114 protein-coding genes and 1 tRNA gene (1 of these 115 cut by a window edge) are annotated in these 114,262 nt (G+C 60.1%); 56 read left to right on the top strand and 59 right to left on the bottom strand.

Annotated features, from left to right (window positions below; translation table 11 throughout):
- On the bottom strand, positions 1-449 hold the 5' portion of the coding sequence (glyA, locus tag QP994_RS04955) for a serine hydroxymethyltransferase (protein ID WP_284855400.1). It extends 841 nt beyond the left edge of the window; only the first 449 of its 1,290 coding nucleotides appear in the window; it begins with the start codon at positions 447-449; its stop codon lies off the left edge, out of view.
- A 157-nt stretch (positions 450-606) separates the two neighbouring features.
- Here glyA and coaA point away from each other — a divergent pair, with 157 nt between their 5' ends.
- Positions 607-1,533 carry a type I pantothenate kinase gene (gene coaA, locus QP994_RS04950; RefSeq protein WP_284865585.1) on the top strand — a complete coding sequence of 309 codons (927 nt, stop codon included), beginning with the start codon at positions 607-609 and terminating at the stop codon, positions 1,531-1,533.
- A gap of 18 nt (positions 1,534-1,551) precedes the next feature.
- Here coaA and QP994_RS04945 read toward each other — a convergent pair whose 3' ends face one another.
- Genes QP994_RS04945 through mca form a run of 3 tightly spaced genes read right to left on the bottom strand, consistent with a single transcriptional unit; the run spans position 1,552 to position 3,526 of the window.
- Positions 1,552-2,322, bottom strand: coding sequence for an isoprenyl transferase (locus QP994_RS04945; RefSeq protein ID WP_502870009.1), 771 nt, complete (start codon positions 2,320-2,322; stop codon positions 1,552-1,554).
- A gap of 33 nt (positions 2,323-2,355) precedes the next feature.
- Positions 2,356-2,646, bottom strand: a complete 291-nt coding sequence (locus tag QP994_RS04940) for a hypothetical protein (protein ID WP_284865584.1) — start codon at positions 2,644-2,646, stop codon at positions 2,356-2,358.
- 13 nt (positions 2,647-2,659) lie between these two features.
- Positions 2,660-3,526 (bottom strand): mycothiol conjugate amidase Mca, encoded by an 867-nt coding sequence (gene mca / locus QP994_RS04935; RefSeq protein ID WP_284865583.1) that lies wholly within the window; start codon positions 3,524-3,526, stop codon positions 2,660-2,662.
- 74 nt (positions 3,527-3,600) lie between these two features.
- Here mca and QP994_RS04930 point away from each other — a divergent pair, with 74 nt between their 5' ends.
- From QP994_RS04930 to QP994_RS04920, 3 genes are all read left to right on the top strand, one after another.
- Positions 3,601-4,086, top strand: coding sequence for a DUF4307 domain-containing protein (locus tag QP994_RS04930; protein WP_284865582.1), 486 nt, complete (start codon positions 3,601-3,603; stop codon positions 4,084-4,086).
- A 97-nt stretch (positions 4,087-4,183) separates the two neighbouring features.
- Complete coding sequence (gene greA / locus QP994_RS04925) at positions 4,184-4,705, top strand: transcription elongation factor GreA (RefSeq protein ID WP_284855395.1); 522 nt, start codon at positions 4,184-4,186, stop codon at positions 4,703-4,705.
- Between the two features lie 59 nt (positions 4,706-4,764).
- Positions 4,765-5,259, top strand: coding sequence for a hypothetical protein (locus QP994_RS04920; protein ID WP_284855394.1), 495 nt, complete (start codon positions 4,765-4,767; stop codon positions 5,257-5,259).
- A gap of 454 nt (positions 5,260-5,713) precedes the next feature.
- Here QP994_RS04920 and QP994_RS04915 read toward each other — a convergent pair whose 3' ends face one another.
- Positions 5,714-6,571: a Bax inhibitor-1/YccA family protein gene (locus QP994_RS04915; RefSeq protein WP_284855393.1), complete on the bottom strand. Its 858-nt coding sequence runs from the start codon at positions 6,569-6,571 to the stop codon at positions 5,714-5,716.
- Between the two features lie 154 nt (positions 6,572-6,725).
- On the opposite strand from QP994_RS04915, the gene QP994_RS04910 reads away from it, so the two are divergent.
- Both QP994_RS04910 and QP994_RS04905 read left to right on the top strand, forming a co-directional pair.
- Positions 6,726-7,739: a suppressor of fused domain protein gene (locus tag QP994_RS04910; protein ID WP_034664739.1), complete on the top strand. Its 1,014-nt coding sequence runs from the start codon at positions 6,726-6,728 to the stop codon at positions 7,737-7,739.
- Positions 7,740-7,752: 13 nt separating this feature from the next.
- Entirely contained in the window at positions 7,753-9,186 is a 1,434-nt protein-coding gene (locus QP994_RS04905) for an amidase (RefSeq protein WP_284865581.1), read from the top strand.
- Here QP994_RS04905 and QP994_RS04900 read toward each other — a convergent pair.
- Positions 9,161-9,234 (bottom strand) — tRNA-Leu (locus QP994_RS04900). The genes QP994_RS04905 and QP994_RS04900 overlap by 26 nt on opposite strands.
- A 55-nt stretch (positions 9,235-9,289) precedes the next feature.
- Here QP994_RS04900 and QP994_RS04895 point away from each other — a divergent pair.
- Complete coding sequence (locus tag QP994_RS04895) at positions 9,290-9,916, top strand: CPBP family intramembrane glutamic endopeptidase (RefSeq protein WP_284855390.1); 627 nt, start codon at positions 9,290-9,292, stop codon at positions 9,914-9,916.
- 17 nt (positions 9,917-9,933) lie between these two features.
- Here the strand turns inward: QP994_RS04895 and QP994_RS04890 are convergent, their stop codons facing one another.
- Both QP994_RS04890 and mfd read right to left on the bottom strand, forming a co-directional pair.
- A complete protein-coding gene (locus QP994_RS04890; protein WP_284865580.1) occupies positions 9,934-11,145 on the bottom strand; it encodes an ATP-binding protein in 1,212 nt (403 codons plus the stop codon).
- 66 nt (positions 11,146-11,211) lie between these two features.
- Positions 11,212-14,835 carry a transcription-repair coupling factor gene (gene mfd, locus QP994_RS04885; RefSeq protein WP_284865579.1) on the bottom strand — a complete coding sequence of 1,208 codons (3,624 nt, stop codon included), beginning with the start codon at positions 14,833-14,835 and terminating at the stop codon, positions 11,212-11,214.
- A gap of 263 nt (positions 14,836-15,098) precedes the next feature.
- On the opposite strand from mfd, the gene QP994_RS04880 reads away from it, so the two are divergent.
- From QP994_RS04880 to QP994_RS04850, 7 genes are all read left to right on the top strand, one after another.
- A complete protein-coding gene (locus QP994_RS04880) occupies positions 15,099-15,230 on the top strand; it encodes a hypothetical protein (protein WP_284865578.1) in 132 nt (43 codons plus the stop codon).
- An 11-nt stretch (positions 15,231-15,241) separates the two neighbouring features.
- The gene (locus QP994_RS04875) at positions 15,242-16,171 is read left to right on the top strand and encodes a hypothetical protein (protein ID WP_284865577.1); all 930 of its coding nucleotides are present in this window, start codon (positions 15,242-15,244) and stop codon (positions 16,169-16,171) included.
- 72 nt (positions 16,172-16,243) lie between these two features.
- Complete coding sequence (locus tag QP994_RS04870; RefSeq protein ID WP_284865576.1) at positions 16,244-17,476, top strand: MFS transporter; 1,233 nt, start codon at positions 16,244-16,246, stop codon at positions 17,474-17,476.
- Positions 17,477-17,542: 66 nt separating this feature from the next.
- Positions 17,543-19,036, top strand: a complete 1,494-nt coding sequence (gene glmU / locus QP994_RS04865) for a bifunctional UDP-N-acetylglucosamine diphosphorylase/glucosamine-1-phosphate N-acetyltransferase GlmU (protein WP_284865575.1) — start codon at positions 17,543-17,545, stop codon at positions 19,034-19,036.
- A gap of 21 nt (positions 19,037-19,057) precedes the next feature.
- Positions 19,058-20,035 (top strand): ribose-phosphate diphosphokinase, encoded by a 978-nt coding sequence (locus QP994_RS04860; RefSeq protein WP_284865574.1) that lies wholly within the window; start codon positions 19,058-19,060, stop codon positions 20,033-20,035.
- A gap of 83 nt (positions 20,036-20,118) precedes the next feature.
- Positions 20,119-21,435, top strand: coding sequence for an amino acid permease (locus tag QP994_RS04855; RefSeq protein ID WP_284865573.1), 1,317 nt, complete (start codon positions 20,119-20,121; stop codon positions 21,433-21,435).
- A gap of 250 nt (positions 21,436-21,685) precedes the next feature.
- The gene (locus QP994_RS04850) at positions 21,686-22,327 is read left to right on the top strand and encodes a 50S ribosomal protein L25/general stress protein Ctc (protein ID WP_284855382.1); all 642 of its coding nucleotides are present in this window, start codon (positions 21,686-21,688) and stop codon (positions 22,325-22,327) included.
- Positions 22,328-22,411: 84 nt separating this feature from the next.
- Here QP994_RS04850 and QP994_RS04845 read toward each other — a convergent pair whose 3' ends face one another.
- Positions 22,412-23,398 (bottom strand): hypothetical protein, encoded by a 987-nt coding sequence (locus QP994_RS04845; protein WP_102723247.1) that lies wholly within the window; start codon positions 23,396-23,398, stop codon positions 22,412-22,414.
- Positions 23,399-23,484: 86 nt separating this feature from the next.
- Between QP994_RS04845 and QP994_RS04840 the strand changes: the two genes are divergently transcribed.
- Genes QP994_RS04840 through QP994_RS04830 form a run of 3 tightly spaced genes read left to right on the top strand, consistent with a single transcriptional unit; the run spans position 23,485 to position 25,257 of the window.
- Positions 23,485-24,060, top strand: coding sequence for a TetR/AcrR family transcriptional regulator (locus QP994_RS04840; RefSeq protein WP_284865572.1), 576 nt, complete (start codon positions 23,485-23,487; stop codon positions 24,058-24,060).
- Positions 24,061-24,085: 25 nt separating this feature from the next.
- Entirely contained in the window at positions 24,086-24,649 is a 564-nt protein-coding gene (gene pth, locus QP994_RS04835; RefSeq protein WP_102723249.1) for an aminoacyl-tRNA hydrolase, read from the top strand.
- Positions 24,650-24,672: 23 nt separating this feature from the next.
- Positions 24,673-25,257, top strand: coding sequence for a hypothetical protein (locus tag QP994_RS04830; RefSeq protein ID WP_146014921.1), 585 nt, complete (start codon positions 24,673-24,675; stop codon positions 25,255-25,257).
- Here QP994_RS04830 and QP994_RS04825 read toward each other — a convergent pair.
- Complete coding sequence (locus tag QP994_RS04825) at positions 25,254-26,207, bottom strand: nitronate monooxygenase (protein WP_102723251.1); 954 nt, start codon at positions 26,205-26,207, stop codon at positions 25,254-25,256. The two genes, QP994_RS04830 and QP994_RS04825, sit on opposite strands and share 4 nt — an antisense overlap.
- Between QP994_RS04825 and pth (QP994_RS04820) the strand changes: the two genes are divergently transcribed.
- On the top strand, positions 26,206-26,883 hold the full coding sequence (gene pth / locus QP994_RS04820; RefSeq protein ID WP_502870007.1) for an aminoacyl-tRNA hydrolase: 678 nt from the start codon (positions 26,206-26,208) through the stop codon (positions 26,881-26,883). The genes QP994_RS04825 and pth (QP994_RS04820) overlap by 2 nt on opposite strands.
- Here the strand turns inward: pth (QP994_RS04820) and QP994_RS04815 are convergent.
- Positions 26,880-27,425, bottom strand: a complete 546-nt coding sequence (locus QP994_RS04815; protein WP_284865570.1) for an NADPH-dependent FMN reductase — start codon at positions 27,423-27,425, stop codon at positions 26,880-26,882. The two genes, pth (QP994_RS04820) and QP994_RS04815, sit on opposite strands and share 4 nt — an antisense overlap.
- A 103-nt stretch (positions 27,426-27,528) precedes the next feature.
- Between QP994_RS04815 and QP994_RS04810 the strand changes: the two genes are divergently transcribed.
- Together QP994_RS04810 and QP994_RS04805 are read left to right on the top strand one after the other, a co-directional pair.
- Positions 27,529-28,449: an NAD(P)/FAD-dependent oxidoreductase gene (locus tag QP994_RS04810; RefSeq protein WP_257997213.1), complete on the top strand. Its 921-nt coding sequence runs from the start codon at positions 27,529-27,531 to the stop codon at positions 28,447-28,449.
- A gap of 59 nt (positions 28,450-28,508) precedes the next feature.
- Entirely contained in the window at positions 28,509-30,152 is a 1,644-nt protein-coding gene (locus QP994_RS04805; RefSeq protein ID WP_284865569.1) for a peptide chain release factor 3, read from the top strand.
- A 43-nt stretch (positions 30,153-30,195) separates the two neighbouring features.
- On the opposite strand, the gene QP994_RS04800 is transcribed toward QP994_RS04805, so the two are convergent.
- The 6 genes from QP994_RS04800 to QP994_RS04775 form a co-directional block, all read right to left on the bottom strand.
- Positions 30,196-30,855 (bottom strand): LppP/LprE family lipoprotein, encoded by a 660-nt coding sequence (locus QP994_RS04800; RefSeq protein WP_284865568.1) that lies wholly within the window; start codon positions 30,853-30,855, stop codon positions 30,196-30,198.
- Between the two features lie 110 nt (positions 30,856-30,965).
- The gene (locus QP994_RS04795; protein ID WP_284865567.1) at positions 30,966-32,519 is read right to left on the bottom strand and encodes an HNH endonuclease signature motif containing protein; all 1,554 of its coding nucleotides are present in this window, start codon (positions 32,517-32,519) and stop codon (positions 30,966-30,968) included.
- Positions 32,520-32,661: 142 nt separating this feature from the next.
- A complete protein-coding gene (locus QP994_RS04790; protein WP_284855375.1) occupies positions 32,662-34,053 on the bottom strand; it encodes a hypothetical protein in 1,392 nt (463 codons plus the stop codon).
- A gap of 77 nt (positions 34,054-34,130) precedes the next feature.
- Positions 34,131-35,000, bottom strand: a complete 870-nt coding sequence (locus QP994_RS04785) for a patatin-like phospholipase family protein (protein ID WP_284855374.1) — start codon at positions 34,998-35,000, stop codon at positions 34,131-34,133.
- 60 nt (positions 35,001-35,060) lie between these two features.
- Entirely contained in the window at positions 35,061-35,927 is an 867-nt protein-coding gene (locus QP994_RS04780) for a patatin-like phospholipase family protein (RefSeq protein ID WP_284865566.1), read from the bottom strand.
- A 37-nt stretch (positions 35,928-35,964) separates the two neighbouring features.
- Complete coding sequence (locus tag QP994_RS04775; RefSeq protein ID WP_284865565.1) at positions 35,965-37,122, bottom strand: YihY/virulence factor BrkB family protein; 1,158 nt, start codon at positions 37,120-37,122, stop codon at positions 35,965-35,967.
- A 31-nt stretch (positions 37,123-37,153) separates the two neighbouring features.
- Here QP994_RS04775 and QP994_RS04770 point away from each other — a divergent pair, with 31 nt between their 5' ends.
- The gene (locus QP994_RS04770; RefSeq protein WP_284855371.1) at positions 37,154-37,633 is read left to right on the top strand and encodes a hypothetical protein; all 480 of its coding nucleotides are present in this window, start codon (positions 37,154-37,156) and stop codon (positions 37,631-37,633) included.
- A 2-nt stretch (positions 37,634-37,635) separates the two neighbouring features.
- Here QP994_RS04770 and QP994_RS04765 read toward each other — a convergent pair whose 3' ends face one another.
- The gene (locus QP994_RS04765; protein ID WP_284865564.1) at positions 37,636-38,850 is read right to left on the bottom strand and encodes an MFS transporter; all 1,215 of its coding nucleotides are present in this window, start codon (positions 38,848-38,850) and stop codon (positions 37,636-37,638) included.
- A gap of 121 nt (positions 38,851-38,971) precedes the next feature.
- Between QP994_RS04765 and dsdA the strand changes: the two genes are divergently transcribed.
- Positions 38,972-40,252, top strand: coding sequence for a D-serine ammonia-lyase (gene dsdA / locus QP994_RS04760; protein WP_284865563.1), 1,281 nt, complete (start codon positions 38,972-38,974; stop codon positions 40,250-40,252).
- Positions 40,253-40,256: 4 nt separating this feature from the next.
- Here dsdA and QP994_RS04755 read toward each other — a convergent pair whose 3' ends face one another.
- Positions 40,257-41,927: an FAD-binding dehydrogenase gene (locus QP994_RS04755; protein ID WP_284865562.1), complete on the bottom strand. Its 1,671-nt coding sequence runs from the start codon at positions 41,925-41,927 to the stop codon at positions 40,257-40,259.
- Between the two features lie 170 nt (positions 41,928-42,097).
- Between QP994_RS04755 and QP994_RS04750 the strand changes: the two genes are divergently transcribed.
- Together QP994_RS04750 and QP994_RS04745 are read left to right on the top strand one after the other, a co-directional pair.
- Positions 42,098-43,291, top strand: coding sequence for an NAD-dependent epimerase/dehydratase family protein (locus tag QP994_RS04750; protein WP_284865561.1), 1,194 nt, complete (start codon positions 42,098-42,100; stop codon positions 43,289-43,291).
- Positions 43,292-43,325: 34 nt separating this feature from the next.
- On the top strand, positions 43,326-44,471 hold the full coding sequence (locus tag QP994_RS04745; RefSeq protein WP_284865560.1) for a glycosyltransferase family 4 protein: 1,146 nt from the start codon (positions 43,326-43,328) through the stop codon (positions 44,469-44,471).
- Here the strand turns inward: QP994_RS04745 and manA are convergent.
- The 4 genes from manA to QP994_RS04725 all read right to left on the bottom strand — a co-directional run bounded on the left by manA (position 44,455) and on the right by QP994_RS04725 (position 49,229).
- Positions 44,455-45,642 (bottom strand): mannose-6-phosphate isomerase, class I, encoded by a 1,188-nt coding sequence (gene manA, locus QP994_RS04740; protein ID WP_284865559.1) that lies wholly within the window; start codon positions 45,640-45,642, stop codon positions 44,455-44,457. The genes QP994_RS04745 and manA overlap by 17 nt on opposite strands.
- 117 nt (positions 45,643-45,759) lie before the next feature.
- Positions 45,760-47,199 carry a glyceraldehyde-3-phosphate dehydrogenase gene (locus tag QP994_RS04735; RefSeq protein ID WP_284865605.1) on the bottom strand — a complete coding sequence of 480 codons (1,440 nt, stop codon included), beginning with the start codon at positions 47,197-47,199 and terminating at the stop codon, positions 45,760-45,762.
- 91 nt (positions 47,200-47,290) lie between these two features.
- Complete coding sequence (locus QP994_RS04730) at positions 47,291-48,292, bottom strand: 3-hydroxyisobutyryl-CoA hydrolase (protein ID WP_284865558.1); 1,002 nt, start codon at positions 48,290-48,292, stop codon at positions 47,291-47,293.
- 274 nt (positions 48,293-48,566) lie between these two features.
- The gene (locus QP994_RS04725) at positions 48,567-49,229 is read right to left on the bottom strand and encodes a hypothetical protein (protein ID WP_284865557.1); all 663 of its coding nucleotides are present in this window, start codon (positions 49,227-49,229) and stop codon (positions 48,567-48,569) included.
- 233 nt (positions 49,230-49,462) lie between these two features.
- Between QP994_RS04725 and QP994_RS04720 the strand changes: the two genes are divergently transcribed.
- Positions 49,463-50,134: a biliverdin-producing heme oxygenase gene (locus tag QP994_RS04720; protein ID WP_284865556.1), complete on the top strand. Its 672-nt coding sequence runs from the start codon at positions 49,463-49,465 to the stop codon at positions 50,132-50,134.
- Between the two features lie 3 nt (positions 50,135-50,137).
- Here QP994_RS04720 and QP994_RS04715 read toward each other — a convergent pair whose 3' ends face one another.
- A complete protein-coding gene (locus QP994_RS04715) occupies positions 50,138-50,605 on the bottom strand; it encodes a hypothetical protein (protein WP_284865555.1) in 468 nt (155 codons plus the stop codon).
- Positions 50,606-50,701: 96 nt separating this feature from the next.
- Here QP994_RS04715 and QP994_RS04710 point away from each other — a divergent pair, with 96 nt between their 5' ends.
- From QP994_RS04710 to QP994_RS04680, 7 genes are all read left to right on the top strand, one after another.
- On the top strand, positions 50,702-52,711 hold the full coding sequence (locus QP994_RS04710) for an HtaA domain-containing protein (protein ID WP_284865554.1): 2,010 nt from the start codon (positions 50,702-50,704) through the stop codon (positions 52,709-52,711).
- A 78-nt stretch (positions 52,712-52,789) separates the two neighbouring features.
- Positions 52,790-53,827: a heme/hemin ABC transporter substrate-binding protein gene (locus QP994_RS04705; protein WP_284865604.1), complete on the top strand. Its 1,038-nt coding sequence runs from the start codon at positions 52,790-52,792 to the stop codon at positions 53,825-53,827.
- Positions 53,827-54,876 carry a FecCD family ABC transporter permease gene (locus QP994_RS04700; RefSeq protein WP_284865553.1) on the top strand — a complete coding sequence of 350 codons (1,050 nt, stop codon included), beginning with the start codon at positions 53,827-53,829 and terminating at the stop codon, positions 54,874-54,876. The genes QP994_RS04705 and QP994_RS04700 overlap by 1 nt, the downstream gene beginning before the upstream one ends.
- Positions 54,873-55,673, top strand: a complete 801-nt coding sequence (locus QP994_RS04695; protein WP_284865552.1) for a heme ABC transporter ATP-binding protein — start codon at positions 54,873-54,875, stop codon at positions 55,671-55,673. The genes QP994_RS04700 and QP994_RS04695 overlap by 4 nt, the downstream gene beginning before the upstream one ends.
- 114 nt (positions 55,674-55,787) lie before the next feature.
- Positions 55,788-56,765, top strand: coding sequence for an HtaA domain-containing protein (locus tag QP994_RS04690; RefSeq protein WP_284865551.1), 978 nt, complete (start codon positions 55,788-55,790; stop codon positions 56,763-56,765).
- A gap of 50 nt (positions 56,766-56,815) precedes the next feature.
- Positions 56,816-57,148: a hypothetical protein gene (locus QP994_RS04685; RefSeq protein WP_284865550.1), complete on the top strand. Its 333-nt coding sequence runs from the start codon at positions 56,816-56,818 to the stop codon at positions 57,146-57,148.
- A gap of 9 nt (positions 57,149-57,157) precedes the next feature.
- Complete coding sequence (locus QP994_RS04680) at positions 57,158-57,727, top strand: DNA-3-methyladenine glycosylase (protein ID WP_284865549.1); 570 nt, start codon at positions 57,158-57,160, stop codon at positions 57,725-57,727.
- On the opposite strand, the gene ppk2 is transcribed toward QP994_RS04680, so the two are convergent.
- The 6 genes from ppk2 to QP994_RS04650 all read right to left on the bottom strand — a co-directional run bounded on the left by ppk2 (position 57,724) and on the right by QP994_RS04650 (position 64,434).
- Positions 57,724-58,575: a polyphosphate kinase 2 gene (gene ppk2 / locus QP994_RS04675; RefSeq protein ID WP_284865548.1), complete on the bottom strand. Its 852-nt coding sequence runs from the start codon at positions 58,573-58,575 to the stop codon at positions 57,724-57,726. The two genes, QP994_RS04680 and ppk2, sit on opposite strands and share 4 nt — an antisense overlap.
- A gap of 45 nt (positions 58,576-58,620) precedes the next feature.
- Positions 58,621-60,444, bottom strand: coding sequence for an ABC-F family ATP-binding cassette domain-containing protein (locus QP994_RS04670; protein ID WP_284865547.1), 1,824 nt, complete (start codon positions 60,442-60,444; stop codon positions 58,621-58,623).
- A gap of 22 nt (positions 60,445-60,466) precedes the next feature.
- A complete protein-coding gene (locus QP994_RS04665) occupies positions 60,467-61,399 on the bottom strand; it encodes a 4-(cytidine 5'-diphospho)-2-C-methyl-D-erythritol kinase (protein WP_284865546.1) in 933 nt (310 codons plus the stop codon).
- On the bottom strand, positions 61,396-62,256 hold the full coding sequence (gene rsmA / locus QP994_RS04660) for a 16S rRNA (adenine(1518)-N(6)/adenine(1519)-N(6))-dimethyltransferase RsmA (RefSeq protein WP_284865545.1): 861 nt from the start codon (positions 62,254-62,256) through the stop codon (positions 61,396-61,398). The genes QP994_RS04665 and rsmA overlap by 4 nt, the downstream gene beginning before the upstream one ends.
- Before the next feature lie 11 nt (positions 62,257-62,267).
- A complete protein-coding gene (locus QP994_RS04655; protein WP_284855349.1) occupies positions 62,268-63,404 on the bottom strand; it encodes a resuscitation-promoting factor in 1,137 nt (378 codons plus the stop codon).
- Between the two features lie 193 nt (positions 63,405-63,597).
- Entirely contained in the window at positions 63,598-64,434 is an 837-nt protein-coding gene (locus tag QP994_RS04650) for a TatD family hydrolase (RefSeq protein WP_284865544.1), read from the bottom strand.
- 24 nt (positions 64,435-64,458) lie between these two features.
- Between QP994_RS04650 and QP994_RS04645 the strand changes: the two genes are divergently transcribed.
- Both QP994_RS04645 and QP994_RS04640 read left to right on the top strand, forming a co-directional pair.
- Positions 64,459-64,851, top strand: coding sequence for a DUF3806 domain-containing protein (locus QP994_RS04645; protein WP_284855347.1), 393 nt, complete (start codon positions 64,459-64,461; stop codon positions 64,849-64,851).
- A gap of 133 nt (positions 64,852-64,984) precedes the next feature.
- The gene (locus QP994_RS04640) at positions 64,985-66,424 is read left to right on the top strand and encodes an HNH endonuclease signature motif containing protein (protein ID WP_284865543.1); all 1,440 of its coding nucleotides are present in this window, start codon (positions 64,985-64,987) and stop codon (positions 66,422-66,424) included.
- Here the strand turns inward: QP994_RS04640 and metG are convergent.
- Together metG and rsmI are read right to left on the bottom strand one after the other, a co-directional pair.
- Positions 66,418-68,247 carry a methionine--tRNA ligase gene (gene metG / locus QP994_RS04635; protein WP_284865542.1) on the bottom strand — a complete coding sequence of 610 codons (1,830 nt, stop codon included), beginning with the start codon at positions 68,245-68,247 and terminating at the stop codon, positions 66,418-66,420. The genes QP994_RS04640 and metG overlap by 7 nt on opposite strands.
- A 36-nt stretch (positions 68,248-68,283) precedes the next feature.
- Positions 68,284-69,132, bottom strand: a complete 849-nt coding sequence (rsmI, locus tag QP994_RS04630; protein WP_284865541.1) for a 16S rRNA (cytidine(1402)-2'-O)-methyltransferase — start codon at positions 69,130-69,132, stop codon at positions 68,284-68,286.
- Here rsmI and pmt point away from each other — a divergent pair.
- On the top strand, positions 69,023-70,726 hold the full coding sequence (pmt, locus tag QP994_RS04625; RefSeq protein WP_502870006.1) for a protein O-mannosyltransferase: 1,704 nt from the start codon (positions 69,023-69,025) through the stop codon (positions 70,724-70,726). The two genes, rsmI and pmt, sit on opposite strands and share 110 nt — an antisense overlap.
- 20 nt (positions 70,727-70,746) lie before the next feature.
- On the opposite strand, the gene QP994_RS04620 is transcribed toward pmt, so the two are convergent.
- Positions 70,747-71,400: a zf-HC2 domain-containing protein gene (locus QP994_RS04620; RefSeq protein ID WP_284855342.1), complete on the bottom strand. Its 654-nt coding sequence runs from the start codon at positions 71,398-71,400 to the stop codon at positions 70,747-70,749.
- Positions 71,393-71,800, bottom strand: coding sequence for a DoxX family protein (locus QP994_RS04615; protein ID WP_284855341.1), 408 nt, complete (start codon positions 71,798-71,800; stop codon positions 71,393-71,395). Before QP994_RS04615 ends, QP994_RS04620 begins: the two co-directional genes overlap by 8 nt.
- 55 nt (positions 71,801-71,855) lie before the next feature.
- Here QP994_RS04615 and QP994_RS04610 point away from each other — a divergent pair, with 55 nt between their 5' ends.
- Positions 71,856-72,392: a DNA-3-methyladenine glycosylase I gene (locus QP994_RS04610; RefSeq protein ID WP_284865539.1), complete on the top strand. Its 537-nt coding sequence runs from the start codon at positions 71,856-71,858 to the stop codon at positions 72,390-72,392.
- On the opposite strand, the gene QP994_RS04605 is transcribed toward QP994_RS04610, so the two are convergent.
- The 5 genes from QP994_RS04605 to QP994_RS04585 form a co-directional block, all read right to left on the bottom strand.
- On the bottom strand, positions 72,393-72,923 hold the full coding sequence (locus QP994_RS04605; protein ID WP_284855339.1) for a hotdog fold domain-containing protein: 531 nt from the start codon (positions 72,921-72,923) through the stop codon (positions 72,393-72,395).
- Positions 72,924-72,942: 19 nt separating this feature from the next.
- Complete coding sequence (sepX, locus tag QP994_RS04600; RefSeq protein ID WP_284855338.1) at positions 72,943-74,025, bottom strand: divisome protein SepX/GlpR; 1,083 nt, start codon at positions 74,023-74,025, stop codon at positions 72,943-72,945.
- 101 nt (positions 74,026-74,126) lie between these two features.
- A complete protein-coding gene (locus QP994_RS04595) occupies positions 74,127-74,789 on the bottom strand; it encodes a GNAT family N-acetyltransferase (protein WP_284855337.1) in 663 nt (220 codons plus the stop codon).
- A 2-nt stretch (positions 74,790-74,791) separates the two neighbouring features.
- Positions 74,792-76,072 carry a molybdotransferase-like divisome protein Glp gene (gene glp / locus QP994_RS04590; RefSeq protein WP_284865538.1) on the bottom strand — a complete coding sequence of 427 codons (1,281 nt, stop codon included), beginning with the start codon at positions 76,070-76,072 and terminating at the stop codon, positions 74,792-74,794.
- A 49-nt stretch (positions 76,073-76,121) separates the two neighbouring features.
- Positions 76,122-77,078, bottom strand: a complete 957-nt coding sequence (locus tag QP994_RS04585) for a UTP--glucose-1-phosphate uridylyltransferase (protein ID WP_284855335.1) — start codon at positions 77,076-77,078, stop codon at positions 76,122-76,124.
- A 69-nt stretch (positions 77,079-77,147) separates the two neighbouring features.
- Here QP994_RS04585 and QP994_RS04580 point away from each other — a divergent pair, with 69 nt between their 5' ends.
- The 4 genes from QP994_RS04580 (at position 77,148) to QP994_RS04565 (ending at position 80,114) form a co-directional block, all read left to right on the top strand.
- Entirely contained in the window at positions 77,148-77,714 is a 567-nt protein-coding gene (locus QP994_RS04580) for a 5-formyltetrahydrofolate cyclo-ligase (RefSeq protein WP_284865537.1), read from the top strand.
- 69 nt (positions 77,715-77,783) lie between these two features.
- Entirely contained in the window at positions 77,784-78,446 is a 663-nt protein-coding gene (locus QP994_RS04575; protein ID WP_284865536.1) for an SAF domain-containing protein, read from the top strand.
- A gap of 117 nt (positions 78,447-78,563) precedes the next feature.
- Entirely contained in the window at positions 78,564-78,974 is a 411-nt protein-coding gene (gene mscL, locus QP994_RS04570; protein ID WP_284865535.1) for a large-conductance mechanosensitive channel protein MscL, read from the top strand.
- 159 nt (positions 78,975-79,133) lie between these two features.
- Positions 79,134-80,114 (top strand): diaminopimelate dehydrogenase, encoded by a 981-nt coding sequence (locus QP994_RS04565; RefSeq protein WP_284865534.1) that lies wholly within the window; start codon positions 79,134-79,136, stop codon positions 80,112-80,114.
- Here QP994_RS04565 and QP994_RS04560 read toward each other — a convergent pair.
- The 8 genes from QP994_RS04560 to QP994_RS04525 all read right to left on the bottom strand — a co-directional run bounded on the left by QP994_RS04560 (position 80,111) and on the right by QP994_RS04525 (position 86,351).
- A complete protein-coding gene (locus QP994_RS04560; RefSeq protein WP_284855330.1) occupies positions 80,111-80,320 on the bottom strand; it encodes a hypothetical protein in 210 nt (69 codons plus the stop codon). The genes QP994_RS04565 and QP994_RS04560 overlap by 4 nt on opposite strands.
- A 15-nt stretch (positions 80,321-80,335) precedes the next feature.
- Positions 80,336-80,902, bottom strand: a complete 567-nt coding sequence (locus QP994_RS04555; protein ID WP_284855329.1) for a MogA/MoaB family molybdenum cofactor biosynthesis protein — start codon at positions 80,900-80,902, stop codon at positions 80,336-80,338.
- A gap of 69 nt (positions 80,903-80,971) precedes the next feature.
- A complete protein-coding gene (locus tag QP994_RS04550) occupies positions 80,972-82,159 on the bottom strand; it encodes a S1C family serine protease (RefSeq protein ID WP_284865533.1) in 1,188 nt (395 codons plus the stop codon).
- Between the two features lie 76 nt (positions 82,160-82,235).
- Positions 82,236-83,636 carry a HAMP domain-containing sensor histidine kinase gene (locus QP994_RS04545; protein WP_284865532.1) on the bottom strand — a complete coding sequence of 467 codons (1,401 nt, stop codon included), beginning with the start codon at positions 83,634-83,636 and terminating at the stop codon, positions 82,236-82,238.
- A 44-nt stretch (positions 83,637-83,680) separates the two neighbouring features.
- Positions 83,681-84,379: a response regulator transcription factor gene (locus tag QP994_RS04540; protein WP_284855326.1), complete on the bottom strand. Its 699-nt coding sequence runs from the start codon at positions 84,377-84,379 to the stop codon at positions 83,681-83,683.
- Between the two features lie 115 nt (positions 84,380-84,494).
- Positions 84,495-84,668 carry a 50S ribosomal protein L32 gene (gene rpmF, locus QP994_RS04535; protein ID WP_034664006.1) on the bottom strand — a complete coding sequence of 58 codons (174 nt, stop codon included), beginning with the start codon at positions 84,666-84,668 and terminating at the stop codon, positions 84,495-84,497.
- A 36-nt stretch (positions 84,669-84,704) separates the two neighbouring features.
- Positions 84,705-84,977 (bottom strand): type B 50S ribosomal protein L31, encoded by a 273-nt coding sequence (locus tag QP994_RS04530; RefSeq protein ID WP_034664008.1) that lies wholly within the window; start codon positions 84,975-84,977, stop codon positions 84,705-84,707.
- Positions 84,978-85,097: 120 nt separating this feature from the next.
- On the bottom strand, positions 85,098-86,351 hold the full coding sequence (locus QP994_RS04525; protein WP_284865531.1) for a DUF418 domain-containing protein: 1,254 nt from the start codon (positions 86,349-86,351) through the stop codon (positions 85,098-85,100).
- 220 nt (positions 86,352-86,571) lie between these two features.
- Between QP994_RS04525 and rpmB the strand changes: the two genes are divergently transcribed.
- From rpmB to QP994_RS04500, 5 genes are all read left to right on the top strand, one after another.
- Positions 86,572-86,808, top strand: coding sequence for a 50S ribosomal protein L28 (rpmB, locus tag QP994_RS04520; RefSeq protein ID WP_034664010.1), 237 nt, complete (start codon positions 86,572-86,574; stop codon positions 86,806-86,808).
- A gap of 3 nt (positions 86,809-86,811) precedes the next feature.
- Positions 86,812-86,976 carry a 50S ribosomal protein L33 gene (gene rpmG / locus QP994_RS04515; RefSeq protein WP_006841072.1) on the top strand — a complete coding sequence of 55 codons (165 nt, stop codon included), beginning with the start codon at positions 86,812-86,814 and terminating at the stop codon, positions 86,974-86,976.
- 2 nt (positions 86,977-86,978) lie between these two features.
- On the top strand, positions 86,979-87,284 hold the full coding sequence (rpsN, locus tag QP994_RS04510) for a 30S ribosomal protein S14 (RefSeq protein WP_102724433.1): 306 nt from the start codon (positions 86,979-86,981) through the stop codon (positions 87,282-87,284).
- An 18-nt stretch (positions 87,285-87,302) separates the two neighbouring features.
- A complete protein-coding gene (gene rpsR / locus QP994_RS04505; RefSeq protein ID WP_005291360.1) occupies positions 87,303-87,551 on the top strand; it encodes a 30S ribosomal protein S18 in 249 nt (82 codons plus the stop codon).
- Between the two features lie 156 nt (positions 87,552-87,707).
- Complete coding sequence (locus QP994_RS04500; protein ID WP_284855323.1) at positions 87,708-88,376, top strand: TetR/AcrR family transcriptional regulator; 669 nt, start codon at positions 87,708-87,710, stop codon at positions 88,374-88,376.
- Here QP994_RS04500 and QP994_RS04495 read toward each other — a convergent pair.
- From QP994_RS04495 to QP994_RS04475, 5 genes are read right to left on the bottom strand one after another with little or no spacing between them, the layout of a single operon-like run.
- A complete protein-coding gene (locus QP994_RS04495) occupies positions 88,373-89,248 on the bottom strand; it encodes a serine hydrolase (protein ID WP_284865530.1) in 876 nt (291 codons plus the stop codon). The genes QP994_RS04500 and QP994_RS04495 overlap by 4 nt on opposite strands.
- Positions 89,248-89,745, bottom strand: coding sequence for a hypothetical protein (locus QP994_RS04490; RefSeq protein ID WP_284865529.1), 498 nt, complete (start codon positions 89,743-89,745; stop codon positions 89,248-89,250). The genes QP994_RS04495 and QP994_RS04490 overlap by 1 nt, the downstream gene beginning before the upstream one ends.
- Before the next feature lie 35 nt (positions 89,746-89,780).
- Positions 89,781-91,310, bottom strand: coding sequence for a bifunctional phosphoribosylaminoimidazolecarboxamide formyltransferase/IMP cyclohydrolase (purH, locus tag QP994_RS04485; protein WP_284865528.1), 1,530 nt, complete (start codon positions 91,308-91,310; stop codon positions 89,781-89,783).
- On the bottom strand, positions 91,307-91,915 hold the full coding sequence (gene purN, locus QP994_RS04480; RefSeq protein WP_284855319.1) for a phosphoribosylglycinamide formyltransferase: 609 nt from the start codon (positions 91,913-91,915) through the stop codon (positions 91,307-91,309). The genes purH and purN overlap by 4 nt, the downstream gene beginning before the upstream one ends.
- Before the next feature lie 11 nt (positions 91,916-91,926).
- Positions 91,927-93,411, bottom strand: coding sequence for a cell division protein PerM (locus QP994_RS04475; RefSeq protein ID WP_284865527.1), 1,485 nt, complete (start codon positions 93,409-93,411; stop codon positions 91,927-91,929).
- A 459-nt stretch (positions 93,412-93,870) separates the two neighbouring features.
- Here QP994_RS04475 and QP994_RS04470 point away from each other — a divergent pair, with 459 nt between their 5' ends.
- Both QP994_RS04470 and QP994_RS04465 read left to right on the top strand, forming a co-directional pair.
- The gene (locus QP994_RS04470) at positions 93,871-94,572 is read left to right on the top strand and encodes a M23 family metallopeptidase (RefSeq protein ID WP_502870005.1); all 702 of its coding nucleotides are present in this window, start codon (positions 93,871-93,873) and stop codon (positions 94,570-94,572) included.
- Positions 94,573-94,854: 282 nt separating this feature from the next.
- Complete coding sequence (locus tag QP994_RS04465; RefSeq protein WP_284865526.1) at positions 94,855-95,535, top strand: M23 family metallopeptidase; 681 nt, start codon at positions 94,855-94,857, stop codon at positions 95,533-95,535.
- A gap of 9 nt (positions 95,536-95,544) precedes the next feature.
- On the opposite strand, the gene pcrA is transcribed toward QP994_RS04465, so the two are convergent.
- A complete protein-coding gene (gene pcrA / locus QP994_RS04460) occupies positions 95,545-97,872 on the bottom strand; it encodes a DNA helicase PcrA (protein ID WP_284865525.1) in 2,328 nt (775 codons plus the stop codon).
- An 81-nt stretch (positions 97,873-97,953) separates the two neighbouring features.
- Here pcrA and QP994_RS04455 point away from each other — a divergent pair, with 81 nt between their 5' ends.
- The gene (locus tag QP994_RS04455; protein ID WP_284865524.1) at positions 97,954-98,262 is read left to right on the top strand and encodes a chorismate mutase; all 309 of its coding nucleotides are present in this window, start codon (positions 97,954-97,956) and stop codon (positions 98,260-98,262) included.
- A gap of 6 nt (positions 98,263-98,268) precedes the next feature.
- Here the strand turns inward: QP994_RS04455 and QP994_RS04450 are convergent, their stop codons facing one another.
- On the bottom strand, positions 98,269-98,589 hold the full coding sequence (locus QP994_RS04450) for an antibiotic biosynthesis monooxygenase family protein (protein ID WP_284855314.1): 321 nt from the start codon (positions 98,587-98,589) through the stop codon (positions 98,269-98,271).
- A gap of 79 nt (positions 98,590-98,668) precedes the next feature.
- On the opposite strand from QP994_RS04450, the gene pgi reads away from it, so the two are divergent.
- The 3 genes from pgi to QP994_RS04435 are packed head-to-tail and all read left to right on the top strand — an operon-like array spanning position 98,669 to position 102,514.
- Positions 98,669-100,333, top strand: coding sequence for a glucose-6-phosphate isomerase (gene pgi / locus QP994_RS04445; protein ID WP_284865523.1), 1,665 nt, complete (start codon positions 98,669-98,671; stop codon positions 100,331-100,333).
- Between the two features lie 57 nt (positions 100,334-100,390).
- Positions 100,391-101,878, top strand: coding sequence for a glutamate-cysteine ligase family protein (locus QP994_RS04440; protein WP_284865522.1), 1,488 nt, complete (start codon positions 100,391-100,393; stop codon positions 101,876-101,878).
- 15 nt (positions 101,879-101,893) lie between these two features.
- A complete protein-coding gene (locus QP994_RS04435; RefSeq protein ID WP_284855311.1) occupies positions 101,894-102,514 on the top strand; it encodes a DedA family protein in 621 nt (206 codons plus the stop codon).
- 102 nt (positions 102,515-102,616) lie between these two features.
- Here the strand turns inward: QP994_RS04435 and QP994_RS04430 are convergent, their stop codons facing one another.
- The 5 genes from QP994_RS04430 to QP994_RS04410 form a co-directional block, all read right to left on the bottom strand.
- Positions 102,617-103,447, bottom strand: coding sequence for a DNA-formamidopyrimidine glycosylase family protein (locus tag QP994_RS04430; RefSeq protein ID WP_284865521.1), 831 nt, complete (start codon positions 103,445-103,447; stop codon positions 102,617-102,619).
- On the bottom strand, positions 103,440-103,859 hold the full coding sequence (locus QP994_RS04425; protein WP_350309332.1) for a type II toxin-antitoxin system VapC family toxin: 420 nt from the start codon (positions 103,857-103,859) through the stop codon (positions 103,440-103,442). Before QP994_RS04425 ends, QP994_RS04430 begins: the two co-directional genes overlap by 8 nt.
- Positions 103,859-104,101 carry a type II toxin-antitoxin system Phd/YefM family antitoxin gene (locus QP994_RS04420; protein WP_284855309.1) on the bottom strand — a complete coding sequence of 81 codons (243 nt, stop codon included), beginning with the start codon at positions 104,099-104,101 and terminating at the stop codon, positions 103,859-103,861. The genes QP994_RS04425 and QP994_RS04420 overlap by 1 nt, the downstream gene beginning before the upstream one ends.
- A 57-nt stretch (positions 104,102-104,158) precedes the next feature.
- Complete coding sequence (locus QP994_RS04415) at positions 104,159-108,853, bottom strand: ATP-dependent helicase (RefSeq protein WP_284865520.1); 4,695 nt, start codon at positions 108,851-108,853, stop codon at positions 104,159-104,161.
- Between the two features lie 109 nt (positions 108,854-108,962).
- Positions 108,963-110,420, bottom strand: a complete 1,458-nt coding sequence (locus QP994_RS04410; protein WP_284865519.1) for an ATP-binding protein — start codon at positions 110,418-110,420, stop codon at positions 108,963-108,965.
- 355 nt (positions 110,421-110,775) lie between these two features.
- On the opposite strand from QP994_RS04410, the gene QP994_RS04405 reads away from it, so the two are divergent.
- The 5 genes from QP994_RS04405 to QP994_RS04385 all read left to right on the top strand — a co-directional run.
- On the top strand, positions 110,776-111,549 hold the full coding sequence (locus tag QP994_RS04405) for a 3'(2'),5'-bisphosphate nucleotidase CysQ (RefSeq protein ID WP_284855307.1): 774 nt from the start codon (positions 110,776-110,778) through the stop codon (positions 111,547-111,549).
- A complete protein-coding gene (locus QP994_RS04400) occupies positions 111,546-112,352 on the top strand; it encodes a thymidylate synthase (protein WP_284865518.1) in 807 nt (268 codons plus the stop codon). Before QP994_RS04405 ends, QP994_RS04400 begins: the two co-directional genes overlap by 4 nt.
- 1 nt (position 112,353) lies before the next feature.
- The gene (locus tag QP994_RS04395) at positions 112,354-112,863 is read left to right on the top strand and encodes a dihydrofolate reductase (RefSeq protein ID WP_284865517.1); all 510 of its coding nucleotides are present in this window, start codon (positions 112,354-112,356) and stop codon (positions 112,861-112,863) included.
- A 5-nt stretch (positions 112,864-112,868) separates the two neighbouring features.
- A complete protein-coding gene (locus QP994_RS04390; protein WP_284865516.1) occupies positions 112,869-113,156 on the top strand; it encodes a glutaredoxin domain-containing protein in 288 nt (95 codons plus the stop codon).
- 183 nt (positions 113,157-113,339) lie between these two features.
- Positions 113,340-114,262, top strand: a 923-nt coding sequence (locus tag QP994_RS04385) for a Fic family protein (protein ID WP_284865515.1), incomplete at its 3' end; no start/stop codon positions are given.

Below are 114,262 nucleotides of genomic sequence, written 5' to 3'. Positions count from 1 at the left end.
TCAACCTCGTACGCCACGACGTTGTACAGGCGGCCGGAGAAGTTGATCTTCATGCCGTGAGTCAGGTGACCACCGTGTGCCAGGGAGAGGCCCATGATGGTGTCACCCGGCTTGATCAGCGCGTGGAGCACAGCAGCGTTTGCCTGCGCACCGGAGTGCGGCTGAACGTTGGCGTACTCAGCACCAAACAGTGCCTTGGCGCGGTCACGGGCGATGTCCTCAATGACGTCAACGTTCTCGCAGCCACCGTAGTAGCGGCGACCCGGGTAGCCCTCGGCGTACTTGTTGGTCAGCACGGAGCCCTGTGCCTGCAGCACGGCGCGGGGAACAAAGTTCTCCGAGGCGATCATCTCGAGGGTGTTGCGCTGGCGGGCCACCTCCCCGAGGATCTGCTCGTACACGTCGGGGTCGAGCTGGGAGAGCTCTTGGTAGCGGAGGTCATCCGTCATGGGGCTGCACCTGTTCCTTTCGCATTGCACGGTTTCGTGCCCACCATTGTGCCCCACCGCGCGCTGGGGCGTTCAATCTACTGCCAGAAAATCCCAGAAAGTCACCTCGCCGGACCCAATCGGGTGGCCAACGCCTGACAGTGCAACAATGGTGCCCATGCCGCGACCAGCTGATCCCAGCCCCTACTTGGACTTCCCACGTGACGCGTGGCGTGAGCGTCGCGCCAAGATGCCACAGGTGCTTAGTGAAGCCGATTTGGAGGAACTCCGCGGTATCGGCGAAATCATTGACCTGAAAGAGGTCGCTGATATTTATCTGCCGTTGTCGCGTCTCATCCATTTGCAGATTCGCGCGCGCCAGAAGCTGACGGCAGTGACGGAGACATTCTTGGGTGAGAACCCAGGCCATGTGCCGTTTGTTATCGGGATTGCTGGGTCAGTCGCTGTGGGCAAGTCCACGACGGCGCGTGTGCTCCAGGTGCTCCTGCAGCGCTGGGAATCACACCCGCGCGTGGACCTTGTCACCACCGACGGGTTTTTGCTCTCATCGGATGAGCTCAAGAGCCGCAATTTGATGAACCGGAAGGGTTTTCCGGAGTCTTACCATCGCCGCGATCTGTTGCGCTTTGTCACGGAAGTCAAGGCTGGGCGCCGGAATGTCAAGGCACCGGTGTATTCGCATGATGCGTATGACGTGATCGAGGGTGAGTACCAGATCGTCGATCAGCCAGACATTCTCATTCTGGAGGGGCTCAACGTTTTGCAGACTGGCCCCACGCTCATGGTGAGTGATCTTTTTGATTTCTCCGTCTACGTGGATGCGCGCACCGAGGATATTGAGCGGTGGTACATCGACCGCTTCATCAAGCTCAAAAACACGGCGTTCCGCGAGCCGGGTGCGCACTTTGCGCGTTTCGCGGAGCTCACGGATGAGCAGGCCGCAACGGAGGCCCGCGCTATTTGGCAGACGATTAACCTGCCCAACCTCGTGGAGAATATTCTGCCCACCCGTGTGCGCGCCTCGCTGGTTCTCAAAAAATCAGCTGATCACTCAGTGCAGCGCGTGCGCATGCGCAAGATGTAGCTTGCTTATCGACGCCCCCTACTTCCCAAACCTCCTCGACCTCTGCGAGTAATCCCGGAGCGCGCGAAGGAAGTCGATTTTGCGGAACGCCGGCCAGTAAGTGTCCGTGAACCAAATCTCCGAGTAGGCGGATTGCCAGAGCAGGAACCCTGACAACCGCTGCTCCCCCGATGTGCGGATGACCAGGTCCGGGTCGGGCTGGCCGGAGGTGTAGAGGTGCTCGGAGAGAGACTCGACCGAGACCTCGTCGATTAGCTCTTCGAGCGTGACCCCTTCTTCTGCTTTGGCGCGAATGAAATTCTGCACGGCATCCACGATTTCTTGGCGGCCACCATAGCCAACGGCAATGTTGACCACGATGCCGTCTTTGTTTTCTGTTGCTGCTGCCGCCGCCTGCATGCGCGCGGAGACTTTGTCCGGCAGCAGTTCCAGGTGACCGACGAGGCGGATGCGGGCCTCAAAATCGTCGCTAGATAATTCGTCCACAACACCCGAGATGATGTCGTAGAGCAGCTGCACTTCCTCTTCGGTGCGGGAGAGATTCTCCGTGGACAGAAGGTAGATGGTCACCACATCCACGTTCATTTCCGCAGACCAGCTGACTAGTTCCCCGATTTTCTTGGCACCCACCCGGTGCCCGTGAGCAATATCCGTGAACCCGGCTTCGCGCGCCCAACGTCGATTGCCATCTGCCATGACAGCAATATGCTTCGGGCGAGTTACACCCGCCAACTCATGCTTCAAACGCCGTTCGTACAACGGGTAGAGGAGTCGGTCAAACATAGCCACGGCCCCTACTCTACTCCGGCGCAGATCAGCGGATTAGAAGAAGCGCTGCTTCCTCCGGTCCAGCACACCTTGTTCCGCCATGGCGCGGTCGATCGCCTCGCGGTCAAACACGTCTAGGCCGTTTGCCTCCGCGAATGCACGACGACGGTTAAAGCGGGTGTAGCGGCGGTAGAACGCCCACCCGATAGACAGCACCACCACTGCCAAGGCAACAACGATGAGGGCGCCGATGGGTTCAGCCTTGCCAAACTCGGGGCCGATCGGGGCATCCTTGTTCATCTGCTGCGCGTAGTAAAACAGGTTGGTTGCGGTATCCAGGGTCATATACACCACTCTCTCACTTTTCCACGCCGGTGAACAGATCACTCTCCGGCAGAGACGTACGCACGCGGGTTTGAGCTAACTCAAATTCTTCTGTCGGCCACAGCTTCGCCTGCACCTCTGGCGGGGAGACCAAGAAGGGACCATCCGGGTCAATCTGCGTGGCATGAGCACGCAGGGCAGCGGAACGGTGCGGGAAGAAATCACCGCATTCCACCTGCGTGGTCACCCGCTGCATGATGTCTGAATTATTCTCCTCAAACCGCTTCAGCATCGGCTCATAAGGGCTGTCTTTGCCCTGTCCAAACAAGTGATCATGGAGCAGACGCATGCGCTGCGGAACAAACCCGTGGGTGTAGTACAGCTTCTGCGGGGTCCACGGCTCACCGGCCTCTGGCGCATAGTCTGGGTTGCCGGCTTCCTCCCACGCGATCATGGAGACGTTGTGCACCATGATGTGGTCGGGGTGCGGGTAGCCACCGTTTTCGTCGTAAGTAATGATCACGTGGGGCTTGAACTCGCGGATCACCGCCACCACACGCTTAGCCACTTCCTGGGGGTCCTCCAGCGCGAAGCACCCCTCCGACAGCGGCGGTAGCGGGTCACCTTCGGGCAGACCGGAATCGACGTAGCCCAGCCACTCATGCTCCACCCCCAGCACGCGCGCAGCCTCCGCCATTTCTTCCTTACGGATCTCCGTGATCCGTTCCATCACCCCTGGGCGATCCATACCCGGGTTGAGGATGTCCCCGCGCTCTCCCCCAGTGCAGGTGAGCACTTTGACGCGGTTACCTTCGTGCGCGTACCGCGCCATCGCCGCTGCGCCTTTCGACGCCTCATCATCCGGATGCGCATGGATGGCCAGTAAGCGATAGCCCGTCACGTGGTACTCCACCTCTTGTTGGAAATGGTTAAGGGATAATGTTGACTGGCAGACAATAGTAGTAAAGGAGCACGATGAGCACCGCATCGAACCCAACCCCCAGCGCCACCTCACGCCCGGCGGCACGCTACGGCGAGAAGCCTCAACCCCAAACGAGTGGTGTGGCGGGCAAGGTTGTGGCCATCATCGGCGTCATCCTCGTTACCCTCATCGTGGTTATGCTCGGCCGTTACGTGATGCAGCGCCAAGAGCAGCCCATTTCTGCCACCCTCATCTCCCACGAACGGGTCGATGACACCACCTCCCGCGTCTGGTTCGACGTAGAGCGCAAGGAAGACACCATGGCGGAACCTTCCTACTGCATCATCACCTCCCTGAACTACGACATGGCCGAAATTGGCCGCCGCGAAATTGTCATCCCCGCTGGCGGGGAGCGCATCCAGCGCATGCACGTAGACATCCCTGTCAATGACCTTCCCGTCAACGGCGGTGTCTACGGTTGCGCCTCCACTCTGCCGCCGTATCTCGACCCGGCTGCGGAGCATCCGGAGGCGCGATGAGGTGGGGCGGGGATCGCAGAAAAGCACGGGCCCTAGCTGTGCTAATATGCCCTAACGACTAAAGCCGAGATATCTAACGGAAACGAGGGTTCAATCCATGGCTGAAACCCAGCAGCAATACATCACCCCGGAAATGAAGGCCAAGCTTGAGGCCGAGCTGCAGCAGCTCATTGACAACCGTCCTGTCATCGCCGCGGAGATCAACGAACGTCGCGAAGAGGGCGACCTCAAGGAGAACGCCGGCTACGACGCAGCCCGCGAGCAGCAGGACCAGGAAGAAGCCCGTATCAAGCAGATTTCCGAGCTGCTGGCCAACTCCACCACTGAGCGCGCCGATGTTGTTGATGGTGTGGCCCTCGTCGGTTCCGTGCTGCACGTGTACTACAACGGCGATGAGGACGACAAGGAGACCTTCCTCATCGGTACCCGCGCCGCCTCCATCGACAACGAGCACCTCGAGACCTACTCCGAGCAGTCCCCCCTCGGCGCTGCCGTGCTGGGCGCCCGCGAAGGCGAAACCCGCACCTACACGGCCCCGAACGGCCGCGAGATTTCGGTCACCATCGTGTCTGCTAACCCGTATGATTCGGTTAAGGCTAAGACCCCGCGCGCTAAGTAGGCGCACGGAAACAACAACGTGAATATCCCCCACTACTTTGTCATTTAAGGATTTTTGACGTGACTACCAGCACTTCCCGCAAGGTTGCCATCACCGCTTTCGCTGCTGCCACCGCCCTCGGCCTGGCTGCATGCTCCCCGCCGAACGAGCAGGACTCCGACCACAAGGTCGACACCGCCACCAGCCAGAACCCGGACTCCCTGCCTGGCGATTCGTCGGAGGCAACCACCACCTCCACCACCGCAACAGACACCACCGCGGCAATGTCTCAGGAAGACACTCCGTACTACAACGACTGCAACGGCAACGCCCAGTACCAGCCAACCCGCATCGTGCTGAACTGCAAGGACCAGAACGACTTCGCAGAAAACATCGTGTGGGAAGAGTGGACCGAGGAGATCGCCCACGGCATTGCCACCCGCACCCGCGAGGGCAAGGACCCGGTGGCCAACGCACAGATCACCCTGTCCGCTCCGAAGGAGGTTGACGGCACCCTCGTGTTCGGCAACGTCACCATCGATGGCGTGAACGTCAACCCGCAGACGGACTACTAAAAGCTTCTCAGCACCGTTTGTTTCACCCCTGGGACCAGTTCAGAACTGCATGGTCCCGGGGGTTTTCTCCTGCCGGGGAACAAAGAGGGTTAAGCGGCTTAAGCGGGTTAAGCGCACAAAAGGGTGCGCGTCTGGTGCGTTGCATCGCTGGGCTAGGGAGGGATTGCTAACTCGGTTGTCTGCCTCTTGGTGAAAAGCAAACCCCAATAAACGTTTTCAAATAAACCAGGTGGGGCCTTCCCCGATTCACAATCACACCAACCACGACCTGGTTTATTTGAATTCGTTTATTGCAGTTCATTCATTGCAATTCATTTATCACGGTTTGCGGGTTTAGTGCGCAGGCATGTTTCGCTCCCGCGCCATTGTGGGCGCACAAAAGAACCGGCCCGCCACACGGTACGTGAGTACGCGCAGCGGGCCGGGAAGCTCTATGGAGCCCTGAGGCCGGGAGCTAGTCCCTGAAGTAGGACAGCAGGCGCAGGATTTCGGTGTAGAGCCACACCAGGGTCACAGCCAGGCCGAGGGCAACGCCCCACGCCATCTTGGCCGGGGCACCGGAGCGCACCAGTTTGTCCGCCACGTCAAAGTCGGTGAGGAAGCTCATGGCAGCCAGACCGATGCAGACGAGGGAGAAGACGATGGCCAGTGGGCCACCGTCACGCAGCGGGGACATGCCGGTGAACACGAAGAGCAGCAGGTTGCCCAGCGCAAGCACCAGGACACCGATAATGCAGCCAGTCATGATGCGGGTGAACTTCGGGGTGACGCGGATGGCGCCGGTCTTGTACACGAAGAGCATGCCGGCGAACACACCGACGGTGCCCATCACGGCCTGCAGGATGAGGGCACCAGCATCAGCACTGCCCACCATCCAGCCGGAGACCAGCATGGAGAAACCACCGACGAAGAGACCTTCAAACGCCGCGTAGATCAGTGTGACAACGGCCGAGCCGTACTTGCGGCCAAAAGCGTGCACCAGCACGGTAATCAGGCCGCCGATAGCGCCCACGAAGGTGAGGGCCATGGCCACACCGGGGTTCACCATGCCAACACCGAAGTTGACCAGCGCGAAGGCCACGATGACGGCCAGCGTGATGCCGGTCTTGGTCACAATGTCATCGACAGTAATGGGACGCTCAGCGGTCTGAGCAGGAAATGCTGCAGGCGCGCCGTAGGGATGTTGGTCGTATGCCTGCTGACCGTAGGGGTTCTGAGAATAAGGGGTCTGCTGACCGCCCATCGGCTGGCCGTGGGTGGCCTGCTGCTGGAAAGCGGGTAGATGAGTCAAAACGGGGTTGGAGGATTTCACGCTCGGACGATCCTTTCTATTGGTAACTCCATGCGGTTACTCACAAGATTGCAGTAAGCACCGATCATATAGTCCAACGACTCACCCCGCCGTTTCGTTCCCACGTGGGCAAACTTTTTCTCACAACTACGTTGACCGGCCTAAACTATGGGGCATGGATCTTCGTGGCGGGTTGTTCGGCAAAAACCGGCGCCGCACCGGTGGGGAGCATCTGCGTGATTATCTGGCCGCTATCTGTGGTGCACCGGTTGCCGTGCACGGTGAGCTGGATTTCACGGAGAAAGTCGCGGTGCTCGTGTACCACCGCACATCACCTGTCCCCTATTTTCTCTACGTCACCCACGGGATGTCGCGGACGAATTCCTCCCTGCCGGTGGCGGGCACTCAGACAGAACTCACTTTGCGTGTGCCGGCCGAAGCGGAGTCAGGCACGCCGCCCAGTTGGCCCGCGGACCTGCTGCGCGCGCTCACGGTACGCGCCCCTTTTGAGCCAGGTCATTACATTGACCTCCACAAACCGGTGTGCGAGGGAGCCCAACTAACAGGTTTCCTGTTCGCGGCTGACCCGGAGTTGCCACTCAATGATGCGCCAACGGGTCGGATCAGTTTCACCACCGCCGTTGGAGTCACGGCCGATGAGCTCGATGCCGCGCTCACGTGGGATCCGGCAAAATTTGTCGCCGCGCTCATGCAGGTCGATCCGCTTGGCCTCACCGCCCCACAGCGCCAGAGCATGCTTATCGACGCTCCCTTCCACGCCCAGCTGACCACCCAGCGGGCGGTTGAGGGGTCGCGGATAAGCGTGGTGTCGTCGAGCTATTTCGATGTTGATCCTTCGGGCCGTATTGATATGACTGTTCATGCTGCCGCGCACCTGCTGCGGGCGGCACGGTGGCGTTTTCCTTATGGACGTGATTTCGCAGTGGTAAGCGATGCGGCGTGGGCGCGCTTCATCCCCGACCCCACCGCGGCGGAGACGACCGTGAACTACCAGCCGGCCATTCAAGAGAACCGTCGGCGCAGAGTAGCTGCGGAGCCACCACATCTGAGCGTCACCTTGACTGAAAAGGCATGCCACGAGATGTTGGCCGTGCTCGACACTGTGCCAGGCACGTACCGGATGACCACTGCGCCGCTGGAATTTCACGTTATTGACCCCACGCGTTAACTATCATTCGGGCATGAGTATGCATGAGGATCTAGCTTTTGCCGGGGTCGTGGCCATCGCTGACAAGACACGTTCCGGGGAACTGACCGCACGCGAGGTCACGGATTTCTTTCTGGACCGCATCGAGAGATTCAACCCCACGCTCAACGCGTTCATCACGGTGCTTGTCAGCGAGGCGCGCGCGGATGCCGACGCCCTCGATGAGAAGGCTGCTACCGGCGCGGAACTGGGCTCCTTGCATGGCGTACCCATCGCCATCAAGGCGGAAAACGACATCGCGGGCATCCCCACCACCTTCGGCGGGGCCGCGTTCACCACTCCAGCGCGCGCGGATTCCGCGGTGGTGGCGCGCTTACGTGAGGCCGGTGCCGTCATCGTGGGCACGACCGCCATGCCGGAATTTGGCATTTGGCCGTACACGGAATCGGTGGCCAACGGAGCAACCCGTAACCCGTGGAACACGGCGTACTCCCCCGCTGGTTCCTCGGGTGGTACGGCTGCTGCGGTGGCTGCGGGCCTGGTCCCCGCCGCGATTGGTGGGGACGGTGGCGGTTCCATCCGCCTGCCCGCCGCCTGGTGTGGTCTCTTCGGTTTGAAGCCCCAGCGTGGGCGGGTGTCCGCTGCCCCGAACGCCAGCCTGTGGGGTGCGCTGGGCACCATCGGACCGCTGACGCGGTATGTGGAGGATACGGCGCTGATTCTGGATTGTGTGGGTGGGGGTACGGAGGGCGTCGATAAGCATATGGCTGAAGCGTGGCCCACGACTTTGATGGAGGCTTTAGAGCAAACTCCTGCGAAGTTGCGCATTGGGGTGAGCACGGCTGCGCCGTTGGGCACCGTGTTGAAGAAGCCTGCGCGGCGCGCGGTGGAGACGACCGCTGGGGCCCTCAAGGATCTCGGCCACGACGTGTTTGAGCATGATTTTTCGTACCCACCCGCGCTGGCATTGTCTTTTGTCCCGCAGTATTTGAATGGTTTCAGCGAGGAAGCGCACATGGCTGAGCACCCGGAGCTGCTGGAGCGACGTACCCGGCGCGGCGTGCGGCTGGGCAAGGTGACGGGCCTGACCTCGCCGACGATGGTGCGCAAGGCGGAGGCGAAAAGCGCGGAGATCGGACAGAAGCTCATGCGCGAGGTGTTCTCCGAGATAGATCTTTTGCTCACTCCGAGTGTCCCCCACCCGGCGGTTCCCATTGGGCAGTTGGATGCGCATGGATTTTTGTCAGCCGCACTGAAGGCAAGCGGGGTGGCGTCTTTCACGTCACCGTGGAACGCGGTGGGCAACCCGGCTGCTGCCGTGCCCGCGGGCTTCCACGATGGCCTGCCGCTGAGCGCGCAGCTCGTGGGACCGTTCAATGGTGAACCGCTGCTGTGCCAGGTGTCGCACCAACTGCAGGTTGCGACGGACTGGCCTGCACACGTGCCCCCACAGGGACTCGAACCCTGACTGAATCGATTTTAAGTCGACTGCCTCTGCCGATTGGGCTATAGGGGCGTATCGGTGAATGAGTGTACGGCACTCCCCCGTGCATCCCTATAATTGCTCCATCATGACTGCTCGTGCTGCTGGTTCCTGGCTGGTTCTCATCCCATGTGTGCTGGGCGGGCTTGGCCTGTTCACCGCGCGCCAGGCCGGCGACGGCACGGTGGCGTTCTACGTGATCACAGTGCTCACCGCCGCGCTCTACGCCGCCGCGTGGTGGGTGTGGGGCGACCGAAAAGCGTTCGCGGGCCCGATGACAGCAGACCTGCTGCGCGGCGCGGCCTTGGGTGGGGCGCTCGCGGTGGTCTTTTTACTCGGCGCGCTTGTGGTGCGCCATATTCCGCTGCTGGCCGGGCCGGTGACAGAGCTGCTCAGCATGCCCAGTGCGGGCGGCTGGCTGCCCACGCTGACGGTGCTCATCATCAACGGCATCGGTGAGGAACTTGTCTACCGCGACGCGCTGTCCAAGCAACTGCGTGGCCACTTCAATGAGCTGGCGGTCGGCGTGCTCTCCACCGGCGTCTACTGCCTGATCACCATCGGGATGGGTGTCCCGCTGCTCGTCTTTGCCGCCGGCATCCTCGGCGCGCTGTGTTTCTATGAGGCCTCCCGCACCCGGCGCGTCATCTCCCCGATCGCCGTGCACCTCACGTGGTCGGTGACGATGCTGTTGGCGATGCCGCTGGTGTTGTAGTACGCCGACGCACGGGCCTACGACAGCAACACTTTTCGCGCAAGAACATCAAAGACATTCAGTTGCTGCACGTACCCAGTTGAAAGGGGAAGCCGGTCCCCCGTCAACAGCAGACACCTGGATCCCGGCGGCAGACCTTCGAACGAGGACAGTTCCCTCCGAAGTACCTGCTCATCCAAAGCGGTCAGCGCAACTTGAATGAAGAGGGTTTCATCACCCCGCTGCGCGAGGAAATCGATTTCTCCGCCAGGGCCTACTCCAGTGTGGACCTCGAAGCGCTGTCGCAGCAATTCAAGGTACATCTGGTTTTCCACGTCGTGTCCCGTGTTCGTGTTCTTATGTCCAGTAAGAGCGTCACGCAATCCAGCATCGACCCAGTAGTATTTCGGCGTTGTTTTCAACCAGCCGCGCCCGCGAGTGTCATAGCGGTGGCACGGGTAAATCAGGTGGGCATCCGCCATGAGCTGGAGGTAGCGGTCCACGGTGTCGGTGCTCACCTTCACGCCCTCCGACTTCAAAGTGTTGGAAATCTTGTTCGCCGATAGTGGCGAACCTGCATTATCCAGTACGAATGCTGCGACTTTGATGAAGGTGGCGGTATCACGCACCTGACCACGCAAGGCGATGTCGCGTGTGAAGATCGAGTCGAACAAATCCCTGTTGAGCTGGCGCGCGATCTCAGGCGAGGACTCCAGGACACTGCGAGCAAACCCACCGGTGGCCATCCAGCGTTGGTAGCTTTCCTCCACCGATTCACTGTCGCTGACCCCCGTGAACTGACGGAACTCCGCGAGCGACAGCGGGAACACCTCCAGCGACACGTAGCGCCCCGCAAGGTATGTCAGCCCTTCCCCCGAAAACATGGAAGCATTCGAACCCGTCGCACAGATCTCAATATTCTGTGTTGTTCGCAGTGAGTTGATCATCCGAGCCCAGTCCGCCAACTCCTGAACCTCATCGACATGCAGATGCGTGACACCGTGCTTCACACGATCTAGGACATACTCATGAAAAGCCTGGGGCTGGCGAAGAGGGTCAAAGGTCACGTCCTCAAAATTGATCGTGAGAATCGCGCGTGGGTCAACTCCCTGCTCCACAAGATGCTCACGATACAAGTGCAGCAGCGATGACTTGCCGGCACGACGCACTCCCGTAACCAGGCGGACAAGGTCATTCCCGGTGATTGCAGCGAGTTCTTGAAGGTATTGCGGACGCGGAAGAAGGTTCACGAGTTACGAGTATAGTCGTAACTTTTCCCAAAAAGTACCAAAGTTACGAGTATGGTCGTAACTTTTCTACTCACTCACTGAGAACACACGCTTGCCTTTTTGCTTGTCGACGTCACCGCCCCGCACCGAAACCTCCTCCACATCAAAGATCGCAGAGAGGAAGTCTGCGACCCACTGCAAGAGCTCTTCGTCCCGGAGGTTGGGTGCATTGAGCGCCGGTTTCGCACCGCCTTCGCGTGGGAACGGAACCTGCACGGCTTTGGCAGCCGCACGGTAATTGGATCCCGGATAGAGGCGCTTGAGGCGCACCTGCTTGGAATCGGGCATGTCCACTGGGTGGAACTTCAGGCGGGTGCCCTGCATGGTGATGTCGGAAACAGCGGCACGTCGTGCCTGGTGGCGGAGCCGCGCCACCGCGAAGAGACGTGAGACTTCCTCGGGCATTTCACCGAAGCGGTCGGTGAGTTCTTCGGCGACGTGCGCCAGCTCCGCGTTATCACGTGCGGCGGCGAGTTTGCGGTAGCTTTCCAGGCGGAGGCGCTCGGAGTTGATGTAGGACTCCGGAATGTGGGCGTCCACAGGCAGATCAATGCGAATCTCCTTCGGCCCCTGGTCGGTGGCATCCACGACATCGCCGGACATGAGGGACTTGAAGGTCTCCACTGCCTCGCCGACGAGGCGGACGTACATGTCAAAACCAACACCGGCGATATGGCCGGACTGTTGTGCGCCTAAAACGTTGCCGGCGCCACGCATCTCCAGGTCCTTTTGCGCCACCGCCATGCCAGCACCCAAGTCATTGTGCTGGGCGATGGTGGCCAAGCGGTCATAGGAGGTCTCCGTGAGCACCTTGTCCTTGGGGTACAAGAAATAGGCGTAGCCACGCTCGCGGGATCGGCCCACACGACCGCGCAGCTGGTGGAGCTGGGACAGGCCCATGTTCTGCGCGTTTTCCACGATGAGGGTGTTCGCGTTCGCAATATCCAGGCCGGTTTCCACGATGGTGGTGCACACCAGCACGTCGTACTCGCGGTTCCAGAAGCCCTGCACGGTTTGTTCCAGCAGCTGCTCGCCCATCTGGCCATGCGCCACGACAATGCGCGCCTCCGGTACGAGCTCACGCAGGTGGCGCGCCGTTTTCTCAATGTCGGCGACTTTGTTGTGGATGTAGAACACCTGGCCGTCCCGAAGCAATTCGCGGCGGATCGCAGCGGCAATCTGCTTATCCTCCTGTGCGCCGACATAAGTGAGCACCGGGTGGCGGTCCTCGGGCGGGGTGGTAATCGAGGTCATCTCACGGATACCCGTCAGGGACATCTCCAGGGTGCGCGGAATCGGCGTTGCCGTCATGGTGAGAACGTCCACGTGGGACTTGAGCGCCTTGATGTGCTCCTTGTGCTCCACACCGAAGCGCTGTTCCTCATCCACCACGATGAGGCCCAGGTTCTTCCACTGCACGCCCGTCTGCAGGAGGCGGTGGGTGCCGATCACGATGTCGACGGAGCCGTCCGCAAGGCCCTTCAGCGTCTTCTTCGCCTCGGCGGCGGTGGTGAAGCGGGACAGTTCCCGTATCTCCACCCCGAAGCCATCCATGCGCTGGGTGAAGGTGGCGTAGTGCTGCTGGGACAGCAGCGTCGTGGGCACGAGCACCGCGACCTGCTTGCCATCCTGCACCGCCTTGAACGCGGCGCGCACCGCGACTTCGGTCTTGCCAAAGCCCACGTCGCCCACGATGACGCGGTCCATCGGCGATGGCTTTTCCATGTCCGCCTTCACCGCCTCAATGGCAGCCATCTGGTCTTCGGTTTCCACGAAGGGGAAGTTGTCTTCCATCTCCAGCTGCCACGGTGAATCAGGCGCGAAAGCGTGGCCCGGCGCGGAGGCGCGCTTGGCGTAGAGCTCAATGAGTTCAGCGGCGATCTCGCGCACAGCGGCGCGTGCCTTGCGCTTGGTGTTCTTCCAGTCGGAGCCACCCATCTTGGACAGGCTCGGACTTTCCCCGCCGGTGTACTTGCTCAGCAGGTCCAGCGAGTCCATGGGCACCCATAGCTGGTCGCCGGGTTGACCGCGCTTTGCGGGCTGGTATTCCAGCACGATGTATTCGCGGCGGGCGTCCCCAACGGTGCGCTCGGCCATCTTCACAAACTTGCCGATGCCGTGGGTGTCATGCACCACGTAATCCCCCGGTTTGAGCGCCAGCGGATCAACCCGGTTGCGGCGGCGCGGCGCACGGCGTTTGGCACCTGCGATGTCACCCACACGGTTGCCGGTCACATCCGTTTCGGTGAACACGACCAGGCCCGGCCCGGTGAAGGTCAGGCCGGCATGGGAAATCCCCTGGTACAGCGTGACCTGCCCATCGACGGGTTCAAGCCCCGGGGTGGCAATGCGCGCGGACACACCATTTTCACGCAGCCGGTCCGCCATGCGGTCGATTGTTCCCTTGGCGGGTGCAACAAACGCTGCTTGACCACCGTTCTGCAAGTGCAGTTTGATCTTGCCGTACAGCGCTTCAATTTCTTTCAGGTCACCTTTGGGGGCCGGCGCCGGCTCAAATTCCAGGGGCAAGGTGATCTCATCCGCCATGCCCATCCCCGGTGGCGCGAAGGTCCACCACGCATTTCCGGACTTCAGTGCGGAGGCCTCCAAGGATTCACAGGAGCGGTACGAGCTCGCCGAAACATCCAGGCCCTCGGCAGCCACCGGGCCTTCGGCCCCCATCGCGGCGGCCTCCCACCCAGCTTCAAGGAATTCCTCATCAGTGGCCTGCAGATCAGCAATACGGGTGCGTACCTTCTCCGGGGATGTCACCAACACGACAGACCCAGCAGGCATGAGCGCCGACAGCACTTCAAAGGGCTGGTCCGTCAGCGCCGGGATGAGCGCCTCCATCCCGTCCGGATAGGAGCCGCCCGCAATCCGCTCGAGCATCTCCACCAAGGTGCGGTTGCCCGGATAGGACTGGGCGAGGGTGGTGGCGCGGGTGCTCACTGAGGCGTCGATAAGCAATTGGCGCGCGGGGTGCAGATGAACCGCTTTGATGTCTTCGATGGTGCGCTGATCGGCGACGGCGAAGGAACGCAATTCGGTGACCTCATCGCCCCAGAATTCGATGCGGACGGGGTGTTCAGAGGTCGTGGGAAAGACGTCGATGATGCCACCGCGCGTGGCAAATTCGCCGCGGCTGGCCACCATGTCCACGTGGTTATATGCGAGGTCCACGAGGCGCTGGGTCAGTTCACCGAAATCATGTTCTTCTTCAACGGCCACCACGACAGGTTCTACCGGTGGCAACACTGGCTGGCAGGCCGCGCGCGCGGACGCCACCACCACGCGGATCTGATCCAGCTCGTGCACAACTTTGTTGCGTTTGCCCACAACGTCAGCCGCGGGCGAGAGTCGCTCATGCGGCAAGGTCTCAAACGCCGGCATGAGAGCCACAGCATCGCGCCCCAACATCGCGGCGAGCTCCGCGGAAAGATCCTCTGCCTCATGCCCCGTTGCCGTTATCAGCAGCACGGGCGCCTTACGCGCAATCGTGCCCGTCGCCCACGGCCGCACCTGATCAATGCCCGTGATGTGGAGCGATTCCTCCCCCACCCGTTTCAGCAGGCCAGTGAGCTTCGGATCCGTCATGGCTTGGGTGAGCACCCCAGCCAGCATGGGTAGGTCGGTTGAATCGTGTGCCATAAGCCCTATAAAACCTCAGTGCGCGCTTTCTGCAGTACAAGTCAGGCAATAAAAAAGCTTCCCCACCAGGACTCGAACCTAGAATGACGGTACCAAAAACCGTAGTGTTGCCAATTACACCATGGGGAAAGACGTCCCAGAGCTTACCAAATCTGGCTCGAGGCTCGAAATAAGGCATTTGCTTATCGACGTTTCCCCGCGCCCCACCAGCTACCCTTAAGCCCAAACGCTTTCACCCCGTGCCCTTGGAGTCCCCGTCAACGATGTCAAAGACCAACAAACTTTTGCTGGCAATTCTGGCTGTGCTACTTCTCATTGTGACTGTGATGGGCGGTGTCATTGCCACGAAGGCAGGATTGTTTGAATCCCGCACGATGGCGGAACCGGTGAGCTGACCTCCCCCACGTTGAAGCGCCACTCCACTCTGACCCGTACCGGGAAGAACACCTACCGCGAAAACATTGTCCACGGTGAAGGCGACAGCGGCACCGAATGGACCTTCACTCCCAGCAAGGACGACACCATGGATGTCTCCTACACCACCCCGGATGGCGCAACCTCCACCGCACTGCTGCCCCAGACTGATCCGGAAGACACCGCAGGCGAGGTGGGAATCAACCCGAATGCGCCGGGGGCGGAACCAGATGGCATCGAATTCCCCAAACCGGCCGTGCGAACCACCGGCGTTCTCGAAACCGCTGGCACCCCAGAGGGTGAAGCCACCGAGGTCATTTTCCGTTGGGACCAAAACCTGACGGTAGCAACCATCACGTACCCGGACCGCGGATGCTACGGCATCCTCGAGGAAACAGCGCCCAGCATCAGGACCGAGAAGATCACCGTCGGCGACTGCCCAAGTGGCGCCACCTGGCATTTCAGGGAAGGTAACCCTGGAGGTGGCCGCACCGAGTACGCCTCCCCGGACGGTACTAGGACGGAATCCATGACCTTCTCCAACACCGATTGGGGCATCATCGACGGCGAAATCGGTCTATCCCCGTCTGGTCCGGTGCTGGACTTCTACCGCAGGTTCCTCGAAACTTCAGGCGGTGAACCGGTCAGAGGTTCCTGCGAGCCAGCTGCTTTCGATGAGGTTGTTGAGGAATGGCCCACCCCGATGGGAACCGCCGTCCTCTTCTGCGATGGCACATGGGCCACAGCCGGACAAAACGGTACTGATTTCATCGGACATTTCCACTTCACCAATGGCCAGTGGGAAGTCATCGATTATGACGGCCAATCCTCAGTTACCAGACACCACTGTTTTGATCACAACAAACTGCGTGCGCTGGGTGCCCCAAAGGATTTCCTGACCAGGGTGCTTCAGTGCGATTAGTGCGGGTAGCCCGCGCTAAGTTAGCCGACACTTAGCGCGACGGGGGTTTCCGCAGCACCTACTATCCGGTTTATGAATTCCCCCATGCCGCATGAGGAGCACAACGCCCGCCGGTTCATCTGGTCAAACGGCCTGCAGAATATCGGCGATCAGATTGTCGCACCGAAAACTGTTCTGGCCTGGATGTTTACTGTCGCTGGAGTGCCGGCAGCGTTCACATCCTTCCTGGTGCCCATCAGGGAATCAGGCTCCATGCTGCCGCAGTTCGCGCTCAGCCCGTGGGTCACGTCGCACGCCTCACGCAAGAAAGTGTGGCTTATCGGTTCATGGGGTCAAGCCATTTCAGCTGCGCTCATCGCGGTGTGCGCGTTGCTTTTCAGCGGCACGCTCCTCGGCATCACCACCCTTATCCTCGTTGGCGCACTAGCACTGTTCAGGGCGGTGTGCTCGATTGCTGGCAAAGATGTACAGGGCCGCACGATCTCCAAGGGTCGCCGCGGTGTGATTACGGGCCGCGCAACAGCCCTGGGCGGTGGGTTCACGCTCGCGGTCGGATTGATTCTGTTCTTCCTGCCTAATGATCTGCCGGAATGGGGCATCGTGGCGCTGCTCGCCCTGGGCGCATCCATGTGGGCCTTCGCCAGCATTGTGTTCTCCGGCATTAAAGAACCGGCAGCAGAGGTGGAAAAGTCCACGGGCCACCACGGCTTCAAGCAAATGTGGCAGCTGGTCAAGGGCGACCGGGCCCTGCAGAATTTCCTCATCGTGCGTTCCCTGCTGCTGGCCACGGCGCTGTCCACCCCGTTCATCGTGGTGCTTGCGCATCGTGAGGGTGCGAACTTGGCTGGCCTGGGCGCCTTCATCATCGCGTCCGGTGGTGCGGCCCTGGTGGGTGGACGCGTGTCTGGCATGTGGTCGGATCGTTCCTCCAAAACAACGATGTCGATGGCGGCTGCCGTCGCGTCCGTTGTCATCGTCGGACTTGTCGCCAGCGCCCAATTCGCCCCGGCTGCTGTCAACGCCTGGGTCATGCCGCTGGGTTTCTTCCTGGTCAACCTGGCGCACATGACGGTGCGCGTGGCCCGCAAAACCTACCTGGTGGATATGACCGAAGGTGACCAGCGCACGCTGATCACAGGTGTGTCCAACACGGTCATGGGAATCGTGTTGCTCATTGTGGGTGCGATTTCTTCCGCCATCGCCGTTTTCGGCCCCCAGGCGGCATTGCTGTTCCTCGCCGCTATGGGTTTTGCCGGAGTCTTTGGGGCCGCGCGCCTTAAGGACGTTTCGGATCCCGGTGTCTAGGCCCACACGGTTAAGCTGTGTGGAAGCTACACCCTGTCCACTTCACGTACTGACAACAAGGAGACCATGCCGGTGACAACACCTGCTACCCCTTCTGATTCCTCCACCCCGCAGCGCGCTGTTGTTGTTCTCGCTGCTGGCGCGGGGACCCGCATGAAGTCAACGAAGCAAAAGACGCTCCACGAAATTGGTGGGCGCAGCTTGCTGTCGCACTCCTTGCATGCGGCTGCTGGCCTTCATCCAGCGCACCTCGTCGCTGTGGTGGGCCACCAGCGTGACCAGGTCTCTCCCGCCGTGGACGCGATCGCCGAGCACATGCACGTGACCATTCTGCAGGCAGTGCAGGAGGAACAGAACGGCACCGGCCACGCCGTGCAGGTGGGCTTGGAGGCGATCCCGGATTTCACGGGCACCGTGGTTGTGACCAATGGGGATGTGCCGTTGTTGAGGGCGGAGACGATTGAAAGGCTCGTCGATAAGCATGAAAGCGAACATGCTGCGGTGACCGTGCTCTCCCTCGAGTTTGAGAACCCCACGGGCTACGGGCGCATCATCCGCGATGCGGCCGGTGATGTCCAGGAAATCGTGGAGGAAAAGGATGCGACTGATGAGCAGCGTCGCGTGCGCGAGGTCAACTCGGGCGTCTTCGCGTTCGACGGCGCCGTGCTGCGTGACGCGCTGACCCGCATCAATTCTGACAATGCGCAGGGCGAGCTGTACATCACGGATGTGCTGGGCATCGCGCGTAACGACGGCCACAAGGTCGCCGCTTTCACCGCCCCCGATGCCCGCGAGCTCGCCGGTGTCAACGACCGTGTGCAGCTCGCCGCGGCTGGCAAGGAGCTCAACCGCCGCCTCGTGGAACGTGCAATGCGCGCTGGCGCCACGGTCATCGACCCGGCCACAACCTGGATCGGCGTGGACGTGGAGATCGGCCAGGACGTGACCATCCACCCCAACACGCAGCTGTGGGGCTCCACCACGATTGGCGACGGCGCCACCATTGGCCCCGACACGACCCTCACCGACATGGAGGTGGGCAACGGCGCCACCGTCGTGCGCACCCAGGGTGAGCTTGGCGTGATCGGCGACGAGGCAACCGTGGGGCCTTTCACCTACATCCGCCCCGGCACGACGCTGGGCGCACGCGGCAAGCTCGGTGGCTTCGTGGAAGCCAAGAACGCGCAGATTGGCGAAGGTTCCAAGGTCCCCCACCTCACCTACATCGGCGATGCCACGGTGGGCCGCGAATCCAACATCGGCGCCTCCTCTGTTTTTGTGAACTATGACGGCGTGAACAAGCACCACACCACCATCGGCGACCACTGCCGCACCGGCTCCGACACCATGTTTGTGGCACCGGTGACCGTGGGCGATGGTGCGTATACGGGCGCGGGTACAGTAGTCAGTGAAGATGTTCCTGCGGGCGCCCTGGCCATCAAGGAAGGACACCAGCGCAACATCGAGGGCTGGGTGGAAGCCAAGCGGCCCGGTACGGCCGCAGCGGAAGCTGCCCAGCGCGCACGTGAGAACGCAACCGATACCGCGAGCGATAACTGACTGAAAGGCAACACCTGACCAATGACCGGTAAGAAAGTCGAAAGCCACAAAGATCTCAAGGTCTTTTCGGGCCGTGCGCACCCCGAGTTGGCGGAGCAAGTCGCCAGCGAACTCGGCATCGAGCTGGTGCCCACCACGGCGCGCGACTTCGCCAACGGCGAGATCTTCATCCGCTTCGGGGAGTCCGTCCGTGGCTCTGACTGCTTTGTCATCCAGTCCCACGCGCAGCCGCTGAACAAGTGGCTCATGGAGCAGCTCATCATGATTGATGCGCTCAAGCGTGGTTCGGCTAAGCGCATCACCGCGATCCTGCCGTTCTACCCGTACGCCCGCCAGGACAAGAAGCACCGCGGCCGCGAGCCGATTTCCGCTCGCCTGGTTGCTGATCTGCTCACCGCTGCTGGCGCGGACCGCATCGTGTCCGTGGACCTGCACACTGACCAGATCCAGGGCTTCTTCGACGGCCCGGTGGACCACATGCACGCGATGCCGATCCTGACGGATTACATCAAGTCCAAGTACTCGCTGGATAACCTCGTAGTGGTCTCCCCTGACGCTGGCCGTGTGAAGACCGCTGAGAAGTGGGCTAACACGTTGGGTGACGCGCCGATGGCCTTCGTACACAAGACCCGCGACATCGACGCTGCAAACAAGGTTGTGTCCAACCGCGTCGTCGGTGAGGTTGAGGGCAAGGACTGCGTGCTTCTGGACGACATGATTGACACCGGCGGCACCATCGCCGGCGCCGTCGGCGTGCTGAAGGACGCCGGCGCTCGTTCCGTGCTGATTGCCACCACGCACGGTGTGTTCTCCGACCCGGCGCGTGAGCGTCTGTCCAACTGCGGTGCGGAGGAGATCATCACCACTGACACGCTCCCACAGAGCACCGAGGGCTGGACGAACCTCACCGTGCTGTCTATCGCCCCGCTGCTGGCACGCACGATCCACGAGATCTTCGAAAACGGTTCCGTAACCACTCTGTTTGAGGGCCAAGCGTAAAAGTGTCCGCCCCAACACCAGACCCAGCTGTCCAGGCTGGGTCTTCTCCTGTGCAGGACGTAGATTCTGGTCTGCACAGGGCCATGAAAAGCCGCCAGCTCCACATGATCGCGCTGGGCTCTGCCATTGGTACAGGTCTGTTCTTGGGTTCTGCCGAATCCATTAATTATGCCGGCCCGGCCGTGCTGGTCACATTCCTCATCGTGGGTGTGGTCGTGTATCTGCTCATGCGCATGCTGGGCGAAATGGCTGTGGCCAACCCTGTGTCCGGTTCTTTCGCGGCGTACGCCCGCGAGTACATCAGCCCCCGCGCCGGTTTCATCGTTGGGTGGAACTGGTGGTACACCACCATCGTGGTGGGAATGATTGAGCTCACCGCCATGGGCACCTTCCTGGACTTTTGGTTCCCGGACATCCCGCACTGGGTGACGGCACTGGTCACGCTCGTCATCGTGTTGATCATCAACGCTGCCCGCGTGAGTATCTTCGCTGAGGCTGAGTATTGGCTGTCGTTGATCAAAGTCCTCGCCCTCGTGGCCATGATCATCCTTGGCTTCGTCCTGGTGCTCATGCCTTCCTCCGATGCTGGGTTCCACAACCTGACCATCCATGGAGGCTTCTTCCCTACCGGCGCCACCGGCGTCGTGTTCTCCTTGGTCGCGGTCACATTCACTTTCGGCGGCATCATGTCCGTGGGAACGGCCGCCGGGGAAGCTGAAGATCCGGAGCAAACGATCCCCAGGGCTATCAACTCCATCATCTGGCGCATCCTGGTGTTCTACATCGGTGGCATGAGCGTCATCTTGTTGCTGGCGCCGTGGGATGAACAGGGGGCGTCTGAGAGCCCCTTCGTGCGCGTGCTCACCTTCGTGGGCATTGACGGGGCGGCCCACCTTCTCAACCTGGTGATCATGGCGGCCGTCGCCTCTGTGTGCAACACCATGACGTACTCCGGTGCCCGCATGTTGCGCGATCTGTCCCGCAATGGGCAGGCACCCAGCTACTTCGCGCACACGACGTCGAAAGGCCTGCCGCTGCGCGCCCTGCTTTTCAACGGCGCACTCATGGGCTCCGTAGTCCTACTCAACTACTTCTTTGAGGGCAAGATCTTCACCATCCTGCTCGCCGTCGTGGTTGGCTCCGAACTGATCACGTGGGCGGCCGTGAACTTCGCACACCTCAACTTCCGCAAGCGCGGCTACTCATCTAGTTTCAAGGCTCCGCTGTTCCCCGTGGCCAACTACATCTGCGCCGCGTACTTCGTGCTGGTGATCGTGCTCATGGCCATGCTGCCCGACTACCGGGTGGGCCTTGCGGCCATGGGTGTGTGGGCCGTGATTCTGTTCGCCGTGGCGTCGCTGTCACGCTCGGCGGGAGAAACCCCTAGCACTACTGGCTGACCGCCGCTGAAAGTTTGGTCAGCGGGCCGGGGTGCTGCTAGAATTTTGCAGGTCTCGGCGAGGGACTTGCTGATCGGATCTGATCGATCTATATCAATCAGGAGAGATCAGCAGGGCCGTTATCGACGCGATGAAGACTTTCGCTGCTCGCGCAGCATCACACGGTCACTCGACGAGAACGTATTGTCACTTTCGTCTGGGTGGCCGCTTTTGTAGCTCCACCCGGTGAGAACACCATAGGAGAACCATCATGGCTACCACCCCTGTTATTAAGGCTGAGAAGCGCGAAGAGTTTGGTAAGGGCGCTTCCCGTCGTCTGCGCGCAGCAGGTCGCGTGCCGGGCGTCATCTACTCTGCCGGCGAAGAAAATATTCACTTCCACGTGGACATCCTGGAGATCACCGCTCTCGTGCGTAATGATGGCACTAACGCCATCCTCGAGCTCGAGGTCGAGGGCGAGAAGCACCTGGCCATCGTGAAGCACGTCGACCAGAACGTGCTCACCCTGAACATTGACCACATTGACCTCCTGGGCGTGAAGCGCGGCGAGAAGGTCAACGTCGAGGTCCCAGTTGTCCACGAAGGCGAGGCTGCTCCGGACGCTGTTGTCCTGCAGGAGCTGGACCTGGTGGAGATCGAGGTCGATGCCCTCAAGATTCCGGACGAGATCGTCGTGTCCATCGAGGGCAAGGAGATCGGCGACCAGATCCTGGCTGGCGACCTGCCGCTGCCGGAGGGTGCAGAGCTGCTCACCGATCCGGAGTACCTGGTCATCAACGTCACCTTCCAGCAGGTTGATGAAGAGGTCGAGGCTGCCGCTGAGGAAGCTGAGGAGGGCGGCGCTGAGGCTGGCGCTGAGTCCACCGAGGAAGCTGCCGAGGGCGAAGAGTAAGCCGCTTATCGACGCTAACGGCTAAACGCCTCAACGGCCGGCACCCCACCGCGGGGTTGCTGGCCGTTTCTCTTATTTGCAGACTTAGTTCTGCTGCTTAACCCCCGCTTTTGGCCGCGCAACAAACAGCAGCACCAGTCCCGTGATAATCCACAGGGCCAGTACCCACCAGGCGGCCCCTGCACCGGCACCGTCAAAGAATGACAGGGAGCGGACGAGGTGACCGGTCGCGCCGATCGGCATCCACTGACCCAGGGTGGACCAGCCTGCGGGGAGCAACCACGGGCCCGTCGACAAGCCGGACAGCGGGTTTGCCAGGAAAATCGTCAGCACAGCACCGAGGCCAACACCGCCTACACCAATGAGTGCGCCAAGACCCGCGGTCAGCATCGAGGTCGCCAAAATACCTGCCGAGATCGCGAGCCACTCCAGACCAAAGCTGCCCGTGAGAGTGCCGTAGACCGAGTGCAGCATCCACGTTGCAACCAAAGCGCCGAGCACGGCGATGCCCGTTAGCACGCCAATTTTGGTCCACTTGGAGCCGCGGAACAGGAACGTCGCTACGACCGCGGAGATGATTCCGCCAAATGCGAGAGGAAGACCCAGCAGAGCCAAGCCTGTCGCCTGCGGATCTTCCGAGGAGGTCGGTGCCAGGTCGGCGCGCTCAACGGTCATGCCTTGGGCTTCAAGGGAGCCGGCGATGCCGTCGACAAGCTGCACATACGGTGCACCGTTACCGGAAGCGGTGAATGCGGTGGCCCCTTCAGGCGTGACAGCAAGACCGCCGACTGCCTCGCGTTCGAGCACTGCGTTGCGCACGTCGTCGGCGTTGTCCATCACGGTGATCTCAGGGGCCTCATCCCCTGCCTTTTGTGAGATTCCCTGCGTCAGCTGCTGCACCATCGGCTCCGGCGCACTCACCGCCACCGGTACACCTGCGGGACCGGACGCGAATGTGGGCGCGAGGAACGCAAAAAGCATCAACCCGATGATGACGGGGATACCAAAGATCACTCCAAGGGCCTTAGCTACGTCTGAGCGATCACGCTCTTCTTTCACTGCTGTGGTCATTTTCAGACTCCTTTTCAAACTAAGATGGAACACCTGGTTCCACTTCTATAAATGGAGCATAGTGTGCCGTTTGGTATGGTTCAAGCATGAGACAGGACGCTGCTGATAACCGCGAAGCGATCGTTACCGCCGCCCGAACATTGCTCGTTGAGCACGGCGCAAACGTGTCCATGCGCGCAATCGCCAAAGAGGCTGGGGTTGGAGTAGCCACTGTGAGCAGGCATTTCCCCGATCGCATCACGCTTTTTGATGCCATCGGCGCCAACGCTGTCCACGACATCGACGTCGTCATCAACCAGCATCTCCCCCTCTTTGAGACCAATCCCGAAAAGGCATGGAGTGGTGCAGTTCACGCCATCGCCGGGCTCAAACTCGCGCTGCTCGGATTAACCCTGTTCACTGAAATGGACCACAATCCGGATTTTCAGCACATCGTTAAAAAACGCAGCGAGGAGATTCGCGCTGCCTATGCCCCCTTGATCACCCGCGCAAAGGAAGCTGGGTTGTGCCCAGCAGATATCGAGCCACTCGAATTCCACATCGCACTGGCGATCGCTTCTCGCCCGCTGCCGAATTCATCGATCATCAACGCGACAGCACCTCGTATCCAGCAGGAACTCATCGACATCTTCCTCGACGGCCTAAAGGCCCGCGCGACCTAGACTGCGGAACGTAGACTCAATTCTTGTGACTTCTGATTCTTCACCGGTTCTCATCGTCGGCCTTGGCAACCCGGGCACCATCTACGCCCAAACTCGCCACAATGCGGGGGCCATGCTTATCGACGAGCTCCTGGACCGCACCACCCCCATGCCCGCCCAGCTGAGCGTGCACAAGAAGACGAACACTGAGGTCGCTGAGCTCACCGCCGGTCGCCTGACCAACCGCCGCACCATCCTCGCACGCACCCGCGGCTTCATGAATGTTTCCGGCGGCCCTATCAAGGCTCTGGCCAGCTACTACGGGGTCAAGCCGGCAGACATCTACGTCATCTACGACGAACTCGACCTCGACTTCGGCCAAGTCAAACTCCGCCTCGGTGGCGGCGACCACGGCCACAACGGCCTCAAGTCCGTCACCAAATCCCTGGGCACCCCAAATTACAACCGCCTGGCTATCGGCATCGGCCGCCCACCTGGCCGCCAGGCACCGGCCGATTACGTACTCAAGCCCTTCGGCAAACAAGAGTCCGCCGAGCTGCCCATCATGCTCGCCGATGCAGCCGACGAGCTCCTCGCTGGAATGTCGTGAATATCGGGAATATCGTGATCACCATGAAGCCCCCGTTCTCCACACGCAGTCTCTGTGCCCTCGCCGCCAGCCTCTCTGTCGCTGCTGGTCTCACCGCTTGCTCTTCTCAGGATGATTCCCTCGCGGAACCAGCATTGTCCGAGCCCCCGGCAATAACTAGCGCGCAGGACACCACCACTTCCAATGAAGCACCGGAAGAGGAACCAGATTCTGACAAGAATGAGCTGCCCGAACTCGCACCCCTTGAACAAGCCCTTGAGGGAGTCCTGATGGAGGTGGGCTACCGGGACATGACGCCCCCTGATATGTACGAAAGGGTGCAGTACGCCGACACGGGACAGCGGTACTACGCGATCAAGCTTGACCCGGTGAAGCCACTCGACGCACAGATGGGCGGCACCCGCATCACCCGGGAGGCAGAATGGGCAATCCTCAAGAACATCGAGCGCAACTCCGCAACAGCTGAACTCGACTGGCCCACACTCCTCAATAAGCGCATGAGGGTATTTGCGCACCAAGATGACATCATCTTCGGCAGCGACCCGGGTATCCCCTACCTCGCCGTGAGTCTCCAGCGGTTCACCCGGGATCCACAGGTACTGGGCTAGCTGAGCCCCAACAGGGCGGACTCGATTTCGGCTGCTGACCCTTCCAGCAGCTTGCCCGCGAAGTCCTCACCCACCAAGCAATAGGCATGGTCCGGATCGCTGCGCAGCGGTTTCTGCATCGCATTGAGCTGCGGGTACAGCGGTGGCAGATCATCGTGCTCGCGAGTGAAGCAGGTCTCCACGCCGCGGGCGTAGCGGCCGGAGAAGGCACGGGTAGATACAGAATTCCCGCCTTCGCGCAGGAGGGCGCGGTTGCGGTCGGAGGTGCCGGCTTCGTCGGCAAGCAAGAAGGCACTCCCGCAGGCGACGGCGGTAGCCCCCCACTCGATGAGGTACTCCACGTCTTCAGCGCAACGCGCACCACCCGCAGCGATGAGGGGGACGTTGACGTTGCGGAAGATGCCGTCGAGAAGCTTTTCCAGCGGCCGCGGATCCGGCTCCTCGGTGAGCGTCCACGTGGAGCGGTGACCACCGGCCTTCGGGCCCTGCACGATCAAGCCATCGGCCCCGCGTTCGGTCGCCTTGAGCGCGTCGACCTCATTCGTCACCGTCACCCACGCCTGGATGCCCGCGTCGTGGATGCGGCGGAATTCTTCCTCCGTGAAGCAGCCGAACGTGCAGGAAATGATGGTGGCACGCCCGTCTTCCAGCGCCAGATCCAGCTTGTCGTGGAAGCCGAACGTGTAGTCCGGCTCAGGGATCTCCGCACCCAATTCAGATGCGATCGCCTCGAGATCCTCCCGGAGTGGCTCCTCGCGCTGCGGGTAGAAGAGGTTCACACCAAACGGCTCCTCGACGCGCGACAGTTCCTCGCGCGCCTGATCAAGCGAGCACGTGCCCCACGCAAGGAAGCCGAAGCCAACGGCATTGACCAGCTCCGGGGTGCTCGGGCCGCCCGCCATGGGGGCAGCGATGACGCGGGGCAAACGTGCGGGAAGTTCAGGTGGCATGGGGTCCACCTTAACGCCCACCTCCCATAGACTTGGCACCGTGTTTGATTTTCTGCGCCGCTTGTTTTCTTCTTCCCCCGCACCGGCCCCCGCCCAAGACCGTGGCTTTGACCTCGCCGCGATCGACGCCGAGTGGCTCATCGTCGGCCTGGGTAACCCCGGCGCACAATATGCCGCCACCAGGCACAACGTGGGATATATGGCGCTCGACGAGCTTATCGACGCTCCCCTACAGCCGCTTCCCGGCATCAAAGCCCACGGCCTCATGGTGCCGGACACCAACGCCTTTGCGGTGCGTTCAACGACCTACATGAACCTCAGCGGAGAAGGTATTGCCCCTGTGGCTGAAAAACTTGGGATTCCGCCGGAGCGCATCGTGGTCCTCCACGACGAGCTGGACCTGCCCGCAGGAAAAGTCCGCGTGAAGTTGGGCGGAAATGAGAACGGCCACAACGGCCTGAAGTCCCTGACCGAGCATCTGGGTACCCGCGATTACATCCGCGTGCGCATCGGCATTGGCCGCCCACCGAAGGGCACCCCGGTCCCCGACTGGGTTCTTGGCCCTGTCGAGGACAAGGGCCTTGACGTGCAGATCGCCCTGGCTGCGGAGGCTGCCCGACTCGTCGTCACTCAGGGCCTCCAGCGCGCGCAGAACGAGATCCACGCGAGAAACTAGCCTCGCAACTTCCCGGCGTACTCCTCCAGCCGGTCACACAGTGCGGCGAGCTCCGTCGCGCGGTGCGGCATCGGATTGAAGCCATCGCGCATCTCCATCGCCTGGATGAAACCAAGCTGCTCGCGCACGTCGTGCATGTGGAAGTTCGACGCAATCTGGCGCCAGTGCTCGATCGCGCGGACGGCACCGAGGCTGCCGTAGCCGACGAAGGCGATGGGCTTGCCCACCCACTCCGGCCCCAGGGTATCCACGGCATTCTTCAGTGCGGCCGGCACGGAGTGGTTGTACTCCGGAGTGATGAAGATGAACCCGTCACAGGAATCAACGACCTGGGACCAGCGAGTCACCTCATCATTGTCGTACTGCTTGTTCATGAGCATGGGGAGGCCGGCGCCGTCGTAAAGCGGGAGCTCAAAATCTGCGAGGTCGATGAACTCGTACTCGAAGCCCTCGCGCTCCCCGATATTCTCCCGCAGCCAGGTGGCAACCTTCTCCGCGGTGCGCCCCTTTCGGATGGATCCGATGATCACGCCAACCTTCATGTGTTTTCCTCTCATTTGCGTACAAGTGACTTAACTCGGCTCCACTCTAATAAAGGCCAGTAGAACCTCCCGCGATGAAGCTCGAGTAACTAGAGTCTTCAACGTGAGAATCTACGAAGGAATTCCAGGGGATCAGAAGATGGACGTCACGATCATCGGCGGAGGTTTCGCCGGAACCGCTGCAGCAATCAACTTGGCACGGGCGAATCGGTCCGTCTGCATGGTCGACGAAGGACGCCCGCGTAACCGCTTTAGCGAGCACGCGCACGGCATCCTGGGAATGGACTCGGTCAACCCAACCGAACTCTTGAAAAAGGGCCACACAGAATTCGAGTCCTTCGGTGGAACGATCGTGCGGGACCGCGCAAAGAAACTGACAAGGGCACACGACAAATGGTCCGTAGCTCTCGGCAGTGGCAACGTCATCGAGTCTCCGCATGTCCTCGTGGCCACCGGCATCACCGACGTGTTGCCTGATGTGCCTGGCCTCTCCGCGCTATGGGGAACGCGAGTCTTCCACTGTCCTTATTGCCACGGCTTTGAGGTGAACGGGACGAACCTCGCTGTTATCGGCGGAGAGAATCCCGGCTTCACGTTCCATATTTCGAAGCTGCTCACTAAGTGGGCAAGGACCGTCACGTTCTTCCCGAACGGACTCGAACTTCCCGCCAATGAGAACGCCGTTTTCGAATCCCTTGGTGTCGCTATCGTCGACGAACCCGTCCTCGAGGTGGGCCCAGTGGAATCCGATCGAGTCGTAGTCCGCACGACAGGCCACCAATTCGTCTTCGAATCCTGTTTCACCGGTCCACGTTTCGAACCAAACGACGAACTGCTGCGCGAAGCTGGGTGTAATGTCGTCGACGGATGGGTCCATACACAACGTGGACTGACATCGCAGCCAGGACTGTGGGCGGCGGGCAATGTTGTCAGCTCACCCGACCAAGTTTCGCAGGCGGCAGGCACGGGAGCAGCCATCGGGAGAGCGATCGACCAGGCTCTTTTCCTCGAAAAGCTGTCCTGATTCCGCTGCATTGCGCTAGTTAGCCCTCGTAACGTCTAAGCGACTACCCTCTACAGGTCATGAGCACCGTTTCCGAGGCCGCCCGCCGCCGCACATTCGCCGTCATCGCACACCCGGACGCCGGTAAGTCGACGCTGACGGAGGCACTCGCGCTGCACGCGCACGTTATTTCGGAGGCCGGCGCGGTGCACGGCAAGGGCAACCGCAAGTCGACGGTGTCTGACTGGATGGAGATGGAGAAGGATCGCGGCATCTCCATCGCGTCGTCCGCCCTGCAGTTCGAGTACGCGCCGGAGGGTCACGAGGGCGAGCCGTACGTGATCAACCTCGTGGACACCCCAGGTCACGCCGACTTTTCGGAGGACACCTACCGCGTGCTCTCCGCCGTCGATGCCGCAGTCATGCTTATCGACGCCGCCAAGGGCCTCGAGCCCCAAACCCTCAAACTCTTCCGCGTCTGCAAGGCCCGCGGCCTGCCCATTGTCACCGTGATCAACAAGTGGGACCGCGTCGGACGCGAGCCTCTTGAACTTGTCGACGAAATCGTCACCGAAATCGATCTCCAACCCACCCCCCTCTACTGGCCCGTGGGCGAAGCCGGCGACTTCCGTGGCCTCGCCCACGTCAACGACGACGGTGAAGCTGACCAGTACATCCACTTCACCCGCACCGCCGGCGGTTCCACCATCGCTCCGGAGGAATACTTCACCCCGGCCGACGCCACCGCCAAGGAGGGCGACGCCTGGGACACCGCCGTCGAAGAAGCCGAACTACTCGCCGCTGATGGCGCCGTCCACAGCCAAGAGCTCTTCGAGCAGTGCGTCACTTCGCCTCTGATCTTCGCTTCCGCGATGCTCAACTTCGGTGTGCACCAGATCCTGGACACCTTGTGCTCCATCGCCCCCGCCCCAGAGGGCCGCTCCTCTGATCCGCAGGCCATTGAGGCCGCTGCGTCTGGTGGTGGCCAAGCCATCGACCCCGTGCGTGAGGTTGGCGACGAGTTCTCCGGCGTCGTATTCAAAGTCCAGGCCGGCATGGACAAAAACCACCGCGACACGCTTGCCTTCATGCGCGTCGTCTCCGGTGAATTCGACCGCGGCATGCAGGTCACGCACGCCCAATCGGGCCGCAGCTTCTCCACCAAGTACGCGCTGACCGTCTTCGGCCGCGACCGCGACACCGTGGAGACCGCCTTCCCCGGCGACATCATCGGCCTGGTCAACGCCGGATCCCTCGCCCCCGGCGACACCATCTACGCCGGCAAGAAGGTCCAGTTCCCGCCGATGCCGCAGTTCGCGCCGGAGCACTTCCGCACGCTGCGCGCCAAGTCCCTGGGCAAGTACAAGCAGTTCCGCAAGGCACTGGAGCAGCTCGACGCGGAAGGCGTGGTGCAGATCCTCCGCAACGACCTACGTGGCGACGCCGCCCCCGTCATGGCTGCCGTCGGCCCCATGCAGTTCGAAGTCATGCAGGCCCGCATGGAAAACGAGTACAACGTCGAGACCGTCGCCGAACCCATCCCCTACTCCGTCGCGCGCCGCACTGACGCGGAATCCGCTCCGGAGCTGGACCGCCAGCGCGGCGTGGAGATCTTCACCCGCACCGACGGCGAACTCATCGCCCTGTTCGGCGACAAGTGGAAGCTCGCCTTCATTGAGAAGGAGCACCCCGAGCTCACCATGGAGCCCCTCGTCGCCGACTAGAACCGGCCACTCCCCTCTAGTTCCCCTCTAGAACCTTCGTGTTCTAGAGGTTCGTGTTCGGGATACGCCCCTCGTGCGCCACCTTGTCGCCGTCCCAGTAGTACGTCACGGTGCTGTTGTACTTCGGTGCCTCAGCGTTCCCTGCACCAGACTCCATCAATGCCTCCCAGTCCTTGTATAGGACCGTGAAGCTGCCGCCATCATTCGGCGTGACCTCCATCGCCTGCTGCGGCGCAATCGAATCGATGCCGATGTACTCACCCTTGTGGAACATCAGGATCAGGGTGCCAAACTGCGCGTTCCCCTGTTTCGCCTGCGTCACGAGCGCATAACTCAGATCCCCACACGAGTCATAATTCGTGTGCCCCGTAAATACCCAGCCCCCGTACTCGTTCGGATACTTCTCATTCACCTCCGCCGTAGCTTTGTGAATCTCCGGCGACGCAGGATCCGTGTTGCAGTCTTTCTCGCCTTCTTTCTCACGTTCCGTCTGAGTCGTGGTCACTTCGACCGTGGACTCGGCCGCACTATCATCCGCGGCACGATCCGCCTGCGACCCAGTAACCTCCAGCGACGGTTCCGCAAGATTGGAGCTTTCACCATTGCTGCATCCCGCAAGGAAAACAGCGCCGGACAGCGCCATCCCCGCACAGATTCGGCTCACGATATTGACCTGCTTGCCTTCGTGCATGCCTTTAAGCATTGGAATCACCAGCTTTCTGTTCAGGGATAAGAACGCAGCGTGCACTCGATTCTACGTGGACCACACCCATTCGGAGGACGCTCCGACCATTCTGATTCACCCGCCACGCATCACACACGGCGCACTACTTTCGACTTTTCCCTGCTTGATCGTGGTCTCACCGGGAACATTTCCCCATCAGGTCTGCCTCTTACCCGTGCCGCTGCTCGCGGTCGATGAGCCCCGGCCCTCCCCATGGCGCGGTTGACTGCCGAGTTTTCCGCCGGGTCCGCCCCATTGAACTCTATGCGCGTACTTCCAGACCTAACTAGGCCCGCCCGACCCGTTCCCGGGTCATATTCCATATGTCCCTTGCCGTGGCTGCCGTCCCGTTCGTCGTTATTACATCTGTGATGCTCACGGCACAGCCCGGTGAGGTTCGAGATATCGGTCGAACCACCCTTAATCCAGGCAATGATGTGGTGGATCTCGCACTCCGACAACGGGGCCGTGCAACCAGTCCAGGCACACACCCCCTGCACCGCAAGCAACGCGATGCGCTGAGCAATAGATGCGCTCCGAGTCCGCCCCATCGACAGTGGCACACCCGTCACGCTGTCCAGCTGCAGAACAAAGTGAGTTGGCCCTTCAGAGCCATCAAGGCCGAGACGTACGAGGTCGAAGACATCAACTTCGATTCCCGTATTCGTCATAAACGTGGTCTGCCCATCCGCATCCGCCAAATCATCCAGCGTCATCGGTACTACAACAGAAGCAGCTCCACCAGAGACCTTCTGCTGGTCCGACTCATGCTTTTGGAAGATGGAGAAGAACTGGTCATACCGGCGCTGCGCCGGACTACGGTAATCCGTCTCATCCGGACTCATATTGCTATTCGGCGCCAGCCCTTTGTCCGAATGAGCCTTAATCAAAGCCGCATGCCCCGCAGTGGTGGTCAGCGTAATGTCCACCGACCCATCAGGCTTCCTGCGGCCAATGTGCATCCCACGGTTCTCAAATCCCGCATTCGGATTCGTGCGCGGAGCGTGCTCCCGGTTCGCCTCCTCAACAAGACGCCGCACGAAATAGCGCAGGTCCTTCGCATCACGCCGATCCGCCTGCTTCATGGCCTCAGCATGAATTCGCGCACGCTCGCCGCGCGCAGCCTTCAGCAACTTGTCCAGCTCCCGGCGAATAATGTTCTGCTTCTCCGCCGACACCGCAGCAGCCCGCCGACGCGACTCCTCCTGAGCACGACGCCGCTCTTCTGCCGCGCGTCGCTTCTCTTCCTCGGCGTCCTGCTCGACGCCCGATGAACCTGTGAACAAATCCTCCCCTGGGTCACCTTCAGGCTCTTCGGGATCCCCCGCCGACTCCGGTGGCGGCGCAAACAAGTCCCTGCCACGCGCGAGCCTGTCATAGGCCTCCCCCGGTGAGAGCCCCAGCCGGTTCTGCAAATAGGCATTGGGGCGACTAGCACCAACCAACCTACCCGCCTCATCACGTTCGCACACATAGGCGAAACAGGCATCGATCAAAGCCTTCGAATTGAAGAAGTCTTCAAGCTTCTCCATGTCCCCAGCGACATCCGCCAGAGTAACAGTCGAGGGATCCGCGAACTCATCACGCAACTGCATTAACGCATTTCCAATGGTTGCAACCAGCTGCGAAACTTTAGCGGACATTTCCCCCTCCTTCCCCTGAGGATGTTGTTAATTCACCTTATCGGCCACTAACAACATCCTATCTCACCCAAACACGGTTACGCAAGGGTGTTCGAGAACTTTTTCGAGAAAGCCTTCAGAGAAGGCCCTTCCGAAAAATCCCCTACTTCACCCGAATCATACGAGTCAAGGTCCCCTGCCAGTACGCCCCATCCGGTGTGATCATCCCGGTCAGCTGCAGTGGCAAGTCTCCAGGCAGATGGCCAACCTGACGGCGCGCAACCTCTTCGCCCGTGTCCGCGCTGATGCCCACGAGGTCAACACTCAACCGCGCCGGATCGGTACTGAGGGACCAGATCATGCGGTCTTTCTCCGTCAGAATCGGCAGGGTCTCAATCTTGCGTGGCTTCTCCCAGACGCGTTCGCAGGTGACACCGGCACCCTCATCAGGCTTAACGTCGATACGCGTAAGCCCTCCCGTGAACGGCGCGAACATCGGACGAGCCATACCTTCAACCGCATTCGGCGGGTACACGAAGCCGTACGTGGAAGGAATCCACAGCGTGTTCCCGCTAGCCATGATGGAATTTTCCGTGCCTGGCCCGCCGCTGGTGAACGCCGGCATCACGCAGACGTCGTTGCCGGTTTCGGAGTCCAGGACGATGAGATTCGGGGAGCCATCCGCATTATCGACGATCGCCTGCCACTTCCCTCCCGGCCCAAACACCGTCGGCGTTGTTCCTGAGCCCCATGACAACTGACCTGGCTTGCGCGCACTGCCGCGGTCATAGTCACGGCGCCACTTGAGCTCAATGGAACTACCGTTGTAGAAGACCTCATTGAGCGAATGACTGGTAAGAACGCTCATGCCGTTGGGTCTACCCGTCAGGCCATTAGCAACGATTTCACCACCTGGTGCCTGCGCGAGCGGGCGAGTGATAATCCGCGAGCCATCAATAACACCGATGGTGGAGTACTTCGTCACAAACCACGTACGACCAGCGCCGTCAGAGGCCAGCCCCGCCAAAGGCGTACCGGCCGGCAGACCAAGCGGCGTGCGCTGTTCGATGGTCAGGTGCCACCGCCCATGATCAAAGTGGTGCCCAATGCGCAGCACGTCCGTGCCTTCAGCAATGACAATCTCGTCCTGCTCATCCAGGTAGCCATACACGCCACCGAGCAGCGATGCCTTCCGCAGTTCCAAGGTGGCCAGCGGCTGCGCGGTGTTCGGATCGAAGAGGACAACGGACGGCACGACCACGTCGAGACCCAGCGGATTCTTGTGTTTTTGTTCCGTGCCCACATACTTGGTGCACAATCCAAGCACCATGCCATTGGACGCCTGGAAAACCGTGGAGCATGTTCCCTGAGGCACCGACCAATGCAGCTGCCCAGCGGCATTGGGGCCGGCCCACGGAACAGCATCGGAGGATTCCACATCCCGGTGCATAAGACGGGTCCCGGTGGGCGCAGGTTGAGCTTGAGCTTGGGCGACACCGCCGCCAACAACTGCCCCGGCCACAAGGAGGGCAGCAATACGCAGAGATAACTTCATTCACGGGATATTAGCAGCAAATTCCAAGCAATATGCCACTTGAGAGACTGGAAACCACTAGCAGCGACCAGCAACCACTAACGCCCCAAAAACTCCATCCACTGCTCCCACTCGCGCTCAACTTGCGCCTTCCCCAGGGCGTAGTTGGCGGTGAGCTTGGCTAGATTTCGTTCGGATGCGTCCACGCTCATCGCTTCCGGGAAGAACACCTGCGCGCGCCCTTCTTTTTCAAGTTCGAGGATGCGGCGTTTAGAAGCGTTGTAGCGCCCGGGCCGCACGATAAGGGCTTCAGCCACGGCGGGGTGCTTGGAAAACAGCCTGCGCGTGGCCGTCGGCCGTGTCACTGTTGGACGCACGTAGGAGCGTTCCTTAGTGGCAAGGACGAGGAATTTTTGGAAGCCGGCTTTCTCCGCGGCGCTAATGAGCAAGCCCCCTGAATACCCGAGCGCGCCGTCTACATACGGAATGCCGTCGATGAAGCCCATCGGCATGACTTTCGGCACTGTTGAGGATGCGCGGGCGATGAGGCCGATGCTTTCCGGCGAGTCGATGGTGCGGCGCGTCCACTGCTCGGTGTGCCCCGTGTCGGCGCGAACTGCTTCAATGTGAACTTCGATGTCACTGTTGGCTTGGAAGGTCTCCCAGTCGAAGGGCAGGACATCACCGGAGCGTTCGTAGATGAACTCGGCGTTGAAGTATCCGTGCCCCCGCGCAAAGGACATCCACCCACCAAATTGTTCGTGCGCGGCAAAGGTAGTGAAGGATTCGCGTGCGCGGTGAGCATCCTGCGACACGTAGTTGAACGTGTGCACGGAGCCCGCCGATACACCGCCGACCCAGCCGAAGCGCACGTTTTCCTCGATGAGCTTCACTATGGCTGGCGCGGTGTACGAATTGCGCATTCCGCCACCTTCAATAACTAAGGCAGTATCGGACGCGTCAATCATGTCCCTGATTGTAGGACCGCGGGAGCTTTATCGCTTATCGACGTCCCCCGCGCCCCACCCTTAGCCCTCCAGGAACGCCTTGATGGCGGGCCACTCACGCTCAAGCTGTTCTTCACCAGCAGCAAAGTTCGCTTCGAGCTTGGGCACCTTGAGCTCGGTGTTTTCAATCATCATGTTCTCCGGGAAGAAAGCGTATGCGCGACCTTCCTTCTCCAGCTCAATGATGCGGTCCTTGGCCCGGTTGTACTCATCAGCGCGCTCAATCGTGCGGCGCGCGACCTCAGGGTACTTGGGGAACATGCGGCGAATCATCGCCGGACGGTTTGGCTGCTCACGGACATAGTCACGGTCCTTGGTGGCCAGGACGAGAATTTTGGAGTAGCCGGCCCGCTCTGCTGCATCGATAACCAAACCGCCACCGTCACCCAGAGCACCATCGACGTATGGGACATCATCGATGTAGGCCATGGGCATGAGCATGGGCATGGTGGAGGAACAACGGATGACCAGGTTAATAAAGTCCTCGTCCGTCAGCTGCTCATTATTAAAGGCCACGGATTCACCGGTGTCCGCCCGCACTGCCTCAATGTGGACGTCTGTCTCAGTCGCATTGAAAGTATCCAGATCAAACGGCAAAAGGCCACCACGGTCCTGGAACATGAACTCCGCATTCAACAGACCACGCCCCAGCGCGAGGGAACGGAGACCACCAATCTTCGGGTGCCCCATGAAGGTGGTGAAGGCCTCGCGCGTGCGTTGCGCGTCGCGGGAGAGCAGGTTCACGGCGTGAATCGCGCCAGCGGAAACGCCACCAACCCAGCCAAATTGCACGTCCTCTTCGATCAGTTTCATGATCGCTGGGGCCGTGTACGAGTTACGGGTTCCTCCGCCCTCAATGATCAGGGCGGTATCGCGTGCATCAATCATGGTTCACCACTCTACGGGTGAAGCTACTCATTTGCCGTTAGAAACCACCATCTGCCGGTTTTTCAGGCTCAGCATCAGCCCGATCATCAGCCTGAACGTCGTCTGCCAAGCGCTCCAGAAAAGCACGAATCTTGCGCTGAAACAGCACCGCTTTATCGGCGCGTGGCCCCGCCTGAATCATCGTCTTAGCCTCAAGCCCCATCTGCAGTTCCTTGGCGCGCAGGATCTCCGCATCGAGCTTGACCCCCAACAACAACACGATGTTCATCACCCAGATGGCCACAAGCACGGCAAGCACCGCACCGAATGCACCGTAGGCACTGCGCACACCGAAGGTGGAGATGTACCACCCAAACAGTGCCCACGCCGCACCGATCACCAGCATGGCAAATACCGCCCCCACGGTGAGCAGGCGGAAACGGCCAGGGCGAACATTCGGTGCGAAGTAGAACAGGCAGGACAGCAACACCACGGCCGTGACCACCACTGCTGGGTAGCGCAACCATTCCCACACCGGCAGCAAGATCTGGTTGAGGTAGTTCACCACTCCTTGTAGCCTCAGTGGCTCCGCGATGGGGCCCACCACGGCGTTGATGATGTCTTCGCGCAGAACCAGCGCCGCCATCACCACAACGAGTCCAGCCACCAGCAGCAAGGTGATCGCCCACATGGTCAACCACGTCACCCACAAACTGCGGCCTTCTGTCCGGCCATAAATCACGTTGGTACTGCGCGAAAACGCGCGCACATAGGCAGACGCGGATAGCAGGGAAATCATGATGGAGATTGTCAGCGCGATCGTGCTTTGCGCTGGCGTGCCCACCACGGTGAGGAAAAGTTCCATCGCCTGCGGCTGCAGGGCTTCAGGCACGGTGTTATCAATGAACCCGCCGATCATGGTGCGCAGCTCTGTTTGATCGGTGGGAAAGAGCAAGGTCACGGTGGAATAAAACGCCAACAACGTCGGCGCAAAGGCAGTGACACTGAAAAATGTCATGGACGCGCCCCGGTCGGTGATGGCAAGGGGCCCAAAATCAAAGACCGTGCGCGCCAGCACGAGTTTCCACCCTTTCCACCCCAGCCGGTTGCCACGCTGCAGCACATTCTGCTCGGTGACATCGGGGTCAAGGGCATCGATCGGCCCCGGGCCGTAGGGCTGGATGAGGGTGGGGCCGTCGATAAGCTTGTCCTCCATGATTTCACCCTAACGCGAGTAGGGTGTGGCCATGACTTCTGTGACAGTGGCGGGCCTGTTTACACCCAACGGCGAGCTCGGCTTCAACGCGAGCCCTGCTGAGTCCCTCTTCATTCTGGCGCTACTTTTCGCCCCGGCGATTCTCATCTTCACCATCGTCATGGTGTTTCTGCGTCGCAGACGTGCCCCACAAGAGATCACCGCGCGCACGCTCAAGGTTCACACGGCGAATCTCTCGCCGGACACAGATGAAATCATCGTGATCATCACGGTCGACGAAGAGACGTTTAACAAGCTCATGCTTATCGACGGCCCCTGTCGCCTCACCTCCCCCACCGCCCGCCCCGTGACCTTCCAAACCGGGGTTCGTGGCGGTGCACCGACCCTCGATCCGAATACTGGCTGGACCATTCCCGTGACTGCCGCGACGCAGGCAGAGTTGCGTGCGCTTCCTGCAGGACCGGGTGAACACGAACTGGCCACAGTGCACGTGGCCATCGTGGTGGAATAACGCTACTTGCGCACGAGGTACCCCGAACGAATCTGCACCGTACGGATCACTGCGGACACGAGCGCGAGCGATGCCAGCACCCAGTACGGCAGCGACGGCCCAACGTAGCCATGCAGCCACTCAATGAGTGGCGGGAAACCAAAGCCAATGTAGGTGGCCACGTAGTACACACCGATCACGGAACCACGCTTTTCCGGTGGGGAGAAGGTGTCCACATCCAGCAGACCTTCACGCAGGCACAAGCCGTATGCCAATCCAAGGCAGACCGCAGCCACCACGAACACAACGAGTGACGGCGTGGCACCACCGAGTGCCGCCAACACAAAGCCCGTGGCAGAGCACACCGCACCAATCACGCCGGAGATCGGCCCGAAATGGAAGCGACGGCCCAAAGCCTGAATAACCAAGCCCGAACCGAAGGCCACCACCGCAGCCACACCCGGCATAAACGCACTTGATTCAAAGTGGTTGCCCACGCGTCCAGCAAGAACTATGACGGCACTGGTCATGGATGCAAAGACCCACAGGCCCATGGGGAACGCCGTGAACAAGGCCTTCGCCGTTGACTTCTCAATCACCGGTGCAGGTGCTTGTTCCTCAGCATCATGCGCCGGCGCCACCTGAACCTCATGGAAGTTCGGCACATCCCCAGCGCGGAAGGAGTACGCAATCGCGGCGATGGACAGCACGATGGAGGCGATGTACGGGATGTAAATCGCGTAATGCCCACTGACCAGGTGCGCGATAATGCCGGAAGCGATGGGGCCAAGCATGAACCCGGAGGTGAGGAAGATGCCAGCCAACGTTGTACCGGATGCCCCGCGCAGGCGGCCTGCCCACGCAGTACCTGCACTGACCACCAGCCCTACACCGAGACCGATGACAAACCGGGCGCCCAACAACACCGCTGTGTGCTGCTGCCAGAACATCAGAACAACGTTGCCCAGCATGGCTACCGTGGACCCCAACAACACCGCCGGCCGGGAACCAAATCGGTCCGCTACCAACCCGCCAGCAATCAGACATGGGAACAGCCCTAGCGCATAAATACCGTAGGCACTATTCACCAGCAGGGTGGACATCTCCCAGTCTTCGCGTAGTACCACCAGCACGGAAGCAAAATGGTTCGCGGCCCATCCCGCGCTAATCAAAAAAGCGATGACGCTTGCGAACACAATGTTCGGCGACGACTTCCCCGCACTCATGCTGGTTGGCATTCGGTAGATCCTCCTCACTCATGGCTGAGATTGACAGTTGCAGTACTGCGATACACAGAGAAAATTGTGACCTGCGTTACTATACATCTTTTACCTGCCCGAACTCCTAGGATTGGGTTTTATGAATTCCCCGATGATGCCGTGGGACCGCCCCGCCACTGCCCAACCGCAAGCGCTTTCACTCCTCGGTGCCTTGGAATCCCAGCAGGAAATGAGTTGGGTATGCACACCCGAGCACGCGCCGGATGCGCTGGATCCCGCCGTTATCGCCTCAGTGGAGGAAGCCACAGCACGCTTGGACCGTCTCGCACCGTGGATCGCGCAGACCTTCCCCGCGACGGCCCAAGAACCCCACCCGGGCCGAATCGAATCCGCACTCGAGCCCACCCCCGACACACAGACCTATGTCACCGAACTCATGGGCTTCCCCTTACCCGGTGAGCTGTGGGTCAAACGCGATGACAGTCTGCCCATCAGTGGCTCCATCAAAGCCCGCGGTGGAATCCATGAGGTTCTCCGCCTGGCGGAGGAATACCTCGAACCTGAGCAACGAGCCGAACTCACCTTGTCTGTTGCCTCTACCGGCAACCTCGGTCTCGCTGTAGGCACCATCGGCCCTCGCCTGGGCTTCCCCACCGTGGTGCACATGTCCACCGAAGCGAAGCAGTGGAAGAAAGACTCACTGCGCGCCGGTGGCGCCACTGTGGTTGAGCACCCTGGACTGTTCACTGACACCGTCGCCGCCGCACGGGATGCTGCCGCCGACGATCCGGCCACGTTCTTCATCGATGATGAAAACTCCCCCGGACTTTTCGCCGGTTATGCCGTGGCCGGTCAGCGCCTGAAAGAACAATTCGATTCCCTCGGACGCACCTTCACCCCGGACACGCCCCTCAATGTCTACCTGCCCTGCGGCGTGGGCGGCGGCCCGGGTGGTCTGGCCTTCGGTCTGAAGCTTGCTTTCGGGGATAGCGTCCACTGCCACTTCGTTGAACCCGTGGCCAGCCCCTGCTTCATGCTGGGCGCGGCAACCGGGAAAGGTGCCGCGGTGAACTGCGCCGATTATGGGCTCAGCGGACGCACCGTCGCCGACGGTTTGGCTGTACAAAGCCCGTCACCTTTTGCTTTTGAGAACGCCGCCCACCTGATCAGTGGTTTCCACACCGTCGACGATGTGACCACGCTCGCCAGCGTCAACTGGCTGGAGCGCACCTCAGGCATCTCCGTGGAACCGTCGGCCGCCGCTGGACTGACCATCCCCTGGCGCCTGCCAACCGAAGAGATGCCCGCGGACACTACTCATCTCGTGTGGCTCACCGGCGGCTCCCTCATCCCCGTGCGTGACCGAGACCGGCTGCGTGGTCAGGCCGCCACAGCGGCCCTGCAGTGGAGTGCGCGTTAGAGCACTACTCCGCTGCAGATTCCTTCGCCACTGCCTCCCCCACGCGCCTACCGGAGTGGATGCAGCCGCCCAGGAAGGTTCCTTCCAGCGCGTTCTTGCCGTGGTAGCCACCGCCACCGAAGCCGGAAACCTCACCGCAGGCGTACAGGCCCGGGAACACGGAACCATCGCTGTGCAATGCGCGACCATCCAGGTCGGTTTCCACGCCACCGAGGGTCTTGCGGGTGAGCACGTGCAGTTTGACGGCGATGAGGGGGCCCTTCTTTTCGTCGAGAAGCCTGTGTGGCTCCGCGCAACGCACGATCTTGTCGCCTAGGAAGTTCCGGGCGGTGCGGATGTAGTTGATCTGTGCGTCCTTGGAGAAGGAGTTGGTCAGCTGCGCATCACGGTCGACTACCTGCTTGCGCACGAGCTCCGCATCCACCTCAATGCCGTCATCGCCCAGCTCATTCATCTTGGCCACCAGCTCTTCCAAAGTGTCCGCGATGACCCAGTCAGCGCCGTTATCCATGAAGGCCTTCACCGCCGGGTGTGTGCCCGGACCGAGTTTGCCCGCCAGCTTCTTGATGGACTTGTCGGTCAGGTCAGGGTTTTGCTCCGAGCCGGAGAAAATGAACTCCTTATCCGCAATGTGCTGGTTGAGCACGAACCAGGAGTAACCGTGCCCCGTCCGCCCGATGTGGGCGAGTGCTGCGAGGTTATCGGAGCCCGGGAACAGGTTCGTTGGCAAACGCTTGCCCGTCGCATCCAGCCACATAGACGACGGCCCAGGAATAATTCGAATGCCGTGGCCCGGCCAGATCGGATCCCAGTTGATCATGCCTTCCGGGTAGTGCCACATGCGGTCCGTGTTCACTAGGTTCGCGCCAGCTTTTTCGGCGATGGTGATACCACGCCCATCGACATGCTCTGGCACACCGGTGACCATGTCCTTTGGACACGGCCCCCAACGATCCTCCGGCCACATCTCGCGCACCTTGTCCACGTTGCCGCCAATGCCACCGGTGGAAATCACCACCGCATCACCGCGGATCTCAAACGGCTCCAGCTCATCATTATTCGAGGCCTCACCACGTGGCCGCGGATCATCTGCCAGCACCATTCCCCGCACCCCCACTGCGCGGCCATTCTCGACGATGATCTCATCCATCCGGTGACGGAACTTGAACTCCACCTGGCCTGCTTCTTCGGCGCGCTCCACCGGTTCACGGAACACGCGCACAACCTCCGGGCCAGTGCCCCAGGTGAGGTGGAAACGCGGCACCGTGTTGCCGTGGCCAGACGCATCACCCGAGCCACGCTCAGCCCAACCGACGGTAGGCAGCACGCGCAACCCCAGCTCCTTCAGGTACCCGTGCATCTCATTTGACGCGAAGCGCACGTACTCCCGGCCCCACTTCCGTGGCCAGTAATCATGATCCGCATCGTCATAGTCCGCTGAGTTCTGCCAGTCAGTCCAGGCCAGATCCTCAAAGTCTTTAGCCCCCATCAGCTTCTGCTCCGGTGTACCCACCATGAACAATCCACCGAGTGACCAGAACGCCTGGCCACCAAGGTTTGCTCGACTTTCCTGCTCAATGAAGACGACCTTGCGGCCCGCTTTAACGGCTTCATGCCCTGCCACCAGGCCTGCCAGGCCTGCGCCAACAATGATGATCGGATCAGTTGATTTCATGGGCCAAATAGTAGCTGGGACAAAACATTAAGGAGGCGGTTCACACAAAAAGATTCCTTCCCTGTCATCCACCGCTCCCCCGGCACGTCATCGGCGGTCACGGTAACGTGAGCGGAAGACTTCCCCGCTGCGAAGCAGGAGCAGCCACAAAGAAAGGTTTAAGTTCGACGATGAAGATTGCAGTACTCGGTGGCGATGGTTTTTGCGGATGGCCAGCATCCCTGCACCTCTCGGACATTGGGCACGACGTCACCATCGTGGACAACCTTTCCCGACGCCGCATTGATAAGGAGCTAGGGGCGGAATCCCTCACACCTATCGCCACTACTGAAGAACGCTTGGCCGCGTGGCAGGAAGTCTCCGGCAAGACGATTAACTTCCGCAATATTGACGTGGCGCAAGACTACGACGGCCTACTCGCCTTCATCGAAGAATTCCAGCCTGACGCCGTCATCCACTTCGCTGAACAGCGCGCCGCGCCGTATTCCATGAAGAATTCGGTGACCAAGCGCTACACCGTGGACAACAACGTCAACGCCACCCACAACCTGCTCGTTGCCGTGGTGGAATCAGGCCTGAACATCCACATCGTCCACCTGGGCACGATGGGCGTGTACGGCTATGGCACCGCCGGCATGAAGATCCCAGAAGGCTACCTGGATATCAAAGTCTACACCGGTGAGGAGCTCATTGACCAGCAGATCCTCTACCCCACCAACCCGGGTTCGGTGTACCACATGACCAAGGTGCTGGACCAGAACCTTTTTGCCTACTACGCCAAGAATGATGAGTTGCGTATTACGGACCTGCACCAGGGCATCATTTGGGGCACGCACACCCCGCAGACGGAACGCGATGAGCGCCTGATCAACCGCTTTGATTATGACGGCGATTACGGCACCGTACTCAACCGTTTCCTCATGCAGGCCGCCATCGGCTACCCGCTCACCGTGCACGGCACCGGCGGGCAGACCCGCGCCTTCATTCACATCCGTGACATGGTCAAGTGCATCCAGCTAGCTTTGGAGAATCCGCCTACCAACGGTGACCGAGTGAAGATTTTCAACCAGATGACGGAGACTCACCGCGTGCGCGATCTGGCCCAGCTCGTGGCCAAGATTTCTGGCACGGACTTCGCGCTTGTTCCCAACCCACGCAAGGAAGCAGATGAGAACGAGCTGCACGTGACCAATGACACCTTCCTCAGCCTTGGCCTGCAGCCCACCAAGCTCGCCGAGGGTCTCCTCCAAGAGGTCGAGGAAGTGGCCAAGAAGTACGCCCACCGCGTGGACCGCACCAAGATCCCAGCCCGTTCCCTGTGGACGCGCAACCAAGCCGAGGGCGTCCCAGAATCCGAGCGTTAATCCAGCAGGACAACGAATAACAACGAACAATACCATGCGCATTGCCATCTTCACCGAGGTGTTCCTGCCCAAGGTTGACGGTGTGGTCACCCGCATCATTCGCACTGTTGATCAGCTGGCGGAACTCGGCCATGAGGTGCTCATCTTGGCCACCGGTGATACACCGGATACCTACGCCGGTTTCCGGGTCGTGCGTGCTCCGAGTATCTCCTTGCACAAGATTTACCCCGAAGTAAAGGTCGGTCTTCCCTCCTCGTCGGTGGCACGCGAGCTCGTTCATTTTCAGCCAGACATCGTGCACGCAGTCAACCCGGTTTTCTTCGCTGGCTATGGCGTACTCCTTGCCCGCCGCCACAAGATTCCGCTGCTCGCCTCCTTTCACACCGATGTGCCTGCGTACACGAAAGAGCTGGGTATCGGCTTCGCGGAGAAACCCGCCACTGCTCTTATCCGCGCCCTGCACAATCGCGCCCAGCTCAACCTGGTCACGTCCGGGCCGATGATGGACACAGCCACGGGTTACGGCCTGCGCAACCTAGCGTTGTGGCCCAAAGCAGTAGATACCGTGGGCTATCACCCGGAAAAGGCCAATCCCGCTATGCGTGCGAAGCTCACCGACGGGAATCCGGACGCACCGCTGCTCATCTACGTTGGTCGTGTGAGCGCGGAGAAAAACCTCGCGCTTCTCGCCGATGTCATGCCTCTTCTGCGCCAAAAAGTGCCCAGCGCGCGCTTGGCCATGGTGGGCGCTGGCCCGCAGCTTGAGCAGCTGAACCAGACCTTGGATCCCACCTACACCGTGTTCACTGGTTACATGTCGGGCGAGCCACTCGCCCAAGCTTTTGCCTCAGCGGACGTATTCGCGTTTCCCTCGCTCACGGAAACTCTCGGCCTCGTCGCTCTCGAAGCGTTCGCGTCCGGTGTCCCCGTCGTGGGCGCGCGTGCGGGCGGCATCCCCTTTGTCATCGACGATGGTGAGACAGGTTTCCTCGTGGACAAGGAGGCCGCACCAGCCCAGTGGGCCGAGGTTTTCGCGCAATTGCTTATCGACGCTCCCCGCCGCCACGCCATGCGCACCGCCGCCCGCGCGGAGGCACAACGTTGGTCCTGGCGCGCGGCGACGGAGACCCTCGTCGAGTACTACGAGGACTGTACTAACCGGTTTAACCGGGGCGAATAACAAAGAAGTCCACTACCCCATCCCAGGTAGCAGCCACTGCCCCATCATCAGCAGCAATGAATGCTGCCTCACCGGGCCCAAGCGCCACGGAACCATCCAGTTCCAACTGTCCCGCCACAACCAGGACAATCGCCGGACCGTCAGACAGCGTGGTTTCCCCCGCCTCCTGGCTGGTATATCGGCTTACCGCGAAGTCCTTCACCGGCACCGGATACTTGGTGCAGCGAACTGATCCCCGCACCGCTTCTTCTACGTGCGTGACAACATCCAAGGTGGGGTCCGCGATGGGCGAGAAGATGAGCACATCCATCAACTCATCCACATCAATGTGCTTGCTGGTCAACCCCCCGCGCAGCACATTGTCCGAGTTCGCCATGACCTCCACGCCAAAGCCCTCAAGATAGGCGTGCAAGTTACCGGCGGGCAGGAACACAGCCCCGCCCGGTTCCAACACAATGTGGTTGAGCAACAGTGCCGCCAGGACACCCACGTCGCCGGAGAATTCCTGCCCGATGAACACGATGTTCTCTGCCAGACGCGCCACATCCGGATCAGCATGACCTGCCGCCGCGATCTCTCCCGCACGAGCTATAACCGCATCCACCAGCGGTGTTGGGGTGTCCAGGTTCAGCCAGTGGCGCAGCAAGGCCTCCAAGGAGCCGTCGACAAGCACTCTTGCCACCTCATCGAGTTCTGGCATCTCAAACGCTTCGAGCAAACGCACCGTGTCCTCGATGGGGCGGAAACCCGCCATCGCACGGAACGGTGTGAGGGCAACGAGAATCTCTGGCTTGTGATTCTCGTCCTTGTAATTGCGGTGCGAGGCGTCACGAGGAATACCCGCCGCATCTTCTCGCGCAAAACCTTCCTTAGCCTGCGCAATGGAGGGGTGCGCCTGAATGGACAGCGGCTGCTTCGCAGCGAGTAATTTCACCAAAAACGGCAGGCGGCTATCCCAATCAGTGGCCGTCTTCTCCCCCAAAACCTGCACGGGATTCGCAGCGATAACTGCATCGAGCGGCCCTGCCGTCGTGCCGGAAGGCGCACTCGGGTGAGCACCGAACCACAGTTCTGCTTCCGGCTCATCACCCGGCTTGCGCCCTTGAAGCATGGCAATGCTACTTGTGTCACCCCACGCGTAATGTTGCAGGATTCCAGTGAGCTTAAGCATGGCCAAGAACGCTTTCTGTGTGGTTGGCTAGTCTTCCCGCAATCATAGCTAGCGCACACAAAAGCGGCGCGAACCTCGCTTGAGGCCGCGCCGCTTAACTGTGAAACTCGCTAGGTCCTAGCGAATCTCACCCGGTGCTTTACGCGTCGGCAGAATGCGCGGGCGAACCCCAGCGATCTCCTCGACGATGCGGATCACCTGGTTGGAGTAACCAAACTCGTTGTCGTACCAGACGTACAGCACGAGGTGGTTGCCGGTGGCAATGGTGGCAAGGCCATCAACAATGCCGGCGTGGGTGGTGCCCACGAAGTCGGTGGAAACGATGTCCGGGGAGTTGATGTAATCAATCTGCTGACGCAGGTTGGAGTCCGTGGACACGCGACGCAGGTAGTTATTCACCTCATCGCGGGTGACCTCACTCTCCAGGTCCAGGTTCAGCACAGCCATGGACACGTCCGGGGTAGGAACGCGGATGGCGTTACCGGTGAGCTTGCCCTCAAATTCCGGCAGAGCCTTGGACACTGCACTTGCAGCACCCGTCTCGGTGAGGACCATGTTCAGCGCAGCAGCGCGACCGCGACGGGCACCCTTGTGGAAGTTGTCGGCCAGGTTCTGGTCATTCGTGTAGGAGTGAACCGTTTCCACGTGACCGTGCTTCACACCCCAACGGTCACCGATAACCTTGAGCACCGGCGTAATCGCGTTGGTGGTGCAGGATGCTGCGGACAGCACGCGATCCTGATCCGAATCGTCGATCATGTCGTGGTTCACGCCGTAGACGATGTTCTTCACATCGCCCTTGCCCGGAGCGGTCAGCAGCGCACGGGACACACCCTTGGACTTCAGGTGCTGGGAGAGGCCCTCGCGGTCGCGCCAGCGGCCGGTGTTGTCCACCACGATTGCGTCATTGATGCCGTAGGCGGTGTAGTCAATCGTTGCCGGATCATCGGAGTAGATCATCTGGATCGGGGTGCCGTTAGCCCAGATGACCTCCTTCTCCTTGTCCACGGTGATGGTGCCGTTGAACGGGCCGTGCACGGAGTCACGGCGCAGCAGCGAAGCACGCTTCACTACGTCATCATCACCCTTCTTACGCACCACGACAGCACGCAGGCGCACGCCACCGTACTGGGCCTCGCGGGCAATGAGAATGCGGGCGAGCAGGCGACCGATGCGGCCGAAGCCGTATAGGACGACATCACGGGGCACACGGTGGCTGTCACCACCAATGACCTCAGCGAGCTCCTCCTCCAGGAAGGTGCGCAGTTCCACACCCTCGGTGCGACTGTAGTTCTTAGCCAGGCGACCCAGGTCAATGGAGGAGGTACCCAGGTTCATGGTGGTCAGCTCGCGCAAGATCGGCAGCGTTGCATCCAAGGGCAGCTCGCGCTCCACTACGCGACGTGCGTAGCGGTGAGCCTTGATGATCTCAATGTCAGTCATACCCACCAGCAGGCGACCGTAGATGGAGGTCACCGCATTGTTCTCGCGGTGAAGCTGGCTGATCAGCGGCAGCATCTCCTGAGCGAGGGTGAGTTTGTGGTTCCAGTCATCCATCGCGTTGGTCGGCGAGTTTGGGTTGATCGGGTTTTCAGCGTTCACAATTCAGTCCTTGTGCACTACTCGAAGGGTCTAATAACCAGCAGCTCTACTCTATCGCGTCGCGATATTTTTCGGGCTCAGGCTCCGGTTCAAAGGTCGCATCGTTGCTTTTATCCACCAAAACGGCACGAACGCCTTCCAAGAAATCATTCTCCCGGCGCAGAATCAGTCCCAGCTTGTCCTCATTCTCCAACGCAGTGGCCAGGTCACAGTGGGAGTTAGCCAGCATCAATTCCGCTGTGGCAACGAGGGCCGACGGTGACGCCTGGGCAATCAACGGTTCGACGACCTCAGCCAGTCGCCCATCAAGGCGTTCCTTGATCTCGGGCCATGGGTGGGTAAAGACATCGTCGATAAGCACGTACAGCTCTTCGAGCTCCTCGTACTCCTTCAGATCCGGCTTCACCGCAACCTCGTCGAGCACCCCCACGCCCTCATTAATAATTCGCTCCGCAAGACCATCAAGCGATTCCACGAGGTGCGTAGCCAGGCCCGTGGCCGCCATTTCATGCGCGTTGAGCCGGTACCCCGTCAACGCGAGGAACATACCCAGACCTAGCGTTGGGTGGCCAGGAAGGTTCTGCAACCTCCAGCTCATGCCCACATCCGTGAAGTAACCGATATTCATCTCCGGCATCGACGCAAACGCATCCGGCGTAACCACCAAGTGGCTACCGTGCGCGGACAAGCCCAGGCCACCGCCCATCACTACACCTGAGATGAGCGAGACAAACGGCTTGGGGTACTCCGCGATCATCAGATTCATCTCATACTCGCGGCGGAAGAACTCATCGATTTCCTCGTGCCGTCCAGCGATGATCGCCTCACGCGCGTATCGCACATCCCCGCCCGCGCAGAAATGCTTGCCCGAGGAGACGACGAGTACCCGCTCGATCGCATCATCATCCCGCCACGCTTTCAGCGCATCAATGATCGGATACAACATGTCAGGATTGAGTGAGTTCAGCGCCTTCGGCCGATCAAGCGTGATCACGCCGGTAGACTGCGCCACGTCAATCCGCACTGGTGGATTCAAAGTTTCTGCCATGAAACCAGTGTTCCACAGTTCACGGGAAGCCCGCGCAAAATTCGCACATTGCTTATCGACGGTCCATAGCCCCATAAAGGGGTAAGATCGATCCTTCTCCTACCTAAACCCGCAGGCAAAAGAACTTACTAAAAAGAGATGGAACTTCGCGAGGGCCTCTGACTATTCTGTTATCCAGAGGCGCCGCCCTCGCCAGATCTTTCTGGGGACAACGGTCGCCTAGAGCCCGTCGAGCTGCTGGCCGGCGGGCTCAGTTACGCTTGCCCCATTCTCTTCAATCCAACGTGTTCACGATCGAGATCTCTCCGAGGAACTGCTCAAAGTAATAGCTCGTTTTATCCTTATGCGTCTTTGAACGTCGGAATGCCATCGCAGAAAGATCGGGCAGCCAAAGCAGATACTCATCCTTTGGTGATACCAAAAGCAATCGAGTGTGACGGCTCAAACGTTTTTCAGCGCGAAGACTTTTAACCACGCGCCTATCCGCATCATTCTGGGCGTTGGTTTGACGCTTTTCTATAACGATCAGTCGCAGTCCCGGACAGTGACGCTGCACAACTATCAGCAGTTCCCTTAGACACTCTTCACGCGCCGAGCTAACTAGCTCGTTTGCGTCCCCCTGCTTAGGCAAGTTTTTCTTGTACGCAAAAACGTGGCAACCTCGCACGCGTCGGCAGTACTCAAGCAACTCTTCGGCCTTCGCATGCCCTTCATCGGTTTGAAGCGCCTCCGTAGTGTGCCAATAAGCCTGTCCGACAATTTCGAGCAATTCTCTTCGCGTCTCTTCAAGGTAAAATTCCTGAACTAGCACTCCACAGACCACGTAGAAAGAGTGATCAAGCTTTTCCTCGGGCCTATTAAATGTCTCATCCACGTAGAGCACAAAATGCTCGCCACTGAGATTCTTATAAGCGCTGTCGAGAACGATCTTGTCCACTGAAGTCCTTAGTTTTGGCAATTCTGTCTGCAGTGTTTGCGTCAGCCTAGCGAGCACGTACGACACGCGCCTCTGTGCAATCCAAAAGATCCTTTCCCAATTAGGTCATACTAACGTTTGCTAATTCCCCCCACGTTCCTCGGACAACGCTCTCGCCCTTGCTTCTTAGGCAAGCCTTACTGTAGCAAGGTTAGGGAAACCTTAGTCCACGAAACGGGAGGATAACCCCCACCATGACCACCGCTACCGCCGAGGCAACCTCGATCTCCACCCTCCTGCGCGAAGGCACCGCTGCCGCCCACACGGAAGCTGAGAACACCTCGTTCATGGCGAACCTCACCCGCGGCGAACTCGCCCGCGAAGATGCAGTGAACCTCACCGCGCAGTACTACTTCATCTACACCGCGCTCGAGGACCTCGCACGCCACGGCCGCGCGACCAACACCACTGTTGCCACCATCGCCGATGCCCGCCTGGACCGCCTCCCCTCCCTCGAGGCCGACCTCGCCGCCATGATCGGCCCGAACTGGCGGAAAGAGATCACTGCCCTGCCGTCAACCGCCCACTATGTCGCGGAGCTGGAGGCCATCTCCCCCGACGATGCCCCGGCCATCATCGCCCACCACTACGTCCGCTACTTGGGCGACATCGCCGGCGGCCAGGTGATCGCCCGTCTGCTCGAAGGCCACTACGGCCTCGCCCCCGAGGAGCTCACGTTCTATGACTTCTCCACGATCGGCAAAATCCCCCCGTTCCGCAAGAACTACAAAGACGCACTCGATGCGCTGCCTTTCAGCGACACCGAGCGCGCCTCCTTGCTCGCTCACGCACAAAACGCCTTCCGCCTGAACAGTGCTGTGTTCGCCGACCTAGCAAACATCAGCCCCGTCCTGCAGGGATGTTAAGTTCTACTTATCTACAAACAGGAGCGCGACAAACATAATCACCGCGCTCAGAACCGCCGCAATCACGCCGCCAGTCATGGCGTAATCACCAGGGAACAGGAAGAGAACCGCGCCGGCGACAGCCAGAACCAACGCCCATGCCACGCCGAGGGCGATGCCAGCTGAACCACGGCCGGAATCTTCCGCCCATTCATATTCTGGGTGCTTATTCCGCTCCGCCTGGCGTGCGCGGCGATCAGGCATGTAGGACATCGCCACAATAGTAAGCAACAAGCCAAGCGCCCCCACGATTGCGACCACCATGTTGCCTGCGGCACCACCGAAAGCAAGAATAGCGGTCGCCAGCACAATGGCGCCCCGTTCCCAGGCTTCGAACTTCAGGCGCCGATTCGGATCTTTCACCGGATCAATAACCTGAGGAGAAGAAATACGGTGCATGGTTTGGGTGTCGTCACTGTGCAGGGAGTTCATAATCAACCTTTCGTTTGATCTTTTTAAAAATTCAAGTTAGCCTACCCTCTAAACCCAGGCAACTATCCAGGTATTTTCCACACCCTAAGGACGCTCATGTTCAGGAATAAGCTGGCCGCAGTCACCGCAGCGGCTTCCATCGCCACACTCGGTGCTGGCGCCCCTATGATTGCGATGTCGCCATTGGCTTTCGCTCAGACTCCAGATGTCATGCAGCCTTTTGCCAACTCGGCTTCCCACCGCGCTGTGGTCGATGGCGAAATGGACTGGGCCATTAGGGAATCCTTCCGCGATTACATCCAAGGCAAAATTGCCAAAGGCAATATCACTTTCAATGGCCAGCCGTTCAATAGCAGCGAGCCATTCAAATTCAACGCCAAGAAGTCGAGCATGAGCTCAGCCACCGACGGTCTCATCTCCTTCGATGGTGAGGTCCACTTCTACGGCCACGGCGGCATCCTGGACCTGAAGCTTTCTAACTTCCGCCTGCTCATCAAGGGCACCCAGGCCCAAATCATCGTTGATGGTGAAGGCCCCAAATTCGTGGACACCACCACCAAGGGCCCGCACACCGTTTGGAAGGACACCCCTCTCGCCAACATTGAGCTGAGCAACACACTCGACTTCACGGCGAGCACGGTGCGCATCTCTGGACCAACCTCCTTGGGTTCTAACGCGAAGACCCTCGACATGTTCGGCGGCTTCTACGAGGCAAATGAGGAGATGGCTCCCGTCGACATCGTTTTGAAGGTTGACGACGAAGCAGGTGCAGCACCAGAACTCGGCCTCGATATCGAAGGCTGGGACGGCTCCGGTTCGGGCTCTACCGGAAGCGCACCCAAGAAGGGGACGCCCGCTGCACTGATCGGCGACATCAACTCAACGCTCTCTGAGCTCAACAAACTGATGACCACCACCGATTCTTTGTTGAACAACGCGGACAAGTTGTTTAACCGCAAGCCCTCCGTAGCTGTCAGCACTGGTACTCCCGGAACGTCGGCACCATCAAACAACAATGCTGGTAATAACGCTGGCGCCAACACTGGCAACAACAATGCCGGCGGTGGCGCGGGGGCAGGCACGGGCGGGCTGCCACGGAGCAATAACTCCGGCCCAGTTGGCGGTACTGCTGTCTCCCCCGCCGCTCGATCCAACGAGGGTGCCGCGAATGCCCAGGCATCTGGCGGATCCGGCTCCGGTGAGGTGTGTGCGGATGATGGCGCACGCGGTGTGCAGCAAGCAAGTGCTGCATGGGGTGTCCGTCAGTCCTTCCGTAACTACATCAAGGGCTCCATCGCTAAGGGCGGCTGGGAGTTGAGTGGTGTCACTGATGCCAACAACGCATTCCAGTGGACCGGTACGTCTGGTGCCGTCAACGTGAACAATAAGTCCGGCTCCATTCTGTTCCCAGGCGCGATTCGTTTCACAGGCCACAATGGAATTCTGGACACCCGCTTCTCCAACATGGAGATCCAGTTCTCTGGCAATTCTGGCCAGCTGGTCCTCAACTCCAAGTCCAATGATGTCGACGGCAATCCCCATGATTTCGGCCGTGTGACCATTGCAGACTTGAACTTCACTCAGCTCGACATCAGTGAGGGCTCCATCCAGGGCCAGGCCACCACCTCCCTGACTGGAGCCGGTGCTGAAGCATTTGGCCAGTTCTACGAGGCTGGAACCGCACTGGACCCCATCTCCTTTACTGCTCAGCTTGGCGGTGCACCGAACTGTGTCGACGGCCAGGGTGCAGCCAACTCCGGCGCAAGTACCGGTCAGGGCGGCAGCGCAAGCCAGGCGGCCGCGCTGCGTTCCTCGGGCGGCGGCACCAGCTCCGCAACCGGCACGGCTTCTGGTAGTGGCAAGTCCGGTGGCACCAGCGCATCCGGTTCAGGAGCATCGGCTAGCGGCGTCTCTGTTTTTGACGAAAAGGATGGCGTGGACAGTGAATCGAAGTCTAAGAGCCTCGGGGAAAACCAGTTCCAGATCAAGTCTGCTGGTGAAGACGCAGTGACTTGGGACGACAGTTCGGTTGCACAGATCCTTGTTATCCTTGCTTCCTTTGTTACTTCTGGCGGCGTGCTCACCCGCTTTGTTCTGAAGAACTAGTAGCTTCGTTCCCAGAAGTTGACCTATATAACCACGTTGGAAAGATCGACCGTGAAGAAAACACTCATCGGCCTCGTTATGGCTGCGTCCCTCGCTTTCGTATCCGGATGCTCGTCTTGGGATAACCCAACTTCGTCCCAGACGCAGAAGCTGGCGGATTCTCTCAGTGCCACGCAAGATCCACACCAGATGCAGGGTGTCTCTCGCGTTGACACTCTGAGCGAGGTCGAGCCCGTCATCTCCGATCCGAAGCCAGCACTGCCGGTGGAGCTGACGGATGCTGATGGCTACGAGGTATCCGTCGAAGATACTTCCCGCATCTTGGCACTGGATCTGTACGGCACGTACACGAAGATCCTGCGTGGTTTGGGCATGACCGAGAACATCGTTGGGCGAACGGTCTCCTCGACCGAGAAATCGCTCGAGCACCTCCCCACGGTGACTGAGGGTGGCCACACGCTCAACGCTGAGGCAATCCTGAACCTCAAGCCCTCCCTGGTGATCGTGGACCACTCCGTGGGACCTGAAGAGGCCATTGATCAGATTCGCAATGCGGGCGTCACCGTTGTTGTGATGAAGCCAGACCGCAAGCTGGATTCGATCGGCGACGATATTCGCCACCTTTCCTCGGTGGTTGGCCTTCCGAATGCCGGTGAAGAACTGGCTGAGCGCACCGAGAAGGAGCTCGAGGAAGCACTCGCCGCCATCAAGAACGTTATTCCGGATACTCCGCTGCGCATGTCCTTCCTGTACGCACGAGGTACCGGTGGCATTTTCCACCTGATCGGTAACGGCGACCACACCCAGGATCTCATCGAAGCTCTGGGTGGCGTGGATGTGAACTCTGAAAACGGCATCGGCAGCCCTGTCCCAGCCAGTCCTGAAGCATTGGCTGAGGTGAACCCTGAGCTGTTCATCATGATGACAGGCGGGCTTGAGTCCACAGGCAACATCGAAGGCCTGCTTCAGCGCCCTGGTGTGGCTCAAACTGATGCTGGCCAGAACCGTCGCGTCCTTGTTCTGCCTGATGGTGATTCGCTCGCCTACGGGCCGCAGACTCCTGAGATGCTGCTGCGCGCCGCGCACGCACTCTACGGTGGGTCCGACGAGAACTAATGACAAAGCCGACTCAACTAGCCGCTTTCCAAAAGCGGCGTACACGACGCATTGTTCTGTTCTGCGTCATGGCCGTACTTCTCACGGCCACCTGTATTTACTCCATCACGGTTGGCCAGTACGAGCTTGATCTGGGCGAGCTGTGGCCCATTCTCACAGCCGGCCCCATGGCCGCGACGGATCTTGATTCATCAGTCATCTGGCAGATTCGCCTGCCCCGCCTTGTGCTCGGCCTCTTCGTAGGCGCTGCGCTCGGATTGGGTGGCGCGCTGATGCAAGCGGTGTTTTCTAACCCTCTTGCGGAGCCGTCCATCATCGGTGTCACCAGTGGTGCTGGCGTCGGTGCGGCCTTTGCCATCGTCTTTGGCGCAGGGATTCTCGGCTCCTGGTCTGTGCCCGCAAGCGCATTCATCGCCGGCGTTCTCACCACGCTGCTCGTGTACCAGCTTTCCCGTACATCTGGGAAAGTTCAGGTGCTAAACCTTGTTTTGGTGGGTATCGCCGCGAATGCCATCGCCGGCGCCGCCATCTCTATGCTTGTTTTCCTCGCGCCTACCACGGCGCGTGAACAGATTATCTTCTGGCAGATGGGCACCCTCGCCGGTGCGAACTGGGAACACACCGGCATCGTGGCAATCATCGTGACAGCCACCACCGCATTCGCCATGTTCTTGGGCAAGAAGCTCGATCTTCTCGCACTGGGCGAAACAGCCGCCTCGCACGTCGGCTTGAACGTCCAGCGCGTGCGCATCGTCGCGATTGCCTTATCGACGTTGCTTACAGCCGCCGCCGTCTCCTTCGCCGGCATCATTACCTTCGTCGGTTTGGTGATTCCTCACATCGTGCGCACGGTGGCAGGGCCTTCTAACCGCATCCTCCTCCCCGCCTCGGCCATCGGTGGCGCACTGCTAATCGGCTCATCGGATATTCTTGCGCGCGCACTCATTCCGTTCGCGGATCTGCCCATCGGTATTTTCACCGCCCTCATTGGCGGGCCAACGTTCTTCTTCCTGCTGCGGCAGATGATTCGGAAGCGTAGGACACTATGACGGTTGAAGCTCACGGCATCACGGTTATCAAGAATGGCAACCGCATCCTCGAAGATGTGTCGTTCACTGCCCCAGCCGGGAAAGTGACAGCACTCATCGGACCGAACGGTGCTGGTAAATCCACGTTGCTCGCCGCTGTCTCCGGCGATGACAAGCCTCACAGCGGATCTGTCAGCCTGAGTGGAGTCAACGCATTCGACGCCTCCTCCCTTGAGCTGGCACAGACGCGCTCTGTCATGCTGCAAGACATCTCAGTCGCCTTTTCCTTCCTCGTCCGCGATGTTGTGGAAATGGGACGCACCCCGTGGAGCAAGGTCAGCGAGCCGGACCACGATGAGGCAATTATCGACGCCGCCCTTGAGGCCGCCGGCGTCACCCACCTGCAGGACCGTGACGTGACCACCCTTTCCGGTGGTGAGCGTGCCCGCGTCGCACTCGCCCGCATTCTTGCGCAGCAGACCCCTATCGTGTTCCTCGACGAGCCCACCGCCGCCATGGACATCCGCTTCCAGGAACGCACCATGGGCACGGTGCGCCGCCTCGCGGAAGCTGGCCGCACTGTCATCGTGGTTCTTCACAACCTTCAAGCCGCAGCGACGTACTGCGACAACGTCGTGTGCCTAAGCCGCGGAAAAGTCGAGGCCACAGGAACCGTCAACGAGGTCTACACCGACGAAGTCCTCTCCCGTGTCTACGAGTGGCCCATCCATGTTGAAAAGACCCCCACCGGGCTTTTCGTCCATCCCGAACCCGAAGAATGGGACGGGGGCTCACTCCTCTTCACCCCCTCAACCTAAAGATTGTCATCCTAAGGTTGTATTTAGGATTAGCTCAGCCTAAACTCTGAGGCGTCATTGTTGGCACTTTCCGAAAGGATGCTTATGCGTCTCGCTACTACTACCCTCACCGCAGTGGCAACTGCCACCGCGCTCGCAGCTACTTCCACGCTCTCCCCGGTCGCAACGGCCGAAGAGGCTTCACCAGTCCCGGCGGTTGAATCCGGATACGTCACTTGGTCGATCAAGGATTCATTCCTGAAGTATGTTCAGGGCCCGATCGCCAAAGGCAGTGTTACCGCCTCTGACGGCTTGGAAACAGTTAAAAACGGCAGCGGCAAGATCACTGACTTCAAGTTCCCGGTTGACGCCGAGAAGACTTCCATCAACGCCGATGGTGTGGGCACCATCGACCTCGACGGCGCTATTCACTTCCTTGGCCACAAGGGCTACGGCAACAAAGACGCTTATGGCCTCGATGTGACGCTGTCGGACTTCAAGGTCAAGCTGACGGAGAAGGAGGCGGTCATCACCGTCGACTACCTCAGCAAGGGCTGGAATCCCGGTGAAAACAAGCCTTACGAGGACCGGAAGGGCGACGATGTTGAGTTCGTCAAGCTGCCACTCACCGCACCGATCAAACCTGCTGAGAACCAAACTGTCACTTCCAAGTCAGAAAACGGAAGTCTCACAAGTGTCGGTTCCCATGCACTGATGGATTTCTGGGACGAAGGCCAGGAAATGGCCCCGGCATCGTTCGATGTCAAGTTTGGTAAGCCAGTTAAGCCTGAGGACCCGAAGGATCCGGAGCAGCCGGGCACCCCTGAGGACCCGAAGGATCCGGAGCAGCCGGGCACCCCTGAGGACCCGAAGGATCCGGAGCAGCCGGGCACCCCGGAGGACCCGAAGGAGCCAGAGCAGCCGGGCACCCCGGAGGACCCGAAGGAGCCAGAGCAGCCGGGTAACCCGGACACACCGAAAGACCCTAAGGACCCGAAGGACCCTGCCGGCAGCAGCCTGAGCACCGGCGGCATCATCGGCATCATCATTGCCCTGCTGGCACTGATCGGCGGTGGCGCGTTCTTCGCCCAGCAGGCTGGTTTCCTGAAGTAATTCCCACCCGCTACCCCACCTTGGCCGAACGTTCAATAGGATAGAGCGCTATGAAGAAGCACCGTCACCTGTTTTCCACCACTGCTGTCGCAGCAGCCACCGCCGTGGCCTTGGCAACGGGCACAGTTTCAGCCCCAGCTGCTACCGCGGAGACGCAGTCTTCGACTGACAACGCTGGTGGCGCGGAGAAGAGCAGCAGCGAGGACCTCAAGTCGATCGACTTTTCTTCGACTGGTGATGGGTCCCCGATGCAGAAGGCAACGCACGGCCTCACTCTCATCCTCGCCATTGGTGGTGTGGGCATGGTGCTCGTCGCACTGTTCAAGGGTCTCGGGGACATCTTGGCGCCGCACATGCCCAAGGTCCAGCTGCCGGCGCGTTAATCACACCTGATGGTGGACTTCTCCGCGCCAGCAAACATCGTCGCCCCACAGCTGCTCGGCTGCTATGTCACCCACCGTGGCGTGACTATTCGGCTGACGGAAGTGGAAGCGTACCTGGGTACGGAGGATCCGGCAGCACACACATATAACGGTAAAACCGCCCGTAACGCGGCCATGTTTGGTCCGCCCGGGCGGTTTTACGTTTATCTGTCCTACGGCATCCACCTCAACGGCAATATCGTGTGCGCGCCCGAAGGAACCGGCCACGGCTGCCTCATGCGCGGCGGCGAGGTGGTGGAGGGCGTGGAGCTTGCCAGGGAACGTCGACAAGCGAAAAACCGCAAGCCAATTATCGACGAAAACTTGGCGCGCGGCCCCGGCAACTTAGGGCGCGCGCTGGGGCTTGATCTTGCGGACAACGGCACGGAAGTGCAGCTGACCATGCGCGAAGAAGAGCCCGAATGGGTGGCGGGGCCGCGCATCGGGATCAGCAAGAACATGGACGCGCCGTACCGTTTCTGGATCCCGGGCAACAAGACCGTCAGCACACCGCGCGGCTACCCGAAGAAGCAGGCTTAAGCGTCCTTCTTCTTTTTCTTCCCGCGCTCCAGCTTGGCCGCAACATCCGGCACGTAGTGGAACTCATCGCGCGGCGGGCGCTCATAATCCACTGAGGTTGGGCGCTCCGGGATCTCCGGCAGATCCGGTTCAAGATGCTCGTACGGGATGGTGGACAGCAGGTGCGAGATCACGTTGATGCGTGAACGCTTCTTGTCCTCCGACTCGACCGTGTACCACGGCGCGGCCGGGATATCCGTGTGGATGAACATCTCATCCTTCGCACGGGAGTAGTCCTCCCACTTCGTGATGGACTCCAGATCCATCGGCGAGAGCTTCCACTGGCGCAGCGGATCATTGTGGCGGGACTTGAAGCGGGCGTACTGCTCCTCATCAGAAACGGAGAACCAGTACTTGCGCAGAAGGATGCCATCTTCCACCAGCAGGCGCTCAAAGATCGGCGCCTGGTGCAGGAACCGGCGGTACTCCTGCGAAGTGCAGAAGCCCATCACGCGCTCAACACCAGCGCGGTTGTACCAGGAGCGGTCAAAGATGACGATCTCACCGGCAGCCGGCAACTTCTCAATGTAGCGCTGGAAATACCACTGGGTCTGCTCACGCTCAGTCGGCTTCGGCAGAGCCTCAATACGGCACACGCGCGGGTTGAGATACTGCGTGATGCGCTTGATCGCGGAGCCTTTACCCGCAGCATCGCGCCCCTCCATCACAACGACGATGCGAGCACCAGTGGCCACGACCCACTGCTGCATCTTCACCAACTCAGCCTGGAGGCGGAGCAGCTCCTTTTCGTAGGCTTTCTTGGATAGCTTCGGGGGCTTGCTTGCGGTCTCAGGCTTGTTGGAAGTCATATCTCTAACGGTAGTCGCCTTACTCCGAAGCGCCGTCACAGGCCCTTAAGCTTCCAGCTGCTCTCCCAACTCAAGCCACTCAATCTCAAGTTCCTCGCGTTGCTCACGCAGCTGCGACAGCTCCCCTGACTTCACTCCGATCGCCTCAAAATCAGGTTCAGTCTCCCCCGACATCGCAGTAATCTCCGCTTCCAATGCCTCCGCCTGCGCGTCCAGCTTTTCAATCTTGCGCTCCAGCGCGCTCATCTTCTTTGACACCTCGCGCCATTGCTGCGGGCTCAAGGCCTTCTCGCTTCTCGACGCTTGCCCCTTCTTCCCATCCTTCTTCCCATCTGCCGCCCCCAGATCCAGCACACCGGACTGCGCCCCCATCCCCTCACGGCGCTGCAAGTACTGTTCGATGCCGCCGGGCAGGTTGGTCAGTTTTCCGTCTCCGAACAGCGCATAGGTGACGTCGGCAATACGCTCGATCAAGTACCGGTCGTGGGAAATGACCACGAGTGTTCCCGGCCAGCTATCCAGCAGGTCTTCGAGTTCCTGGAGGGTGTCGATGTCGAGGTCGTTCGTCGGCTCGTCGAGAAGCAGCACATTCGGCTCACTCATGAGCACGCGCGTGAGCTGGAGGCGACGGCGCTCGCCACCTGACAGATCCCCCACTGGCGTGCGCTGGCGCTTCGGACTGAAGCCGAGGCGTTCCGCCAGCTGGGAGGCGGACAACTCCTTCTTTCCCATCGTGATGTAGGTGGCCACATCCTCCACCGCATCGATGACGCGACGCGTGGGATCCAGGTCATCCAGCTCTTGACGCAACCACCCAATCTTGGTGGTCAATCCCTGAATCCGCTTACCGGCCGCCAACGGATAATCACCTGCCAGCGTGCGCAGCAACGTCGTCTTGCCGGAGCCATTCACCCCGACCAAACCGATGCGCTCGCCCGGTGCCAAACGCCACGTCAGATGATCCACCAGTGTGCGCTCATCTGGGGCATCAATCCGCGCATCCTCCAGCTCAATGACCACGCGGCCTTGGCGCTGTTTGGAAAACGCCATGAGTTCCACCGAGTCGCGCGGCGCCGGTACATCAGCAATCAGAGCCTCTGCCGCCTCGATGCGATACCGCGGCTTTGACGTCCGTGCCGGCGCACCGCGACGCAGCCACGCCAGCTCTTTGCGCGCCAAGTTCTGCCGACGCTGCTCAATCGCATCCGCTTGACGGGCACGTTCCGCGCGGGCAAACGTCCAGTCGTTGTAGCCGCCCTCGTACACATCCACCTTGCCGTCGTGGACCTCCCACGTCAGTGTGGCCACGGTGTCCAGGAACCAGCGGTCGTGTGTGACCACGACGAGCGCAATCTTGCGCTTCATCAAATGGTCCGCCAACCACTGCACGCCTTCCACGTCAAGGTGGTTCGTGGGCTCATCCAGCACGATCAGATCCAAGTCCCGCACGAGTGCGGCAGCCAAATTCACCCGACGGCGCTCCCCACCAGAGAGCTGCCCCACCGGAGTCTCCAACCCCAGCTCAGCCACACCCGTACCCGCGAGTACTTCACGGACCTTCGCATTGGACGCCCACTCGTAAACCTCCAAGCCGAGCGGTTCCACCACGGCCTGACCCACCGTCATATCCTCCGGCAGATCAAAGCGTTGCGTCACCACCGCCATACGCAAATCATTGGCGTGGGACACTCGCCCCTCATCCGGGGGTTCAATGCCAGTGAGCACTTCCAGCAGCGTTGTCTTTCCGCCACCATTGAGTCCCACGACGCCAATACGGTCGCCGGTTTGGACACCGAGGGATACTTTGTCCAGCAGGGTCTTCAGCCCCCAAGTCTTGGACACATTTTCCAGGTTGATCAGGTTCGCCATGATGCAACCAGTCTAGGCAACGCTACAACAGCGTGGCCCCGCTGGCCGACCCATGTGCAACAAAACCTTCCACGTCACCGCTACGCGTGAGTTCATCCACAACTATGTGCGCTGCCTCGCGGTCAGGGCATAGTGCCGCCACCGTCGGGCCAGAGCCTGAGACCATCGCGCGAATCGCTCCGGCCATTTCGGCATTGCGGATGAGCGCACTCAAACGTGGCTGCAGATCCAGAGCCGCTACTTCCAGGTCATTGTGCATAACAGCACCTACTTGGACAGGGTCACCGGATAGCAGCGCCCGGGACAGCAAGGTGGTGTCCATCTTGGGCACGAGGGAAGCATTGTTAAAGCGCATGTCATCTAAGTGTTCAAAAACCTGGCCGGTGGACAAACCCACTTTGGGGTTCAAGAAGGCAAACCAGTACTCACCGCGCCCCATCATGGGCACCAATGCGTCACCCCGATCCGTGCCCAAAGCGATCCCGCCCATGAGGGCAAACGGCACGTCCGCGCCGAGTTCCGCAGCGATGTCCTGCACCTGTTCGGCTACCACCTCGATGCCATTCTGCGCCAGGTAGCCCATTGCGGCCTTGATCGCTGCCGCGGCATCGGCTGAACCACCGGCCATACCGCCAGCAACGGGGATGGTTTTATCCACCTCAATCCGGACTGACGGCACATCGGCTCCCTCACAGATTGCGTTCACTGCGCGCCAAGCCAGGTTCTTTGGTGTATCCAGATCCTCATCCGGCACCGACACGTGGCAGGTGGTGCGCATACTCGTCACCACACCGGAGGCAACCTTCGCACCCGGCTCCGGAATCAACGTCACTGTTTCCGGGCGATCAACGGCCATGAATACCGTGGAGAGCTCGTGGTACCCATCCGCACGTGCCTCCCCCACCCCGAGATGCAGGTTGACCTTGCCATGCGCCCGCGCAGTAACAGGTCTCACGGCGCACTCACCTCAGCCAGGCGAACAAAATCCTCTACCGCCAGCTTCTCCCCACGCAACTGCGGATCAATACCTGCTGCACGCAGTGCATCCTCAGCGGCAGCAGCCGAACCGTACACACCGGCGAGGCAGGCGCGGAGGGTTTTGCGGCGTTGTGCAAAGGCTGCGTCGATAAGCGGGAAAACCTTTTCACGCGCCGAGCGGGACCATCCCTTGTCTTTCACATCAATGTGCACGAGCCCTGATTCGATGTTCGGCGCTGGCCAGAACACATTTTTGCCGATCGTTCCCGCGGTGCGCACATCCCCATAAAAAGAAGTCTTCACGCTGGGTACGCCATAAATCTTCGATCCAGGATCAGCCGCGAGCCTTTGTGCAACTTCCAGCTGAACCATCACGAGCACCGTGCGGATCGAGGGGAACTCCGCCAACAAATGCAGCAGCACGGGCACCGCAACGTTGTACGGCAGGTTAGCCACCAAAGCAGTGGGTTCACGGCTGAGGTCCGCCGCCGTGATCTTCATGGCATCTGCGCCGACGACTTCAAGTTTGTGGGCGTGGGACGGGGCATGCTCGCCCACCGTCACCGCCAGGCGATCAGCCAAGCGCGGATCAATTTCCACCGCGATGACATGCTCTGCGACGTCCAGTAGCCCCAGAGTCAGGGAGCCCAGACCCGGCCCCACCTCAAGGACAGTCTCTGCATCCCCCAATTCCGCCGCGGCGACAATACGCCGCACGGTGTTGGGGTCATGAACAAAGTTTTGCCCCAATTTTTTGGTTGGAGCAACGCCCAGTTCCTCCGCCAGCGCACGAATGTCTGGCGGGTTCAGCAGGTGAGAGTCCTCGACGGTCATACCCTCGGAGACTAGCGGAGACCCAGGCGCGCCGTGCAGGCGGGCCATGCACCCCAGCCCTGGGCGGCCTGAACCTTTTGGGCAATAGCGATCTGCTGTTCACGGGTAGCCAAGTTCGCCGTCGGGGCGTACTGGCCACCGCCGTAAGCAGACCAGGTGGATGCCGCGAACTGGAGGCCACCGTAGTAACCGTTGCCAGTGTTGATAGCCCAGTTGCCGCCAGATTCACACTGCGCGATGGAATCCCATACGGAGCCACCGGCCACGGCCGGGGCTGCTGCACCGGTGTTGCCTGGGATTGCGCCGCGTGCGATCACTGCCTGGCGTGCTGGACGGGTTTCTATCTGCCCAACTTCCTCATCCGACTCCACAGCGCCGTTCACGGTGACCACGCGACGGGTGACCTTGCGCTCACCCTTCTCGCCTTCTTCGCGGACCTGCTCCTCACCCGGCGCGAGGGACTCATCATCCACGTACTTCGGCTCAGCGTCGAACTCCTCGGTAGCGGTGCGCTCCGTGACATCAACGCGGTCAATCTCCACCGTCATGTTTTCCGTCACCGGAGCGTCCAGTGCGGGGCTCACGCGGTCGTTCGAGTCCACGAGGACACCGCGCGCTGCCAGCAGATCCCCCACGGTCTTGGCGGCAGCAGAGGTGTACGTGACGTTCTCACCATCGCGGATGGCCACGATCTTCGGGGAAGTCACCTCAATTGTCATGTTGTCCGTGACGGCCTGGCCATCACCGAAGCTGTGGCTGGAACCGCCGACGATGCCCGGCAACTCACCGAGGAGATCATCCACGGTGGCAGCAGTAGTGGTGAACTCCTGCGCTTCACCGCCATCGATGGACACTGCGACTGGCTTGGCAGTGCGCACGGTCACGGTGTCACCACTCACGAGCGACTCAGACAGTGCCGGGTACACCAGATCCTTGTCGCCCACCTCAACATCGGCGGCCTTGAGAGCGCCGTCAACCTTCCCGGCGAAGGTGCTCACTTCCACGGCTTCACCGTTGACATCCACGGTGACATTTTTCTGGGCTGCTACAGCAGTAGCAGTACCACCGAAAGCAAGAGCGCCAAGAGCAGAGGAAGTGATCACAGCGCGAGTGGTTGAAGTCTTATTGATGCGACGATGACGCGACATAAAAAGAACAGTCCTTAAGGGGGTCAGGGGAAGATTTGGGTTTAGCTTGGGGAAGCAACCTAATGTAACAATACGATAAAGGTACGCCGAAGACCAGCACATTTTCAAACCGCGGAAGCGTGTCTCAAACAATTAAGGCTCCTCTCAGCCACAGGAATCACTCCCGTTACCAGCCCCCACAGGCGTACCTATTTCACACGCCAAAAATGTGATTGAAGGTCTCCCCCACCTCCGCAGCAAGGTCCTCCACGGCCATCCCGCGTACCTCCGCCACGACGTGTGCGGTGTGCCCAATCAATGCCGGCTCATTGCGCGCACCACGGAATGGCTCTGGGGTCATGTACGGCGCATCCGTTTCAATAAGTAGCTGCCCCGCAGGAGCCAACGCCGCCGCTTCACGCAGTTCATCATTCCGCTTGAAGGTCACATTCCCAGCAAAGGACAGGACGTAGCCGCGGTCGATCGCCTCACGCGCGACGCGGATAGGCGAAGAAAAACAGTGCAGCATAACGTGCCTTGGCTGCGGCGCATCCGCGAGAATCCGCATGATCTCCGCGTCGCCCTCGCGGTTGTGAATCATGAGGGCCTTGCCGGAATCAACAGCCAGCTGAATATGCCAGCGAAACGCCTCTTCCTGCACGTCAAGTGGCGCGGTCCGGTCCGGATCATGCTTAATCCAGTACGTATCAATGCCGGTCTCGCCGATAGCCACGCAGCGCTCATCAGCTGCCATCTGTGTCAACCGCTCGCGCGCAGCGTCGCCCAGCTCACCGGCACGAGTTGGGTGGATCGCGCATGCCGCAAAGACGCGGTCATTGAAGTGCGCAGCCTGCAGTGCCAATTCCGCCTCGTCGAGCCCGTCACCAACAGTGCAGATGCGCTCAACTCCAGCGTCCACAGCGCGCGCGACGATCGCATCCACTTCGTCCTTCGTTCGGGCGCGGGCGGAGGCGAGGTGCGTGTGCGCGTCGATAAGCCCAGCAATTCGCTGGGCTGGGACGGGGACGGGGCGCGGTTTCTTCTTCGACATGAATTCCAGCCTATCCTCGGGCGCATGACATTCCATGACATCGATGCCGCAACCCGCACCCAAATCGATCGCGACCTCGCTGAAGCCGCCGTCGCCGGAATCAACGGATCCATCAATGACATCGTCGCTTCCTTCGAAGAGACTTTGAGCGACTACCTCTCCCTCGACCCCGATCTACGCCGCAGCTATTCTCGCGGCGACGTTGCACGCATGTACGGCACTGCGCTCGGCGACGCATTCATTCGCGAGCACGGTTTCGAGTGGCAATTGCTTATCGACGCCTACGGCACCGACCTCGTTGTCACCTCCCCCGACCGGGAGATGTACACCGCACCCCTCGTTGTTGTGGACACCCGCTTTGAGGATGAGGAGACCGGGAAGCTGACTACGTTTATTGAGCAGTTTTTGGGTGAATAGCTTTTAGCACGATACTAGATTCGAACATCTTTTCGAGTTTGTTCGAGTAGTCCCGGTGGCGTGTCGCAGTGATGTGAAACTATGTTCGTACGAACTTAAAACACATTCACACAACACATCCACCGGGGGAACCATGACCCAACTAACTGACCGCCCACCAGAACCGCCACCACCTTCGCCAGGGCCAGCAGCGTTCTTTGCCACAGAGAACACCGACAACCTCGATGCCGTTGCCGGGATGGGCATGCGCGCAGCAATCCATGCGGTGTTCCACCACTACGCCACCACCGATGAGTTTGAAGGCTCCAAAGACCACGACACCGAACTCGCCCGCATGTGTTCCGCCACGGGCCTGTCCCTCACTGAGGTCCGCAATGCCGTCTACGCCTACCGCAGCCTCAAAGATCTCCCTATGTTGCGCGCCCTCCAAGAGGCCACACACCGCCTTGACCTCCGCCGTTTGAGGGCCATCGATCGTGCCATCAGTGTGCTCGGCGATACCCCTGACCCCGAAGTTTTCGCGGTACTGGACGCCCTCCTAGTCACGCTTTTCACCCCAACGAAGCCGAACCAGGCACTACCCGGCGCGAACACCATTACCACCCGCCTGAACAAGGCCATCGGTGACATGGATTCCTCCGTCGCCTTCGACCAAAAGAAGCGTGAGAAACGCGAACAAGGGCGCACCCTGTCGCCGGGTGGATGCGAAGTCACCTTCCACGATGGCTACTACCACGGCTGCTCGGGCATGACCATGATCGCGGATCATGCCACGGCGGCCTCCGTCAAGGCTTTCATAGGTGCGACCGCCAAAGAACTTGGCATCACTGACGATGAGGCCACGTTGCTCCTCCTCACCGGCAAGATATCCCCTGCCCCGACTGCCCGTGTCTACGGCTACGCTCCCAAGAACGCGGACGGCACCATCGATGAATCTGCCTCAGTGTTCATCCCCGGCCACGGTTTCACCACAGCCACCGGAACCGAGATGTTTCATTCTTTTGGGCCAAAACTTGTGGACATGGATGCCGCCGCCACACGTAGCGTCGCCGGCTACGTCCCACCCGCTGACATCGCAGCCTTCGTCCGCGGCCGTGACGGCACCTGCATCTACCCTGGCTGCGAACGCACTGCTTGGGAATGCCAGCTCGACCACCGCATCGCCTACGGCCTCGGCGGCACAACGACGGCGAGCAACCTGTACTGCCTGTGCCAGAAACACCACAACGTCAAAACCGATCGCAGGGCCTTCTACCTGGTAGACCCCACAACCGGCGACGTGGTGTGGCTCTTCTCCGACGGCACCTACGCGCTAGAAAACCCCACCGGCTTCATCAACAGTCAAGTCACCGAAACCACACCGCGCTGGAAACACACCATCGACGATGTGGAACGCCTCAAGCGCACCCGCTCCCGGTTCTTTGCCAAGTGCCACCGCGTGCTCGATGTTTTTGAGGAAAACTTTGACTACGAAGAATGCCTCAAATCACTATCGGCCCTTGAACGCGAATACGGGATGGAATTCCCTTTCCATCCCGTACCGTTCCCGGAAGAACCGGAGGCTGATTACTGAACTGGTGCCCACTCCGGACCAGTCTCGCCCAGTTCTGGGTCGAGCTTGGCGATGAGCGGCTGCGGCTTCTCGAGCTTGGTGCCCGGCGCCACATCGACACGGCCCCAGGTTGCCTGCTGGGTGGTGTAATCACCGGTGATCACTGGGTAGCTCTGCCCCTTCTCCGGAAGGTCCACACCGACGAGGTCCAGATCCTCATCGTCCGTGACCTCTTCCACGCGTGGGGTGGCGGCCCAGATACCGTCACGACCCAGAGTCTCATGGACCTTCTGCGCGGTGTGCGGGAGGAACGGGGTGAGCATGGCGTTGCAGTCCGAGACCACCTGCAGTGCAGTCCACAGCACGGTGGCAAGACGCTCGCGCTGGCTGTCATCCTTAGCCAGCTTCCACGGCTCCTGGTCAGCGATGTAGGCATTCGCCTCGCCGACGACGTGCATGATCTTGGTGATGGCAGCCTTGAAGTGGGCAAGTTCGAGATCCTTGCCCGCCTCAGCGAAGGTGCGCTCCGCCAAATCAAGAATGGCGCGATCAGCATCAGTGAGTGGGCCCGGAACGGGGACCTCACCGAAGTTCTTGTGCGCCATGGACACGGTGCGGTTGACCAGGTTGCCCCAGCCGTTCGCCAGCTCGTTGTTGATACGGCGGACGAACTCATCCCACGTGAAGTCCGTGTCGTTGTTCTCCGGGCCTGCGACCGCGATGAAGTAGCGCAGTGGATCTGGGCCGAACTCGGCCAGGAAATCCTTGACGTAAATGACAACGCCCTTGGAGGAGGAGAACTTCGATCCGGACATGGTGAGGAACTCGGAGGAAACAACCTCCGTGGGCAAGTTCAGGCGACCGTACTTGTGCTCTTCCCCGCCCTTGGAACCCAGTCCGGCGTAGCCCAGCAGCTCACCCGGCCAGATCTGGGAGTGGAAGGTGATGTTGTCCTTACCCATGAAGTAGAAGCCCGGGGTCTCCGGATCCTGCCAGAAGTCCTTCCACGCATCCGGGTTGCCGCTGCGTGCTGCCCATTCGATGGAGGCAGACAGGTAGCCGATGACGGCGTCGAACCAGACGTAGAGTTTCTTGCCGGGGTCATTCTCCCAGCCCTCAACTGGGACGGGAATGCCCCAGTCAATATCGCGGGTCATGGAACGCGGGCGCATGTCCTCCAACAGATTGAGGGAGAACTTGAGTACGTTCGGGCGCCAGTCTTCGCGGGCTTCGAGCCAGGTCTTCAACGCGTCGTGAAGCGCAGGAAGGTCGAGCATGAAGTGCTCGGTCTCCACAAACTCGGGGGTTTCGCCGTTGATCTTGGACACCGGGTTGATCAGGTCCACTGGGTCAAGCTGGTTACCGCAGTTATCGCACTGGTCGCCGCGGGCGTCGGTGGCACCACACAGCGGACAGGTGCCCTCGATGTAGCGATCCGGCAAGGTGCGGCCGGTGGACGGGGAGATTGCACCCTTGGTGGTCTCCTTGATCATGTAGCCGTTGGCGTACAGGCCCTTGAACAGCTCCTGCACCACCGCGTAGTGGTTACGAGTAGTGGTGCGGGTGAATAGGTCGTAGGACAGGCCCAAGCCAGCGAGGTCCTCGACGATCTGGCGGTTATAACGATCCGCCAGCTCCTTGACGGTCACGCCCTCCTTGTCCGCCTGGACGAGCAGCGGGGTGCCGTGCTCGTCGGTGCCGGAGACCATGAGCACGTTGTTGCCCACCATGCGCTGGTAGCGGGCGAAGACGTCGGATGGGACACCGAAACCGGCCACGTGACCGATGTGGCGTGGGCCGTTAGCGTACGGCCATGCCACGCAGACGAGAACGTTTTTTTGCATGGTTCTACCTTACGTCCACGCCCTCGGGATTGACGTTTACCCCCGCTTGTCCAGTGCAGCGTCATACAGGTCGCCGACCTTTACTCCGGCTGATTTGGCCACTTCCTTCACAGCGTCTTTCAATCGCATCCCGGAATCAACCTTGACTAGGACTGCCTCTACAAGGTCTTCTTCATCGGCGGGAACCGGGGTGGAGTCCGCGCCATCGATGACAACGGTGATCTCCCCGCGCAGGCCATCGGCGGCCCACTCCGCGAGTTCAGCCAGGCTGCCACGGCGCACTTCTTCATAGGTTTTGGTTAACTCACGGCACACTGCTACTCGGCGTTCCGCGCCCAACACCTCAGCCGCGTGCGCCAAGGTCACGCCAATGCGGTGGGGGGACTCAAAGAAGCAGATCGCGCGCTTCTCCCCTTTCAGGGATTCCAGCCAGGTGGTACGAGCACCGGATTTGCGGGGCGCAAAGCCATCGAAGATGAAGCGTCCAACCCCCAAGCCAGACAGAGCCAGAGCAGTTGTCACCGCAGAAGGACCCGGCAAACACGTCACGCGAACGCCCGCATCATGCGCGACGGACACGATCGAGTGACCAGGGTCAGATACAAGTGGCATGCCCGCGTCGGAGATGACCAGGACAAGGCCGGAGCGGGCGACGCGGATAAGTTCCTGAGCTCGCTGTTCCTCATTGTGATCAAAATTGGAAACGACCTTGCCACGAATCTCCGCACCGAGCGCTGCGGCGAGTGCGCGGGCCCGGCGCGTGTCCTCGGCAGCGATGACGTCGGCACGCTCAAGTGCCTCCACGAGACGCGGTGACGCATCACGGATATTGCCCAGCGGAGTGGCGGCCACAACAATGCCCGTGGCAACAAGCGAATCATCCATGGCAACAAGCTTAAGGGTGGACAGTAAGATCACCAGCGTGAGTTCTGCTGTGAAGACCCCCGCGCCCACCGCTCCCGTCACTGTGCCGTGGACGCGGCGGGACACGATCACCACCGTCGTGATTGGTGTGATCGCGCTGTTCACACGATTTGTGGGCCTGACCATGGCCGATTCCAAGGGCACCCCTGTCTTCGACGAGAAGCACTACGCGCCACAAGCCTGGGACATCAAGCTATCCTGGTTCAACCCGGTTCTGGGCGGTATTGAATCCAACCCTGGCTACGGCTTGGTTGTGCACCCGCCGTTGGGCAAGCAGTTGGCGGCTATCGGTGAGGCAATTTTCGGCTACACCCCGCTGGGATGGCGAGTTATCGCTGCACTCTTCGGCGCGGCAGTCGTGGTGTTCACCATGTTGCTCGCCCGTCGCCTGTCACAATCCTGGCTGGTTGGTTTGTTCGCGGGCATCCTCGCGCTTGTGGACGGCGTCTTGCTGGTCATCGGCCGCTTCGGCATGCTCGACGTGTTCATCCTCTTGCCTATCGTCATGGCGGCGTGGACCCTGGCGGGTGACATGCGGCAAGTCCACCAGCGTCTGCATGACGCATACGTAAGCGGACGTCTTGCCGAATCTGGGCCCTTCGGCCCCCGCCTGGGCTTCCGCTGGTGGCGTTTTGCCACGGGCGTGCTGCTGGGCTTGGCGCTGTCCGTGAAGTGGTCCGGCCTGTACTACATCGCGTTCTTTGGTTTGCTGTCCTCTTTCTACGACCTGTGGCTGCGCCACCGCTACGGGGTGGCCAAGCCGGTTGCGGGCACGCTGCTGCGGGATGTCCCTTCGGCACTCGCCTCCATCGTGCTCATCCCGGCTGTGCTGTATGTCTGGTCCTGGCGCGCATGGTTCGCGTCAGAGACCTCCGTATATAGGCACTCGCTTTCGGACGGCACCATCGAAGGCTCCGACTGGTCCTGGCTCACCCAACTGCCGGAGCCGGTCGCCGGCTGGTTCTACTACCACTTCTCGGTCCTGCGCTTCCACTCCGAACTGACCAGCTCCGGCGGCCACTCCCACCCGTGGGATTCCAAGCCGTGGTCCTGGCTCGTGGCCTCTCGACCGATCCTTTATTACTCCTCCACCGGCATCGAGTGCGCCGGCGGCCAGGAATGTCGCCGGATGATCTACCTCTTTGGCACACCGGCTATCTGGTGGCTCACCGTACCCATCCTGTTGTGGGCGATCTGGGTGTGGATCTCCCGCGGTGACCGTCGCGTCATCCTGCCCCTCATTGGTTTCGCCGCCGGCTTCCTGCCGTGGCTGGCTGCGTTTGACCGTCAGATGTACTTCTTCTACGCCGCTCCACTGGTGCCTTTCACCATCGTGCTCATCGCGCTGGCACTGGGGAATCTCTCCCAACGTGGCAAGCCACTGCCACAGTTACGGAAGCTCGCCGGCTACGCCATGACGTCGGGGCAACTCGCAGTAGTGAGTTACCTCGCCGTGGCCGTGGGCATGTTCCTGTACTTCTCCCCGATCCTCTACGGTTTTGTCATCCCAGACAGCTACTACTCGCAGATCATGTGGCTGCCGAGCTGGAAATAGTTGGAAATAGCTGGAAGTAATTACTGCGGCTGCGCACTAAGCGTGCGTAACGGGTTGGAGGGCCCGCGATCCGCAACCCACATGAACACGAGGGCAGCGCAGGTGAACAAGAGCATGCCCAGATGCAACCACTGTGCGGGAGCTGCGCCCGAAACAGCATCCAACACTGCAAAGCCCACAGTGAAACCAAACATGGCTCCCACGATGAGCAGAACACCCGGGATCTGATTGGGCTTCCACGCCACCAGTAGGAGTGCTGCCGCGATGCCAATGCGAACGGCAGCTGCACCGATGAGCAGGCTAGCCACATCCGGATCTATTTCCGCTGCGCCAGACCCAACGACGAGTTGGCCCGCCCATACGATGTACAAAACGGCCAAGATAGCGAGAATCACGCGGCCAATGCTCAACCCCAGAAGGCGACGCGAGGCCAATTTGTGGAATTCTGTTTCCACTCCGGCATAGATCACGTCGGAGAGGTCCTCCGGCGGCGCCATTGACCCATCAGCTTCGACGAAGCTCAGGGAACGAGACAACGCCAAGGAGCGCTCCCAGAAGGAAGAACACTCAGGGCAATGGTCCAGGTGTGCATCGATGACGGTGTTGTCTAGGCCGGTGTCTTCGCCGTCGATACGCGCTGAGAGCGCGGCTTGTACTTCTGCGTGACTAATCATCAATCAGCACCTTGTCCAAGCTCGCGCGGCCCGCCCCGAACACGACGATGAGAAGTAGGAGCAGCGCGAGCACCAGTGGGTATTCCACGCCACCTTTCTCAGCGAAGAACCCCGCGTCCATGTGCACGAAGTACCCGCCAGCCGCCACGAGCAACGCCAAGACCATGGCCACGATGGTGGTGAGCAGCCCAATAATCAGCAGTGCCCCACCGACGAGTTCCAGGGATCCAGCAGTGTATGCCGCCAGTTTCGGTTGAGGCACTCCCGCTTGCGTGAATTTCTCCGCAGTACGTGTCATCCCGTCGCCCACCCAATGTTGGTACCCCCGCGCAATGAAAATTACACCCAGGGCAAAACGTGCGATGAGCAGCGCAGCATCGCGCACAGCGGGGGTATTCATAAAAACTAGCCTACAACGTGGAACCGAATGGGCCCCCACAGCAGTCTAAGTAAGTATGACACTTTCTTACTTTGATCAAGACACCGTACAAGACACCAAACAACAGTCCCTCACCCGACAGATCACCCCACTGGTTCAGGAATACTTCGATACAGAATGGGGCAACCCAATTACGACGGAAAAGGAGATGTTTGAGCTCCTCGGCCTCGAAGCTTTCGTCGTGGGTTTGAGCTGGGATTTGATTTTGCGCAAACGTGAAGCGCTGCGTCGCGCAATTTTCAGCCACAGCATCGAGACCATCGCCGGGTGGGGTGAGGCGGAGGTTGAAGCATTGCTTATCGACGCCTCGGTGATCCGCAACCGCCGCAAAATCAACGCCGTGATCACCAATGCCCGTGCTGCGCTGACGCTACGGGAAGAAGGGACAGACCTGGCGGAATTTTTATGGTCCTTTAATCCCATGCCCCGATCAGTGGAGGACACCAAACAGTTGGTGGCGGCACTGAAGGAGCGGGGCTTCACCATGCTGGGGCCAGTGACAGTGTTTGCGTTGTTGCAATGCACCGGCATCGTGCCAGCAGCTACTTCTTAGTTACTTTTTAGCGGTCACCCACACGTCGATTTCGGCGGTGATGGGTTCGACCCCTGCATCGTCAACAAGCTGGCAGTCGATGGTGACCAGCTGGCCGCCGGTCTCACGAGTAATGGTGGAAAAGTCCGGGAAGTCTGCGGTTGCAGTGACGGTCAGACCGCCGGTGGACTTCTTCGGGTAATCCGCACGCATGCCACGCGGGATCCAACGGTGCGTGTCCGGAACGGTGACCTCACACAGCAGGCCCATGGCTGCTTCCGCGCCGTTCAAACCGGCAATGACGTGGAAGGTGCCAATGTGGTTCTGCACACCCCACCACTTGCCCAGACGCACAACGCAACGGCCGGGAACAGCTTCCTTCACGCGTGGCATGACAGTGCGAAAGTACGGGGCCTTCACCATATACAAAGCGGAAAACAGTCCCCGCTTGATGGGGGTATCGCTGAACTTCTTCCACAGAAGGGCGGTTGGGCCCGGGTCGTTGTTGGTCGCGGTTGGCTCAACGCTTGGGGTCGTATCGGTTTGAGTCATACCCCGTGATGTTACTGGCTTAAGCGCTCTCGCGGACGCGATCGGGGCCGTGGACATCAAAGTCATCGCCAGAGAACTCCGGCAGGTTGGCAAAGTCCACGCTCTCATCATCCAGTTCCACGATCACAGCACCGGGGCGACGCATGTGGGCGGGCAGCGGTGCATCCTCATCCGAGGACACGACGCCCAGGCGGGCACGACGCAGCTGGCGCAGACGACGCTCACGCAGAGCACGCTCCTGGTTGACCAAGCTGCGCACGGCAGCCATGTACCAGACCAGCAGGGCACCGACAGCGAGCGGAGCCAACCATGCCCAACCACCGCTGATCAGTGCGTAGATGAAGGCAACACCAGTGATGGTGACCAGGCCGAGCATGGTCCGCTCACGGCGGCGCAGGCGCTCCGCACGGGCACGTTTCTCCGCCTCCGGAGTCCAACCACCACGCCCACGGCTAGCGCGGGCAAGGGTTGCCTCGTCGAGGTCTTCGACCAAATCTTCGGCGGAGTCTTCAGTGGTGTCTTCTGCGGTGTCCTCTGCAGTTTCTTCATTGGTGTCTTCAGAAACATCCTCAGCTTCTGGGATGTTCACCACGGTGGTGTAGCCGAAGTCCTCAGGGGCGAGGTAGGAATCGTCGTAGTCATACTCGGCGTCGAGCTCGGCGGATTCTTCTTCATCGGAATCAAGGAGAGCTTCCGCGGTGTCTTGCGCGTCGAGTTCAGCCTCTGCCTCGAGCTCAGCTTCTTCTGCCTGGATCTCTTCTGCGACCTCTTCTGCATCGACAACGTTGGAGCGGGTGAAGAGTTTCTTCCAGGCGGGGGTGGCCGGGGAGTCGTCGATAAGCACTGCTTCTGTGCTTTCCTCTTCGGGGACGACAACCTCGTAGTCATCTTCCTCGTCATGGCGGTGAATGTCGGCGGCGGTCACGCGCGGACGACGACGAGTTTGCAGCGCGGCGGTGCCACCTTCATGCAGGACACGGGTCTCATCAAAGCCCTCACCACTACGGCGGATGGGCTTGGAATCCCCCAAGACCATCGGGGCGAGAACAATCGCCCACACAACCACAATGAGAACAATGATCAGGCTGAGGCTGCCTGACATGGGCCCACGACCTTTCCTTTACGGCGAAAATTACTAGATCGACACTAACCAGCCACCGGCTAAAGCTGACCGCCCCACGCCGAGGCACACGCCAGTTTTTCTTAGATCCACAACCTGCCCTCCGCCGCGAGGCGTTCCACTGCGGAACCAGGCAGATCATCAATGTTCTGAGCCACGAAATGGTGGTCGCGCCAACGACCATCAATGTGAAGGTTTTCCTTGAGGTATCCCTCCTCACGGAAGCCGACGTTGGCCAGGACTTTCCCGGAGGCGGGATTATCCGGCAGGTATGTGGCCGTGACGCGGTGCATGCCCACGCGCGCAAAGGCATGGTCTACGCCTAATGCGCAGGCGACAGTGGCAATACCGCGGCCGGTGAAGCGGGAATACACCCAGTACCCAATCCAGCACTCCCCCACGGCACCATGCTGAATGTTGCCCAAAGTGACCTGACCGATGAAATGGCCGTCATACTCAATAGCCAAGGGCACGACCATTCCGTCATTGGCACAGCGGCGCAAATTCGACCACGTGGACCGCCAGGCTTCCGGGGAATGCGCATCGCGCCAAGTGCCCGGCACGGTGGGTTCCACAGGACGCAACAACGCCTCATCGGCGATGCGCATGCGGGACCAATTCGCACCATCGGAACGTTTCAAAGGGCGCAAACGTACGGGTTTGTCGCCACGAACAAACACTGTTGGGGTTGCCATCGGCCACCCCGGGTGGGCATAACTGCGCGCCCAACCGATGAGGTTCAGCATATTTATGCCCGCTGCTGTAAGAACATCACGTCGACGACATCGCCGGGACGCACTTCCACCACATCCGTGGGAATCCGGATCATCGCATTCGCCTCAGCCAGACCAGCCAGCAAGTGCGCCGGACCGCCAGAAACGCCACCGATGCTGTCAACGAGGTAATCCCTGGTTTGCACATCGCGCATGAGGCGGGCGCGAACAAAACCAAGACGGCCAGGAATCGACTCAATGCGGTTCATGGAACGCGCCTTCACAACACGACGGTTGAGCACGCGCTTGCCTAGCGACGATCGGATGGCCGGCCGAATGAGCGCCTCAAACACCACGAGGGCACTCACAGCATTCGACGGCAACAGGAAGGTAGGAATGCGGTCCTCCCCCACCAGACCGAAGCCCTGGGCAGAACCGGGGTGCATAGCCACGCGAGTGGTATCTATATCGCCGAGCTCACCCAACGCATCCTGGATCGCCCGGGCACTCGAACCACCAACGGCGCCGGTGATGACGAGGAACTCGCTCTTCTGCGCATGGACAGCAATCTGCTCCTTGAGGCGGCGGGGCTCAGCGTTGATGATGCCCACGCGGGTGACATCCGCGCCCGCATCCTTCGCAGCGGCAGCCACGGCGTAGGAGCCGACATCAAAGACTTGGCCCAGTCCCGGATCCCTATCAATATCCACCAATTCCAGGCCATACGACATGACGGTCACGCGGGGACGCGGGTACACCAACACTTTGTCGCGACCGGCGGCGGCGAGCAGGCCAATCTGCGCCGGGCCGAGGACAGCGCCGGCGCGCACCGCAATATCACCTGGTTGAATGTCATCGCCTTCACGGCGGATGAAGTCCCCGGAGCGCACGGGGCGGTGCGGGGTCACGCGGCGCCGGCCACGATCAGACCACTCAAGGGGCAAAACAGCATCCGCCAAAGTGGGCAGCGGCGCGCCTGTAGCCACGCGCACGGCCTGGCGGGGCTGGAGGCGCAAGGGTTTTTGGCTCCCCGCAGCCACTTCGCCCACAACGGGCAAAGATGTGTCGGGCTCAACGTGGGGCTTTTCTTCCTCCTCATGTGGCGTGCGGTTGCCCAGCGACTGCGCGCCACCCACGTCGACCGCGCGCACCGCATAACCATCGACGGCGGCCTGCGCGAAGCCAGGCAGCGACCGTGTCGCCTGAACTTCCTCAGCACACATGAGGCCCAACGCGTCAGTAATACCAATGCGGATCGGCGCAGGCGTCATCGTGGCATCGACAATGATGTCCAATTGCTCTTCAACGCTGCGCATCCCGTCCTCTTTCTGCCGGCCGCTGAAACCTTTTCAACTACTCGTGAACTTAGTCGGTGCCCGCCAGGTGCGGGTTCTCCGACTCGAAATCCTGCAAGATCTGCTTGATGGACTTGTACAGGGCCGGACCGTATTTCTCGTGGCGCAAACCAAAATCAACATTTGCGGGAATGTAGCCAGCCGGATTACCCAGGTCGTGGCGCTTACCGTCATGCACCACCACGTGTACCGGATGCCCTTCGCTGATCATGAGTTCGATCGCGTCGGTAAGCTGCAGCTCCCCTCCTTTACCGGGCGTGATGCGACGCAAAGCATCAAAAATGCCACGATCCAGCAAGTAGCGTCCGGTGGCAACGAACGTGGACGGCGCCTCTTCTGGCTCCGGTTTTTCCACCATGCCCACCACGCGCTTCACCTTCTCTGGATCCACGCCGTCTGTGGCATCCACCTCGCGGACGTCAAAGACGCCGTAGTTGAACACCTCCTCCGGACTGACCACGAAAGCGCACAGCACCGAGCCACCGAGCTTGGCGCGCACGTCCACCATCTTCTCCATGACACCGGTGGGCAAAACCAGATCATCCGGCAGCATGACAGCCACCGCATCCTCATCATCATCAAGGATCGCCTCAGCGCACCCGACTGCATGCCCAAGGCCGAGCGGTTCTTCTTGCACAACGGCCTGCGCCTCAATGATCTCCGCCGCGCGAGCAACCTTTCGCGCTTGCTCATCCTTTCCGCGAGCAAGCAAGGTCTCTTTCAGGTGATCAAAATTGCCAAAATGCTCCATGACCTCGCCTTTACCCGGCGCGGTGACAACAGCGAGGCGTTGCGCGCCAAGCTGAGCGGCTTCTTCCGCGATGAGCTCAATACCGGGGGTGTCCACCACCGGTAGCAACTCCTTCGGCACCGTCTTTGTGGCGGGCAAGAACCGAGTACCCATGCCAGCTGCGGGAACAACGACGGTTTTCACGCCCACCTGGGGGGCCGAGGAGGAATTGCGCATAAATGGTTAGTCTACCGGTGTACGGCCACTAAACCTGGTAGCCGCTGCGCGTGTAAAGAAAGGGATGTCATGGAATCAAAGTCTGCGGTGCGCGCCGCTACGCGTGCCGCGCGTGAAGCGCTTGAGCAAAAGATGCTTATCGACGCCTCCCTGGTCACCCACCTTCTCTCCCATCTGCGCACGCTCTCCCCTCGCCGGGTGGCTGCCTACTCACCAATGCCCACTGAGCCGGGTGGTGCCGTTCTCCTTCCCGCGTTGGCAGAGGAAGGTTTTGAGGTTTTGCTACCGGTCACTCTCGCTGGAGGTGAGCTCCACTGGGCGGTGTACACGCCGGGTGAGTTGACCCCCGGGGAGTTTTATGACATTGCTGAGCCCGCTGGCCCACGCCTGCCCTCCAGTGTGTTGAGCACCTGCGATGTGATCATCCTTCCTGCTTTGGGTGTGGACCAAACGGGGGTGCGTTTGGGACAAGGTGCTGGCTACTACGATCGCGCGCTCCTCCACGCGCCCAACCAGCCACGCATCGCGTTGGTTTACGACGATGAGGTGCACGAATCTTTGCCCTCCGACCCCCACGATCAGCCGGTGCACACGGCGGTAACACCTTCAGGAGTGCTGGCTTTCCGGCCGTACTAAAAAACGCCGTAATAAAAAACTTTGGGGCGTTAGGGAACCAAACTGGGTGCTGAAGCAGTCAAAGAGAATATGGCACTTTTTAATTTCTCTTCCTCCCTCTCTGTCCTTTCCACCCCCGGCTACCGGCGTTCCGTTCTTCTTCGGCGCATCGTCGCGGGCCTGCTTATTGCGTGTGCTGCTCTTCTCGCGCTGAGCGGGCGCGCCGCTAAGGACCCGCAGGTGGTTGTGTTTGCCCGTGATGTCGGTCCCGGTGATGTGCTTGACCCCCATGATGTGGAGCTGCGTTCCCTGCCCAGTCAATTCGTCCCAGATAATGCTCTGACAGACGGAGCAAAAGCCGAAGGTCAGGTCATCGCTGCAGCGGCATCCGCTGGTGAGGTGCTCACCACCACACGAATCACGGGCCCTGACCTCGTAAGCTCCGTGGCGCATGCGCGCGGGGAGGATCCCAGTGCTTTCACTCTCGTGCCCGTGAAACTGGCGGAACCCGATATTGTGCCCATGCTCCACCATGGTGATGAAGTGTCAGTGGTCACAACAGCAGACAGCGCTGCGGCCGATGTAGCAGCGAGGACCATTGCAACGGGCGGCACTGTTATCACCGCGGGTAGTGGTGAGGCACAGACCGGTGTACTGCTGCTTTTAAGAAATGAGGACGCGGAGACTGTCGCCGCTTCCTCCCTGACATTGCCACTCACCGTGGTGCTTACCGGCGGGCATCACCGCGGTTGAGCCCAATCAATCCCGGAGCTCACTTAGCTTTATCGCCCACAATGTAGTAATTTTCTTCGCCGGTAAGGGAAACACTTTCCCACTTGTTTCTTCCCAACTATTTCTCAAGGAGAGAAAATGCTTAAGGGCTTTAAAGACTTCATCATGCGTGGCAACGTCATCGACCTGGCTGTCGGTGTTGTCATCGGTGCTGCTTTCACCGCTATCGTGACCTCGTTCTCCGACAACATCATCAACCCGCTGATCGCTTCCATTGGCGGTGCAGACTTCTCCGGTCTGGGCATCCACATCATCAGCGGCAATGACGCAACCTTCGTGGACTTCGGTGCCCTCATCACCGCTGTGATCAACTTCCTGCTCATCGCTGCCGTTGTCTACTTCATCATCGTTGCTCCGATGAACAAGCTGGATGAGGCTCAGAAGCGTCGCAAGGACATCAGCGAGGATGCTCCGGCTCCGACCGAGCAGGAGCTACTCGGCGAGATCCGCGACCTGCTGGCTGAGCAGAATGGCCCCCGCCAGCTCTAATCCCTGACAAACGGGAATAGTTTTACGGGCCGCTCCACAGGTGGAGCGGCCCGTTTTTCGTCCCCATTTCTGGTGCTTCCCCGGCAGCACATGAAATTCTGGAAGAATCATTACGCACGAATAATTCACACATAGTTATGTAGGAAGGACTTCCCCCACATGATTCGTACCGCCATCATCGGCTACGGCAACCTGGGTCGCAGTGTTGAACAAGTTATTGCTGCGCAGCCCGATATGGAACTCGTCGGTGTGTTCTCACGCCGTGACTCGCTGGATACGGAGGCCCGTGTGTTGCCGGCGGGGGACGTCGAAAAGCACAAAGATGAAGTCGACGTGCTCTTCGTATGCCTGGGCAGTGCCACCGATGTGCCGGAACAAGGTCCTGAGTTGGCCAAACATTTCACCACCGTGGATACCTACGACAACCACCACGAGATCCCCGCATACCGCACGGCGATGGATAAGTCTGCGCGTGAGGGCGACAACATCGCGATGATTTCTACCGGCTGGGATCCAGGCCTGTTTTCCTTGAACCGTGTGCTTGGTGGCGCGGTCCTGCCGGGTGCTGATCAGATGACGTTCTGGGGCCCCGGCTTATCGCAGGGACATTCTGATGCTGTGCGTCGCGTACCAGGCGTGCTCAAGGGCGTGCAGTACACCAAACCAAACCCTGAAGCGATTGAAGCCGTCAAGCGCGGTGAGGGCGCGGATCTGAAGGGCAACGAGTGCCACCTGCGCCACTGCTTCGTGGTGGCGGAGGAAACGGGCGATGCTGCAGCTGATGAGAAGCTGAAGGACCAGATCCGCGAGACCATCGTGACCATGCCGGACTACTTCGCGCCCTACGAGACGATCGTGGAGTTCATCACGGAAGCCGAGTTTGAGCGTGACCACCAAGGCATGCCGCACGGTGGCCAGGTGATTACGCGTGGCCAGTCTGGCACTTCCGGCCACGTGATTGAGTTCGGCTTGGAGCTGGAGCGCAACCCTGATTTCACCGCTGCGGTGCAGGTTGCGTACGGGCGCGCTGCATGGCGCATGAAGCAGGCTGGCCAGACTGGTGCCCGCACCGTGTTTGAGGTGGCGCCGTATTTGCTGTCAGCTGAACCGTTGGATGATCTGGTAGCGCAGAAACTCTAATCCCCGTAATGCGGGGGACGCTCCTCGCGATAGCGGGCAACGTCATCCAGTTCAGCTAGTTCTGGCGGGACGTCCTCGTCCAACTGGACCACACGGGCGCCATCCCAATCAGCGGACTGCTCAACCTGGTGAGGGTTGGGGCGGTCCGCTGTTCTGTCGTAATCAACAGCGCTAGACAGTCGCTGTGCGCGGCGCCGCTTCTTCATAGGCCTCGGTCTCCTCTACTGCACGCTGTATTTGCGTAGCTCTTCGATGAGGTGGGCAACCAGTGGCGCAATGGTCAACAATCCATCACGGATCGCGGCGCGGGATGGTGCCAGATTCACAATCACCGTGGAACCGGACACACCGCAAATACCGCGGGAGGTGCACGCATCCACAGCACCACACGCCTGGCCGGAGGAACGCACAGCCTGCGCAACACCCGGAACCATCTGGTCAATGACAGCGCGGGTAGCCTCCGGCACCTTGTCACGCGGGCCCACGCCAGTGCCGCCGACGGTGACAACAAGGTCCACGCCACCCACCACAGCAGTCTCAATGACCTTGCGGATCTCAGACTTCTTCGACTTCACGCTAACCACGCCGTCGACTTTGAAACCAATTTCCTGCAGGAGCTCGTAGACCAGGCGATCCGACCCCTCATCAATAGCCCCACCCTGCTTGTGGTCGCTCACGAGCACCGCAATCGCACATGGCTGCGCTGGCACCTGCTCCTCTGCCTCCGCAGCAAGGAGGACTTCCTCATCGGGCTCACGGATGTCCAGCGAGTCGAGTGTGTTTGACATGGCGGGCTCCTCGTCGTGGGTGTATTTCAGTGGACACTGATACACGTTCAATAGTTCTGATAGAGAAATCTACTCTGAACTTAGGGTCACATCTACCGTTCTGGTCTCTTCAGATCCAGCAGAACGAACAACCAACGTGACGGTCTCCCCAAAATCGTGCGAGCGCGTTGCAGCAACGAGCGCATCAGAGGACTCAATCGGACGATCATTGATGCGGATGACCACGTCCCCTTCCTTGAGTCCTGCCTGTTCAGCGGGACTGCCCGGCTGAACCGCGCTAATCAAAGCACCATCGGAGACATGGCGGATATCCACCTGGACGCCCATCAACGGCTGGCGAGCCTGCCCTTCGTTGATCAGCTGGTCCGCGACTCGGCGCGCAAAGTTCGAGGGAATAGCAAAACCCAGGCCGATAGAACCACCCTCACCTGAGCTCTGAGAGAGCGAGGCGATCACAGAGTTCATACCAATGAGGTGGCCATTCATATCCACCAAGGGGCCGCCAGAGTTACCGGGGTTGATGGCTGCGTCTGTTTGAATGCCGTCCATGAGCGAGCTCTCTCCCCCGCCTTGGGCCGCGCGGACGGGTCGGTTAAGTGCGGAGACAATGCCCGTGGTCACTGTTGCGGACAAGCCCAGGGGTGAGCCAACTGCCACGACGGACTGGCCCACCGCGAGAGAATCCGAATCACCGAATTGGATGACGGGCAGATCATTAACGCCCTCAATCTGAATCACGGCCACATCCGTGTTCACGTCCGAAGCAACGAAGGACGCTGGGTGCTTCGTCCCATCATTCAACGTGACCACGAGCTCTGCTTGGCCGTCACCGGCTTCCGCTACCACGTGATGGTTGGTCAGCACCTTGCCATCGGAGGAGATGATGGAACCAGAGCCTTCAGACATCACGCGCGAGCCACTAATCAGCTCAATGGACACCACCGCGGGCAACACCGCAGCCGCGACCTGTTCAACAGAGCCGTCCGGAGCTGGTTCCTTACGGGTAATCACGGGAGCTTCCAACGCGTTTTCTTCATTGCTGACACCAATGGTGGTGTTCTGCTCATTGCCGGTACCTGCCACCATTCCCGCGGTGTATCCGGCTGCTGCGCCACCCACCAGCGATGTAGCCAAGGCGAGTGCCACAGCTGCTCCGGCGCCGAGGCCCTTCTTCTGCTGTGGCGGGGTTGGGGGAACGTACGGCTGTGGTGGAGCACCATATGGCTGGTTGTAGCCGTAATAGTCAGGTGAAGTCATGGTGGGTTATTGTCCTCCGCCTTGCTGTGTCATCTCTTGTTCACATTCACGGCTAAGCGTAGTGCTTGCTGGACACTTACTGTGAGGGTTTATCCGTTGGTCGGCTGCCCGGGAAAATGATGCGGATGCGGGTTCCGCCATCATCGGATTCATCGACAGAAATGGATGCACCATGGCGTTCCAACACCTGTCGCGTGATGGCAAGGCCCAAGCCAGAACCGGGCATGGCGCGCGATTCCGCTGCGCGGTAGAAACGCTCAAATACCTTCTCACGCTCTTCGGGTGGGATGCCCGGCCCCGAGTCATCAATAATCAGCACAGCACGGCGCTTTGCCGCGCGTAAGCTCACGCGCACAACCCCACCTAGCGGCGACCACTTTGCGGCATTATCCAGCAAGTTCACTGGTGCGCGCGAAAGGGCCGGCACATCGGCATTGATCACCCAGGGGTCAAGACGTACACGGAACTCAATGTCCGGGCGACGGCGTTTCACGCGCTCAATCGAATCCGCAATGATCTCATCCAAGCGCGCTGGCTGGAGTTCCTGCTGTGGTGCACCTTCGCGGGCAAGATCCACCAGATCCCCAATGAGGGTGGACATTTCCTGCATCTGCGCCATCACATCGTTTTCCAGATCCGTCAGATCTTCCGGCGACATCGTGCCCACCTGGCCACTGCGGTGCAGCATCATGAGCAACTCAATGTTGGTGCGCATCGACGTCAGCGGTGTGCGCAGCTCATGGCCAGCATCAGCGACGAGCTGAGATTGACGCACGCGCGAATCATTCAGCGTTTCCATCATCTCGTTGAGTGATTCAGTCAGGCGCCCATACTCGTCCTTACCAATCACCTCAATGGGTTCGATCTCTTCTGTCGACACAACACTGTCGATGGAGCGACGCAGGCGCTCCAACGGGCGAACTGTCACACGCGCGATGAGCAGTCCCGTCAAGGTGGCCACGAATGTGCCCAAGCCCACGATGCCCATCAAGGTGGCCATGAGCCTGTCTTCCATCAAAGACAGAGTGCGCGAACTACGGCCCAGGGCCACCGTCGCTTCCTCCGAACGCAGGACAGACACCCACTCCCCCGTGTACTCCAGGTGCGACCAATCGGATTTCTGGCCCCGTCCTGCCATCCTGTCAATCGGCAGCGCATCACCAATGAAAGGTTCACGCAGCCCCGGCGAGACTGCCACGAGATAGCCGGGATTATCCATGCGGAAATGCGTGACCAGTTCCTCAATGCGCTGGTCGCGGGCATCATTTTCCGGTGGCTCTGCTTCGTCGATGATGTCACGCGCCTGCCGCATGAGTGCGACCGTGCGCGCGTCCAACTCAAGAAGCTCGTTCTGCTTGATCGTGCCGGACACCGCGAAGAAAGACAGCAGGGCGGTCAGCCCCACCGCGAATGCCACACCGGCCGCTGCGAATGCCGCCACGCGCGCGCGTAACGACGACTTCGGTGGCTCATCCACCCACCCACCATCAGGCGCGCTGTACCCACTCAGCGCCCTTAAGATCACGGAGCAGTCTCCCGCAACACGTAACCCACACCACGCACGGTGTGAATGAGGCGAATTTCACCGCCTGCCTCAGTCTTGCGGCGCAGGTAGCCGATGTACACCTCGAGCGCGTTACCGGAGGATGGGAAATCATGGCCCCAGACTTCCTCCAGAATCCGCTGACGTGTCAGAACTTGGCGCGGGTTCTGCATGAGCAGCTGCAGCAGTGCGAACTCGGTGCGTGTCAGGGAAATGTGGCGGTCGCCCCGACGAACATCACGGGTAGCCACATCGAGGTACAGGTCCTCGAACTGCAGATCCGTGGTGGCGCTGCCCGTCTGCGCAATCGCATCAGCCCGTGCGCGACGCAGCAATGAGCGAACGCGGGCAAGCAGTTCCTCTAGCGCAAACGGCTTAGGCAGGTAATCATCCGCTCCCGCATCCAGGCCAGCCACACGGTCCGAAACACCATCGCGCGCCGTGAGCATCAGAATCGGGCGGTCATACCCAGAGGAACGAAGTTCCCGGCACACCCCCAGGCCATCCAGCTTGGGCATCATGACATCAAGAATTGTCAGGTCAGGCCGCTCCTGGTTAATCACAGCAAGAGCTTCTTCCCCATCGCGTGCCTGAACTACGTCATACCCATTGAATTGCAAAGAGCGACGCAGGGACTCACGCACCGCCTGCTCATCATCGACGACCAGAATTTTCATGCACCCATTATGACCATAAGAGTAAAGTCGCCGTACCTTGGTGCCCCCTAAAATGTGAAAAACATAAAAATAGCCACCGGAAAACTCCGGTGGCTTTACACGCGTGGCGTGATTTTTAGAACTGCTCGACGTCGATCAGACCAGCCTGAGCTGCCTTGACCAGGCGACGCGGGATGCGCACGGTCTGGCCGTCGATCTTCACTTCCTGCAGTGCGGCATTGTCTGCCTTCCACTGGGAACGACGGTGGTGCGTGTTCGAGCGGGATTTACGGAACTTTGGGGTTGCCATGGTGTTTCTCCTCCTTCGACCGGATCAGTAGGCGGTTTAGCTGTCGGACTTCTTCTTGCGGCGGGCCATCCCACCGAAGCGGCGGTTGAACTTCTCAACACGGCCGGCGGTGTCCATGACACGCTGAGCGCCGGTCCAGAAGGGGTGAGACTCGCTGGTCACGTCAACGACGATGAGCGGGTACTCATTGCCGTCTTCCCACTGGGCAGTACGGCCGGAGGTTGCGGTAGAACGAGTCAGGAACTGGTGGCCAGTACCTGCGTCCTGGAAGATCACCGGGTGGTAATCAGGGTGGATATCTTTCTTCATCTCTTCGTTTCCCTCAGGATTGATACTTCAGGTCGGTTCCAGCAGCCTTATTCATCCGCTGGATCGTGCCTGAGTTGGGTGCGAATTGGACTCGGAACATGTTACAGGTGAACTGCGGAATCACGAAATTGCTCCGGCTTGCTTAGCCATGATGCGTTCATCCCTACGCTTTGCCAACGGCTCGTAGACCATCCGCATCACCATTTCCAATGGCCCTCGCTCAAATTTACGGAGCCACACCACGCTCAACAGAACTAGGAATGCAGCGATGAGCACGAAGATCAGAAGGACCCAATAGGTGTAATGGGGCCCGCTGATAAGGCGGGCAACACCAAAGCCAAAGTCGTAGAAAATGACCGACGCGATGGCGTTCTGCAGCACATAACAGGTCAGCGCCATGCGACCGACAGCAGCAATTGGCTTACCGACGGCACCGAGCACGTTCTCTTTCTTCACATAGAACCAGGCAATGAGTGCGAGCAGACCGAAAGACACCACCGTCGAGGTGACGTAGCGCGTCAATATGAAAGCGTTGATGGTGAAGATGCGCAGACCCCAGTCCAGAGGCAGACCGAGGCCGAAGCAATAGAGCATGACCTTGCGGCGCAACGCGGCACCATCCGGCTGGAACAGGCCCGCACGATACAAACGCGCGCCGAGCAGGAACACCCCGATACCCATGAAGAACATGATGGCCACTTCTATGCGACCACCCACGATGCCCTCTAGGCGGTACTGGACCATGCCCCAGTAACTCTCCGCCGAAAAAGCAGCACCGATATCTTCGGCACCAAAGACCTCTGTTCCCTGCTCCTCCACCGGCACCATGTTGTTGAGCAGAACCATGATGACCGCGAATGCCGTCATCACAAACACGTGAATGGACAGCCCTACGATCATCCACCATTTCTGAGCCTTCTCACTGCGCGCCAGAATCGGCGCGACAGCTAGGGCTGTGAGGCCGTAACCCATGAGCACATCGAACTCGAAAATGAAGATGTAGTTGAGCAGACCTTCAACGACGAGGATCCCGGCCCGCCACATGTATCCGCCCGGCCACGGCAATCCCTGACGCTTCCGGCTTTGGCGCTGAATTTCCACACCAATGCCAAACATGATGGTGAGCAGCCCAAGGAATTTGCCGTCAGTAACCAGATAGAGCAATGACTCAATGAGCCAGGGAATGAAGGGGATCCCGGCCCCATTGGGGCCGTCGATAAAACCCCATGCTTCCGCAGCAATGGAGCGCTCCGGGAAGATCACTGAAAAGAGATCATCGGAAGTGGAGGCGAAGATAGCAATATTGGTCAGCAGGGTGCCCAGGATGGCTAGTCCCCGCGCAACATCAAGGGCAACGATGCGCTGATAAGCCATGCGGAAGAAGATAACAAAAGCGATTATGAAATCACTGCCTCGACGTGTAGTGTTGACTCTCGCTGTTGTCGAAGTACACGTAAACGCTTTAGTCAACCGGTGACGTGTGGCGCCATCAAGCTACCAGGCCATCCTCACTTTTAGGCCTTTAACCAGCAACGAATGTGGCGTCTATCTATAGTCCCCCTGACTTTAAAGCGGCTAGGAGAAAGAAGTAACCATGTCGGCACATTGCCAGGTCACGGGAAAGAAGCCGTCTTTCGGCAAAACCGTGTCCCACTCGCACCGCCGCCACTCGCGCCGTTGGAACCCCAACGTGCAGAAGCGGAAGTTTTACCTGCCCTCTGAGGGCCGCAACATCACGTTGAACGTATCCACGAAGGGGCTCAAGATCATTGACCGCGACGGCATCGAGTCCGTCGTTGCAGCGATCCGCGCCCGAGGGGAGAAGATCTAGCACATGGCACGCAATGACATTCGCCCCATCATCAAGCTGAAGTCCACTGCGGGCACCGGCTTTACGTACGTCACCCGTAAGAACAAGCGCAACAACCCGGATCGCATCACTTTGAAGAAGTATGACCCGGTTGTGCGTAAGCACGTTGAATTCCGCGAGGAGCGATAAATATGGCGAAGAAGTCCAAGATCGCTAAGAACGAAAAGCGCAAGGAGATCGTCGCGCGTTACGCTGAGCGCCGCCAGGAGCTCAAGGCGATCATCCGTAACCCGGAGACGTCCGACGAGGACCGTCTCGAGGCTCAGTTTGAGCTCAACCGCCAGCCGCGCGATGCCTCCCCGGCTCGCGTCCGTAACCGCGACTCGCACGATGGCCGCCCCCGCGGCTACCTCCGCAAGTTCGGTCTCTCCCGTGTTCGTATGCGTGAGATGGCCCACCGCGGCGAGCTGCCGGGCGTCCGTAAGTCCTCGTGGTAATCAAGGGAGTCTGTAAACATGAAGCGCAATAACAACCGTAAGGCGCGGATGGAGCAGTCCCGCCGCCCGAAGAAGAACCCGCTCAAGGCCAAGGGCATCGAAGCTGTGGACTACAAGGACATTGAGACCTTGCGTCTGTTCATCTCCGATCGCCACAAGATCCGCTCGCGTCGCGTCACTGGCCTGACGCCGCAGCAGCAGCGCCAGGTCGCTACCGCTGTGAAGAACGCGCGTGAGATGGCTCTCCTGCCGTTCACCAGCCGCTAAACCCGCTGGTTTTCGCCTAGAGCTTCGACAGTCTTCAGCGCCCCCTCCCCCAAGGAGGTGGGCGCTGAAGTGCTTTTTGCTTGGTCTACGTCCACCCTCGGGCAACCATTAGGTAAGTTGTTTTGTTAGTCCACAACCATTCTTTAGGAGGAGCGCATGGCACGAAGCGTTGGCCGCCCGCGGAAATCATCACCGCGCCGCTCTGGTGTTACCGCACGCGAAGAAATCCTCGACGCTTCAGCAGAACTGTTTACCAAACAGGGTTTTGCCACCACCTCCACCCATGAGATCGCTGATGCTGTGGGTATGCGGCAGGCGTCGTTGTACTACCACTTCCCCTCCAAAGCGGATATCTTTTTGGAGTTGCTGAAGAGCACGATTGAGCCGTCGATAAGCTTGGCGGAAGATCTGGCCGCCTCTGATGCCACACCTAGCTTGAAATTGTGGGCGCTGGTGGCAGCGCAAACGCGCATTCTGCTGTCCTCGAAGTGGAACATCGGCCGGCTGTATCAGCTGCCCATTGCCATGTCAGAAGAATTCACCGAATACCACGAGCTGCGTGGCACCCTGGAATCTATTTTCCGTTCCCTGGCCGCTGAGATTGTTGGGGATGATGATCCGCGGATTGACCTGCCGTTCCACATGTCTCTCGCAGCTGTGGAATTGCGCGACAACACTGGTAAGGCCCCGTACCCCCTGGTGACGGATGCGTTGCCCTCCCCTTCTGTGGTTCTGGCTGATGCAGTGCTGGATGTATTGCACACGCCACTGCCGGAGGACCGTGGCTACCGCACCATTGATCTGCTGGAGCACACCACCCGTTAGCAATGCGCGGCCGGCGCGGTGTCTAGCGCTGGACGAATGAGTGCGGCGAGTTCACTGGCCATAGCTTGGCCGCTAGCGTAGGAGCCATCAGCTGCGCGCACAGCTAAGGCGATAGCAACATCCCGGCCCGCTTCATCCTGCACGAGGCCGAACTGACGCACCTCATAGCCGCCATTCTCCGCTGATGGGCCCCAACCACCTTTGAACCGCGCAGCAGGAAGCGTGCCCAGCCCATAGGACTGTCCTGGGGCAATAGACCCCATGAGTTCCAGCACCTGCCCTGCCCCGTCCACACAGCGCATATGCGAAGCAAATCGAGCCTGTTCGGTCACTGTCCACTGGGTTTGGCCGAAGGGTGAGAACTCCGCCCGGACGTACTGGCGTTGCACTGTAATGGGCACCGTACCTTGAGCCAGAACTGCTTCCACGGCCTCAGGGCTCGTGCTGTTCCATAACATCATCGCCGCCGGATTATCCGATGACTGAATAGCTAACGCCGCCTGGCTCGCGAGCCCCGGGTTCTCTTTAAGAGCCGCGATGGCGATAGGAACTTTGATCGTGGACCATGCCGCAAAGCCACTGGCACCGCCTGCAGTGTATTCCCCGGCAGCGCCAACGATTGCTACCTCAGCCACTCCCCCGTAGGCCTGCACTACCTCGGCTACTGCCGCATCAAGGGCAGCTTGTAATTTCGCTGACGGCTGCGGTGTGGCTTCTTCGGTGGGTGGCTGCGTGGGTTCAGGGGACGGTGTCCCTATATCCGGTTGCGGCAGATGTTCTTCCGTCGTGCTACTTACCGTGGGCCCAATAGTGCACGACGGCAGGCAGGCTACAAGCCCGGCTGCCGCCATACACGCGATGAGACGACGCACTAGTGGATCTTCACCACTGCGTTGTTACCACCCCGGCACACAACATTCGAGCCGTCCTCACTGCACCGCATGGTGTAAGTCTTGTCCGTCACCGAGCTGTACACGTCATGCAGTGTGATGTTTGGGTCACCGTCATACTCAGCTTGGAAGGCGTCATAGACCGCCTGCGCAAAACTTTGGCTCGTGACGGAAGAACCCGGCTCAAACGAGGAGTAGTCCTTCTTATCCTTCTTCTTCTCACTCACATCGGTCGTCTTCGTCACCGTGGACTTTGAGCTCTTCGAGCTGGTGTCCTTGTTTCCGCTACCATCGGTACCTTCCTCGGACTTCTGAACGGTCAACGCAGGCCCCTCAGAGGAATCATCAGAATCGCCCGACATCAGGTAATACGCTCCGAAGCCGAGCAAACCAAGGAGCAACAGCCCCACGATGCAGATCAGAACGATCAACCCGGTGTTGGATTTCTGCTGGGGTTGTTGCCAATACGGATCAGTCACGATACGTCGTGTCCTTCGTCTCTGCGGGGCAGACTCTAGTGGGAGAAGTGGCGGGTGCCGGTCAGGTACATGGTCACGCCGGCCTCATTGGCAGCTGCGATGACTTCCTCATCACGGATGGAACCACCGGGCTGAACCACGGCCTTCACACCAGCATCCGCAAGGATCTGGAAACCATCGGCGAAGGGGAAGAACGCATCAGAGGCAGCCACTGCGCCGTTGGTGCGGTTACGGCCCTCATCGAGCGTGTTCGCGCGATCAACAGCGAGCTTGGCCGAATCCACGCGGTTAACCTGGCCCATGCCCACACCGACAGCTGCTCTTTCGCTAGCGATGAGGATGGCGTTGGACTTCACACAACGGATCGCGTTCCAGGCAAACTCCAGATCCTTAAGTGTTGCCTCATCCGCAGCTTCACCAGCGACGAGCTCCCAGTTCTCCGGCTTATCGCCCTCAGCCTGGTAAATGTCACGGTCCTGAATGAGCGTACCACCGGAAATCTGCTTGATCTCCTTGCCTGCACGCTCCGGCTTCTCAGCGGTGAGGATGCGCAGGTTCGGCTTGGTCTGCAGCAGCTCCAGAGCGTCATCCGCAAAGCTCGGCGCGATGATGACCTCGGTGAAGACTGGGTGGACCTGCTCCGCCATCTCCAGGGTGACCTCACGGTTGGAGGCAATCACACCGCCGTAAGCACTGACTGGGTCGCAGGCATGAGCCTTCGCGTGGGCTTCCGCGATGGAGTTCTCAGACACCGCGATGCCGCACGGGTTCGCGTGCTTAATCACAGCAACGCACGGGCGCTCATGATCCCAAGCCGCACGCCATGCCGCGTCCGCATCCTGGTAGTTGTTGTACGACATTTCCTTGCCACCGTGCTGCGTAGCACCGGCCAGGCCCGTGCCGTCAGAGATCAGGCTGGCTGCCTGATGTGGGTTCTCGCCGTAGCGCAGGGTGGTGGACTTGTCGGTCTTGCCCAGCTGTTCGGTGAACCAGGTGGACACGGCTGCGTCGTAAAGCGCGGTGTGCGTAAACGCATCAGCGGCGAGCTGGCGGCGCTGATCCTCATCGAAGCCACCTGCCTCGATTGCCTCAATGACCTCGCCGTAACGCGAAGGATCAACCACCACAGCTACCGACGGGTGGTTCTTCGCCGCCGCACGCACCATGGACGGGCCGCCGATGTCAATCATCTCCACGACCTCATCAAAGCTCGCGCCGGAAGCAACGGTGTCCTCGAACGGGTACAGGTTCACCACAACGAGATCGAACGGCTCCACCCCCAGCTCCGCGATCTGCTTCGCGTGCTCCTCCTTGCGCAAGTCGGCGAGAATGCCAGCATGCACGCGCGGGTGCAGCGTCTTCACACGGCCCTCCAGCACCTCCGGGAAGCCGGTGAGCTCAGCCACCTCCACGACGTTCGCGCCCGCATCCTTGATGCGCTGCGCCGTCGAACCGGTGGACACAATCTCAACACCTGCCTTAGCCAATGCTGCTGCGAGCTCTTCCAAGCCCGTCTTATCAAAGACACTGATCAGGGCGCGCTTAATCGGTTTACGGGTGCTCATGCGGTGAACTCAACCTTTCCAGTCATGGTGCTGTTGGCAGTGCGTGCGCGCTTGAGTGTATCCACGATCAAAGCCCGCTCCACTTCCTTAATCCGTTCGTGCAACTCTTCCTCAGTTTCCCCTTCACGCACATCCACTGCACGCTGGGCAATGATCTGGCCCGTGTCCACACCCGAATCGATGTAGTGAACCGTGGTCCCCGTGACCTTCACGCCGTACGCCAAAGCATCACGCACAGCATGCGCACCAGGGAAAGCAGGCAACAGGGCCGGGTGAGTGTTAATCAGAGTGCCCTCAAAGCGCTCTAAGAACTCCTCCCCCACGATCTTCATAAACCCGGCGGACACAACCACATCCGGATTCACGCTGGCAACAGTGTCCCTCAAGCGGATATTCCACCCACTCCGATCGCCGTCCAGCTGCACCACTTCGGTGCGAATACCCGCCTTCCGAGCACGATCGAGCGCCGGACATTCCACATCCGCAACAACAAGATCAACGCTATAGGGTCCGCGGTTATCAATGATCGCCTGCAACAACGTCCCGGAACCGGAAACCAAAACAGCTACAGAAATACACCCAGAGGCCTGTGAAGAGTCTGTCACGCCTACCGAGTCTAGCCCCTCTCCTCCTGTGCACCCTCTTCAGCGCTCTCGGATTCATCAGCAGGCTCGTCCGGTTCCGCCGCAGGCTCTTCCTCTGGCTCTGCATCCGGCTCTTCCTCAGACTCCTCTTCCGGTTCTTCTTCCAGCTGCGCCTCAGCCTCTACCTCAGGTTCCTTAGGCTCTTCTTCGGTCTCCGCCTCCTCGTTTTCCTCTTCTGCGGGGGCAGGGGTGTCCTCGAGTTCGCGGTCAAACATCTCCTCTTCCTCGACCTTTTCCTCAACCTCGGGGCGCGTGAAGGAAGCAACGAGCCATGCAACACCTGCGATTCCACCAACCCATGCGGCGGCCGCGAGAGCGAAGATCCACGGTGTGGGGCCGATCCAACCATACGCACCGACGTTTCCGCCGGCGAGCAGGCCGCTAAGAAGCGCAAGAATAGCGGCCCATGCGGCGGCAACGGCGACGTCGACCCCGCCGAGGCGACGGCGAATGAAGAAGTGAATGATCACGGCCGCCGGAACGATGAGGAATACCGGTGCCCACGCGGCGACGTGGCCGGGAATAGCGGCAAAAAGTGGCATCGGCGGCAGTGGTGGCACGACTGCACCGAACAGGGAGACAGAACCTTCTGCGATAGACATAGGTGTGCCAAATAGAACAGCGAGGGTGCTCACTGCTGCATTAGGCAGATACAGAACGCTCGCGAGGATGAGTCCAGCTCCCCCACTGGCACCCAAAGTGGGGTACGCATCGAGCAGCTCCCCAATCCGGGGTGCACCAAACGCGAGCAAAACCAAGAAAACCACGGTCACCGCAGCGAGCAGACGAAGCGCAAGATTCATCGTGGCCACGGTGCTACCTACGAATTCAGTGGGCACCCCAACACGACGGCACAGTGCCGTCCACAATTTCGCGCTCATGCCGAATGCCATGCCCACGAGATGAATGAACACGGGGATGAACAGGCCCTTATATACAGCCGGCGGCGCCACTGGGAAAACAGCCGATGCATCCGCAACCATGAACCACGCGATGGCGGACAGCGTGAACGGAATCAGGATGACCAGGCCAACGATGGCATAAAGGTCAAGAATGCTCACGCGATCCTTGGTGGCCGCGCGTACACGCCACGCGATCAGCGCAGCCACACCAACCGCGGGCAGCAACGGAATCGCACCAAGCGTGACTCCGTCATAGGTCACGGGCACGCCGTGCAGCACAAACCACGTCTCCGCAATAGCTGCGGGAAGCGCTGCCGGACGGCTTCCACTGAGCAGAATCGTGCTCAAACACAACACTGCGATGCCGAGCACCAACACCATATTCGGCACACCAACAAACGGAAGGTAGTGGCGGAGCCGCTCCTTCATCGTCGCAGGTACGTCAGGGGCAGTGTCAGTGCGCGCAGCATCAACAGCACGCGTTACTCGCGGACGACGGCGAGCAGACGGCGATGTGCGCGAGGACCTCGAAGGCGGACTGGACTTGTTACTCATCACCGCCAACTCTTCCACTCCAACCAGTCTCGGGGTGGATGGGACACGGCCCTAGGGTCGTGAAAGCCCAAACACCCCCGTTTCGGCACTCCTTTACTGCCGCCTTGAACTGCGTCACGTTGGCTGTGCCGGAAATCACCGCATAAAAAATAGTGCCCGCTCAACAACAAGAAAGTTTTCGCCTTTGAAGCTTTTCGACGCATAAACCCAAGAACCCCGAAACCCCTGTGACTTATGTGAACTGGCGTGAATTCATGCCGGTCACAGCTTTGGGACGGGGTCATGTAACGAAAATAATAAATTATCAATAAGAGCTTGCTTAACGTTCCGGCGGTGACTATCGTTACGGCGAGTAGATAACAACTAGGTTACGATTACGGAACGAACCGTTTATGTTGTGGGGAAACACTCCGCTGTCAAACCCCCGTGACCGAAAGACGATCTGACGAGGTTTTTGAGTTGAACTCTTCGCGCGCAAACCGCACTGGCGGCAAGCACCGTAAGCAGAGCCCCAACAAGGGACGCATTGCAATGGTGGCCCTGACCACAGGCGCAGTCACCACCGGTGGCGCAGCCGTCGCAAGCGCTGCCAACACTAACAGCCCGGCGGCCGTGGGGAACCCCAACGCAAACATCCCCAACATCGACCCAGCGTCTGTCCCGCAGATCCTGGCCATCAGCGAGTACAAGCCAGTGGACAACCTGGCCGAGCAGCTTGGCCGGGCCGTTGAATACAACAAGGAGCGCATCGCCGCCGACCTGGCTGCCCGCGCACCCCTCGTAGTCAAGCCTGCTGAAGGCGCTTACACCTCCGGCTTCGGCCCACGCTGGGGCTCCTTCCACAAGGGCATCGATATTGCCAACGCCGTTGGCACCCCGATCCTCGCTGCCGCCGATGGCGTTGTCATCGATGCTGGCCCGGCTGGCGGCTACGGCAACTGGGTCCGCATCCGCCACGAAGACGGCACCATCACCCTCTACGGCCACATGGAGACCATCGAGTGCTCCGTCGGCCAGACCGTCCGCGCCGGCCAGCGCATCGCCGGCATGGGCTCCCGTGGCTGGTCCACCGGCTCCCACCTCCACTTCGAGGTCCACCCAGCTGGTGGCGATGCAATCGACCCGGCACCATGGCTCGCCGCGCGAGGCATCAGCCTCTAAAACCTCTAAAGCCGCACAGACTCTCATCCTCCTCCCGCTTCCGGGACGGAGGATTTTCTTTTTCACCCCCTGTTTTTACCCCCGTGAGACTTTGTCACATCAGTAACATTTACAACATTGGCCACTCTGTTACCCAGCGGTTTTGCCGGAAACATTCGCACGCGCGATCTAATTTCGCACGTCAACTGTCATAAATAGCCATTGATCAAGGGAGAGCACACGGATAGCATGTTCCGAGTTGAAAACTTTCACATGTTTCCCTCAATCTCTTAAAAGGACGACATGAAAAAACGACTGATCGCCGGCGCTATGGCTCTGGCCATTCCGCTCGCGGCTCTGCCCGCCAATGCCTTCACTGTCTCCGTCAACGGCCAAGCCGTTGATGGCCTGGCCCCTGCCCTGCCGGACCTTGGCAAGGCTCTGGATGACATCTTCACCAAGGGCGCCACGTTCTCCGCTGCCGGCTACAGCATCGTGTACGACCCGCGCATTCTGCCGCAGTACAACGAAGCGGAAGCCACCCCTGGTGTGTCCACCAATACGGTGACCCCGCAGACTGGTGTCGCCCCGTCTGGCCAAACCGTCGTGATGCCCACTGAGGGGCGCTTCACGTCCGGCTTCGGCCCCCGTTGGGGTTCCGTCCACCGCGGTATCGACATTGCCAACAGCATTGGCACCCCCATCAAGGCAGTCATGGACGGCACCGTGATCAACGCTGGTCCTGCCCAGGGCTTTGGCAAGTGGGTGCGCCTGCGCCACGATGATGGCTCCATCAGCGTGTACGGCCACGTGCATTCCTTCAACGTGAGCGTGGGTGAGCGCGTGACTGCCGGTCAGCAGATTGCCCAGATGGGTAATGAGGGCCGTTCTACCGGACCGCACCTGCATTTTGAGATCCTGCCGGATGGCCAAACGCAGGTGGACCCCGTGCCGTGGTTCGCGGAGCGCGGTATCACCATCTAGAGCAGTGTCTTAGAGCTTCTCCATCGGCACACCGCCGATGAGCATGAGACGCACGGTTCCGCTGGAACCAAAGTCGATGGTGACGGTCTCCCTGGCTCCTGATCCATCAACGCTCATGACCGTGCCCAACCCGTACTTAGCGTGGTTGACGCGGTCCCCCTTAGCCAGATCCAAATTCTTGTTGACCTTCATGCGGCTACCGCCGCTGCGGGTCCGCATGGGTTTGCGTGGTGTTGTCGGTGTGCCCCAGGCATCCGAGAATCCACTGTCGAAGGAGCGCTCCGGCTCCACCCGACGCCAGTCGATGAGGTCCTCCGGGACCTCTGCGAGGAAGCGACTGGCGGGGTTGGTTACCGGACTGCCCCAGGACGAACGCAGCATCGCCCGCGTGAGGTAAAGATTCCGCCTCGCGCGGGTGATTCCTACATATGCCAAACGGCGTTCTTCGGCCAGCTCTGCCGGATCCCCCAAAGAACGCAGGTGCGGGAACTGCCCGTCTTCCCAACCAGTGACAAAGACAATGGGGAATTCCAAGCCCTTCGCAGTGTGCAGGGTCATCATGGTGACCACGCCCTGGCCTTCATCCGGAATCTGGTCCGCATCAGCCACCAGGGACACACGTTCCAAGAAAGCCTGCAGTGAACCCGGCGCGGGCTCCCCTTCCGCCACATCAGCTGGTTCATCGCCCGGCATCGCCGCATATGCCATTTGGTTGGCAGCATCCGAGGAAAATTCGCGCGCCACCGAGACCAATTCGTTGAGGTTGTCTAGGCGCGCGCCATCCTGTGGATCATTGGACGCTTCCAGTTCTGCCTTGTATCCGGTGACATCCAGAATTCGTGCCACCAGTCCGCCGAGGTCCGGCATGCCAGTGACCTCATTGAGCAGTTCTGGGATCTCAGCGATGAGCCCGTCGATCATCTCCACGAATCCACCGATGGCATTCGCGGTGCGGGATGCCACGCCAGGTACCTCTCCGGATGCGACGTCATGCAGTGCACGGCCGAAGCTGATTCCCTGGTTTTCTGCATGCAGCGCCACCATCGCCTGGGCTTTGTCCCCGATACCGCGCTTAGGCACGTTGATAATGCGCCGCATACTCACGTCATCATCGATATTCTCCAGCACGCGCAGGTACGCGATGACGTCACGGATCTCGCGGCGCTCGTAGAAGCGCGTGCCGCCCACGACCTTGTAGGGAATCCCAGCGCGAATGAAAATGTCCTCCAAAGCGCGCGAGGAATTGTTCGTCCGGTACATCACCGCGATGTCGGAGTACTGCGCACCGCGATCGGTCAGCGAATCAATCTCACTAGCGACGAACCGCGCCTCATCATGCTCATTATCCGCAACGTAGCCAATGATCTTCTCCCCCTCCCCTAGGTCCGTCCATAGTTTCTTAGGGCGCCGGCCAACGTTCTGAGAGATCACAGCATTAGCAGCGGCGAGGATGTTCTGGGTCGAGCGATAATTCTGCTCCAGCAGAATCGTGGTGGCATTGGGGTAATCCCGCTCAAATTCCTCGATGTTCCGAATCGTCGCACCGCGGAAGGCATAAATGGATTGATCCGAATCGCCCACGACCGCGAGTTCCGGCGCCTGGGGCCCATCCCCCACCAGCGTGTGGATGAGCTCGTACTGCGCGTGGTTGGTGTCCTGGTACTCATCAACCAGCACGTGGCGGAAGCGCCTGCGGTAATACTCAAGCACCGGTGGGTGCTGCTTGAACAGCGCGACGACCTCCCCAATCAAATCATCAAAATCCACCGCATTCGCCCCGCGGAGACGCCGCTGGTACTCCAAGTACACAGCAGCCACGGTCACCTCAAACGGATTCCTCGTGGTCGTGGCTTTTGCTCGTGCTTCCTCGGGGCCGATGAGCTCATTCTTGAGATTCGAAATCGCATTAGCCAGTGCACGGGGAGAGAACTTCTTCAGATCCAGGTTCATCTCTTTAGCGATCATGCCCAGCAACCGGCGCGAATCATCACTGTCATAAATAGTGAAGTTACTGTTCAAACCAGGAACAAGCTGCGCCTGCTGGCGGAGAATGCGCACGCACACGGAGTGGAACGTGGCCACCCACATCCGCTCCGCCTGCGGGCCAATCAAACTCACAACACGGTCCCGCATCTCAGCGGCAGCTTTATTGGTGAATGTGATGGCCAGGATCTCCCACGGTGCCACACCGCGTTCCTGCAAAAGATAAGCAATTCGCCGCGTGAGAACGGCAGTCTTGCCCGAGCCTGCACCGGCCACGATGAGCAGCGGCGAGCCAGAATGTTCCACCGCAGCTTTCTGCTGCGGGTTCAGCCCCAAAGTTAAGTCAGTTCCCATGATGGCTACCACCGTACTAGGCAGGTGCGACACTGCCCTCCCTGCGCTAGTTCTTGCAGGCACATGGCACAATAGAAGGCTATGAGCGCTAAGGGCGAGGAGCAGTTTGAGATCAGGTACCCGTCGGGCACGGATGACCCGTTGTCGGACGCGGAGATTCAACAGTACCGGCAGGAAATTGACCGGCTGGACCGTGTAATCCTTGATGCAGTGAAGCGTCGCTCCGAGATCTCCCAAGCCATCGGCAAAACCCGCATGGGCTCAGGCGGCACCCGCTTGGTGCACACCCGTGAAGTAGCCATCATCAACCAGTTCCGGGATGAACTGGGAGAACAAGGACCAAACCTCGCCGCAATCCTGCTCAGACTGGGACGAGGCAAGTTAGGATAGAGACCCTTAGTCCCGTTCGAGTGAGTCCAGGACAACTTCAAATTCAAGCAGCTCTGCACCGGTAGCTACCGGCTTGCGGGGCTGCTCTCCTTCTTTGTTGGCGTGTGCGGCCTGGCCTTCGCCGGCCCACCATGCGTCGTAGGATTCCTGGTCGGCCCAGCGGGTGACTACGAAGTAGCGGTCTTCCCCCTTCACTGGGCGCAACAGCTGGAAACCTTCGAAGCCAGGTTGGCTGTCAATAGCGTGCTTGCGTGCCTGGAAGCGTTCCTCGAGTTTCTCGCCAGCACCTTCGGGGACAGTGATTGCGTTAATTTTGACAATGCTCATGGCCCCATTATGACCCAAAATTTCACTAATCTGGAGGGGCACATTCTTTTCGCCGATGATCAGCTCCCAAGGACACGCTATGACTGATTCCTCCGCCACCACACCTTCCCGCGATATCACCCGAACACAGGCATGGAAGAGCCTGCAGAAGCTCCACGCCGAGAAGCAGGCAATGACTCTTCGTGAGCTGTTTGACCGGGATGCGCAGCGCGCACAGAAGTACACCTTTGACGCCGCAGGCCTCCACGTGGATCTATCCAAGAACCTGGTGGATGAGGACATCCTTGATGCACTCGTGGCCCTGGCAGAAGAGGCGAACTTGAAACACGCAACGGAGCAGATGTTCCGGGGTGCTCACATCAACAGCACTGAGGACCGCGCAGTGCTTCACACGGCATTGCGTTTGCCTGCAGAGGAGAACCTTGTCGTGGATGGACAGGATGTCGCCGCCGATGTCCACGGGGTTCTCGGCCGCATGCGGGATTTCGCCTCCAAGCTGCGTTCCGGCGCATGGCTCGGGCATACGGGCCACACCATCAAGAAGGTGGTCAACATTGGTATCGGTGGTTCAGACTTGGGCCCTGCGATGGCGGCCAAGGCGCTGCGCACCTATGCCACCGCAGGCATTACGGCGGAGTTCGTTTCCAATGTTGATCCGGCGGACATGGTGAGTGTTCTTGATCACGCCGATCCGGGCGAGACGCTGTTCATCGTCGCTTCCAAGACCTTCACCACCCAGGAAACCCTTTCCAATGCCCATGCCGCCAAGCGCTGGCTATTGGAGCAGTTTGATGGGGATGAATCGGCCATCGCTAAGCACTTCGTCGCTGTGTCCACGAATGCGGAGAAGGTCGCGGAATTCGGCATTGATACGGAGAACATGTTCCCATTCTGGGATTGGGTCGGTGGCCGTTATTCCGTCGATTCCGCGATCGGCCTGAGCCTCATGGCCGTCATCGGGCCCCTCGATTTCATGCGTTTCCTCGAAGGCTTCCACGCGATGGATGAGCACTTCCGCACCACCGATATCCGCGAGAACATCCCAGCTCTCATGGGCCTGTTGAACATCTGGTACCGCAATTTCCACGGCGCCGCCACACACGCAGTGCTCCCCTACTCGCAGGACCTCTCGCGCTTCCCCGCGTACCTGCAGCAGCTCACCATGGAATCCAACGGCAAATCAGTGCTTATCGACGGCTCACCGGTCCCCACCGCCACCGGCGAGGTCTTCTGGGGCGAACCAGGAACCAACGGCCAGCACGCTTTCTTCCAGCTCATGCACCAAGGCACCTCCATGATCCCCGCGGACTTCATCGGGTTTGCCCGACCGAAGGAAGACCTGCCCACCGCTACGGGTGAAGGCTCCATGCACGACCTGCTCATGGGCAACTTCTTTGCGCAGACCAAGGTGCTGGCGTTTGGGAAGACGGTGGAAGAGGTAGAAGCGGGAGGCGTCGATAAGCAATTGGCCCCACATAAGGTGATGCCTGGCAATCGACCGACAACGACGATCCTCGCGGACGAGCTCACGCCGCATGTGTTGGGCGCGCTCATCGCGCTGTATGAGCACATCACGTTCACGCAGGGCGTGATCTGGGGCATCAACTCCTTCGACCAATGGGGCGTGGAACTGGGCAAAGCCCAGGCCAATGAGCTGGCAGCGGCCGTGTCCGGTGAGGAAACACCCAACAGCGGGGACTCCTCCACCGATGACCTGATCACCTGGTACCGCAACCACGCGTGAATCAAAACCGCTGGGCAAAAACAACTTTTTGACCAGCGACGGATAGGCTAAACCAGCATGGGCGATGCCGTTTCACGTGATACCTACACCCCCAAGCAGCGGACGCGATACCGCCAGCTGCTGCTCGATGACCTGGAAAGCTTTGACCGCCACCTCCAGGAAGCCGAATTCGTCGACCACGGAACGATTGGGCTAGAGCTTGAGCTCAATCTCGTGGGCGACGATATGGCTCCCATTGGTTGCAATGAGGCCGTGCTTGAGGATCTGTCCGACGAGTACCAATCCGAAGTCGGCCGCTACAACGTGGAGCTCAACCACCCGCCACTCGCGCTCACGGGGGACGGGCTACGGCAACTGCATGAGGGGCTGGATGCGCGGCTCGCGGCCGTGAATTCAGCGGCGCAGAAGGCCGGCGCGCAGGTCGCGATGATTGGCACGCTGCCCACCGTCACCACCGACTACCTACAAAGCGACGAGTGGATGACCCCCGAAAACCGCTACGCCGCACTGTCCAACATGGTGCTGGAAGCGCGCGGTGAGCTCGTGCATATCGACGTCTCCCGGCAAGAACGCTACCGCGCCACCTTCGACGACATCGCCACGGAATCCACTTGCACCTCCATGCAGCTGCACCTTCAGGTTGCGCCGGACCGTTTCCGCGACGCGTGGAATGCCTCCCAAGCAATCGCCGGCGTGCAAGTAGCGCTGGGCGCGAACTCTCCCCTGTTCATGGGGCACCGCACGTGGCACGAATCGCGTATCCCGGTGTTCAAACAGTCCATTGATACCCGCACCGCCGTCCTGGTCAACCAAGGCGTGCGCCCACGCGTGTGGTTCGGTGAACGGTGGATCACCAGCGTCTTCGACCTTTTCGAGGAAAACGTGCGGTACTTTTCACCACTCATCCCCGAATCGCGCACCGCCGCCGGCAACCCCATCATGGACGGCAACAGTCCCGCCCTGCACTACCTCAACCTGCATAACGGAACCGTGTGGCGCTGGAACCGGCCGATTTATGATCCCTCGCTGGAACTGTCCCACATGCGCGTGGAAAACCGCCTGCTGCCCGCCGGACCCACCACCGCCGACATCATCGCCGACGCCGCCTTTTACTACGGCCTGGTCAAATTCCTTGGCGAGCAAACCCGCCCCGTCTGGTCCCGCCTCACCTTCGAGGACGCCCGCGCGAACTTCTATGACGGCGCCCGCGACGGCATCGGCGCCACCATGGTGTGGCCAACCCTGGGACGCATCGATGTCTCCAATCTCGTGCTCAACCACCTCCTCGACCAAGCCCACGAAGGCTTGCGAATGCTCAAGGTCGATGAGGACCTCAACGAGAAATACCTGGGCATCATCGAAGGTCGCGCCTGGAACCGCCAGAACGGCGCCACTTGGCAGCTGGATGTTCTAGACAAACTCGGCGCTGGGACCAGACCTGACACGCCTGAGCGTCAGTCAGCTCTGGCACAGATGCTTGCCCTCTACCTCGAAAATCAGAAGTCAGGCACGCCGGTTCATTCATGGTCCACTGACGTCCAGTAAGGCAGACTATCCCTCATGTCTGCCATCATCGATTGGATTGTCGGCCTCATGGATACGCTCGGCGCCCCCGGCGTCGGCATTGCCATCCTGCTTGAGAACCTCTTCCCACCCATCCCCTCCGAAGTTGTCCTGCCCCTCGGCGGATTCACCGTCGCCCAGGGCTCGCTGAGCTTCGGCGCGGTGTTCATCTGGGCCACCATCGGGTCAGTGGTGGGCGCCTACATTTTGTACGGCGTGGGCGCATGGTTGGGCGCGGAACGCCTGCGCGCCATCGCCGACTGGATGTGGCTGGTCAAGGCCTCTGACGTGGACAAGTCCCTCGAATGGTTCGACCGCCACGGCCGCCCATCCATTCTGTTTGGCCGCCTGATCCCTGGCATCCGCTCACTCATTTCCATCCCCGCCGGCCTGGACCGCATGAATCTGCTCACCTTCGGCCTGTGGACCACCCTTGGTTCCGCCGTGTGGAACTTCATCCTCATTTACCTGGGCTTCACGCTCGGCGACAACTGGGAAGCCGTGACCACCTACATCGACCAGTACTCCAAGGTCGTCTATGTTCTACTGATCCTGGTGATGCTCGGCTTCCTCGTGTACTTCATTAGGCGCGACGTGAAGGAAAAGCAGGCGGGGTAGTTAACCTTTGCTTTCGGGTGAAGGATTTGAACACCCACCTGGGTTAGATTTTGCACGACCTGGGGTTTTGCGTGCGGCCGGGGCCGTTTAGCCCCAAATCCTTCACCCACCCCAGGTATCAGGGACCGGCTGACACATCGGACACCACCAGATCACGCGCTCCAAGTCCCCTTGCCCGCCAAGGAACCCCTGTTCAATCAACGTGGTGCACCGGCGACAGGGCTTGTTGTTCCGGCCGAACACGTAGCTGGTCTCACCAGCGCGCTTCACCCCGGTGGTTACACGTTTGACCTCGTCTTTGTTGGCCCACATGAGGCGCCGGGCAATACGCAGAAGTTCGATCACGCCGTCTTCACCGACCTCCGCCACGGTGCGCGCCGGGTGCACCCCGCCGAGGAAACAGATCTCGGCGCGGTACTCATTGCCAATCCCCGCCACCCGCTGTTGGTCCAGCAGACTGCGTCCGATTTCATGTGACGGATCAACAAGAATCCGGCGGGCGGCCTCGTCCATATCAAAGTTCGCGGCCAAGAGGTCCGGCCCAAGGTAGCCCATCTCAAGATCAAAGGAGCGGGCGGGGAACACATCAACCAAGCCCAGAGAATGGCCAACGAGCTCGATGTCCCCGCCTCTATCAAAGAGCTGCAGCACCACACGTGCGGTGTGCCCGGGCTTGGACCAGCGCGCCCCGGCACGATGAACCGACCAGGAGCCCTCCATTTTCAGGTGGGTATGCAGGATCTGCGGCTCGTGGCCATCCGCACCGAACTGTATGAACAGGTGCTTGCCGTAGGGCCAGACGCGCTCCACGGTCATGCCGGAGAAGTCGACGGTGGCAAAGCGCGGAACGCGTAGTGAGCACCGCGTGACCTCACGGTCCGTCATGAACTGGAGCCGCTTTGACAGCTGATACACCGAATCGCCTTCAGGCATGCGACTCCTTGAACGGGTTGAGGACAGGAACCCCCAGCCTCCGAAAGTCCTTTTCATTCCGAGTGACAACGGTTAAACCATGAGTTGAAGCCGTCGCAGCAATAAGAGCGTCTCTTTCTGGCGCGGGATCTGGGACATGGTTGAAAACGCATCGCCGAGCAACCTCAAGGTCGATGGGGAGTATTCGCCCCTGAAAGGCTTCGAGCACTGCTCCATCTAGCCAGCGCTGAAGCCGGTGGGCTCGCTCCGCATCGCGACGTTCGAGCCGACGAACGCCAATCTCGATTTCCATTACCGTAATGACAGACAAATACAATGCAGATTCATCGTGTTTCCTGACCCAGTGCAGAACACCTTCATTGGGCTGGGATTTTTGAAATTCACTGATGATATTTGTGTCAAGAAGGTACATCAGAATTCAACCGGCCGTAGACCAAGACCGACATTCTCAAAATCCGTGTCAACCGGGCCATCAATGAGCAGTTTTTCCACGATGCTTTCGGGCGAACGAGTCAGTTTCTTATATTCAGCGTAGGACATAAGCACGTGGGATGGTGCACCACGGTCAGTGATGATGACGGGATTCTCAAGCGCTTCCCGCTTCGCTCTGCTGAGCTCCTGGTTGAACTCTCGTGCGGACATCGTCTGTGCCATCACGCACCCCCTTCTAGTAGCAACGTAACTACACCGTACGTCCAGTTAATGGGACAGTCAACGGTCAAGCTCCTCGAGCGCTTCCGTAATGCTCCTCCCCCGTCGCTTGGGTGCCGCGGTAGCTCGCCCGCCGATTTTCGCGCCGCGCGGGGAGGCAGCAGCACCATAATTCTTCAGCTTGAACGCTGCTTCGCCATTAAGCTTTTCGACGTTCACCGCCCCCATCCTGCCCTCCCCCACCACATCCGTCAGAGCCCTCACAACCATGGTGAGCAGTTCATCTTCGGTGCCGGTACCGTCGGGGAAGCCGTCGAAGAAGGTGGTCATGGTTTTGCCGCCGCGGGTGAGGTGGGCGGCGAGGAGGCCGTCGATAAGCACGACGAGCGCTCCGGCTGAGCGCGTGGGACCGGTTTCGGGCCATGGAAGTGCAGCGCCGTAGGGGTTGGCGGGGTCAGTGGCCGCCAGCACGTAGACCTTGGGTTCTTTCGTGCCGGAGGGCCAGCCGACGAGGTCGTCGGAGTCCTGGTGGCCTCGCAACCGGTCGATGGTGGCGGGGGTGGAGAACTGCGCTGCACCGAGCCCCTCGACGAGGTAGCCGCGCATGGCCTTTCCGGCTTCTTCGAATCCGGAAAGAGATTTATAGGCAAGGGCAAATCCGCCAACAACGTCTTCGGCGACGATGCTGCCGCGGGTGACCACGCCGTAGCGGTCCAGCCAGGCCTCGCCATGCGCGAGAGAGCGCTGCGTGGGGTCGGTATCTGGGGCTGGGGTGGCGGCCCACCGGCCGATCATGTCCGGTGGGGTGACCGTGGCAAAGCTCGTGCGTCCAGAGCGGATACGGCTGCGGGACGGCCGGCGCTTCGCGCGGTGGGCGGTTTTGCCGTGTTTACCGCCAGCTAGGCGTGCACGGATCGGGGCGAAAGAATCCGGTGCGATGAGTCCGGCTTCAACGAGGTCCCAGAGGGATTCACGGAGTTCTTCGGCAGTGGTCATGGCCTCGCTGGCGGGACCAAGCAAGTCCGTGAAGAGGTAGCCGCCGCCGACGTTGAGCTTCTCCATCACCTGCTGCTGAGTGAGGCTGAGAAGAGGTTCTTCCGGCACGGGCATAAGCTGCGCTGCGTAGTCGGCGGGCAGCAGCATGATCCACGGGTCGCGCGCACCGGCTTTGCCCGCGCCGACGATCTGGACTTCACCCGACAAGGTGAGCTCGTCGAGCATTTCCGGGGAATAGTCACCAACCCGACTGGGCAAGATCATGGACTCCCACGCGCTGGCGGGCAGACGCACACCGGCGAGCTGCTCGATGACGCTGTACACGCCGTCCGGCCCGCGGAGAGGAGGCCGAACACCAACTGGTGCGACGTTGAGCCACGCCGGTATGAAGCGCCCCAACGCGGACTGGGACACGGGGCGGGTCTGCGCGCGGGCAGCCGCGAGGGAGCGGGAGCGCACGATGCGCAGGACTTCCGCACCCATGTATTCCTGCTCATCAACGCCCTGGCGGTAACGCCCCTCAATGACCTTGCCCTCTCCTACGAGGTGCTTCAGCGCCTCGTAGGAGGAACCGACCGACAGACCAAAATCAGAAGCAAGATCACGCAGCGTGAACGGTCCGCGGGTTTGCACCCAGCGGCTGACCAGCTGGCTCAGCGCATCAGGAATGGTGGCCACTTGGGCGGGAATGCCGGGTGGGACGGGGACGCCGAGGCCGTCGCGAAGCAAAGGCGCATCGAGTGCTTGGGCCAGGTGCTCGCGGCCGCCGATGCGCACGGCCATCATGCGTTTGCCCAGGCTATCTTGGAGTGCCACGCGCGGGACGGAGGTATATTGCGCGAGCTCATCCACCGGGACCGGCCCCACGATGCGCAGCGTGTCCGCGAACTGTTCGGAGGTGTCAGCCGTGCCCAGACGGCGGAGGGAGTGGTCGACTTCTTGGATCACGGTGGCGTCGAGAAGCTCGCGCAACTCGACTGTGCCCAGCAATTTTGCAAGTAACGACGGATCGAGCGCCAGCGCCGCAGCACGCTTCTCGGCGAGCGGAGTGTCGCCTTCGTACATGAATGCGCCGGTGTAATTGAACAGCAGGCTTGAAGCGAACGGGCTCGGCTGATCCGTGGTCACCTCCGCCACACGCAGGCGACGAGTGGACAGGTTACGCATAACGTCTTGCAGCGCAGGCAGATCGTAGACGTCCTGGAGACACTCGCGGACAGTCTCCAAGATGATGGGAAAAGAGGGGTAGTTCCGGGCGACGTCCAGAAGCTGCTCCGCGCGTTGACGCTGCTGCCACAGTGGCGCGCGCTTGCCCGGGTTGCGGCGCGGAAGGAGAAGTGCGCGGGCGGCACACTCACGGAAACGCGACGCGAAGAGCGCGGAATTGCCTACCTGTTCGGTGACGATGTCCGCGATCTCATCCGCTTCAAATGCAAATATCGACGCATCCGGTTCCCTCTCCCCCTGCGGCAACCGCAACACAATCCCGTCATCCCCCGCGACTGCCTGGGCGTCCATGCCGGTTTCCTGGGCCACGCGCCACCCAGTGGCCAGTGCCCACGCGGCGTTGACCCCTTTACCGAACGGCGTGTGCAGCACCACGCGCCAATCACCCAGCTCGTCCGTGAAGCGTTCAAGGACCAGCGTCTTCTCATCCGGCACGATGCCGGTGGCCTCTTCCTGCTCGTCGAGGTACTTGAGCAGGTTGTCGTGGGCGTACTCGTCGAGGCTCGCGTCGATGATGGTGGGATCGCTTTTCGCTTCCCTGCGGAATGCGCCAAGCGCCAGACCGAGTTCGTATGGCCTGCCCAGCGCGTCGCCCGTCCAGAACGGCAGGCGACCCGTGTGGCCCGGCGCGGGGCTAACCTGCACTTGGTCGCGGGTGATGTTCTCAATCCGCCAACTCGATGCGCCGAGGGTGAACACGTCACCGACGCGGGACTCGTAGACCATCTCCTCGTCGAGTTCACCGACTCTTCTTGGGGCTGCTCCCTTTTCCTCGTTTCCAACGAGGAAAACGCCGAACATGCCCCTGTCCGGGATGGTGCCGGCGTTGGTCACGGCGACGCGCTGCGCGCCGGGGCGGGCTTTGAGGGTGGTGCCGTCGAGGATTGCGCGGGGACGCAGTTCCGCGAAGTCAGTGGAGGGGTAAATGCCGATGACCAGGTCGATGACCGCGTCGAAGACTTCGCGGGCGAGATTACGGTAGGGCCAGGCGCGGGTAACGGTTTCGTACCAATCATCCAGCTCCAGGTCTTCCACCGCGACGGCCGCGACAGTTTGCTGGGCAAGCACATCCAGTGGACTCTTCGGGGTGTGCAGCTCCTCGATGAGCCCCTGCCGCATACGGGGAACAGTCACTGCTGTTTGCACTAGGTCAGAGCGGTGCTTGGGATAAAACGAGCCTTCGGAAACTGCACCCACTGAGTGCCCGGCGCGTCCCACGCGCTGTAGGCCGGATGCCACCGATGGTGGGGATTCCACCTGCACGACTAGGTCCACCGCACCCATATCGATGCCCAGCTCCAGCGAGCTGGTGGACACCACCGCTTTAAGCGTGCCCTCCTTCAGCGCGGTCTCCGTGGTCTTGCGCTCCTCTTTGGACACGGAGCCGTGGTGCGCCCGCGCAATAACGGGCGTGGCTTTGCCAGCAACGTCTGCTGCTTTCATGAGCTGCGCCGGCGGTCGCCTTGTTTGCGGGCTGAGAGCCTCCGGGTCGTGCTCCGCCGCCCAGATCTCATTGAGCCGGCTGGTTAAGCGCTCTGCGGTACGGCGGGAGTTCACAAACACAATCGTCGACTGATGCGCCATGACCTCCCGGTACAGCTGTGCCTCAATGTGTGGCCAGATCGAGGACTGCCCTGGGGTGGGTGGTGGGGCGTCGAGGTCCAAGTCAACGCTGATAACCGCTCCCCCGATCGGCGAGCCCTCTTCCGGCACGGGCAGGTCGCTCATGTCAGGGACGGGCACGTGCACGTCAAGCTGCCACTTCTTCTCCGCGGGCGGGTTCACAATCGTGGTGCGCTCGCCCAAGAAATTCGCCACCGCGTCGAGCGGTCTCACTGTTGCGGATAGGCCAATGCGTTGGAAGTTTCCTGCCTGTCTGCGGAGCCTCTCCAGGGACAGCGCCAAATGCACACCACGCTTCGTTCCCGCGAGCGCGTGGATTTCATCAACAATGACGGTGTCCACAGTCTTCAGAATTCCCGCCGCCTTGCTGGTGAGCATGAGGTAGAGGCTCTCCGGCGTGGTGATGAGAATGTCCGGCGGCTTACGCGTCTGCCGGTTGCGTTCCGCCTGCGGGGTATCGCCGGAGCGCACCGCCACCGAAACATCCGGCATGTCCAACCCCATGCGTTGTGCCACACGGGCAATTCCGGTGAGTGGCGCGCGTAGGTTGTTCTCCACGTCGACGCCCAGGGCTTTCAGCGGGGAGATGTACAGAACTTTGACGCCAGCGCGCGTCCCTTGAGTGCTGCGCTGGAGAGCCACATTGTCGTCGAAATGCAGTGCTTGCTGCCCGGCGCGATTCACCATCGAATTGAGCGACCACAAAAACGCCGCGAGTGTCTTACCGGAACCGGTCGGGGCAACGACGAGGGTGTTCTCCCCCTCCGAGATCGATTGCCACGCCTGCTCCTGCACTGGGGTCGGCGCGGCGAACACTTCCTCGAACCACGTTGCCACCTGCGGGTGGAAGCGGTCGAGCACGCGACCAGAATCCCCGCTCACGGAGTGGTTGGAAGGGTTGTCAGACACGTGTTCACCTTAACCGGGAAGAACATAACACCTAACTTCCCACTACATAACACTTGTGGGATGTTATGTGGGAAGTTAAGTGTTATGTTGCTCCCACCAGCACATTCCATCAGGTAGTGAGCCGGTAACGCTGGCGCGGCGAACGAGCTGGCTCCGTTGGCTCCACCGTTCCGTCGGCCACGAGTTGGTTGATCGCTTTCTGCACCGCTGTCCGGCTGAGCCCCGTTGCATTGACCAGTTCAGTGGTAGACCATGATTCACGCTCAGTGAACAGCTTGGCCACTTGGTCCATCGCGGTTCCATGACGTTCGGTTGGCGCCACTCGCCTCTTCCGGAAGGTGACGGTGAAATCAGTCAATCGATCCGTGAAAATCGGTGGTGGCATCAAAGCTTCCTCAAGTGCACGGTTGATCGTCGCAATTCCGGAGCCTCGGTTTTCGGCGACTGGGCCACCACCGTCGAAGGTCAAGTCTTCCAGGAAAGACGACAGTCGGCGATTCCGCGAAGAACTAATGCCTGCTTCACCGAGATTTTCTACCGTGACACCGCCGTAGAGTCCGCCTGGGTTTGTGATTTCCAACCGGTCCACAAACATATTGATCTGAACCTGGCTCCCTAGTGAACTCGGTGAATAATCACGGTGCATCAACGCATTCACCAGCGCCTCCCTGACAGCCACGAGTGGATATTCAGGCAAATCGGTGCGGTACACCTCCCCAATCACGCTGGCTGTGCGCATGTTTTTCTGAACAATCGCAACACCGGATTCGACGAGCTCAGGAATAGTCCCAACCAGTGTCGCACTATCAAGCAGCCTCTCCCCGACCGTGACATCACCTTTACCCGTTCCCGGAAACAGCCCGAAAGTGACCGTCAGGCGAGGAAAGAACTCTTGGGGGTAATCCCCCATCGTCACAAGCGCAGCCAATGTCGGGTGCTCACCCTTCATTACCCGCAGACGACGCAAAGCCTGGTCTTCCCCATCCGCAAAAGTCTTCGGCCGGCGTGCTTTCTGAACAGCCAGATAATCGCCTAAAGCTGCCTCTTCCAGATCGGCACGGCCAGCTTCCTCCACCGGCCCTTCATCCCAGCGTGGCTGTACTTCTTCTTCGAGAAGTCGATCAACTTCATACTTAGTCAGCCGGCGTTCACCGTCACCGGTACGAGTGAAAGAACCGTTGTATCGGCCCTGTTCAGTGATGTAGCACGGTTTATCTTCACGGTTGAGTGGAGGCACTTCAACCACAAGCACGAAAGACCCTTCATGTTTGTGGATCTCAAGAACCGGCCGTACCGCCGGAGTGAGTTCTTCACAGCGAGATGCCAGAGCATCGCGAGCTTTCGACGCATCAAACCCCTCAACTGGCGTGAACCCATCCTCTTCACTCAAGCCGATGAGCAGGATGCCACCGTCACCATTGGAAAAAGCGCTGAGAGTTTCGCGGATGTTCTTTCCCACTCCGCTCTTGACTTCGACTGCCTGCCCCTCGGCACCAATGATCTTGAGCTCGGCAATAAGGTCATCAAGCTCGTCATCCGTCATTGCTCTGCCCTCCCCTTTTCTCATGGTGGTCACCTGTTTCAGTCCAACATAACACCTAACTTCCCACTACATAACACTTGTGGGATGTTATGTGGGAAGTTAAGTGTTATGTTCCCGCCTCGCTCCACCCCCCCACAACGCAAACCCCAATAAACGTTTTCAAATAAGCCAGGTGGCGCCACCGCAAGAAATTGCTGACGGCCCCTTCCACTCGATTCATTGCACTTCATTCATTGCAGTTGATTCATTGCACTTTGCAGGGCAGCGGCTCAGCCGAGGCTAACCAGCAAGCACTCAGACGAAGCAAGCCACCCAGAGAACGCGTCACCGCGCCCCCACACAACTACGGCATACCCCGAGAAGCGGTAAGGTCTAGGCCATGACGGCAACGTATTCGGACTCACGGTTGACCAATCTCATTGCTCAAGGAACAGGCGAGATCCTGAAGGGAATTCGTGGCGTCGGCCTGCTGCGGGGCCGGGAGCTCGGTGAGGCGGGCGATGACTTGGCTCAGAACTGGATCGCTCGCGTGCTGGAGCAGCACCGCCCGGAGGATGGCTTCCTATCGGAGGAAGCGGTGGATGACCTGTCGCGCTTGGACTGCACCCGAGTGTGGATCGTGGATCCGCTGGACGGCACGAAGGAATTCGCCACTGGTCGGCAAGACTGGGCAGTGCACATTGCGCTGGTAGAAGACGGCGTCCCGATCCATGCGGCGGTGGGCCTGCCGGATCTGGGCGTGGTGTTTAAGTCCTCCGACGTGCGCCACGTGTCGGGCCCGCTGTCCCGGAAGATCGCCCTGTCCCACAACCGTCCGCCGGCGGTGGCTAAGTACGTGGCCGAGAAAATGGGATTCGAGGCCGCCGGCATCGGTTCGGCGGGCGCGAAGGCGATGCACGTTCTGCTCGGTGACTACGACGCATACATCCACGCGGGTGGGCAGTATGAGTGGGATCAGGCGGCGCCGGTGGGCGTCGCTAAGGCAGCTGGCCTTCACGCGACAAGGCTGGATGGCTCGGAAGTACGCTTCAACAATAAAGACACGTATATTCCTGATTTGTTGATCTGCCGCCCGGAAATCGCCGACGAAATTTTGGAACATGCTGCCACCTACAAGGAAGAGCACGGCAGCTACGAGGGAATTGTAAAGTGACAGAGACGATTAACACCCCCTACGAGGACCTGCTGCGGGAGATTCTAGAAACCGGCACCCCGAAGAGCGACCGGACCGGCACGGGCACGATCAGCCTGTTTGGCAAGCAGCTGCGCTACAACCTGGCCGAGTCCTACCCCCTGCTGACCACCAAGAAGGTGTACTTCAAGGGCGTTGTCGGCGAGCTGCTGTGGTTCCTCAAGGGTGACTCGAATGTGCGCTGGCTGCAGGAAAACAGCATCCGCATCTGGAACGAGTGGGCGGACGAGAACGGCGAACTCGGCCCGGTCTACGGCGTGCAGTGGCGCTCTTGGCCCACACCCGATGGCCAGCACATCGATCAGATTCAGAATGCCCTTGACCTTCTCACCCAGGACCCGGAGTCCCGTCGCAACCTCGTCTCCGCGTGGAACGTGGCGGAGCTGGACAAGATGGCACTCATGCCCTGCCACCTGCTGTTCCAGCTCTACGTCGCCGACGGCAAGCTGTCCATGCAGGTCTACCAGCGCTCCGCGGATATGTTCCTCGGCGTGCCGTTCAACATTGCGTCCTACGCGCTGCTGACCCACATGTTCGCCCAGCAGGCGGGCCTGGAGGTCGGCGAGCTCATCTGGACCGGCGGCGACTGCCACATCTACAACGACCATATTGAGCAGGTCAAAGAGCAGCTGACCCGCGAGCCCCGCCCGTACCCGCAGCTGGAGTTGACCAAGGCGGAGTCCATCTTCGACTACGACTTCGAAGACATCTCGGTCACGGGCTACGACCCGCACCCGACGATCACCGCGAAGGTCTCGGTCTAGCATGCTCGGCGCAATCTGGGCGCAAAGCCTCGACGGTGTCATCGGCGATGGCAAAGACATGCCGTGGCGTCTGCCGGAGGACCTCAAACACTTCAAGGAAACCACGCTGGGCAGCCCCGTCATCATGGGCCGTCGCACGTGGGAGTCGCTGCCGTTCAGGCCACTGCCAGGCCGCCCGAATCACGTCGTCTCCTCGCGCGAGCCTGGCGAATGGTCCGACGGCGCATTCGTCTCCCGCGACCTTCCCGACCTGCAGGTCGACGCATGGATCATGGGCGGGGCACAACTCTACGAAGCCACGCTCGACGAGGTTGACATCATTGAGCGCACGCTTATCGACGTCTCCCTCCCCCACCTCCCCACCCCCGTCCACGCCCCACGCATCCCGGCGGAATTTGAGCTGGTCCACGAAACCGAATGGTTCACCTCTGAGCGCGGCCACGTGACTTTCAATGGCACTGACTTTTCACCACTGCGCTACCGCTTCCAACGTTTTGAACGAAAGGCTTAACCCCCGTGGCTAACACCCCTGAAACCCCTGAGACCACCGCACCCGTCACCGTCTTCGCCACGTCTTGGTGCCCGTACTGCACCGGCCTCATCGCGGATCTGCGCCGCGCAAAGCTCCCCGAAGGCGCAGTGGAGATCGTCGACGTCGAAGCACCTGGCGTGGACGCTGACGAGTGGATCAAGTCCGTCAACGACGGCAACCGCATCGTGCCCACCGTCCTCTACTCCGACGGCACCCACGCCACCAACCCGCCGGCCGGTGACGTGCTAGCCAAACTCGCCGATCTGAGCTAGTAGACCTGAGCTTGAACCACTGCAATTTACAGCGCGCGATCGAACCACCTGGGAATATCGCGCCATGACCCACTACAAGCAGCTAAAATAGGTCTTTCATAGCCACCAAAACGGTGAAAAATAGCTCAAGAGCAGCACGAGCTGCGACTTTCCTCGCCGTCGACACTCACGTGGGACTTCAATGTGGGCGATTACCCCCTGTTTGTTGTTCATACAAACGATGTTGTGGAAGCGCTTGAACGAGTATGGGACAACGAGTCACGCATCGCTCCCAAATGGACATCGCTCCCAGACGTAGCCAAAAGCCACTATCTCAACGGCCTCCTCATTGAAGAAATCAAGGCCACAAACAGCATCGAAGGTATCCACTCGACACAACAGGAAATCGCAGAAGCGCTCAAAGAACCGCGGACCACCGCCCACAAACGTTTCCGCGAAATGGCAGCCCTCTACTCCTCACTGCTCTTTCCTCGCGACAAGGAGCCGGTCTTCCCTCAAACGCCTCAAGCGCTTCGATCGCTTTACGACGAGCTTCTGACCAACGAGATTGCCAATCCCGACAAACCCGATGGTCAACTATTCCGTGCGCATTCGGTGTCGATTCACGACGGCCAGAAACAGATTCACACCGCTCCGGCGAACGAGGACGAGATTGTGGCAAGAATCAAAACTTTTCTTGCTGCGCAGACGTCGGATAGCCACCGTCTAGTAAACGCCCTGATGGGGCACTTCATGTTCGAATACACTCACCCGTTCTACGACGGCAACGGGCGCATCGGCCGCTTCCTGTTGGCCTTTGCCTTGATCGATGCCCTGTCCGCCCCGACAGCGATATCGATGTCTCACCAATTCTCACAGCAACGCAACAAATACTACAAAGCATTCGAGCAGGTAGAAGCCCCTCTCAACCGAGGTGAGGGTACTTTCTTCCTGATGAGCATGCTCAATATCCTGACTGATGCCCAACGACAACTAGATGAGTCTTTGTCGGAGAAGCTGAGATCACTCTCGTCCCTGCGTGAGAAGGTATGTCAGATGCGGGTTTTTGGTACCGGTGTTCCGGAGACCCGGTACTGCCGTGTTCCGGGTAGTTGGTACCGGGGCCG

The sequence above is a fragment of the Corynebacterium sp. MSK044 genome (genome assembly GCF_030232825.1).
GTDB lineage: Bacteria > Actinomycetota > Actinomycetes > Mycobacteriales > Mycobacteriaceae > Corynebacterium.
The sequence above is the reverse complement of the archived record's forward strand: the minus strand, read 5'-3'. Positions and strand labels throughout refer to the sequence as shown.

Excerpts from the sequence above, each read along its gene's own strand:
- QP994_RS04905 (WP_284865581.1), top strand. The coding sequence starts at position 7,753 with ATGAGTATGCATGAGGATCTAGCTTTTGCCGGGGTCGTGGCCATCGCT.
- QP994_RS04830 (WP_146014921.1), top strand. The coding sequence starts at position 24,673 with ATGAAGCCCCCGTTCTCCACACGCAGTCTCTGTGCCCTCGCCGCCAGC.
- pgi (WP_284865523.1), top strand. The coding sequence starts at position 98,669 with ATGACTGATTCCTCCGCCACCACACCTTCCCGCGATATCACCCGAACA.
- glp (WP_284865538.1), bottom strand. The coding sequence starts at position 76,072 with ATGCGCAGCGTTGAAGAGCAATTGGACATCATTGTCGATGCCACGATG.
- QP994_RS04680 (WP_284865549.1), top strand. The coding sequence starts at position 57,158 with ATGGTGGACTTCTCCGCGCCAGCAAACATCGTCGCCCCACAGCTGCTC.
- coaA (WP_284865585.1), top strand. The coding sequence starts at position 607 with ATGCCGCGACCAGCTGATCCCAGCCCCTACTTGGACTTCCCACGTGAC.
- mfd (WP_284865579.1), bottom strand. The coding sequence starts at position 14,835 with ATGGCACACGATTCAACCGACCTACCCATGCTGGCTGGGGTGCTCACC.
- manA (WP_284865559.1), bottom strand. The coding sequence starts at position 45,642 with ATGCTTAAGCTCACTGGAATCCTGCAACATTACGCGTGGGGTGACACA.
- QP994_RS04395 (WP_284865517.1), top strand. The coding sequence starts at position 112,354 with ATGCTCGGCGCAATCTGGGCGCAAAGCCTCGACGGTGTCATCGGCGAT.
- QP994_RS04775 (WP_284865565.1), bottom strand. The coding sequence starts at position 37,122 with ATGGAGGACAAGCTTATCGACGGCCCCACCCTCATCCAGCCCTACGGC.
- QP994_RS04845 (WP_102723247.1), bottom strand. The coding sequence starts at position 23,398 with ATGACCACAGCAGTGAAAGAAGAGCGTGATCGCTCAGACGTAGCTAAG.
- rsmA (WP_284865545.1), bottom strand. The coding sequence starts at position 62,256 with ATGACCGTCGAGGACTCTCACCTGCTGAACCCGCCAGACATTCGTGCG.
- QP994_RS04565 (WP_284865534.1), top strand. The coding sequence starts at position 79,134 with ATGATTCGTACCGCCATCATCGGCTACGGCAACCTGGGTCGCAGTGTT.
- QP994_RS04550 (WP_284865533.1), bottom strand. The coding sequence starts at position 82,159 with ATGACTTCACCTGACTATTACGGCTACAACCAGCCATATGGTGCTCCA.
- QP994_RS04800 (WP_284865568.1), bottom strand. The coding sequence starts at position 30,855 with ATGCTTAAAGGCATGCACGAAGGCAAGCAGGTCAATATCGTGAGCCGA.
- QP994_RS04640 (WP_284865543.1), top strand. The coding sequence starts at position 64,985 with ATGACCCAACTAACTGACCGCCCACCAGAACCGCCACCACCTTCGCCA.
- QP994_RS04585 (WP_284855335.1), bottom strand. The coding sequence starts at position 77,078 with ATGCGCAATTCCTCCTCGGCCCCCCAGGTGGGCGTGAAAACCGTCGTT.
- mscL (WP_284865535.1), top strand. The coding sequence starts at position 78,564 with ATGCTTAAGGGCTTTAAAGACTTCATCATGCGTGGCAACGTCATCGAC.
- QP994_RS04735 (WP_284865605.1), bottom strand. The coding sequence starts at position 47,199 with ATGGATGACTGGAACCACAAACTCACCCTCGCTCAGGAGATGCTGCCG.
- QP994_RS04930 (WP_284865582.1), top strand. The coding sequence starts at position 3,601 with ATGAGCACCGCATCGAACCCAACCCCCAGCGCCACCTCACGCCCGGCG.
- QP994_RS04755 (WP_284865562.1), bottom strand. The coding sequence starts at position 41,927 with ATGAAATCAACTGATCCGATCATCATTGTTGGCGCAGGCCTGGCAGGC.
- QP994_RS04500 (WP_284855323.1), top strand. The coding sequence starts at position 87,708 with ATGGCACGAAGCGTTGGCCGCCCGCGGAAATCATCACCGCGCCGCTCT.
- QP994_RS04745 (WP_284865560.1), top strand. The coding sequence starts at position 43,326 with ATGCGCATTGCCATCTTCACCGAGGTGTTCCTGCCCAAGGTTGACGGT.
- QP994_RS04790 (WP_284855375.1), bottom strand. The coding sequence starts at position 34,053 with ATGAAGTTATCTCTGCGTATTGCTGCCCTCCTTGTGGCCGGGGCAGTT.
- ppk2 (WP_284865548.1), bottom strand. The coding sequence starts at position 58,575 with ATGACTTCCAACAAGCCTGAGACCGCAAGCAAGCCCCCGAAGCTATCC.
- QP994_RS04910 (WP_034664739.1), top strand. The coding sequence starts at position 6,726 with ATGGATCTTCGTGGCGGGTTGTTCGGCAAAAACCGGCGCCGCACCGGT.
- QP994_RS04785 (WP_284855374.1), bottom strand. The coding sequence starts at position 35,000 with ATGATTGACGCGTCCGATACTGCCTTAGTTATTGAAGGTGGCGGAATG.
- QP994_RS04805 (WP_284865569.1), top strand. The coding sequence starts at position 28,509 with ATGAGCACCGTTTCCGAGGCCGCCCGCCGCCGCACATTCGCCGTCATC.
- QP994_RS04795 (WP_284865567.1), bottom strand. The coding sequence starts at position 32,519 with ATGTCCGCTAAAGTTTCGCAGCTGGTTGCAACCATTGGAAATGCGTTA.
- QP994_RS04620 (WP_284855342.1), bottom strand. The coding sequence starts at position 71,400 with ATGATTAGTCACGCAGAAGTACAAGCCGCGCTCTCAGCGCGTATCGAC.
- QP994_RS04540 (WP_284855326.1), bottom strand. The coding sequence starts at position 84,379 with ATGAAAATTCTGGTCGTCGATGATGAGCAGGCGGTGCGTGAGTCCCTG.
- QP994_RS04855 (WP_284865573.1), top strand. The coding sequence starts at position 20,119 with ATGAAAAGCCGCCAGCTCCACATGATCGCGCTGGGCTCTGCCATTGGT.
- rpsR (WP_005291360.1), top strand. The coding sequence starts at position 87,303 with ATGAAGCGCAATAACAACCGTAAGGCGCGGATGGAGCAGTCCCGCCGC.
- QP994_RS04420 (WP_284855309.1), bottom strand. The coding sequence starts at position 104,101 with ATGGCACAGACGATGTCCGCACGAGAGTTCAACCAGGAGCTCAGCAGA.
- QP994_RS04655 (WP_284855349.1), bottom strand. The coding sequence starts at position 63,404 with ATGTCGCGTCATCGTCGCATCAATAAGACTTCAACCACTCGCGCTGTG.
- QP994_RS04615 (WP_284855341.1), bottom strand. The coding sequence starts at position 71,800 with ATGAATACCCCCGCTGTGCGCGATGCTGCGCTGCTCATCGCACGTTTT.
- QP994_RS04685 (WP_284865550.1), top strand. The coding sequence starts at position 56,816 with ATGAAGAAGCACCGTCACCTGTTTTCCACCACTGCTGTCGCAGCAGCC.
- QP994_RS04435 (WP_284855311.1), top strand. The coding sequence starts at position 101,894 with ATGTCTGCCATCATCGATTGGATTGTCGGCCTCATGGATACGCTCGGC.
- QP994_RS04700 (WP_284865553.1), top strand. The coding sequence starts at position 53,827 with ATGACAAAGCCGACTCAACTAGCCGCTTTCCAAAAGCGGCGTACACGA.
- QP994_RS04450 (WP_284855314.1), bottom strand. The coding sequence starts at position 98,589 with ATGAGCATTGTCAAAATTAACGCAATCACTGTCCCCGAAGGTGCTGGC.
- pmt (WP_502870006.1), top strand. The coding sequence starts at position 69,023 with ATGACGTCGGCACGCTCAAGTGCCTCCACGAGACGCGGTGACGCATCA.
- QP994_RS04440 (WP_284865522.1), top strand. The coding sequence starts at position 100,391 with ATGGGCGATGCCGTTTCACGTGATACCTACACCCCCAAGCAGCGGACG.
- QP994_RS04405 (WP_284855307.1), top strand. The coding sequence starts at position 110,776 with ATGACGGCAACGTATTCGGACTCACGGTTGACCAATCTCATTGCTCAA.
- sepX (WP_284855338.1), bottom strand. The coding sequence starts at position 74,025 with ATGTCAGGCAGCCTCAGCCTGATCATTGTTCTCATTGTGGTTGTGTGG.
- QP994_RS04870 (WP_284865576.1), top strand. The coding sequence starts at position 16,244 with ATGAATTCCCCCATGCCGCATGAGGAGCACAACGCCCGCCGGTTCATC.
- QP994_RS04670 (WP_284865547.1), bottom strand. The coding sequence starts at position 60,444 with ATGGCGAACCTGATCAACCTGGAAAATGTGTCCAAGACTTGGGGGCTG.
- glmU (WP_284865575.1), top strand. The coding sequence starts at position 17,543 with ATGCCGGTGACAACACCTGCTACCCCTTCTGATTCCTCCACCCCGCAG.
- QP994_RS04750 (WP_284865561.1), top strand. The coding sequence starts at position 42,098 with ATGAAGATTGCAGTACTCGGTGGCGATGGTTTTTGCGGATGGCCAGCA.
- dsdA (WP_284865563.1), top strand. The coding sequence starts at position 38,972 with ATGAATTCCCCGATGATGCCGTGGGACCGCCCCGCCACTGCCCAACCG.
- metG (WP_284865542.1), bottom strand. The coding sequence starts at position 68,247 with ATGCAAAAAAACGTTCTCGTCTGCGTGGCATGGCCGTACGCTAACGGC.
- purH (WP_284865528.1), bottom strand. The coding sequence starts at position 91,310 with ATGAGCACCCGTAAACCGATTAAGCGCGCCCTGATCAGTGTCTTTGAT.
- QP994_RS04860 (WP_284865574.1), top strand. The coding sequence starts at position 19,058 with ATGACCGGTAAGAAAGTCGAAAGCCACAAAGATCTCAAGGTCTTTTCG.
- QP994_RS04710 (WP_284865554.1), top strand. The coding sequence starts at position 50,702 with ATGTTCAGGAATAAGCTGGCCGCAGTCACCGCAGCGGCTTCCATCGCC.
- QP994_RS04560 (WP_284855330.1), bottom strand. The coding sequence starts at position 80,320 with ATGAAGAAGCGGCGCCGCGCACAGCGACTGTCTAGCGCTGTTGATTAC.
- QP994_RS04425 (WP_350309332.1), bottom strand. The coding sequence starts at position 103,859 with ATGTACCTTCTTGACACAAATATCATCAGTGAATTTCAAAAATCCCAG.
- QP994_RS04765 (WP_284865564.1), bottom strand. The coding sequence starts at position 38,850 with ATGCCAACCAGCATGAGTGCGGGGAAGTCGTCGCCGAACATTGTGTTC.
- QP994_RS04430 (WP_284865521.1), bottom strand. The coding sequence starts at position 103,447 with ATGCCTGAAGGCGATTCGGTGTATCAGCTGTCAAAGCGGCTCCAGTTC.
- QP994_RS04840 (WP_284865572.1), top strand. The coding sequence starts at position 23,485 with ATGAGACAGGACGCTGCTGATAACCGCGAAGCGATCGTTACCGCCGCC.
- rpmG (WP_006841072.1), top strand. The coding sequence starts at position 86,812 with ATGGCACGCAATGACATTCGCCCCATCATCAAGCTGAAGTCCACTGCG.
- QP994_RS04730 (WP_284865558.1), bottom strand. The coding sequence starts at position 48,292 with ATGGCAGAAACTTTGAATCCACCAGTGCGGATTGACGTGGCGCAGTCT.
- QP994_RS04850 (WP_284855382.1), top strand. The coding sequence starts at position 21,686 with ATGGCTACCACCCCTGTTATTAAGGCTGAGAAGCGCGAAGAGTTTGGT.
- QP994_RS04770 (WP_284855371.1), top strand. The coding sequence starts at position 37,154 with ATGACTTCTGTGACAGTGGCGGGCCTGTTTACACCCAACGGCGAGCTC.
- greA (WP_284855395.1), top strand. The coding sequence starts at position 4,184 with ATGGCTGAAACCCAGCAGCAATACATCACCCCGGAAATGAAGGCCAAG.
- QP994_RS04465 (WP_284865526.1), top strand. The coding sequence starts at position 94,855 with ATGAAAAAACGACTGATCGCCGGCGCTATGGCTCTGGCCATTCCGCTC.
- QP994_RS04595 (WP_284855337.1), bottom strand. The coding sequence starts at position 74,789 with ATGCTGAACCTCATCGGTTGGGCGCGCAGTTATGCCCACCCGGGGTGG.
- QP994_RS04825 (WP_102723251.1), bottom strand. The coding sequence starts at position 26,207 with ATGCCACCTGAACTTCCCGCACGTTTGCCCCGCGTCATCGCTGCCCCC.
- QP994_RS04880 (WP_284865578.1), top strand. The coding sequence starts at position 15,099 with ATGTCAAAGACCAACAAACTTTTGCTGGCAATTCTGGCTGTGCTACTT.
- QP994_RS04815 (WP_284865570.1), bottom strand. The coding sequence starts at position 27,425 with ATGAAGGTTGGCGTGATCATCGGATCCATCCGAAAGGGGCGCACCGCG.
- pth (WP_502870007.1), top strand. The coding sequence starts at position 26,206 with ATGGGGTCCACCTTAACGCCCACCTCCCATAGACTTGGCACCGTGTTT.
- QP994_RS04715 (WP_284865555.1), bottom strand. The coding sequence starts at position 50,605 with ATGAACTCCCTGCACAGTGACGACACCCAAACCATGCACCGTATTTCT.
- QP994_RS04645 (WP_284855347.1), top strand. The coding sequence starts at position 64,459 with ATGACATTCCATGACATCGATGCCGCAACCCGCACCCAAATCGATCGC.
- QP994_RS04530 (WP_034664008.1), bottom strand. The coding sequence starts at position 84,977 with ATGAAGAAAGATATCCACCCTGATTACCACCCGGTGATCTTCCAGGAC.
- QP994_RS04610 (WP_284865539.1), top strand. The coding sequence starts at position 71,856 with ATGACACTTTCTTACTTTGATCAAGACACCGTACAAGACACCAAACAA.
- pcrA (WP_284865525.1), bottom strand. The coding sequence starts at position 97,872 with ATGGGAACTGACTTAACTTTGGGGCTGAACCCGCAGCAGAAAGCTGCG.
- QP994_RS04780 (WP_284865566.1), bottom strand. The coding sequence starts at position 35,927 with ATGATTGATGCACGCGATACCGCCCTGATCATTGAGGGCGGAGGAACC.
- QP994_RS04940 (WP_284865584.1), bottom strand. The coding sequence starts at position 2,646 with ATGACCCTGGATACCGCAACCAACCTGTTTTACTACGCGCAGCAGATG.
- QP994_RS04475 (WP_284865527.1), bottom strand. The coding sequence starts at position 93,411 with ATGAGTAACAAGTCCAGTCCGCCTTCGAGGTCCTCGCGCACATCGCCG.
- rpsN (WP_102724433.1), top strand. The coding sequence starts at position 86,979 with ATGGCGAAGAAGTCCAAGATCGCTAAGAACGAAAAGCGCAAGGAGATC.
- QP994_RS04720 (WP_284865556.1), top strand. The coding sequence starts at position 49,463 with ATGACCACCGCTACCGCCGAGGCAACCTCGATCTCCACCCTCCTGCGC.
- QP994_RS04410 (WP_284865519.1), bottom strand. The coding sequence starts at position 110,420 with ATGAGAAAAGGGGAGGGCAGAGCAATGACGGATGACGAGCTTGATGAC.
- QP994_RS04605 (WP_284855339.1), bottom strand. The coding sequence starts at position 72,923 with ATGACTCAAACCGATACGACCCCAAGCGTTGAGCCAACCGCGACCAAC.
- QP994_RS04650 (WP_284865544.1), bottom strand. The coding sequence starts at position 64,434 with ATGTCGAAGAAGAAACCGCGCCCCGTCCCCGTCCCAGCCCAGCGAATT.
- QP994_RS04525 (WP_284865531.1), bottom strand. The coding sequence starts at position 86,351 with ATGGCTTATCAGCGCATCGTTGCCCTTGATGTTGCGCGGGGACTAGCC.
- QP994_RS04575 (WP_284865536.1), top strand. The coding sequence starts at position 77,784 with ATGGCACTTTTTAATTTCTCTTCCTCCCTCTCTGTCCTTTCCACCCCC.
- QP994_RS04455 (WP_284865524.1), top strand. The coding sequence starts at position 97,954 with ATGAGCGCTAAGGGCGAGGAGCAGTTTGAGATCAGGTACCCGTCGGGC.
- rpmB (WP_034664010.1), top strand. The coding sequence starts at position 86,572 with ATGTCGGCACATTGCCAGGTCACGGGAAAGAAGCCGTCTTTCGGCAAA.
- rpmF (WP_034664006.1), bottom strand. The coding sequence starts at position 84,668 with ATGGCAACCCCAAAGTTCCGTAAATCCCGCTCGAACACGCACCACCGT.
- QP994_RS04705 (WP_284865604.1), top strand. The coding sequence starts at position 52,790 with ATGGCTGCGTCCCTCGCTTTCGTATCCGGATGCTCGTCTTGGGATAAC.
- QP994_RS04895 (WP_284855390.1), top strand. The coding sequence starts at position 9,290 with ATGACTGCTCGTGCTGCTGGTTCCTGGCTGGTTCTCATCCCATGTGTG.
- QP994_RS04555 (WP_284855329.1), bottom strand. The coding sequence starts at position 80,902 with ATGTCAAACACACTCGACTCGCTGGACATCCGTGAGCCCGATGAGGAA.
- rsmI (WP_284865541.1), bottom strand. The coding sequence starts at position 69,132 with ATGGATGATTCGCTTGTTGCCACGGGCATTGTTGTGGCCGCCACTCCG.
- QP994_RS04695 (WP_284865552.1), top strand. The coding sequence starts at position 54,873 with ATGACGGTTGAAGCTCACGGCATCACGGTTATCAAGAATGGCAACCGC.
- QP994_RS04580 (WP_284865537.1), top strand. The coding sequence starts at position 77,148 with ATGGAATCAAAGTCTGCGGTGCGCGCCGCTACGCGTGCCGCGCGTGAA.